Annotated in this window: 120 protein-coding genes (1 of these 120 running past the window's edge); 109 read left to right on the forward strand and 11 right to left on the reverse strand. The window is 34.8% G+C overall.

Annotated features, from left to right (window positions below; genetic code table 11):
• Positions 1-421: 421 nt before the first annotated feature.
• On the forward strand, positions 422-3,349 hold the full coding sequence (locus tag H8718_RS07560) for an insulinase family protein (RefSeq protein ID WP_249332461.1): 2,928 nt from the start codon (positions 422-424) through the stop codon (positions 3,347-3,349).
• A gap of 63 nt (positions 3,350-3,412) precedes the next feature.
• On the forward strand, positions 3,413-3,646 hold the full coding sequence (locus tag H8718_RS07565) for a hypothetical protein (RefSeq protein ID WP_249332462.1): 234 nt from the start codon (positions 3,413-3,415) through the stop codon (positions 3,644-3,646).
• Between the two features lie 65 nt (positions 3,647-3,711).
• On the opposite strand, the gene H8718_RS07570 is transcribed toward H8718_RS07565, so the two are convergent.
• Complete coding sequence (locus H8718_RS07570; RefSeq protein ID WP_249332463.1) at positions 3,712-5,346, reverse strand: Na/Pi cotransporter family protein; 1,635 nt, start codon at positions 5,344-5,346, stop codon at positions 3,712-3,714.
• A gap of 430 nt (positions 5,347-5,776) precedes the next feature.
• On the opposite strand from H8718_RS07570, the gene H8718_RS21055 reads away from it, so the two are divergent.
• A complete protein-coding gene (locus H8718_RS21055; protein ID WP_408646575.1) occupies positions 5,777-5,878 on the forward strand; it encodes a transporter associated domain-containing protein in 102 nt (33 codons plus the stop codon).
• 135 nt (positions 5,879-6,013) lie between these two features.
• Here H8718_RS21055 and H8718_RS07575 read toward each other — a convergent pair whose 3' ends face one another.
• From H8718_RS07575 to H8718_RS07585, 3 genes are read right to left on the reverse strand one after another with little or no spacing between them, the layout of a single operon-like run.
• The gene (locus H8718_RS07575; RefSeq protein WP_249332464.1) at positions 6,014-6,763 is read right to left on the reverse strand and encodes an ABC transporter permease; all 750 of its coding nucleotides are present in this window, start codon (positions 6,761-6,763) and stop codon (positions 6,014-6,016) included.
• The gene (locus H8718_RS07580; RefSeq protein ID WP_249332465.1) at positions 6,760-7,494 is read right to left on the reverse strand and encodes an ABC transporter ATP-binding protein; all 735 of its coding nucleotides are present in this window, start codon (positions 7,492-7,494) and stop codon (positions 6,760-6,762) included. The genes H8718_RS07575 and H8718_RS07580 overlap by 4 nt, the downstream gene beginning before the upstream one ends.
• On the reverse strand, positions 7,487-8,407 hold the full coding sequence (locus H8718_RS07585) for an ABC transporter substrate-binding protein (RefSeq protein ID WP_249332466.1): 921 nt from the start codon (positions 8,405-8,407) through the stop codon (positions 7,487-7,489). The genes H8718_RS07580 and H8718_RS07585 overlap by 8 nt, the downstream gene beginning before the upstream one ends.
• Before the next feature lie 136 nt (positions 8,408-8,543).
• Here H8718_RS07585 and H8718_RS07590 point away from each other — a divergent pair, with 136 nt between their 5' ends.
• The 9 genes from H8718_RS07590 to aspD all read left to right on the forward strand — a co-directional run bounded on the left by H8718_RS07590 (position 8,544) and on the right by aspD (position 19,148).
• On the forward strand, positions 8,544-9,467 hold the full coding sequence (locus H8718_RS07590; RefSeq protein ID WP_249332467.1) for a prenyltransferase: 924 nt from the start codon (positions 8,544-8,546) through the stop codon (positions 9,465-9,467).
• A 106-nt stretch (positions 9,468-9,573) separates the two neighbouring features.
• Positions 9,574-10,494: a radical SAM protein gene (locus tag H8718_RS07595; RefSeq protein ID WP_249332468.1), complete on the forward strand. Its 921-nt coding sequence runs from the start codon at positions 9,574-9,576 to the stop codon at positions 10,492-10,494.
• A 40-nt stretch (positions 10,495-10,534) separates the two neighbouring features.
• The gene (gene ytaF / locus H8718_RS07600; RefSeq protein ID WP_177672234.1) at positions 10,535-11,158 is read left to right on the forward strand and encodes a sporulation membrane protein YtaF; all 624 of its coding nucleotides are present in this window, start codon (positions 10,535-10,537) and stop codon (positions 11,156-11,158) included.
• 138 nt (positions 11,159-11,296) lie between these two features.
• Entirely contained in the window at positions 11,297-14,035 is a 2,739-nt protein-coding gene (locus H8718_RS07605; RefSeq protein ID WP_249332469.1) for a calcium-translocating P-type ATPase, PMCA-type, read from the forward strand.
• A gap of 214 nt (positions 14,036-14,249) precedes the next feature.
• Positions 14,250-15,593 carry a magnesium transporter gene (mgtE, locus tag H8718_RS07610; RefSeq protein WP_249332470.1) on the forward strand — a complete coding sequence of 448 codons (1,344 nt, stop codon included), beginning with the start codon at positions 14,250-14,252 and terminating at the stop codon, positions 15,591-15,593.
• A 27-nt stretch (positions 15,594-15,620) separates the two neighbouring features.
• On the forward strand, positions 15,621-16,076 hold the full coding sequence (rnhA, locus tag H8718_RS07615) for a ribonuclease HI (protein WP_249332471.1): 456 nt from the start codon (positions 15,621-15,623) through the stop codon (positions 16,074-16,076).
• Between the two features lie 20 nt (positions 16,077-16,096).
• Positions 16,097-16,468: a hypothetical protein gene (locus H8718_RS07620; protein WP_249332472.1), complete on the forward strand. Its 372-nt coding sequence runs from the start codon at positions 16,097-16,099 to the stop codon at positions 16,466-16,468.
• A gap of 83 nt (positions 16,469-16,551) precedes the next feature.
• Entirely contained in the window at positions 16,552-17,373 is an 822-nt protein-coding gene (locus H8718_RS07625) for an Mrp/NBP35 family ATP-binding protein (protein WP_249332473.1), read from the forward strand.
• A gap of 164 nt (positions 17,374-17,537) precedes the next feature.
• A complete protein-coding gene (gene aspD / locus H8718_RS07630; protein ID WP_249332474.1) occupies positions 17,538-19,148 on the forward strand; it encodes an aspartate 4-decarboxylase in 1,611 nt (536 codons plus the stop codon).
• A 43-nt stretch (positions 19,149-19,191) separates the two neighbouring features.
• On the opposite strand, the gene splB is transcribed toward aspD, so the two are convergent.
• Entirely contained in the window at positions 19,192-20,211 is a 1,020-nt protein-coding gene (splB, locus tag H8718_RS07635; RefSeq protein ID WP_249332475.1) for a spore photoproduct lyase, read from the reverse strand.
• A 117-nt stretch (positions 20,212-20,328) separates the two neighbouring features.
• Here splB and H8718_RS07640 point away from each other — a divergent pair, with 117 nt between their 5' ends.
• The 4 genes from H8718_RS07640 (at position 20,329) to H8718_RS07655 (ending at position 24,945) form a co-directional block, all read left to right on the forward strand.
• Positions 20,329-21,492, forward strand: coding sequence for an alanyl-tRNA editing protein (locus H8718_RS07640; RefSeq protein WP_249332476.1), 1,164 nt, complete (start codon positions 20,329-20,331; stop codon positions 21,490-21,492).
• 47 nt (positions 21,493-21,539) lie between these two features.
• Complete coding sequence (locus tag H8718_RS07645; RefSeq protein WP_249332477.1) at positions 21,540-22,223, forward strand: TIGR00266 family protein; 684 nt, start codon at positions 21,540-21,542, stop codon at positions 22,221-22,223.
• A 79-nt stretch (positions 22,224-22,302) separates the two neighbouring features.
• Positions 22,303-23,730: a L,D-transpeptidase gene (locus tag H8718_RS07650; protein ID WP_249332478.1), complete on the forward strand. Its 1,428-nt coding sequence runs from the start codon at positions 22,303-22,305 to the stop codon at positions 23,728-23,730.
• Between the two features lie 57 nt (positions 23,731-23,787).
• Complete coding sequence (locus H8718_RS07655) at positions 23,788-24,945, forward strand: MFS transporter (RefSeq protein ID WP_249332479.1); 1,158 nt, start codon at positions 23,788-23,790, stop codon at positions 24,943-24,945.
• A 9-nt stretch (positions 24,946-24,954) separates the two neighbouring features.
• On the opposite strand, the gene H8718_RS07660 is transcribed toward H8718_RS07655, so the two are convergent.
• Entirely contained in the window at positions 24,955-26,712 is a 1,758-nt protein-coding gene (locus tag H8718_RS07660; RefSeq protein WP_249332480.1) for an Rqc2 family fibronectin-binding protein, read from the reverse strand.
• Positions 26,713-26,819: 107 nt separating this feature from the next.
• Here H8718_RS07660 and H8718_RS07665 point away from each other — a divergent pair, with 107 nt between their 5' ends.
• From H8718_RS07665 to H8718_RS21060, 17 genes are all read left to right on the forward strand, one after another.
• Positions 26,820-27,698: a YicC/YloC family endoribonuclease gene (locus H8718_RS07665; protein ID WP_249332481.1), complete on the forward strand. Its 879-nt coding sequence runs from the start codon at positions 26,820-26,822 to the stop codon at positions 27,696-27,698.
• 9 nt (positions 27,699-27,707) lie between these two features.
• The gene (locus tag H8718_RS07670; RefSeq protein WP_249332482.1) at positions 27,708-27,956 is read left to right on the forward strand and encodes a DUF370 domain-containing protein; all 249 of its coding nucleotides are present in this window, start codon (positions 27,708-27,710) and stop codon (positions 27,954-27,956) included.
• Positions 27,957-27,980: 24 nt separating this feature from the next.
• Positions 27,981-28,586 (forward strand): guanylate kinase, encoded by a 606-nt coding sequence (gene gmk, locus H8718_RS07675; protein WP_249332483.1) that lies wholly within the window; start codon positions 27,981-27,983, stop codon positions 28,584-28,586.
• A 13-nt stretch (positions 28,587-28,599) separates the two neighbouring features.
• Positions 28,600-28,902 (forward strand): DNA-directed RNA polymerase subunit omega, encoded by a 303-nt coding sequence (gene rpoZ / locus H8718_RS07680; RefSeq protein ID WP_177672218.1) that lies wholly within the window; start codon positions 28,600-28,602, stop codon positions 28,900-28,902.
• A gap of 48 nt (positions 28,903-28,950) precedes the next feature.
• A complete protein-coding gene (gene priA / locus H8718_RS07685; RefSeq protein ID WP_249332484.1) occupies positions 28,951-31,197 on the forward strand; it encodes a replication restart helicase PriA in 2,247 nt (748 codons plus the stop codon).
• 14 nt (positions 31,198-31,211) lie between these two features.
• Positions 31,212-31,679, forward strand: coding sequence for a peptide deformylase (gene def / locus H8718_RS07690; protein WP_177672216.1), 468 nt, complete (start codon positions 31,212-31,214; stop codon positions 31,677-31,679).
• A gap of 13 nt (positions 31,680-31,692) precedes the next feature.
• Positions 31,693-32,628, forward strand: coding sequence for a methionyl-tRNA formyltransferase (gene fmt, locus H8718_RS07695; protein WP_177672215.1), 936 nt, complete (start codon positions 31,693-31,695; stop codon positions 32,626-32,628).
• A 16-nt stretch (positions 32,629-32,644) separates the two neighbouring features.
• Positions 32,645-33,331 (forward strand): zinc metallopeptidase, encoded by a 687-nt coding sequence (locus H8718_RS07700; protein WP_249332485.1) that lies wholly within the window; start codon positions 32,645-32,647, stop codon positions 33,329-33,331.
• Positions 33,332-33,408: 77 nt separating this feature from the next.
• Complete coding sequence (gene rsmB / locus H8718_RS07705; RefSeq protein WP_249332486.1) at positions 33,409-34,719, forward strand: 16S rRNA (cytosine(967)-C(5))-methyltransferase RsmB; 1,311 nt, start codon at positions 33,409-33,411, stop codon at positions 34,717-34,719.
• A gap of 11 nt (positions 34,720-34,730) precedes the next feature.
• Positions 34,731-35,768, forward strand: coding sequence for a 23S rRNA (adenine(2503)-C(2))-methyltransferase RlmN (gene rlmN, locus H8718_RS07710; protein ID WP_177672213.1), 1,038 nt, complete (start codon positions 34,731-34,733; stop codon positions 35,766-35,768).
• Position 35,769: 1 nt separating this feature from the next.
• On the forward strand, positions 35,770-36,534 hold the full coding sequence (locus H8718_RS07715; protein ID WP_177672212.1) for a Stp1/IreP family PP2C-type Ser/Thr phosphatase: 765 nt from the start codon (positions 35,770-35,772) through the stop codon (positions 36,532-36,534).
• Entirely contained in the window at positions 36,528-38,627 is a 2,100-nt protein-coding gene (pknB, locus tag H8718_RS07720) for a Stk1 family PASTA domain-containing Ser/Thr kinase (RefSeq protein ID WP_249332487.1), read from the forward strand. The genes H8718_RS07715 and pknB overlap by 7 nt, the downstream gene beginning before the upstream one ends.
• 5 nt (positions 38,628-38,632) lie before the next feature.
• A complete protein-coding gene (rsgA, locus tag H8718_RS07725) occupies positions 38,633-39,526 on the forward strand; it encodes a ribosome small subunit-dependent GTPase A (protein WP_249332530.1) in 894 nt (297 codons plus the stop codon).
• Between the two features lies 1 nt (position 39,527).
• A complete protein-coding gene (gene rpe, locus H8718_RS07730) occupies positions 39,528-40,184 on the forward strand; it encodes a ribulose-phosphate 3-epimerase (RefSeq protein ID WP_249332488.1) in 657 nt (218 codons plus the stop codon).
• Positions 40,185-40,196: 12 nt separating this feature from the next.
• Positions 40,197-40,829 (forward strand): thiamine diphosphokinase, encoded by a 633-nt coding sequence (locus H8718_RS07735; RefSeq protein ID WP_249332489.1) that lies wholly within the window; start codon positions 40,197-40,199, stop codon positions 40,827-40,829.
• A gap of 90 nt (positions 40,830-40,919) precedes the next feature.
• On the forward strand, positions 40,920-41,066 hold the full coding sequence (locus tag H8718_RS07740; protein WP_177672208.1) for a hypothetical protein: 147 nt from the start codon (positions 40,920-40,922) through the stop codon (positions 41,064-41,066).
• Positions 41,067-41,077: 11 nt separating this feature from the next.
• Positions 41,078-41,155 carry a stage V sporulation protein M gene (locus H8718_RS21060; protein ID WP_177672309.1) on the forward strand — a complete coding sequence of 26 codons (78 nt, stop codon included), beginning with the start codon at positions 41,078-41,080 and terminating at the stop codon, positions 41,153-41,155.
• 91 nt (positions 41,156-41,246) lie between these two features.
• Here the strand turns inward: H8718_RS21060 and rpmB are convergent, their stop codons facing one another.
• The gene (gene rpmB, locus H8718_RS07745; protein WP_177672207.1) at positions 41,247-41,432 is read right to left on the reverse strand and encodes a 50S ribosomal protein L28; all 186 of its coding nucleotides are present in this window, start codon (positions 41,430-41,432) and stop codon (positions 41,247-41,249) included.
• A 228-nt stretch (positions 41,433-41,660) separates the two neighbouring features.
• Between rpmB and H8718_RS07750 the strand changes: the two genes are divergently transcribed.
• The 6 genes from H8718_RS07750 (at position 41,661) to H8718_RS07775 (ending at position 47,506) form a co-directional block, all read left to right on the forward strand.
• Positions 41,661-42,020, forward strand: a complete 360-nt coding sequence (locus H8718_RS07750; protein ID WP_177672206.1) for an Asp23/Gls24 family envelope stress response protein — start codon at positions 41,661-41,663, stop codon at positions 42,018-42,020.
• A gap of 32 nt (positions 42,021-42,052) precedes the next feature.
• Positions 42,053-43,693 carry a DAK2 domain-containing protein gene (locus tag H8718_RS07755; RefSeq protein ID WP_249332490.1) on the forward strand — a complete coding sequence of 547 codons (1,641 nt, stop codon included), beginning with the start codon at positions 42,053-42,055 and terminating at the stop codon, positions 43,691-43,693.
• 66 nt (positions 43,694-43,759) lie between these two features.
• Positions 43,760-45,820 carry an ATP-dependent DNA helicase RecG gene (gene recG / locus H8718_RS07760; RefSeq protein ID WP_249332491.1) on the forward strand — a complete coding sequence of 687 codons (2,061 nt, stop codon included), beginning with the start codon at positions 43,760-43,762 and terminating at the stop codon, positions 45,818-45,820.
• A 91-nt stretch (positions 45,821-45,911) separates the two neighbouring features.
• Positions 45,912-46,469 (forward strand): 16S rRNA (guanine(966)-N(2))-methyltransferase RsmD, encoded by a 558-nt coding sequence (rsmD, locus tag H8718_RS07765; protein ID WP_249332492.1) that lies wholly within the window; start codon positions 45,912-45,914, stop codon positions 46,467-46,469.
• The gene (coaD, locus tag H8718_RS07770; protein ID WP_177672202.1) at positions 46,466-46,957 is read left to right on the forward strand and encodes a pantetheine-phosphate adenylyltransferase; all 492 of its coding nucleotides are present in this window, start codon (positions 46,466-46,468) and stop codon (positions 46,955-46,957) included. The genes rsmD and coaD overlap by 4 nt, the downstream gene beginning before the upstream one ends.
• Positions 46,958-47,506, forward strand: a complete 549-nt coding sequence (locus tag H8718_RS07775; protein ID WP_177672201.1) for an ATPase — start codon at positions 46,958-46,960, stop codon at positions 47,504-47,506. It begins immediately after the preceding gene.
• A 46-nt stretch (positions 47,507-47,552) separates the two neighbouring features.
• Here H8718_RS07775 and H8718_RS07780 read toward each other — a convergent pair whose 3' ends face one another.
• On the reverse strand, positions 47,553-48,653 hold the full coding sequence (locus H8718_RS07780; RefSeq protein WP_320649855.1) for a nucleoside recognition domain-containing protein: 1,101 nt from the start codon (positions 48,651-48,653) through the stop codon (positions 47,553-47,555).
• Between the two features lie 85 nt (positions 48,654-48,738).
• A complete protein-coding gene (locus H8718_RS07785; protein WP_249332494.1) occupies positions 48,739-49,983 on the reverse strand; it encodes a nucleotidyltransferase in 1,245 nt (414 codons plus the stop codon).
• A gap of 177 nt (positions 49,984-50,160) precedes the next feature.
• Here H8718_RS07785 and pta point away from each other — a divergent pair, with 177 nt between their 5' ends.
• The 44 genes from pta to purB all read left to right on the forward strand — a co-directional run bounded on the left by pta (position 50,161) and on the right by purB (position 92,175).
• On the forward strand, positions 50,161-51,156 hold the full coding sequence (gene pta, locus H8718_RS07790; protein ID WP_249332495.1) for a phosphate acetyltransferase: 996 nt from the start codon (positions 50,161-50,163) through the stop codon (positions 51,154-51,156).
• 31 nt (positions 51,157-51,187) lie between these two features.
• The gene (locus H8718_RS07795; protein ID WP_249332496.1) at positions 51,188-52,384 is read left to right on the forward strand and encodes an acetate kinase; all 1,197 of its coding nucleotides are present in this window, start codon (positions 51,188-51,190) and stop codon (positions 52,382-52,384) included.
• 65 nt (positions 52,385-52,449) lie between these two features.
• The gene (locus tag H8718_RS07800; RefSeq protein ID WP_177672196.1) at positions 52,450-52,959 is read left to right on the forward strand and encodes a YceD family protein; all 510 of its coding nucleotides are present in this window, start codon (positions 52,450-52,452) and stop codon (positions 52,957-52,959) included.
• Positions 52,960-52,978: 19 nt separating this feature from the next.
• Positions 52,979-53,155: a 50S ribosomal protein L32 gene (gene rpmF, locus H8718_RS07805; RefSeq protein ID WP_053983984.1), complete on the forward strand. Its 177-nt coding sequence runs from the start codon at positions 52,979-52,981 to the stop codon at positions 53,153-53,155.
• A gap of 77 nt (positions 53,156-53,232) precedes the next feature.
• Positions 53,233-54,222, forward strand: coding sequence for a phosphate acyltransferase PlsX (plsX, locus tag H8718_RS07810; RefSeq protein ID WP_177672195.1), 990 nt, complete (start codon positions 53,233-53,235; stop codon positions 54,220-54,222).
• 68 nt (positions 54,223-54,290) lie between these two features.
• Complete coding sequence (gene acpP, locus H8718_RS07815; protein ID WP_177672194.1) at positions 54,291-54,527, forward strand: acyl carrier protein; 237 nt, start codon at positions 54,291-54,293, stop codon at positions 54,525-54,527.
• Positions 54,528-54,652: 125 nt separating this feature from the next.
• Positions 54,653-55,372, forward strand: a complete 720-nt coding sequence (gene rnc, locus H8718_RS07820; protein ID WP_177672193.1) for a ribonuclease III — start codon at positions 54,653-54,655, stop codon at positions 55,370-55,372.
• Between the two features lie 11 nt (positions 55,373-55,383).
• On the forward strand, positions 55,384-58,974 hold the full coding sequence (gene smc / locus H8718_RS07825; protein ID WP_249332497.1) for a chromosome segregation protein SMC: 3,591 nt from the start codon (positions 55,384-55,386) through the stop codon (positions 58,972-58,974).
• A gap of 367 nt (positions 58,975-59,341) precedes the next feature.
• On the forward strand, positions 59,342-60,286 hold the full coding sequence (ftsY, locus tag H8718_RS07830; protein WP_334299079.1) for a signal recognition particle-docking protein FtsY: 945 nt from the start codon (positions 59,342-59,344) through the stop codon (positions 60,284-60,286).
• 77 nt (positions 60,287-60,363) lie between these two features.
• A complete protein-coding gene (gene ylxM / locus H8718_RS07835) occupies positions 60,364-60,717 on the forward strand; it encodes a YlxM family DNA-binding protein (RefSeq protein ID WP_177672190.1) in 354 nt (117 codons plus the stop codon).
• A 13-nt stretch (positions 60,718-60,730) separates the two neighbouring features.
• Complete coding sequence (gene ffh / locus H8718_RS07840; protein WP_249332498.1) at positions 60,731-62,065, forward strand: signal recognition particle protein; 1,335 nt, start codon at positions 60,731-60,733, stop codon at positions 62,063-62,065.
• A 33-nt stretch (positions 62,066-62,098) separates the two neighbouring features.
• Entirely contained in the window at positions 62,099-62,344 is a 246-nt protein-coding gene (gene rpsP, locus H8718_RS07845) for a 30S ribosomal protein S16 (protein WP_177672188.1), read from the forward strand.
• A 19-nt stretch (positions 62,345-62,363) separates the two neighbouring features.
• On the forward strand, positions 62,364-62,594 hold the full coding sequence (locus H8718_RS07850) for a KH domain-containing protein (RefSeq protein ID WP_249332499.1): 231 nt from the start codon (positions 62,364-62,366) through the stop codon (positions 62,592-62,594).
• Positions 62,595-62,716: 122 nt separating this feature from the next.
• Positions 62,717-63,220, forward strand: coding sequence for a ribosome maturation factor RimM (gene rimM / locus H8718_RS07855; protein ID WP_177672186.1), 504 nt, complete (start codon positions 62,717-62,719; stop codon positions 63,218-63,220).
• A complete protein-coding gene (trmD, locus tag H8718_RS07860; protein WP_249332500.1) occupies positions 63,220-63,966 on the forward strand; it encodes a tRNA (guanosine(37)-N1)-methyltransferase TrmD in 747 nt (248 codons plus the stop codon). The genes rimM and trmD overlap by 1 nt, the downstream gene beginning before the upstream one ends.
• Positions 63,967-64,055: 89 nt before the next feature.
• Positions 64,056-64,400 carry a 50S ribosomal protein L19 gene (rplS, locus tag H8718_RS07865; RefSeq protein ID WP_177672184.1) on the forward strand — a complete coding sequence of 115 codons (345 nt, stop codon included), beginning with the start codon at positions 64,056-64,058 and terminating at the stop codon, positions 64,398-64,400.
• A 68-nt stretch (positions 64,401-64,468) separates the two neighbouring features.
• Entirely contained in the window at positions 64,469-65,017 is a 549-nt protein-coding gene (gene lepB / locus H8718_RS07870) for a signal peptidase I (protein WP_177672183.1), read from the forward strand.
• Between the two features lie 20 nt (positions 65,018-65,037).
• Positions 65,038-65,916, forward strand: a complete 879-nt coding sequence (ylqF, locus tag H8718_RS07875; RefSeq protein WP_177672182.1) for a ribosome biogenesis GTPase YlqF — start codon at positions 65,038-65,040, stop codon at positions 65,914-65,916.
• Positions 65,910-66,437, forward strand: a complete 528-nt coding sequence (lepB, locus tag H8718_RS07880; protein WP_249332501.1) for a signal peptidase I — start codon at positions 65,910-65,912, stop codon at positions 66,435-66,437. The genes ylqF and lepB (H8718_RS07880) overlap by 7 nt, the downstream gene beginning before the upstream one ends.
• A 28-nt stretch (positions 66,438-66,465) precedes the next feature.
• Positions 66,466-66,993, forward strand: a complete 528-nt coding sequence (lepB, locus tag H8718_RS07885) for a signal peptidase I (protein WP_177672181.1) — start codon at positions 66,466-66,468, stop codon at positions 66,991-66,993.
• On the forward strand, positions 66,993-67,769 hold the full coding sequence (locus H8718_RS07890; protein WP_249332502.1) for a ribonuclease HII: 777 nt from the start codon (positions 66,993-66,995) through the stop codon (positions 67,767-67,769). Before lepB (H8718_RS07885) ends, H8718_RS07890 begins: the two co-directional genes overlap by 1 nt.
• Positions 67,770-67,994: 225 nt before the next feature.
• A complete protein-coding gene (locus H8718_RS07895; RefSeq protein WP_249332503.1) occupies positions 67,995-68,363 on the forward strand; it encodes a YraN family protein in 369 nt (122 codons plus the stop codon).
• A gap of 2 nt (positions 68,364-68,365) precedes the next feature.
• Positions 68,366-69,190 carry a peptidoglycan editing factor PgeF gene (gene pgeF, locus H8718_RS07900; protein WP_249332504.1) on the forward strand — a complete coding sequence of 275 codons (825 nt, stop codon included), beginning with the start codon at positions 68,366-68,368 and terminating at the stop codon, positions 69,188-69,190.
• A 12-nt stretch (positions 69,191-69,202) separates the two neighbouring features.
• A complete protein-coding gene (locus tag H8718_RS07905) occupies positions 69,203-70,549 on the forward strand; it encodes a DUF512 domain-containing protein (protein ID WP_249332505.1) in 1,347 nt (448 codons plus the stop codon).
• On the forward strand, positions 70,546-71,874 hold the full coding sequence (gene der, locus H8718_RS07910; RefSeq protein WP_177672177.1) for a ribosome biogenesis GTPase Der: 1,329 nt from the start codon (positions 70,546-70,548) through the stop codon (positions 71,872-71,874). Before H8718_RS07905 ends, der begins: the two co-directional genes overlap by 4 nt.
• Positions 71,875-71,876: 2 nt before the next feature.
• Positions 71,877-72,482: a glycerol-3-phosphate 1-O-acyltransferase PlsY gene (gene plsY / locus H8718_RS07915; RefSeq protein WP_249332506.1), complete on the forward strand. Its 606-nt coding sequence runs from the start codon at positions 71,877-71,879 to the stop codon at positions 72,480-72,482.
• An 11-nt stretch (positions 72,483-72,493) separates the two neighbouring features.
• The gene (locus H8718_RS07920; protein ID WP_177672175.1) at positions 72,494-73,489 is read left to right on the forward strand and encodes an NAD(P)H-dependent glycerol-3-phosphate dehydrogenase; all 996 of its coding nucleotides are present in this window, start codon (positions 72,494-72,496) and stop codon (positions 73,487-73,489) included.
• Positions 73,490-73,566: 77 nt separating this feature from the next.
• Complete coding sequence (gene spoIVA / locus H8718_RS07925; RefSeq protein ID WP_249332507.1) at positions 73,567-75,045, forward strand: stage IV sporulation protein A; 1,479 nt, start codon at positions 73,567-73,569, stop codon at positions 75,043-75,045.
• Positions 75,046-75,148: 103 nt separating this feature from the next.
• A complete protein-coding gene (locus tag H8718_RS07930) occupies positions 75,149-77,044 on the forward strand; it encodes an HlyD family efflux transporter periplasmic adaptor subunit (protein ID WP_177672173.1) in 1,896 nt (631 codons plus the stop codon).
• A 12-nt stretch (positions 77,045-77,056) separates the two neighbouring features.
• Positions 77,057-77,746, forward strand: coding sequence for a YggS family pyridoxal phosphate-dependent enzyme (locus H8718_RS07935; protein WP_177672172.1), 690 nt, complete (start codon positions 77,057-77,059; stop codon positions 77,744-77,746).
• Between the two features lie 38 nt (positions 77,747-77,784).
• Entirely contained in the window at positions 77,785-78,234 is a 450-nt protein-coding gene (locus H8718_RS07940) for a cell division protein SepF (RefSeq protein ID WP_177672171.1), read from the forward strand.
• Positions 78,235-78,258: 24 nt separating this feature from the next.
• A complete protein-coding gene (locus H8718_RS07945; protein WP_177672170.1) occupies positions 78,259-79,032 on the forward strand; it encodes a YlmH/Sll1252 family protein in 774 nt (257 codons plus the stop codon).
• Positions 79,033-79,045: 13 nt separating this feature from the next.
• Entirely contained in the window at positions 79,046-79,624 is a 579-nt protein-coding gene (locus H8718_RS07950) for a DivIVA domain-containing protein (RefSeq protein ID WP_177672169.1), read from the forward strand.
• A gap of 2 nt (positions 79,625-79,626) precedes the next feature.
• Positions 79,627-80,709: a 3-dehydroquinate synthase gene (gene aroB / locus H8718_RS07955; RefSeq protein WP_249332508.1), complete on the forward strand. Its 1,083-nt coding sequence runs from the start codon at positions 79,627-79,629 to the stop codon at positions 80,707-80,709.
• Between the two features lie 42 nt (positions 80,710-80,751).
• Positions 80,752-81,246 (forward strand): signal peptidase II, encoded by a 495-nt coding sequence (lspA, locus tag H8718_RS07960; RefSeq protein ID WP_177672167.1) that lies wholly within the window; start codon positions 80,752-80,754, stop codon positions 81,244-81,246.
• Between the two features lie 3 nt (positions 81,247-81,249).
• Positions 81,250-82,161 (forward strand): RluA family pseudouridine synthase, encoded by a 912-nt coding sequence (locus H8718_RS07965; protein WP_177672166.1) that lies wholly within the window; start codon positions 81,250-81,252, stop codon positions 82,159-82,161.
• Between the two features lie 185 nt (positions 82,162-82,346).
• Positions 82,347-82,877 (forward strand): bifunctional pyr operon transcriptional regulator/uracil phosphoribosyltransferase PyrR, encoded by a 531-nt coding sequence (gene pyrR / locus H8718_RS07970; RefSeq protein WP_177672165.1) that lies wholly within the window; start codon positions 82,347-82,349, stop codon positions 82,875-82,877.
• 28 nt (positions 82,878-82,905) lie between these two features.
• Positions 82,906-84,222: a uracil-xanthine permease family protein gene (locus H8718_RS07975; RefSeq protein WP_330597606.1), complete on the forward strand. Its 1,317-nt coding sequence runs from the start codon at positions 82,906-82,908 to the stop codon at positions 84,220-84,222.
• 84 nt (positions 84,223-84,306) lie between these two features.
• On the forward strand, positions 84,307-85,536 hold the full coding sequence (locus tag H8718_RS07980; RefSeq protein ID WP_177672163.1) for a competence/damage-inducible protein A: 1,230 nt from the start codon (positions 84,307-84,309) through the stop codon (positions 85,534-85,536).
• Positions 85,537-85,610: 74 nt separating this feature from the next.
• Complete coding sequence (recA, locus tag H8718_RS07985; protein ID WP_177672162.1) at positions 85,611-86,672, forward strand: recombinase RecA; 1,062 nt, start codon at positions 85,611-85,613, stop codon at positions 86,670-86,672.
• 142 nt (positions 86,673-86,814) lie between these two features.
• Entirely contained in the window at positions 86,815-87,444 is a 630-nt protein-coding gene (locus H8718_RS07990; RefSeq protein ID WP_249332509.1) for a regulatory protein RecX, read from the forward strand.
• A gap of 92 nt (positions 87,445-87,536) precedes the next feature.
• Positions 87,537-89,096, forward strand: a complete 1,560-nt coding sequence (rny, locus tag H8718_RS07995) for a ribonuclease Y (RefSeq protein WP_177672160.1) — start codon at positions 87,537-87,539, stop codon at positions 89,094-89,096.
• Between the two features lie 298 nt (positions 89,097-89,394).
• A complete protein-coding gene (locus H8718_RS08000) occupies positions 89,395-90,588 on the forward strand; it encodes a pyridoxal phosphate-dependent aminotransferase (protein ID WP_249332510.1) in 1,194 nt (397 codons plus the stop codon).
• Between the two features lie 156 nt (positions 90,589-90,744).
• Positions 90,745-92,175 (forward strand): adenylosuccinate lyase, encoded by a 1,431-nt coding sequence (gene purB / locus H8718_RS08005; protein ID WP_177672158.1) that lies wholly within the window; start codon positions 90,745-90,747, stop codon positions 92,173-92,175.
• A 143-nt stretch (positions 92,176-92,318) separates the two neighbouring features.
• Here purB and H8718_RS08010 read toward each other — a convergent pair whose 3' ends face one another.
• On the reverse strand, positions 92,319-92,777 hold the full coding sequence (locus tag H8718_RS08010) for an NfeD family protein (protein WP_249332511.1): 459 nt from the start codon (positions 92,775-92,777) through the stop codon (positions 92,319-92,321).
• Positions 92,778-92,907: 130 nt separating this feature from the next.
• On the opposite strand from H8718_RS08010, the gene proC reads away from it, so the two are divergent.
• From proC to H8718_RS08140, 26 genes are all read left to right on the forward strand, one after another.
• Positions 92,908-93,708: a pyrroline-5-carboxylate reductase gene (proC, locus tag H8718_RS08015; protein ID WP_249332512.1), complete on the forward strand. Its 801-nt coding sequence runs from the start codon at positions 92,908-92,910 to the stop codon at positions 93,706-93,708.
• Between the two features lie 15 nt (positions 93,709-93,723).
• The gene (locus H8718_RS08020) at positions 93,724-94,260 is read left to right on the forward strand and encodes an NUDIX hydrolase (RefSeq protein ID WP_177672155.1); all 537 of its coding nucleotides are present in this window, start codon (positions 93,724-93,726) and stop codon (positions 94,258-94,260) included.
• 59 nt (positions 94,261-94,319) lie between these two features.
• Positions 94,320-94,898 (forward strand): stage II sporulation protein M, encoded by a 579-nt coding sequence (locus tag H8718_RS08025; RefSeq protein ID WP_177672154.1) that lies wholly within the window; start codon positions 94,320-94,322, stop codon positions 94,896-94,898.
• Positions 94,899-95,313: 415 nt separating this feature from the next.
• Positions 95,314-96,060: a 30S ribosomal protein S2 gene (gene rpsB, locus H8718_RS08030; RefSeq protein ID WP_249332513.1), complete on the forward strand. Its 747-nt coding sequence runs from the start codon at positions 95,314-95,316 to the stop codon at positions 96,058-96,060.
• Positions 96,061-96,081: 21 nt separating this feature from the next.
• Positions 96,082-96,993 carry a translation elongation factor Ts gene (tsf, locus tag H8718_RS08035; protein ID WP_177672152.1) on the forward strand — a complete coding sequence of 304 codons (912 nt, stop codon included), beginning with the start codon at positions 96,082-96,084 and terminating at the stop codon, positions 96,991-96,993.
• Between the two features lie 138 nt (positions 96,994-97,131).
• A complete protein-coding gene (gene pyrH, locus H8718_RS08040) occupies positions 97,132-97,839 on the forward strand; it encodes a UMP kinase (RefSeq protein ID WP_177672151.1) in 708 nt (235 codons plus the stop codon).
• An 18-nt stretch (positions 97,840-97,857) separates the two neighbouring features.
• The gene (gene frr, locus H8718_RS08045; RefSeq protein WP_177672150.1) at positions 97,858-98,412 is read left to right on the forward strand and encodes a ribosome recycling factor; all 555 of its coding nucleotides are present in this window, start codon (positions 97,858-97,860) and stop codon (positions 98,410-98,412) included.
• A 51-nt stretch (positions 98,413-98,463) separates the two neighbouring features.
• A complete protein-coding gene (locus H8718_RS08050; protein ID WP_177672149.1) occupies positions 98,464-99,165 on the forward strand; it encodes an isoprenyl transferase in 702 nt (233 codons plus the stop codon).
• Between the two features lie 11 nt (positions 99,166-99,176).
• Positions 99,177-99,992 carry a phosphatidate cytidylyltransferase gene (locus H8718_RS08055; RefSeq protein ID WP_249332514.1) on the forward strand — a complete coding sequence of 272 codons (816 nt, stop codon included), beginning with the start codon at positions 99,177-99,179 and terminating at the stop codon, positions 99,990-99,992.
• Between the two features lie 15 nt (positions 99,993-100,007).
• Positions 100,008-101,174: a 1-deoxy-D-xylulose-5-phosphate reductoisomerase gene (locus tag H8718_RS08060; protein WP_177672147.1), complete on the forward strand. Its 1,167-nt coding sequence runs from the start codon at positions 100,008-100,010 to the stop codon at positions 101,172-101,174.
• The gene (locus H8718_RS08065; RefSeq protein ID WP_177672146.1) at positions 101,171-102,199 is read left to right on the forward strand and encodes a M50 family metallopeptidase; all 1,029 of its coding nucleotides are present in this window, start codon (positions 101,171-101,173) and stop codon (positions 102,197-102,199) included. Before H8718_RS08060 ends, H8718_RS08065 begins: the two co-directional genes overlap by 4 nt.
• A complete protein-coding gene (gene ispG / locus H8718_RS08070; RefSeq protein WP_283246180.1) occupies positions 102,196-103,254 on the forward strand; it encodes a flavodoxin-dependent (E)-4-hydroxy-3-methylbut-2-enyl-diphosphate synthase in 1,059 nt (352 codons plus the stop codon). The genes H8718_RS08065 and ispG overlap by 4 nt, the downstream gene beginning before the upstream one ends.
• 177 nt (positions 103,255-103,431) lie before the next feature.
• The gene (locus H8718_RS08075; RefSeq protein ID WP_249332515.1) at positions 103,432-103,896 is read left to right on the forward strand and encodes a ribosome maturation factor RimP; all 465 of its coding nucleotides are present in this window, start codon (positions 103,432-103,434) and stop codon (positions 103,894-103,896) included.
• 28 nt (positions 103,897-103,924) lie between these two features.
• Positions 103,925-105,058, forward strand: a complete 1,134-nt coding sequence (gene nusA, locus H8718_RS08080) for a transcription termination factor NusA (RefSeq protein WP_249332516.1) — start codon at positions 103,925-103,927, stop codon at positions 105,056-105,058.
• A 5-nt stretch (positions 105,059-105,063) separates the two neighbouring features.
• Entirely contained in the window at positions 105,064-105,333 is a 270-nt protein-coding gene (gene rnpM / locus H8718_RS08085) for an RNase P modulator RnpM (protein WP_177672143.1), read from the forward strand.
• Complete coding sequence (locus H8718_RS08090) at positions 105,326-105,637, forward strand: L7Ae/L30e/S12e/Gadd45 family ribosomal protein (protein ID WP_177672142.1); 312 nt, start codon at positions 105,326-105,328, stop codon at positions 105,635-105,637. Before rnpM ends, H8718_RS08090 begins: the two co-directional genes overlap by 8 nt.
• 27 nt (positions 105,638-105,664) lie before the next feature.
• Entirely contained in the window at positions 105,665-107,836 is a 2,172-nt protein-coding gene (gene infB, locus H8718_RS08095) for a translation initiation factor IF-2 (protein ID WP_249332517.1), read from the forward strand.
• An 11-nt stretch (positions 107,837-107,847) separates the two neighbouring features.
• Complete coding sequence (rbfA, locus tag H8718_RS08100) at positions 107,848-108,213, forward strand: 30S ribosome-binding factor RbfA (RefSeq protein ID WP_177672140.1); 366 nt, start codon at positions 107,848-107,850, stop codon at positions 108,211-108,213.
• The gene (locus H8718_RS08105; protein WP_177672139.1) at positions 108,203-109,162 is read left to right on the forward strand and encodes a DHH family phosphoesterase; all 960 of its coding nucleotides are present in this window, start codon (positions 108,203-108,205) and stop codon (positions 109,160-109,162) included. The genes rbfA and H8718_RS08105 overlap by 11 nt, the downstream gene beginning before the upstream one ends.
• 12 nt (positions 109,163-109,174) lie before the next feature.
• A complete protein-coding gene (gene truB / locus H8718_RS08110) occupies positions 109,175-110,065 on the forward strand; it encodes a tRNA pseudouridine(55) synthase TruB (RefSeq protein ID WP_249332518.1) in 891 nt (296 codons plus the stop codon).
• A 21-nt stretch (positions 110,066-110,086) separates the two neighbouring features.
• The gene (locus H8718_RS08115) at positions 110,087-111,016 is read left to right on the forward strand and encodes a bifunctional riboflavin kinase/FAD synthetase (protein WP_249332519.1); all 930 of its coding nucleotides are present in this window, start codon (positions 110,087-110,089) and stop codon (positions 111,014-111,016) included.
• A gap of 118 nt (positions 111,017-111,134) precedes the next feature.
• Complete coding sequence (rpsO, locus tag H8718_RS08120; RefSeq protein ID WP_177672136.1) at positions 111,135-111,398, forward strand: 30S ribosomal protein S15; 264 nt, start codon at positions 111,135-111,137, stop codon at positions 111,396-111,398.
• A 167-nt stretch (positions 111,399-111,565) separates the two neighbouring features.
• The gene (locus H8718_RS08125) at positions 111,566-113,695 is read left to right on the forward strand and encodes a polyribonucleotide nucleotidyltransferase (protein ID WP_249332520.1); all 2,130 of its coding nucleotides are present in this window, start codon (positions 111,566-111,568) and stop codon (positions 113,693-113,695) included.
• A gap of 83 nt (positions 113,696-113,778) precedes the next feature.
• Positions 113,779-113,982, forward strand: a complete 204-nt coding sequence (locus H8718_RS08130) for an AzlC family ABC transporter permease (protein WP_177672134.1) — start codon at positions 113,779-113,781, stop codon at positions 113,980-113,982.
• On the forward strand, positions 113,973-114,269 hold the full coding sequence (locus tag H8718_RS08135; protein WP_249332521.1) for an AzlD domain-containing protein: 297 nt from the start codon (positions 113,973-113,975) through the stop codon (positions 114,267-114,269). Before H8718_RS08130 ends, H8718_RS08135 begins: the two co-directional genes overlap by 10 nt.
• Before the next feature lie 53 nt (positions 114,270-114,322).
• Entirely contained in the window at positions 114,323-114,895 is a 573-nt protein-coding gene (locus tag H8718_RS08140) for a GNAT family N-acetyltransferase (protein WP_177672132.1), read from the forward strand.
• Positions 114,896-114,939: 44 nt separating this feature from the next.
• On the opposite strand, the gene H8718_RS08145 is transcribed toward H8718_RS08140, so the two are convergent.
• Positions 114,940-115,343: the 3' end of a LacI family DNA-binding transcriptional regulator gene (locus H8718_RS08145; protein ID WP_249332522.1), read on the reverse strand. 589 nt of this gene lie beyond the right edge of the window; 404 of the gene's 993 nt are visible here — the last part of the coding sequence; its start codon lies off the right edge, out of view; it ends in the stop codon at positions 114,940-114,942.

Here is a 115,343-nt window from a genome sequence, read left to right on the forward strand (position 1 = left end):
CTTCTCCATTTAGATATGCCTGAACTACTTTTTTCTTAAATTCAAAACTATATTTTGCCATAAAAAGACTGACCCCCATAAGTTAGATTTTTTAGGTCTAACTTATGGGGGTCAGTTCAATAAATAAGGCGTTTTTTATTATGCAAAAATAATAGGTAACTCTTTAATAGAGTCTGTAACAGTCATTTGAGCCATATGAACGTTTTATATACGCATATCTTTTTGCTGCTAGAGAGTTTCTTAGAATGAGCAAAAATTTTTGGATGTTTTCAAGTATCGCCATAGATATATCCCCTTTTATTTCAGTGTGTTGAATATTATAATGATTTCTGATGTTTTTGGTAATAAGACTTACCTTTTAAACTGCTTAGGAGTACGTTATAATAGACAAATAGAGGTATTACCTAGAAAGGATAGAAGAATGAATTTAGAATGTAACCAAATTTATTATGGTTTTAAATTAATAGAAGAAAAGAATATTGAAGAAATAGAAGGTAAAGGGCGTATTTTTGAGCATCTTCAAAGTGGAGCAAGGCTGATTCAACTTGAGACGCCAGATACGAATAAAGTATTTACCATGTCTTTTAAGACTTTATCAAAAGATCATAGCGGGGTTGCGCATATAATTGAGCATGCTGTGTGTTGTGCATCACAAAAATATCCTCTTAAGGATACCTTCATAGAGATGGATAAAGGGTCTTTGAACACCAGTTTAAATGCGTGTACATATAAAGATATGACCATGTATTACTGTGCAAGTCAAAATGAAAAAGACCTACTTAATCTTATGGAAGTTTATATGGATTTAGTTTTCCATCCTTTAATTAAAGAGCGTGAATCTATTTTTAAACAAGAAGGATGGCATTATGTTTTAGAAGATGTATCAGAGGCGATTACCTATAATGGTATTGTCTACAATGAAATGAAGGGGGATTATGCAGAGCCTTCTACAAGACTGGAAGCTGCTATTCATGAAGCACTTTTTCCTGATACATGTTACCGTTATGATTCAGGTGGGAAGCCAGAGGCTATTACGCATTTAACAAGAGAGGCTTTTTTAGCCTTTTATGACCAGCATTATAAGCCGGCTAATTGTACTTTGTTCTTATATGGGGATGGGGATTTAATGAAACAGCTTGCCTTATTAGATGAAAAGTGTTTAAAGGATTTTTCAACTAGCAAGGTTTCTATGTCAATTCCTCTTCAAGAAACGTTCAAAAAGCCTAAGAAGGTAAATACTTATTATCCTATTACAGAAGAAGAGTGTATAGAAGATAAGACCATATGCTGTTTAAGTTTTGTGACAAAAGAGATTGAAGATGTGGAGACACGTATTGCTTTTGAAATACTTGAGCATATGTTACTAAAAAGTTCAGCTTCTCCTTTAACAAAGGAGCTCATCAGTGAGAAAGGCTTAGGGCAAACACTTGAAGAGGCTGGTTATGATACAGGAAAGAGACAACCTACTTTTTCTATTGTATTAAATGGAAGTAAGAGTGAGCATGCAGAGATGTTTAAAAAAACTGTATTTGAGGTGCTGCATAGACTTGTAACAGAAGGCATAGAAAAAGACCTGATAGATGCAGCCCTATCGGTTGTCAGCTTTGGTCTTCAAGAAGGTGACACACCTTGGGAGGCAAAAGGCGTTATTTATAGTGAAGAAGTACAAATGAGTGTGCTGTATGACCAACATCCTTTTAGACATTTAACTTATAAAAAGCATCTCCAGCATATACAAGAGCAAAAAGATAAGGGATATTTTGAAAGCTTAATTAAGCAGTATTTTCTAGATAATCCTCATTATGCTTTTATCATATTAGAGCCAAGTTATACACTTGAGGGAGAGGAAGAAGAAAGGCTTACAAAACAACTTGAAGCTTATAGGGAAACTTTATCAGAAGAAGACCTAGAGGCACTTATTGAAATGAATGCTAAATTAGATGCAGAACAAGATGAGCCGAATACTAAAGAAGCTTTAGCCCTACTCCCTCATTTAAGTGCGAGAGATTTAAAGCGTGAAGTATCTCAAGTAGTGATTAAAGAGGTGCAGTTAGAAGATGCTATACTTTATTTTAATCCAGAATATACAGGGCCTATTAGTTATCTCCATTTTCTTTTCGATACATCTCATGTTAAGCAGGAGCAACTACCCTATTTAGGCTTGCTTGCTAATCTTCTTACTTATGTAAGTACAAAGCATTATACGTATAATACCCTTGAAAATGAAATTAACAAGCAAACAGGTGGTCTGAACTGTTCTGTTAATGCTTATGCGCATTATGAGGACACTTGTTCTTATAAGCCATACTTTAAGATTTCATGCAAAGTTTTAAATGAGAAATTGCCTGTACTTCCTGATCTACTGAAGGAGATTACATTAAATAGTATCTTTAGTGAAAAGGATAAGATCAAAGAAATTATAGGTATGATGAAGTATGAGATTGAAAGAAGCTTTACAAGTTCACCAGAGTATAGAGCGACTAGAAGACTCTATACTTATTTTTCAGATGCAGCACTCTATGAAGATCATGTATCAGGTATGGTATACTATGTATTCCTAAAAGAACAGTATGAAAACTTTGATAGCTGTTGTGAGAAGCTTATGGATACGCTTACACAGCTTTATCATAGCATTATGCAAAGAAAAGCTCTTAAAATCAGTGTAACAGCAGAAGAACATGAGTATGAAATGTTAAAAGGGAAACTTGAAGATTTTGTAAAAGCGCTGCCAAGTATAGAGTCTAAAAAAGCAACTTATACTTTTGAAAGAACCATTCGAAATGAAGCCTATGTAACTTCAAGTAGTGTGCAAGCTATTGTGAGCGGATTTAACTTTAAACAGCTAGAGTACACTTTCCATGGGGCACTTCATATAGCAAGTCATATTTTAGACAGTACGTATCTTTGGGATAAAGTACGTCTTCAAGGAGGTGCTTATGGTGCGAGTATGATGCTTAGCCGAGATGGTAATATGGTACTTTCGTCTTATTGTGATCCAGGACTTGGTGAAACATTAGAAATCTTTAAAGGTATTGGGCATTATCTTGAAACCTTAGTCCTAGAAGAAGATGAACTAGAAAAATATAAGATTGGTACGATAGGTGGGTTAGATATGCCACTTACTATGGAGCAAAAGAGTGAACGAGCACTGATTTATAGCTTGTGCCAAGTCGAGTATGAAAAGTTACAAAGAGAGCGTGATCAAGTACTTGAGGCAACTTTAGAGGATATTCGTGCTCTAGGTAAAATGTTTGAGGCTGTTATGGCAAAGCAGGCTTTATGTGTTATAGGCAATAAAGCCAAAATAATGGAAGAAGCAGGTCTCTTTAAGGAAATTAGGAGTATATAGGCTTTACATTTACTTAAGATATGCTAAAATGAGAAAAGATTAACAGAAGATAGAGGTAAAATCATGACGAATCAAAAAGCACTAGATGTTCTTAAATTATTTTATTTCGGATGTCCAGATATGATGCAACTTGCTAAAAAAGTACGCCTTCCTAGAGAAGAAGTACGTGAAATTCTTAAAAGTGCCAGAAGTTGTGGGCTTATTAACTATAGTACAAATGATTATAATGAAGTTTTTGTAAATGTTAAAAAGCAAAAGTTAGGTGCTTACTTACGTAGTAAAGGTGCGCTAAGATAAACTTAAAAAGCTGATGCATAGCCTTAAAGAAGGAGGTGCATCAGCTTTTCTTTATTTAAGAGCTGTTAGAGAGTATCTGTAAGATAGAGCTCTGCTTGATAGCAGGTCTGGGCAATGTTAAGTAAGTGGTCTGAAATACGTTCAATATCAATAAGCATTTCGCTATAAAGCACACAAGCTTCAGGGGAACAGGAACTTAGATGAAGACGCTCAATTTGATTTTGTCTAAAACTTTGATTCATTTTATCAATGGTCTCTTCGGAGTAGAGTACATAATCTAGAGTTTCGACTCTATGAGTAGGATGGTTAGAGGCAATTTGATGGAAAGTGTCTAGAATGAGGAGACGCATTTGTTGAAGTTCCTTAAGTGTAGGTTCAGATAAGGTAAGGTTTTCATTATGTATACGCTCTTCGTATTGGGCAATATTTAAGGCATGGTCTCCAATACGTTCAATATCTCCTGTAATTTTAAATAAAGCATTTAACATCTTGGCATCTGCAAGAGGCATATCTGTTGCGGAAATTTTGCTGATATAGCGAATGATTTCCATATTTAAATAATCTAGATAGTGTTCATTCTTATAGACTAGATTGAGCTCGTCTATGCTATTTTTAGCTACTGCATCGAAAGCTAAAGTAACATTTTGCGTAGCTAATTTGAACATGCGATGAACTTCTTTGCAAAGCTGAGAAAGAGCAATGGCAGTTGAACCAATTTGATAAGGTTTAACAAATTCAAGCTGCATTTCTGGCTCACTTAAATCTTCTCCAGGAAGAAGTTTCCTTGCAATAGCAGCAAGAAGATTACCAAAAGGTAAAAGGAGTAGGGTTGTTGTAATATTAAAGAGAGTATGGACATTGGCAATTTGTGCAGCAGGTGAATTTGGCGTAAAGTGTGCTACCCAATCTGTAAAAGGTAAAGTTAAAGCAATAGTCACAAAAAGAAGTGTACCAATAATATTAAAGAGCAAATGAATAATAGTAGTACGTTTAGCGTTATGATTGGTGCCGATAGAAGCAATGATAGCCGTAATACATGTACCGATATTTTGCCCAAATAAAATATAAATACTGCTGTTTAGACCAATAAGCCCACTTGAAGCAAGCGTTTGTAAAATACCAATAGAAGCAGAGGAACTTTGAATAAGCGCGGTAAAGAGTGCACCAGCAGCTATACCAAATAGAGGATTTGAGAAGCTGGTCATCATTTTAATAAAGAAGGTAGAGTCACGAAGTGGTACCATGGCATTCCCCATAAAATCCATACCAATAAAGAGAATCCCCAAGCCCGCAATGATTTCACCAATGCATCTGGTACGTTTAGATTTAAAAAATAAGATAATCATAACACCTATAAAGGCAATAAGCGGGGCTAATGCACCAATATCTAGTGCAATAAGTTGCCCTGTAATAGTCGTACCAATATTAGCACCCATAATAACCCATACAGCCTGATTTAAGGTCATGAGTCCAGAGTTAACAAAACCTACAACCATAACAGTAGTTGCAGAAGAACTCTGAATAAGAGCTGTAATAACCATACCTACAAAAACGCCTAGAAACCGATTAGAGGTTAGTTTTTCTAAGATACCTTTTAGTTTATTTCCAGCAGCAGTTTCTAGTCCTTCGCTCATCATTTTCATGCCATAAAGAAAGAGTCCAAGTCCTCCAAGTAGTAACATAAAATCTGTGATTTTCATTAAAAATCCTCCCTATAGATTATAATGATTCCATGTTACCTAGTTTAATAGGAATGAAAATTTAGTACAAATAGCTTTTTAAGTCATTTTAGGCTTGAATAAGCAGTTTTTGTGTAGCTTTTATAAATAAGCTTTAATTTATATTATTTTTCAATAAATATAAAAAATCTATTTATATAAAAAAACAAGCTGAGAAAGGTAGTAAAGAGGCCCAGCTTCTTATTCCTATTATAAGTGCACTGTTAACTTTTTAGCTACCATACAAGTAGGTGTAACTTTATCAGGTCTCCTTACCTCAGCAATAGCAGCAGAAAAATTTGTAGATTTACTTGAAGTGATTGAGGGGAATATCCAGGATAAATAGGACCTAGAGGCTGTTAAAATTGAAAAGCTTGCAGAAGATGTTTAGATTCTCGATGAAAGTGTATCTATTGAAGAGGTTGAGAGGCTATTAGATGTTGATTTGTTTAAGGGAGAAGACTGTGAGACAATAGGGGGTTTTATTATTAAAGAGATTGGTAGGATTTCTTAAAAAGATAGTAGAATTAAACTAGCGCTTAAGGAAGGCTATGAGCTAAGTATTTTAGAAGTAGATAAAAACGTATTAAGAAAGTGACTATTTGCAAGGTCTTAACATAAATAAAGGAGCTTCTTTAAGCAAGCTCCTTTATTGTGTCCATGGACAGCATTTTAATTCTATAAGATCAATGAGTTTAAAGAGGACAAAACCCATAAGACTAAGAGCAATAATACCTGCAAACATTTTAGGGTAGTCTACCATAGACCAGGCATTCATAACGAGGTAACCAATACCATAAGTAGTAGCATAATTTTCAGCAAAAAATAAAGTTGCAATAGCAACACCTAGACTGACTCTTAAAGCTGAAAAAAGTTTAGGGAGAATAGCTGGAAATACAAGGTGTTTAAACTGATCGTAAGGACTAAGCCCTAAACTTTTCATAGACTGAAATAAAGTATAAGGAATTTCTTTTACGCCATCACGGACAGCAAGAAATACTTGAAAAATCATAATAGAGACCATCAGTATAACTTTAGAGGCATCCCCTATACCAAAGAAAATCATAAAAATAGGTAGAAAAGCAACCTTAGGAAGAGGATACAAAATATACGTAATAGGAGAAAGTAACCGGTCTGGTAACGTATAAAGCCCACACAAAATCCCTAAAGGTACTGCAATCATGAGAGAAATCACAAGTGCAAGGAGCATTCGGTATAAACTTGTAATGAGGTGGCGCCACAGTTCAGTTGGAAGGAGTACAAAAAATTTGGTAATGGCTTCAAGCGGTGCAGGTATAACATTAGAGTTTACACATAAACTTAAAACTTGCCATAGAAATAGAATGCTTAAAAGACCATATAAAGTAGGACGAGTAACCAGTTTTTTAAAACGAGTCATGATGAGACCTCCTCTTTAAGGAGCTTGCGAATTTGAAGCACTTGTTCATAAAAAGCAAGCGTTTCTTTAGCTTTTAGATCGCCAAAGAATGGATTCTCTAGAACTGTTTTAATTTGTCCTTTGTCCATAATAACAATTTGTTTACCAAGCAGAACAGCTTCTTCAATATTATGAGTAATGAGTACAAGTGTAGTAGGCTTATGGTGATAAAGTGATAAAATAAGTTCTTGCAGATGTTCTTTATTAAGATCATCTAAAGCTGAAGTTGCTTCATCTAATAAGAGTAAATCAGGTTCACGTACAAGTGTTCGAGCAATACTACAGCGTTGCTTTTGCCCACCACTAAGCTGATGAGGATACTTATTTTGGTACTTTGTAAGTCCTAGTTGATTAAGAACTTCTATTATTTTTTTATGTTTTTGCTCATGAGAAAGTTTAAAGGGAACAAGTGCTAGAGCCACGTTATCATACACTGTTTTCCAAGGTAGAAGACCTAAGTCTTGCAAAATGAGGCCTGTACTTTGGCGAATACCAGCTAATGGTGTTTGATTAATAAGAAGCGATCCTGCTTCGGGTTTATAAAGACCAGCTAAAAGCATAAGGAGCGTTGTTTTACCACATCCAGAAGGACCAATAATAGCACAAGTAGAGTGCTTAGGAATAGTTAAATGAAGGTGATTTAGAACCACCTCCCCTTCATAGGAGAAGGAGAGGTTATAGATATTAATCATTATTTACAAATTTTCCTTCAATAAGGTTACTTGGAACGAGGTTAAGTTCTTGGTTAAGTGTTTCACTAGACCAATCCATTATTTTTTGAATATAAGCTTCTTCTGGTAAGTGTGCTAAGCTATAAGTTGGTAGGATGATATCATCTTGAATAGCTGGATTAAGGTTAAGTTTTTCGATAAGAAGTGTACGTGCTTCATCTGGATTTTCCATAAGGTCCTGAGCAGCTTTATTATAGCCTTCATGGAAACGTGCAATAGCTTCTTCTTTTTCTGTTAAAGCTTTGTCTGTAAAGGCCATAACATTAGGACAAATACCATCTTCAGGTGTATAAATTCTTTTTTCAAGAGCCCCATTTGCTGCGCCGTTAGAAGCCATTGGTTCTGGGAACAGTCCCATATCTACCTGACCAGATTTAATCATTTCAAGACGGGCTGGGATATCATTAATAAATACTTTTTCAATGGTATAGTCATCACCTAACCATTCATCAATAAGGAAGTTAGAAACAGATACTTCCATCATAGCTACTTTAATTTCAGGAGTTTCTTCATAACCTGCTCGAACAAGTACAGGGAATACACCATCTGTAAGTGTTGTAGCTTTAAGGTCGAATCCACCATTTATATTTGTAGCAACTGCAATAAGATCAGTCATAGCGCCATCAATAGCATATGTCTGAAGAGCTGTCTGACGATCACCGGCATTGTTAAAAAGTTCGATAGTAAGATCAAGACCAAGTTCATCAAAGTAGCCTTTTTCTTCTGCAAGGTAAATAGGTGCAGTATCTACTGCAGGCATTACACCAATTTTAAGAGAGAGCGTTTCTTCTGGTGCGTTAGAAGAAGTACTGCATCCAGCGAGTATAAGTGTAGGGATGAGCGTAAGTGTTGCAACAAGTTTCTTGCATTTCATGTTATATCCTCCGATGTTAAAAAAGTGTTAAATAAAAAACAATCTTTATTGTACTATACATAAATAAGGTTGTGCAATGTTTAAATTTATGTCATAATAAGAAAATGACTTTAAAGAAGGACATATAGGTGAGAAGATGAAAAGAGATTTAAATTATTTTAAAGTATTGATAAAGGACGTATGGATTGCGTCAAGACCGCTTTCTTTAACCCTTGCAGTAGCTTCTACAACACTTGGAATTGTTGTAGCCTACAATCAAGGTTATTTATTTAACAGTCAAGTTGCTCTTGATTGGTTTAAAATTATTTTAATTACAGTGGCGGGGATTTTGGCTCAATTAGGTGCGAACTTTATCAATGATTACTTTGAAGGTTCTTTTAGATATCATAGGCCTTCAGGAAGAAAAATTAAGTTTTTAGGTGTAGAACGTACATATTTTGATATACTTGTCTTTATGTGTGGCATGGGCTCTTTTGCAGGTGCTGCAGTAATAGGAATCTTACTCATTCTCCTAACAAATATGCAGATGTTTTGGATTGGGATTATAGGAATTATTGGTTCGTATGCTTATACGGGGGAGCCTTTTGTCTATAAACGTAGAGGATTAGGTGTTCCGCTTTCATTCTTGCTTATGGGACCTTTAATGGTATATGGTGCGTATTTCCCATTTGGTATGGGCTTTTCATGGACACCTGTTTTAATTGCATTGCCACCAAGTTTTTTCATTCCAGCACTTATGATTAGTAATGAAATGCGTGATTTTACACGTGATAAGGGCTTAAGTCTTGGAACACTAAGTGTACGTATTGGGAGTGAGAAGAGTAAAAAACTTTATGCAACACTTGTGTTTGGCGCATATGTTTTAACGGCTATTTATGTTGTATTAGGAATCTGCCCATTGCCTGCTTTATTAGTATTCTTTACTTTACCACTTGCTTTTAAAGCTTATAAATGTGTAGCAAGCTTTAAAGGACTAGGTATTCCTTATACGAACAACTTACATTGGCTATTTAACTTAATCTTTATTGGAAGCTTATTGATACAAGGTTTCCTACGTTAAAAGAGGGCTTAGGCTCTCTTTTTTATGTTTTACTTTATTTTACTCTGAAAGAAAATGTTTATATAATAAGAGAAACGGATGAGATTGAAAAAAGGAGAGCTAAGGGATGGATGAATCATTATTAAAACAATGCACATTATGTCCAAGAGAATGCAGAGTAAATCGTTTAGAAGGACAATTAGGTTTTTGCAGGGCAGATGGACAAGTAGAGATTGCAAGGGCTGCCCTACATCATTGGGAAGAGCCTTGCTTATCAGGAGAGAAAGGCTCAGGAACTATTTTCTTTTCACATTGCACATTAGGGTGTGTATTTTGTCAAAACTATGAGATTAGCACAATGGGAAAAGGCAAAGTTATATCTATAGAGCGACTAGCAGATATTTGCTTGGAGTTGCAGGCGAAGGGGGCACACAATATTAATTTTGTTACACCCACTCACTACAGCATTCAGATTATAGAAGCCATCAAACTTGCTAGGACAAAAGGACTGCATCTGCCTATTGTGTATAACACAAGTGGTTATGAGAAAGTAGAAACACTGAAACGACTTGAAGGGTACGTAGATATTTATTTGCCGGATTTTAAGTATTTTAAATCGAGCTATGGTAAGAAGTATTCAAGAGCTGCCCATTATGGTGATTATGCCAAAGCAGCCATTGGGGAAATGGTAAGACAAGTAGGAACAGCTTGTTTTAATGAGGCAGGGATGATGGTAAAGGGGGTTATTGTAAGGCATCTTATGTTGCCAGGACTACTTTTTGATTCTAAGCATATTGTCGAGTATCTGTATAACACCTATAAGGATCAGGTTTACATTAGCTTAATGAATCAGTATACACCTCTTAAGCATGTAGCTAAGTATCCAGAACTGAATCGTCCTTTAAGTCCTAAGCATTATGATTATATGGTGGAATATGCCTTAGCTATAGGCATTGAAAATGGCTTTATACAGGAAGGAGAGACGAATAAAGAAAGTTTCATTCCACCTTTCAATGAGGAGGGTGTAGAACCTTTTTCTTCCAACTAGCATATAAATAGAGATAGAGAAAAGAAATTAGGTGATCAATATGATAGAAATTTTATTGTTGGTTATAGCTCTATCCATAGATGCTTTTGTGGCAAGTTTGGCCTATGGCGCAGATCGTATTAAAATTCCTGTACGTTCTGCTATGGCTTTAAGCATAGTAAGTGCTTTTATTTTACTTATCTCTATGGCAGGGGGATCACTTATTAGTACACTCTTGCCAGCTTATGCGACCACCGTTTTATGTTTTGGACTTTTATTTTTATTAGGTATTAGTAGATTTTGTGAAGGACTTATTAAAGATTTTCTAAAGAAGCATTCCAACCATGTACAAGGTATTACATTTAAGTTTTGGGATTTTCATTTTATCTTGGATATTTATATGGATAATACAAGGGCTGACCAGGACCATTCTAAAGAACTAAGTATTAAAGAGGCACTTTCTTTAGGTATTGTACTCTCTTTGGATGGTATTGCAGCAGGGTTTGGAAGTGGTCTTGTAGAAGTTCATTATATAGAAACACTTATTTTAGCACTCCTTATAGGGCTGTTTTCTATTTTATTAGGTGCTCGTATAGGGGAACATATTGCCCAAACAACTAAATGGAATATTTCCTGGTTAAGTGGTATTACCTTAATTATTCTAGCTTTTATGAAACTTTTTTAAAGGACTGCTCTTTGCAGTCCTTTTTATAATGCCCCAAATAAGATAAGTATTTTAGATTAAGGTTTAAGTGGAATAATATGGACAAGGCGTACATATAAATAGAGTACAAATTACTTAAGTCAAAGTGAGGAGGATACTATGGAGAATAAGTATTATAGGCAACCAAAGGAAAGTGTACTTAGGTCGCTGAAAGTATCGGAAGAGAAAGGACTTACACACAAAGAAGCAGATAATAGGCTTAGAGAATATGGTAAAAACGAATTTACAAAGCCTAAACAAGCTAGTCTGCTTCAAGAAGTTAAAGAAATACTGGGACAGCAACTTATTATCATATTACTTATTGCAGCGGGTATTAGCCTGCTCATTAAAGAATATCATGATGCCATTGGGATTTGTTTGGCTATTTTAATAGGGAGTGTGATAGGGCTAGTAACTGAAAATAAATCCAAAAAAGCGGCTGAAGCTCTCGCACAAATGACAGAGGATATACGTGTAAAAGTGCTAAGGGATGGAAAAAAAGAGGTCATACATAAAAGTGAAGTTGTAGTAGGAGATATTGTTTTTCTAGAAACAGGAGACATGATTCCTGCAGATGGACGTATTTTAAAAAGTGTCGAGCTTAAAGTACGAGAGGATATGCTAACAGGTGAATCTGATGATGTACGTAAGGAAGAGTGTACGGTGAGTTCAGACCATTTAGCAGAGCAGAAGAATATGCTTTTTGGGGGAACACTTATCGCTCTTGGTACAGCGACTATGGTTGTAACAGCTATAGGAGACCACACTGAGATGGGAAGTATTGCCAAGGAATTAGGAGAGCGTGAGGAAGATACACCACTTCAGATTAAACTTGATAACTTAGGAAAGAAGATTTCTCAAATTTCTACAGCTGTTGCAGGCATGTTATTTGTTTATATGCTTGTACAGATTATACAGGAAGCACCTATTCATATGAGTCTTGCTAATGGACAAGCTTTTAGAAACTCTATGAAAGGTCTGGCTGCATGCTTTCCAGAGATTAAAACAGCCTTTGTTGTATGTGTAGCTTTGATTGTAGCGGCTGTGCCAGAAGGCTTAACCACTATGATTAATATTACACTTGCTATTACTATGAAACAGATGGCTAAAATTAATGCTTTAGTACGTAAAAAAGAAGCGTGTGAAACTATAGGAAGTGTAAGTGTAATCTGTAGCGATAAAACAGGTACATTAACACAGAACCGTATGCAAGTAGCAAAAGTATATCTTGAAGGACATTATGTCGAGCCATCTAAGCTAAGTGAACATAAAGACTTTGTACATAACTGTTTGATTAATAGCACAGCAGATGTAGATTATAGCTCACCAGAACCTAAGTATATAGGAAGTGCTACAGAATGTGCGCTTCTTCGTCTTTGTAAAGACTTTAATTATCAAACAGCAAGAGAGATTAGTGATATTGTAAGACAGGTTCCTTTTAATTCTCAGAATAAATATATGCTCACTATGATTCATACCCCTAACCATTATATACTTTATTCTAAAGGCGCACCTGAAGTTATACTTGAACAATGCGGTTATGAATTAATAGAGGGGAGTATAAAACCTTTAACAGGGACGCGTAAACAGGAGATTATACGAGAAATGAGTCAGCTTCAAAAAGAAGCTATGCGTGTATTAGCTTTTGGGTATAAAGAAAGTATAGAGCCTAAGGATTATCGAACAAGAGCAGATTGGAAGAGAGAACTTGTATTCCAAGGTTTTGTAGGTATTAATGATCCACTTAGAGAAGGTGTTGTAGATTCCATTGCTATAGCTAGAGAAGGTGGCATTGAAACGAAAATGCTTACAGGAGATAACATTCAGACAGCTATGGCAATTGGTAAGGAACTGGGTATGATTGGTGAAGGATCTAAGATGCGTGCAGTTGAATCTACTTATATTGACCAATTAGATGATAAACAATTAGCAGATGAAATTAAAACCATTGGTATTGTAGCACGTTCTAAGCCAACTACTAAAATGCGTATTGTACAAGCTCTTCAGAAAAATGGAGAGGTTGTAGCCGTAACAGGAGATGGTATTAATGATGCCCCTGCTCTTACTAAAGCAGATGTAGGTGTAGCTATGGGGATTGCAGGGACAGAAGTAAGTAAAAATGCAGCAGATATTATTCTAACAGATGATAGTTTTAGTACGATTGTACAAGCTATTAAATGGGGACGTGGTATTTATAATAACTTCCAACGTTTTATACAGTTTCAGCTTACTGTCAATGTTATAGCCTTTCTTATTGCAGTGCTGAGTCAACTTATGGGTTATGATATGCCATTTACTACGATACATCTCTTATGGATTAACCTGATCATGGATGGGCCTCCTGCTCTTGTATTAGGATTAGAACCTATTCGTGAATCGGTGATGAAGCGTAAACCTACGTCAAGAAATGCAAGTATTATTAATAAATTTATGATTTTAACTATAGGACTTAATAGTCTTTATATTGCTATCGTATTATATTTGCAAATTAAACTAAACTTCTTAGGTGCAAATCTAAATCATGTTATAGGCAATGCCAGTGAAGTGCAAACTGTACTGTTTAGTCTTTTTGCTTTTTCAGTGCTCTTTAATGCCTTTAACTGTAGAGAGTTTGGTATTGCAAGTATATTCCCTAACTTTACAAAGAATAAGATGTTCCTAAGGGTCATTGCTTTAACAGCGTGCCTGCAGATTCTTATTACACAGTTTGTAGGTAAATTCTTTAATGCTGTACCACTAACAGCTAATATGTGGGGCAAAATTATATTAGTAGGTCTTTCTGTTATCGTTGTTAATGAAGTACTTAAATTAGCCTTTAGAATAGCAAGTAAAGTACTTCATCAATCTATTGACAGATAAAAAACCATTAGGTATGATAAAAAGTAAGAAATAGAGAAACTTAAAAGACTTTTTGTGAAATACAAAAAGTCTTTTTTATGGTGTTAAGGAGGTGGTATGAATGGATTCGCATGAGCAGAGGCAAAATAAACAAGAGATGGAAAGTTTACCAGATAGGGAAGAAGCTAGTCATACCCCATTACGAGACTTCCCCATCTAAGAGAGGGGATCCACTATGAAATTGAATATGAATAAAGAAGAGTTTAGAAAATTTCTATTACATGCACCACAGTCAAAGGTGATGCAGTACATAGAAGATGTACATCCAGTAGATATTTTAGATATTCTAAGAGATGATGAAGAAGATGCGCAAGATATACTGGGGCGTCTACCTGAAAATTATATTGCTCAGATTATAGACGAAGCTGAGACAGAAGAAAAGTATCATTTTCTCATGCAGTTTAGTGAGAATAAGCAAAAAAACATTATGGAGGCCATGTCTTCAGATGAACTTACAGACTTATTAGGCATTTTAGATGAGGATCAGGCTAATAAACTCTTAGCTAGAATGACAGAAGAAGATGCGAGGAAAGTAAGGCAACTTTTAAGTTACGAACCAGATACTGCAGCGGGTATTATGGCAACAGAGTTTATCTGTATTAAAGAGTATATGAATGTAGAAGAGACCCTAAGATACCTTCAGGCTAATCAAGAAGAAATGGACAATGCCTATAACCTTTATGTTATTGATAGCTTAGACAGGCTTAAAGGCGTTGTTTCTTTAAAAGATTTAGTAAGTTCTGCTTTTACAACATCTATTAGAGAAATTATACAGACGAATGTAGAAAGCATTCCTTATCATATGGATCAGGAAGAAGTAGGACACTTGTTTGAAAAGTATGGGTATTTAACGATGCCTGTTGTAGATCATATAGGAAGACTTTTAGGAATTGTTACTGTAGATGATGTGATGCAGATTTTGCGTGATGAAAATACAGAAGATATTCACAAGCTAGGTGGTGTAGGTGAAGGTGAAAAACTCAATGGTACTTTAAAAGAATCTGTGCGAAGTAGATTGCCATGGCTTTTAGTTAATTTATTAACGGCTATTTTAGCATCAGCCATTGTAGGTTTATTTGAAGGAACTATTGAAAAGGTTGTTTCGCTAGCTACCTTTATGCCTATTGTAGCAGGTATGGGTGGTAATGCAGGGACACAGACCCTTACTGTTATGGTAAGAGGACTAGCCTTAGGTGAATTAGACTATAAACATATCAAAAAGGTTTTATTTAAAGAAATTGGTATTGGAACCATTACAGGTATATCTATAGGATGTATTATTGCTGTTTTAGGTTATATGTGGGAAGGTAATATAATCTTTGGTCTTGTTATAGGTATTGCTATGGTTCTGAATATGATTGTAGCAACACTTTCTGGATTTACCGTACCTATTGTACTGAAAAAAATTAAAGTAGATCCAGCACTTGCATCTTCAGTATTTGTGACAACTTTTACAGATGTCTTAGGCTTTTTCTTTTTCTTAGGTCTTGCTACACTATTTATACACTATCTCGTTTAGAAGAAAAGGAGCATAAAAGGAGTTTATATGGATAAAATTATTATTTACTGTGATGGCGGTTGTAGAGGAAACGGTAGAGAAGACAATGTAGGTGGATGGGGTGTTTATCTAACTTACAAAGGAAATGAAAAAGAACTTTATGGTGGTACAAAAGGTACAACCAATAATATTATGGAGCTGACTGCTTGCATACAAGCCTTAAGAGCTTTAAAAAGACATGATATTCCAGTAGAAGTAATGGTAGATAGTGCTTATGTATTAAATGGTATTACGAACTGGATTTATAACTGGATGAAAAAAGGATGGGTGACTTCCAAAAAAGAACCAGTGGAAAATAAAGAACTATGGCAGCGACTTTATGAAGAAAAACAGAAATTCACGAATATCACCTTTATTAAAGTAAAAGGGCATTCTGATAATGTAGGGAATAACAGGGCAGATGCTTTAGCTAATAAAGGAATGGATGAAGTAACATTAAGATAGGCTTTAGGAGGAATTAGAAAATGGCTAACATTGGGGTTTTCTTTTGTACAGAAGATGAAATACTTACACACATGTATGAAAGACATGATGGGAAACAACAAGGGGTAATCTTTAATCCCCCAGAAGGACATGATCGTGTATGGAGAAATAAATTTGAGAAAGAGCATAAAGAAAAGTATGATTTTTGGCCCATAGGCAGAGTAAGTTATAACACAAATAGCAGACAGTATATTATTTATCATGATAAATGTTTAGGTAAGGATGTTTTAGAAAAAGTACGAGTATTATTTAATGTACCAGATGAAGTCGTGCGTTATGTTGTGGATGACTATTATAGCTGCCAAGAGTGTCGTAAAAAAATTATAGATGATGATGAAAATTTATACTGGTAGAATTAAAAATGTGCAAAATTTGACATGATCTATAATTAATCATACAATAAATATATAAATGTTATTGTTAGAAAGGGGAAAATATGTCAAATTGTAGTTCTTGTCCATCACATGGTTCATGTTCTAAAAGTGAGTCAAGTTGTGGTGTACAAAATAATCCAAATAATAAAATTAAAAAAATCATTGGTGTTATGAGTGGCAAGGGCGGCGTTGGTAAGTCTACTTTATCTGTTCTTATTGCTAAAGCTTTAAATAAAAAAGGTTTTAAAGTAGGTGTCATGGATGCTGATATTACAGGACCAAGTATACCTAGACTTCTTCATATTAAAGATGAGAAAGCTATGACTACAGGTGAGACCATTCACCCTGTTGCAACACAAGAAGGCATTAAAGTTATGTCTTTAAACTTATTGATTGAAGATGAAAATCAACCTGTAATTTGGAGAGGGCCTGTTATTGCAGGTGCTGTCAAACAATTTTATACAGATGTTTTATGGGGTGAACTTGATTATTTAGTGATTGATATGCCACCAGGAACAGGAGATGTAGCACTTACAGTGATGCAATCTATTCCAATGACAGGCATTGTTATGATTTCAACACCACAAGATATGGTATCTATGATTGTTTCAAAAGCTATCAATATGGCTAGAAAAATTGATATTCCAGTACTTGGTGTTATTGAAAATATGAGTTATGTCTTATGTCCAGACTGTGATAAGAAAATTAGAATCTTTAACAAAGAAGGTATGGATCAGTTCTTAAGTAATATGGATGTAGAACTTCTTGGGGAATTGCCTATGATGACTGAAATCAGTAGCTTATCCGAAAATGTAATGCCTATTACAAATGAAGAAGTTCAAAATGTGTTAGAAAAAACAACTCAAAAGATTATAAATGCCTAATATAAATTTTATATAAAATTTATGAGATAGATATGGCTTTATGAGTCAATATAGAGTATGATAGTTAGGACAATAGGAAAACTATTGTCCTATTTTTATTTTATTGAATCAATACGCATGAATTATAGCGTGGATGCGAGCAAGTTAACTAGGAGGAGAACATCATGACTTGTCTAACTAGACGAGAAGTCGAATCCCTTTATAATAAAATAAGTGGATTTGAATTTAAAGAAATTTTAATCAGTATTGCCAAAAGTAAAAAAGAGAACAGAAAACCTATTTTAGATGCAGGAAGAGGAAATCCTAACTGGACAGCCGCCCTTCCAAGACAAGCCTTTTTTATTTTTGGACAATTTGCTGTTTTAGAAACGCAAAGAACTTGGAAAGAAGAAGATTTAGCAGGTATGCCTAAACGTAAAGGTATTGCACAACGTCTAGACCAGTTTTTAGAAACTTGCCAAGATGAAAAGGTTAGAACTTTTTTAAGTGCGTTTATAGATTATGGAGTGAAAAAATTAAATTTTGATAGGGATTTTTGGGTATATGAACTTGTTAATGGGATTATAGGTGATCATTATCCATTCCCAGATAGAAGTCTTATACATATTGAAAAAGTAGTACGCGATTACCTTTTACAAGAACTGTGCCAAGGGGTAGAGATTGAAGGGCAATTTAACATCTTCAGTGTAGAAGGTGGCGCTGCTGGGATGTGCTACTTATTTGACTCACTTGTACATAATCATCTACTTCATAAAGGTGATAAAATTGCTTTAATGACACCAATTTTTACACCATATCTAGAAATTCCTCACTTGCCAGATTATGCTTTTGAGGTCGTTTATATTAAAGCAACACCATTAGAAGTGAATGGTGTTAAGAGTATGCAATATACAAAAGAAGCATTAGAGGTCTTAAAAGACTCGTCTATTAAAGCAGTCTTTATTGTAAATCCTAATAATCCCCTTTCTATTGCTATGAGTGATGCAAGTAAAGCTGATTTTATTAAGATTGTAAAAGAAGACAGACCCGATTTAATGGTTGTAACAGATGATGTTTATAGTACATTTGTACCAGGATTCCGCTCTCTTATTGCTGATTTACCTTATAATACACTTTGTATTTATTCTTTATCTAAGTACTTTGGTGTAACGGGTTGGAGACTTGGAACAATTATGCTCCATGAAGATAATGTATTTGATGAACTTATTTGCAATCTAAATCAAGAAGACAAGGATGAACTTGAGAAACGTTATACTTCATTAGGGAGACATGCAGAAGATGTAACTTTTATTGACCGTATTGTAGCGGATAGTAGATTAGTAGCACTGAATCATACAGCTGGTCTTTCGACACCACAGCAAGTTCAGATGGCATTCTTCTGTGGATTTGCTCTATTAGATAAAGCGAATCGTTATAAAGAAATGACACGTGAAATTTGTATAAGACGTAAAAATATTCTTTACCAGGGACTTCAGCGTAATCTTGTACAGGATCCACATGATGCTTGCTATTATACAGAAATTGACTTATATGAGTGGGCTAAGGAAGAATGGGGTATGACCTATGCAACGGATATGGATAAGGCTTATAAATGTGTGGACTTCTTATATGAATTAGCACATAGTCATAATGTTATTCTGTTATCGGGAGATGGGTTTGCTTCTTCAAAATGGTCAGTTAGAGTTTCTTTAGCAAATTTAAATGATGAAGATTACTTCATTATTGGAAAAGCTATTCGTAGCATTATGAATCATTGGAAAGAAACACTCAATTAATCAATCAATTAAAAAAGCTACCGTAATTTCTACGGTAGCTTTTTTAAATAATATAAAGAATAGAGGCGTGAGGAAAGAAAGTAGTGATTTTTTCTGTAAAAAAATGTTTTAGGTCAGTTAGCGTTTCTTTTGGATAAATATATTTGCCATAGCCAAATTGTCCATATTTAAATTGTCTTGTTTCATTATCCATAGGGAGAGTGGTTTCAGGAAAAACTTGCAAAATACGATTTTTAGCTTTAGTCGTATAACGATGAGAAATCACTTCAAAGAATAAGGGTTCATTTAAATGAGAAGGCATTTTTTGGCTAAGCGAGGATAAGAGCTGGGTATATTCTTCTTGCCAGTTAGGATAAAGGAAAACAGGCGCAATAATAAACCCTAGGGGGTAGCCAGCCATAGCTAATTTTTGACTTGCTTCAATACGTTTAGCAGCCATTGCTGTACCATGCTCATAGGCATGAATGACTGTATCTGTATTCAGGCTAAAACGAATTTGAGTATGACCTTTATGGTTAAGTGATAGAAGGTGGTCTATATCTGTGTATTTAGTCACAAAGCGAAACCTTGCATGTTCTTCATGTGCAAAAAAAGTAATACAGTCCGCAAGGGCATGGGTATAGGGATCTACTGGTACAGGATCAGAAGTTGCAGCACCTTCAAAGAGTGTTACTTCAGGTAGGCGTTCATAAATATATTTTTTAGCGGCATCGAGTATTTCATCTAAATTAACATGAACTTTAACGAAAGGTTTATCGCCTAATTGGGTATTGAGATAACAGTACTCACATTGTCCCATACAACCACTCACAAGAGGAAGCTGATAGTGAGCTGAAGGTTTACAGCTTTGAAACTTTAAAGATTTTTTGATACCTACTACTAGAGTTTGTTTACCATTTTCATATTGAGAAGGAAGGTCATCTCCAGGGATAGCACTTTTAACACGGTTAGAAGAGAGCATAATAACTTCGTGATGAGCCTTGTTAAACTGCTTATAAAGAGATTGACCAAGGGGGTAATTGAGAGCGCCCTTTTCAAAAATAACTCTTTTAGGTTTAAACATAGTACACTCCTTTGATGCATAAGTTGCCATTAGTATTAACTAAGAGTTGCATTTTTATACGTAGACGTCTTTAAGGCTTTCGTTTAAAATAAGACTCATAATGAGGAGGAGAAGAAAGTGACTAAAAGATTATATTATGAAGATAGTTTTAAAAAGCATTTTACAGCTACCGTTTTAGAGTGTCAAAGAGCTCAAAACTTGTATGCTATAAAATTGGATCAAAGTGCCTTTTTTCCAGGTGGCGGTGGACAACCTGAAGATTATGGTACGATTAATGGACAAGTAGTCTATAAGCTTATTGAAGAAGGTGAAACGCTTTGCCATATGGTGGAGCATCCCTTTGAAATAGGGCAGAAAGTAGAGGGAAAGATTAATTTTAGTAGGCGTTTAGATTTTATGCAACAGCATAGTGGTGAACATATTCTTTCAGGTATTATAGAAAGGTTATATGGTTATTCTAATGTAGGTTTTCATTTAAGTGAAGAAACGGTGACAGCAGATTTTGATGGTATACTGACAGACAACCAAATACGAGAGATTGAAAAATTAGCTAATGAAGCGATTAGAGAAGATCAAGCTGTAGTTTGTAAGGTGTATACAAAGGAGCAGTTAGAGACGAAGGTTTTTCGTTCTAAAAAAGTATTTGAACATGATGTAAGGCTTGTATCTATTGGGGAAAGTGACTGTTGTGCTTGTTGCGGTGTGCATGTTAAGAGGGCAGGTCAGATAGGACTTATTAAAATCTTAAGTGCTCAAAAGCATAGAGGAGGTATGAGGCTCATGCTTAAGTGTGGGTTGCGTGCTTTAGAGGATTACGAGAACAAACTTAATCAAAATAGAGAGATTTCTAGGCTTTTATCTGTACCTATAGAAGAAGTAACAAGCGGTGTTAGAGGTTTATGGGAAGAGAAGCAGGATCTTAAACAAAAACTTTACAGCATAGAAGAAAAGTATTTTAACACTCTGATAGAAACCATATCTTCTCATGGACCTATTTGCAGAGTAGAAGAAGGGTTGACACCAGATGGACTTCGCCGTCTTATGAGCAAGTTATTCTTAAAAACATCATGGCCATGTTTCATTTTAGTACCTGAAGAAGGTGGGTTTAAATATGCATTAGGGCAACGCGATCAGACTCTATTACCTTTATGCAAGGCGCTTAATGAAGCCTTTGAGGGAAGAGGTGGCGGTAAGGACATTTGCCAAGGTAGTTTGAAAGGTGAGCTATCCGATATACAAGAAAGGTTTAAGGAGCTTGTCTTCGCTAGTCAAGGTAAATGAAGTGCGCTATAATGAATATGTATTTTTAGATAAAGGAGAGATTGAATATGGAGTATAAGATTTTTGGCAATGACTTACCAGCAGTATCTGTAAGGCTTAATGCAGGTGAGAGCCTTTATACCCAGTCAGGTGGAATGGCATGGATGGATGAAGGGATTCAGATGAGCACCAATATGAAAGGTGGTCTAATGAAAGGCATTGGACGTATGTTTTCTGGTGAGTCACTTTTTATGGCTACTTATACTTCTTCTAAGCCTAGTGCAGAAATTGTATTTGCATCTACTTTCCCAGGTAAGATTTTAGACCTTGAAGTTGATGCACGCAAAGAGTATATCTGCCAAAAAAGTGCTTTTTTATGCGGCACACAAGGCATATCGCTTGGTGTTGAGTTTACAAAACGATTTTCAGCAGGTGCTTTTGGCGGAGAAGGTTTTATTTTGCAACGTATAAGTGGGCAAGGTATTGCCTTTTTGGAAGCAGCAGGTAGTGTTGTAAGACGAGAACTCATGCCTGGTGAAGTCATTAAGGTAGATACAGGTAATGTAGTGGCTTTCGAAAGTGGCGTTCGCTATGAGGTTGAGATGGTAAAAGGCTTTAAAAATATTTTATTTGGCGGAGAAGGACTATTCCTTACAAGACTTGTAGGACCAGGAACAGTATGGCTTCAAACTATTACTATGCAGAATTTTGCAGGTCGTATCGCACCTTTTATTCCTATGTCTAGCAATTAATAAATAAAAAATAGGTTTATGGACATCCTAATATAGGATGTCTTTTTTATTTAGTTATTCTACAAAATGAGGGAAGAAGATGAAAAAAAAGGTTTCTATAATAATGATTTTTGTAATAAGCTTAAATATGTTTTTAAATCTTATAGCGGCCACTTCATTGCCAGTAGGTTTTGATGAAACTTTATCTGTAGGGCAATTGATTAAAAGTATTGATACAGTATGGTTTGGAACGCAGGCTTATCCTATTTATAAGTTATATGGAGAGCCCTTTATATCATTTGACGACCTTAAAAATATAGGTGCTGTACTTGAGCAAAATGATACAGGAGAGTACTTTATTAGAAGGGCACAATGTGAGGTAGCTGACTATGAAACACGGGATGAAGATTTTGAAGAGACTACCGCATATTTAAGTGAAAAAAAACTTTATATAGGAAATGTAAGATCTTATAGTATTCAAACACCCAAGGGATGGTTTATTCCTTTTAGAGCACTTAAAGCTCTATGGTATATTGAAGAAGATGAGGGTTATTATACGATTCGTCCTAGAACTTATGAGTATGAGCAGTATATTGCAATCGATGAAAGTGGTTTAACTAATCTATCTGACTTTACATTAACGGTAAGTTATACCCAGATATATTGGAAAGAAGATTCTTATATTGAAAAAAACTATAGGGAACAAATGATAGGCCCCCATGAGAGTATACAGGCAGATACTTTAGCAGTAGCGCAGGAAGAGCATATGATTTATCTCACTACATTTATTCAAGAAATATGTGGACTTCCATTACCTTATGCGGAGGAAGATTATGGACAGAAGCCTACTGTAATCTATGAGGCTTATACAAAAGCTAAAAGACTAAGAGTACTGGATAAAGTTTTTCCAAAGTATAAGGTAACCGCTAAGGTAAAATATCCTGCAGCGGGCTTTCAAGAAGGTGAAGAGGTAGAACTATGGCGTAGCGAAAAAGGACAGTATCATGTTCTTAAAAGAGCAGATGGAAAAAAAATAGTTGTACCTTTAGATAGTATTGATATTGTGAGTGATATGGGAAAAGGCTGGAAGCCTGCAACTACAATGGAAATTGAAGACTATGTGAACCTTAAAGATTATGAAAGTGATACTGAGTATTTAATATGGACAGATATTTACAGACAACTCACTTATGTTTTTAAGGGAGAGAAAAATAACTGGGATTTAGTTAAGAGTATGAAATGTTCTACAGGTAAGAATAAAAGTCTTACACCTACAGGAGAGTTTAAAATAGAATATAAAGTACCTTATTTTGGCATGGATAAAGGCTATAGATGTAAAAATGCCTTGGTGGTTTTTAGAGATTATATGTACCACTCTATTCTTTTTGATATAACAGGAAAATACGTCAGGTCTGGTCAATATCAACTAGGAGCTCGTGTTTCTCATGGTTGTATACGTCTATCAGAAGAAGATAGTAAATGGCTTTATACAAATATCCCAGAGTATACTAAAGTTTATATTGAATAAATAAAAATAATTGTTACAATAAAGGAGCTGAGAAATTTTAAAGGAAAGAGATAAAAAATGAATAAGAAACAACTGAATCAATTATTAGTCATTAATTTATTAACGATGACAACTTTTAATATGGCACATCCTGTAACGCCTAAGCTCATTAATGAGTTGCAGTTCCCAAGCTATATGTTTGGTGTGTTCTTTGCATTAATGGCAGTTGCTAATTATGTCATGTCTCCTATATGGGGGTCTTTATCAGATCAAAAAGGTAGAAAACGCTTTTTGATGATAGGGGTAATTGGATATGGTTTAAGCCAAGTAGGATTTGGCCTAAGTACAACTCTTTTCCCTATTTTAATTTTTAGATTATTAGGAGGCACTTTCTCTATTTGTTATATTACAAGTGCCCTTGCCTATTTAACTGATTTAACAGAGCCAAAGGAGCGTATGAAGTACTTATCTTATCATACAGCGACCCTTTCTTTAGGAACTTCTATAGGTGGGCTTTTAGGCGGGTATCTTGGTGAAACGCATTATGAATATACATTTATTGTACAAGGATTATTCTGTTTTGTACTACTAGGTATTTTTGCAATATGTTTGAAAGAGATACAACCTATTATGCATAAAGGAGATAAACTTACTGTTTATTTAGATCACCTTAAGCCTAAAAAAACGATGTTTGACTTGAAATCAAGTATAGGCATTATGATTTTAGTAATGACCTTTATTACCATTACAACAACAGCTTACAATTCAACCATTAACTATTACGTAGAGTCTGTTTTAAATATGCCAAGTACAGTAAATGGCTTAGTTATGGCTATAGGTGGTATGATTGCACTCATTATGAATGTAGGAGTTGGTCCGTATTTAGGTAAAAAATGTGATGAGTATAAAATTATCAAATCGACTACCTTTATAGCAGGTATTTTACTTGTTTTAGCAAGTGTGGTTTCTTCACCAGTACTAAGTCTTGTTTTTATTATAGGATTTATTGCTTCAAGTGCACTTGTCGTGCCTATTCAGCAAAGTATTGTTTCGAAAATCGCAAAAGAAAACTATGGAGAAGTGATGGGTGTACAAGGTTCAGCCAAAGCACTTGGTATGGTTATTGGTTCTCTAGGGTCTGGATTCATCTTTAGTTTAGGAAGCAAACTTCCTTTCTTCTTTGCAGGCTTATTTGCACTTTTAGCTTATCTGATATTAAAAAAGCTCCCAAGATAGGGAGCTTTTTTAATGGTTTTCAAGTCGTTTGACAAGGTTTTCATCTGGTGTTACATAAATGGTTTTAAAGTTTGTATAGATGACCATGCCAGGTTTAGCATTTGGAACTTTTTTAACATTTTTACGGAATGTATAATCAATAGCTACATTACTGGAATGTTTACCTTTACTGTAATAAGCCGCTAACATAGATGCCTCAATTAAGGTCATATCACTTGGATCTTCACCAGGATTTAGCTTGACAATAACGTGAGAGCCAGGTCCATCTTTAATATGCAACCAGAGATCTGTGATTTTGGCAAACTTCATGGTGAGTTCATCATTTTGATAGTTGTTTTTACCGACGTAAATGGTTTGACCATCGCTAGAAGTAAACTGCATATAGGGAATAGCATTTTTTTGTGGCTTACCTTTAGTTTGTTTACGCTTTTTTAGATAACCCATATCGACAAGTTCACGTCTTAAACCATCAATATCTTCTTGTGTCTGAAGAAAGTCTAGGGATATTAAGACGGATTGCAGATAGCTAAGGTCTTCTTCGATAGAAAGGAGCTGTTCATGAGCTGCTGATAAGGTACGTTTTGCTTTATTGTAATGTTTGAAGTACTTTTGAGCATTTTCAATCGCATTACATTTTGGGTCAAGAGGAACAGTGATATCTTCATAGTTTTCACTATAATAGTTTTGAGTTATAAAGCTGTCTGCACCTTCAGGTACTGCAAAAGAGTAAGCTGTTAAAAGTTCACCATAGATTTTATAAATTTCTGCATCTTGGCTTTCTTCAATAGCTTTTTCTTGAATAGCTTTTTTCCTTACACCACGATCAATAAAAGTAAGAATCATCTTTTTAATATCTGCTGTTTTTTGAGAGACTACAGATTTAGAAGATTGCTCATAATAATAGAATTCTAATAACTCAGACAGTGTAGAATAAGTTTTAGCATGGGTATATTCTGTAGATAGAGGAAAACTATAAAATTCTAAAGGATGGTCCTCATGATCCACAAATAAAGTAGGGCTATAAGCCTTAGCATGTACTTTTTCCATTAGATTTGAAAGTGCTGTAAAGAGTCTATGCAGTGCTTTATCATCAAGATTTTCTACAAGGGTAGCACTTTCAATACCAGCTTCATGGCAAAGAGCATGTCCAAGAAGTGGACTTATACCAGCATAAACTGTATAAAGGGCCTTAAAAGTTGGTAGGCTTTGGGCTTTGATATGAGTTATAAAACTATCTAGATGAAGCGCAGAAGGATTAAGTTTTACTTGATTATTAGGGTAGAAGTAAGTGCGTCCAGGTAATACTTCACGCATACTACTTTGTGCACTTGAGATATGTTTGATACTATCAATAATCGTTCCATCTGCTTTAGTTAAAATAATATTGCTGTGACGCCCCATCATTTCAATAATGAGCTTTTTATTTTCACGATCTCCTAGTTCATTAGTTGCTTCAATTTCCATTTCTACAATACGGTCATAATGAGGTTGGGTAATACTCATAATGCGTCCACTAGAAAGGTGTTTGCGTAGTAACATACAGAACATAGGAGGAGTCTGAGAACTGTTTTTTACACGTGTTGTAAAATGAATACGTGGATAGTTACTATTTGCTGTTAAGAAAAGTTTATAAGCATCTTTTTGGTTACGAACAGAAAGGAGTAGTTCATCCTTTTCTGGCTGATATATTTTATCAATACGCCCACCTATGAGCGCATCACTTAATTCTGATACGATATTTGAGATGACAATACCATCTAATGCCATAAGTCGCACCTCCTTTATTTAATACACGGAGTATAGCATAATTTTTTTGAAAATAAAAGTAAGCTGTGCTATAATATAGAACGATTAAAGTGCAAAGGGGTAACCGTATGATAAAAAGTATGACAGGATACGGCAGATATGAGATTGAAGAAAAAGAGCGCAAGGTGAATGTGGAGATAAGCACAGTGAATCATAGATACTGTGATCTTTCTATTCGCATGCCAAAAGCACTGACGCATTTAGAAGATGAGATTCGTAAATGTATTAAACAATTTATTGCACGTGGGAAAGTAGAAGTAAGCATTTATATAACAAGCATGTCAGCAGATGATGTAGAAGTTGTTGTCAATGAGCCAGCCTGCACAGCTTATATAGAAGCTTTAAGAAAGATAGGCGCAAAACTGGGATTAAATGACAATATAGGTATGGCAGAAGTCATGCGCTTAAATGATGTGATTACAATCCAGAAGAAACAGGCAGATTTAGAAGTCATATGGCCTATGATTGATCAGGCACTTAGACAGGCACTTACTCAGCTTGTAGCCATGAGAGAAAAAGAAGGCATGATACTGAAAAAAGACTTACTGGAGAAAGCAGATAACATGCTTCGCCTTGTAGGTGAACTGGAGCATTTAAGTGTAGAAGTTGTCAATACCTATAAACTAAAATTAGAAGAACGTATAAGTAGACTTTTAGAGGAAATTCCAGTCGATGAGACGCGTCTTGCTATGGAGGTAGCCCTTTTTGCAGATAGAGCGGCTATTGATGAAGAGCTTACGAGACTAAAAAGTCATGTAGGACAGTTAAAAATGATTTTAGAAGAAGAGAGTTCTATTGGACGTAAACTAGACTTTTTAATGCAAGAGATGAACCGTGAAGCGAATACTATTGCTTCAAAAGCAGGTGACTATACTATTACTTCTTATGCAGTAGAATTAAAGAGTGAGATAGAGAAAATCCGCGAGCAAATTCAAAATATAGAGTAGGGGATGACAATGAGTAAATTTATAAATATTGGATATGGCAATATTGTAGGCATAGACCGTATTGTGGCCATTGTAGCACCTGAGTCTGCACCTATTAAAAGGCTGATTGCAGATGCTAGGGATACTCAGAAGCTCATTGATGCCACACAGGGAAGGAAAACAAGGGGCGTAATCATTACAGATAGCAACCATATCATTTTATCTGCCCTACAACCTGAGACTATGGCTAGCCGCTCAACTACTTGTCTAAAAGAATAATATTTCTATTTTAAGGAGATAATTATGCAAAGTGAAGGACTTAAACTGATTCTTTCAGGACCATCTGGTTCAGGGAAAGGAACTATTGTAAAAGAGCTGATTAAAGAGGAGAATTTTGTTGTTTCTATTTCAGCGACAACACGTAAACCACGTGTAGGCGAAGAGCATGGCAAACATTATTTCTTTAAAACAACTGAAGAATTTGAAGAGATGATTGCAAAAGAAGAGCTTTTAGAGTATGCTAATTTCTGTAATAATTATTATGGTACACCAAAAGCATTTATTAATGAAACGATTAAAAGTGGAAAAGACATTATTTTAGAAATTGAAGTACAAGGTGCTATGCAGGCTAAAAGTGCTTATCCAGATGCTATACTTATTTTTATCATGCCACCTACATTTGAAGAACTTCAAAGTAGGCTTATTGGACGTGGGACAGAAAGTAATGATGTGATTGAGGCGCGTCTAAATAGAGCAAGAGAAGAATTACTAGCATTTAAAGAATATGACTATATTGTCATTAATGACAACTTAGAAGATGCTGTTACAGATATTAAACAAATTGTACAAGCTGAAAAACTAAGAAGTTATAGATATAAATCTTACATTGAGCAAATGCTCTCAAATTAAAGGAGGAACCACCATGTTACAACCATCTTATACTCAACTTATGGAAAAACTTAATGAGGACGCTTCAGAGAAAGTCGTTACAAGCCGTTACTCTATTATTATTGCAGCAGCAAGACGTGCAAGGCAAATCATTGATATTGTAAATGAAGAAGCAAATAGCAAAAATGCAGACAAAGATACACCAATTGATCCAATTCGTATCAAAGAAGCAGCAGAGCTTAATGAAAAATTAAAATACAAAAAATCAACTTCAATTGCTGTAGATGAACTTTACGCTGGTAAGATCAAAATCAAAGAACAAGCTGTGACAGAATAAACAAGTGCTCGCACTTGTTTATTCTTTATGTAGAAGAAGGAGCGTCATATGTATGCTCAGGTGATTATTAATTTCGCTAAGACACAAGAAATAGATCGCTTATTTACCTATAGTGTACCTTACACGCTACTTCCTAAGGTTCAAATAGGAAGCCGTGTGAAGGTACCTTTTGGTCAGGGGAATCATACACAGATAGGCTATGTTATCCATCTTTCAAGTAACCCACCTGAAGAGCATTATAGAATTAAACCTATTGTTAGTCTATTTGATGAAATACCGGTTTTTAATGAGGAGCAGATTGAAATAGCTAAGTTTCTCGTGAACTATTATGGATGCAGCTTTGCTATGGCTTTAGAAGTTATGCTTCCACCAGGTATGAGTAAGAAACCTTATAGTTCTTTTGAAGAAGCTGAAACTTATATCACACTAAATATAAAACCTGAAGTTTTAAAAAGTTATATAGCAAGTAAGGCACATATGAAAAGCTTTAATAAGCAGAGAGCTATTCTTATGTTGTTCTTAATACAGGCTTCTATTTCTTTAGAAGACCTGAAAAAAAGTAATGAAGTCAGCCCTTCTAGTTTAAGTACACTCATTAAAAATGGTATCTTAAGAAAAGAAGAAAAGTTCATAGGCTTTAGAAAAGATCCTATTCACTATGACTACTTTAAAAAACTTAACTTAGAACAGACTTATGCTAAAGACCAGCTTTTAGCTGCTATAGGTGCCAACAGATATGAAGGTGTCCTTTTACAAGGTATTACAGGTAGCGGAAAAACAGAGGTCTTTCTTTATGCTATTTGTAAAGTGCTTGAAGAAGGTGGTAGTGCTATTGTACTTGTGCCAGAGATTGCCCTTACAAGGCAGACTTTAATGCGTTTTAAAGAACGTTTTGGTAACGTAGTAGCTCTTACACATAGTCGTATGAATCAGACTGAAAGGTTAAGGCTTTATGAACAGGTGCGTAAAGGGCAGATAAAAGTAGTCATTGGCCCGCGAAGTGCAGTTTTTATGCCTATGCAAAACTTAAAGCTTATTGTAGTAGATGAAGAACATGAAACAACTTATAAGTCTGAGACTACTCCTAAATACCATGCTATAGATGTAGCACGTATGCGTATGATAAGGAATAGTGGTGTGCTTATTTTAGCTTCTGCTACACCAAGTCTTGAAAGTTATTATGAAATGAAGCGAGATAGACTTAAACTTATCGAACTGACGCAGCGTGTAGGTAATGCTACTTTACCAGAGATAGAAATTGTAGATATGCGTAAAGAACTCAAAAATGGGAATATGCAGATTATGAGTCATACGCTCCATGAAGCTATAGAACGTACAGTGAGAGCTGGCAATCAGGTTATGTTACTTCTAAATCGTAGAGGACATTCTACTTTTGTTAATTGTAGAAGCTGTGGTTTTGTGGTGAAATGTAAGCATTGTGATATTGCTATGACTTATCATAGACAATCTAGTAGTTTAGAATGTCATTACTGTGGACTAAAGGAGCCTATTCCATCTATGTGTCCTGCTTGTGGAAGTAAACACATTCGTTTTTTTGGAAGTGGGACAGAAAAGGTTGAAGAATACCTTAATAAACACTTTAAGCCGTATGGTATTGGACGAATGGACTTTGATACCACTACAGGTAAAGAAGGGCATAATAAAGTTCTAGAAGCGTTCCAAAACCATGAGTTTAATATTCTGGTAGGGACACAGATGATTGCAAAAGGACATGATTTTAAAGATGTAACCCTTGTGGGTATTATTGCAGCAGATCAAGCTCTTTATATACAGGATTTTAGAAGTGAAGAGCGTACTTATCAGCTTATTACTCAGGCATTAGGTAGGGCAGGAAGAGGCGATAAAAAAGGTGAGGTAGTTATTCAAACTTATAATCCAGAGCATTTTGTGTTAGAAAAGATTAAGTTTAGACAGCAGCAAGCTTTTTATGAAGAAGAGCTTAAAATTAGAAAAATGCTGGGTTACCCGCCGTATACACATCTTTTTTCACTTACTGTATTAGGTAGAAATGAAAAAGAAGTCATCCAAATGGTGCATACGTTAAAGTATTATTATGAATACTACAATAAAAAAGGACTTTTTCGTATTGTAGGTCCATCTGCAGCAGCTATTAGCAGAATTGCAGATGAATATAGATGGCAACTTATTTTAGTAGGTGAAGATAGAGAAAAACTTTTACTGTATGGTAAATATTGTTTAAATAAGTTTATTAATCGAGAAAATACTGGTACAATAAAAATAAATTGGGATATAGACCCTATCAGTATGTTTTAAATAAGGAGGCTATTATGGCAACACGTACAATACGTATAGAGAGTGATCCGATTCTTAGAAAAGTTTCTAAAGAAGTTACAAAATTTGATGAAAGTTTATGGGCCTTACTTGAAGATATGGCGCAGACTATGTATGAGGCTGATGGCGTAGGTCTTGCAGCACCACAAATTGGCCTGTTAAAACGTATCTTCGTTATTGATATTGGTGAAGGACTTGTTGAGTTTATTAATCCACAAGTTGTTTTAGAAGATGGTGAACAATTTGGTGAAGAAGGGTGCTTAAGTGTACCTAAGAAATATGGTCCAGTAAGACGCCCTAATCGTGTAAGAATGCGTGCTCAAAACAGAATGGGTGAATGGTTCGAAATAGAGGGTGAAGAACTTATGGCACGTGCTATGCTTCATGAAAATGATCATCTAGATGGAAAGCTTTTTGTAGACTTTGTAGAAGGCGAACTCGTTCAACTATCAGATGAGGAATAATGAGGAGGCACATATGAATGTTATATTTATGGGAACACCAGATTTTGCAGTTCCTACATTACAGATGTTAATAGACGAAGGTCATACCATTAGTGCAGTCGTTACACAACCAGATAGACCAAAGGGAAGAGGCAATAAAGTACTTATGCCACCAGTTAAAGAGCTTGCTCTTAAGCATGGGATAGAAGTTCTTCAACCTGAACGTGTAAAAGGTAATGAAGAATTTTTAATGCACATAAAAGCTTTAAATCCAGATGTTATGGTTGTAGTAGCATATGGAAAGATTTTACCTGAAAGTGTACTTGAAGTACCAAAACTCGGATGTATTAATATTCATGGTTCACTTTTACCAAAATACAGAGGTGCAGCACCTATTCAGTGGAGTGTATTAAATGGTGAAGCTGTAACAGGTGTTACCATCATGTATATGGATAAAGGTATGGATACAGGTGATATGCTCTATAAAAAAGAAATGGTACTTGCTGAAGATGAAACCTATGCATCTCTTCATGATAAGATGAAAGATGTAGGGGCAGCTGCTTTAAAAGAAGCTTGGCCTCTTATTGTAAGTGGTGGTAAGGAGCGTATCAAACAAAATGAAGAAGAAGCAACTTATGCACCACCTATTCAAAAGGCCTTAGGTGAAATTCAGTGGGAAAAGTCAAACCATGAAATTGATGCTTTAGTTAGGGGGCTTAATCCGTGGCCAGCTGCTTATACTTACTATGATGGACAAATGATGAAAGTTTGGAACGTATCAACTGGCGTAGGACAAACAGAATATGAACCAGGTACAATTATAGAAGTTGATAAAGCGGGTATTCATGTACAAACAGGAAATGGGATCTTAATTATTAAGGAGATACAAGCACCTAATAAAAAGCGTATGCCTGTATCAGAATATATTAAAGGAAACACCATTGAACCAGGCAAATTATTAGGTGACTAAGACAGGAGCTGATAAAATGATGATTGATTCTTCCTATTGGATCTTATTCATTGTTGTTTCCATTTTACCTATTTGGGCAAGTTTGAAACTACAAAATACGTTTAATAAGTATTCTCGTGTAAGAAGTTTATCAGGTTATACAGGAGAGGAAGCGGCAAGACGTATTTTAATGATTAACCACTTAGGGCATATAGGTATTAAGCCTGTAAGGGGCTCTATGACAGATCATTATAATCCTATACAAAAAGAAATAGGTCTATCTCAAACTGTATACAGTTTAAACTCTATTGCAGCAGTCAGTGTAGCAGCGCATGAGGTGGGTCATGTGCTTCAAGAAGCAGATCATTATAATGCGCTTACATTAAGGCATAAACTTTTGCCTGTTACAAGATTTGCAGATAGTGCAGCCATTCCAATGGTATTTTTAGGAGCGATTACTTCTTTCCAAGGATTAGCGTGGATTGGTATTATCTTATTTAGTTTTACAACACTATTTAGTCTTGTCACATTACCAGTAGAATTTAATGCCTCAAAACGTGCTATAGTAGCACTTTCTCAAAGTGGTATTTTATCAGATGAAGAGCTAGATGGAGCAAAAGAGGTTCTTAATGCAGCAGCCTTAACTTATGTAGCAGGTGCAGCTGTATCTATGATGATGCTTTTAAGACTTATTCTAATCTATGGTGGACAAAATAGAGATTAAGACAAACATACTAAAAGACGCTTTTAAAGCGTCTTTTATACTATAAAATAAAGAGTAATACAAGCGAGGAATATAAAATGGAGCAAAAAACAGTACGTGAGAAAGTTGCACAGATTTTAACAGACATTGAAAAAGATGATACTTATTTACAACTTGCACTAAAAAAAGAACTCGATACATTAGAGGTTAAAGATAAAGGCTTTGCTAATGAGCTCATTTACGGTACTATAAAATGGCGTTTAAGATTGGATTATGTATTAGACCAATTTTCTAAAACGCCTGTAAAAAAGATGAAACCTTTTATACGACAACTCATGCGTATGAGTGTTTATCAAATTTTGTTTTTAGACAAAGTACCAGCATCGGCAGCTATTAATGAAGCTGTTAAAATTATGCATAAGCGTAAGATGAGTAATTTATCAGGATTTGTAAATGGTGTTCTTAGAAATATAGATAGAAATAAATCAGAGATTACTTATCCTAATTTAAGTGTTTATTATTCTATTCCTGAATGGATAATAACAAGATGGATGAAGTATTATGGAGAAATGGAGACAAAAGCTATTTGTGAAAGTCTTTCACAGCGTGCACGTGTATGTATTAGAATTAATAACCTTAAAACAACAAAAGATAAAGTTAAAGCTTTGTTATCGGAAGAAGGGATTACAGTATTAGAGGAGGGATTCCTCCCAGAAAGTCTCTATATTCATGCTCCTAATGGTATTCACCATAGTCCATCTTTTAAAGCAGGGCTATGGACAGTTCAAGATGAAAGTGCTATGTTAGTAGGGCATGTATTAGGACCTGAAAAAGGTGATGAAATTTTAGATGTATGTAGTGCCCCAGGAGGTAAGACAGTCCATCTAGCAGAGCTTATGCAAAATGAAGGACATATTATAGGTGCAGATGTTCATGAGCATAAAATAGAATTAATTGAGAAAAATGCTAAAAGGTTAGGCGCATCTATTGTAGAAGGCAAACTTCAAGATGGTATGTTAATCAATGAAGATTGGAAAGAAAAATTTGATAAAATTTTACTAGATGCACCATGTTCAGGACTTGGTATTATAAAAAGAAAACCAGATATTCGTTATGCTAAAGATGAGACGGCGATTCGTGATATTAACAACATTCAGCGTAAGCTTTTAAAAAATGCTATAAATTATCTAAAAAAGGATGGTATTTTGGTTTATAGTACATGTACATTGACACAAGAAGAAAATCAAAATATGGTAGAGTATGCATTGTCTTTAGGACTTCAATTAGATGCCATTCCTTATGATATGCCAGCATGTTTAAAACCTTATATAAAAGACAATGCTTATATTGAAATCTTACCACACGTGACCGATACAGATGGATTCTTTATGGCGCGATTTAGAAAATAAGGAGTAACACAATGAACGATATTATTAGTATGAATTTAATAGAGCTTGAACAGATCGTAATGGATCTTGGGCAAAGTAAATTTAGAGCCAAGCAGCTTTTTGATTGGCTTCATAAAAAGTTAGTATGGAATTATGACGAAATGACAAATCTTCCTATCTCCTTTAGAGAACAACTTAAAGAACTTTATCCCCTTACAGAAATGCGTATTATAGAAAAATATACTTCTCAAATAGATGGGACAATAAAGTACTTGTTTGAATTGTCTGATTCCCATATAATAGAAAGTGTTTTAATGCGTTACAAGCATGGAAATTCTATTTGTATTTCTTCACAAGTAGGGTGTCGTATGGGATGTAAGTTCTGTGCTTCAACACTCGAAGGTCTTATAAGAAGCCTCAAAGTATCAGAAATGCTAGGACAGATTTATAAAGTACAACAAGATACGGGAGAACGGATTTCTAATATTGTTATTATGGGAAGTGGAGAGCCACTCGAATATTTAAATATTACAACGAAATTTGTGGAACTTATTAACCATGAATTAGGTCAAAATATAGGACAACGTCATATTACTGTATCTACTTGTGGACTTGTGCCAAGTATTTATGAACTTGCAGATAAGGGATTCCAAATTACCCTTGCTATCTCACTTCATGCGACGACAGACGAAAAAAGGAGAGAAGTTATGCCTATCGCACGTCGTTACAGCATTGAAGAAATATTAAAAGCTTGTCAGCACTATATTAATAAGACTGGAAGACGTATTACATTTGAATATTCGCTTATTGCTGATAAAAATGATACAATAGAGGATGCAACAAGACTCGCTAAACTATTAAAAGGGATGCTTGCGCATGTTAATCTGATACCTGTTAATCCAATTGAAGAGCGTGATTATGAGGCGGCAACACATAATAGAGTAGAAGATTTTGCTAAAGTATTAAAATCTTATAATATAGAGACCACTGTGCGCCGTACACTAGGAGCAGATATAGATGCTGCTTGTGGTCAGTTAAGGCGTAGGTATCTCGAAAAAAGAGGTGAATAGCATGATTGCTGTTGGGAAAGTAAACATCGGTAAAAGACGTACTAGAAATGAGGATAGTGTCCTGGTTTCTAATGAGCCAATAGGTGTATTACCTAATTTGTATATTGTTGCCGATGGAATGGGGGGACATAAGGCAGGTGCTGTTGCAAGTAAACTTGCCATTGATGCTTTTTGTAACTATATAGAAGAGCATGAAAATGCCCAAATCAAAACAGAAGAGGAATTGCTTATTTTATTAAAAAGAGGTATTTCACACGCAAATTATGTCATTTATAAAAAAGGACTGGAAAATCCAGACTTTACAGGAATGGGAACGACCATTACCTTATGCACAGTAATGAATGGAACTGCTTATATTGCCCATGTAGGAGATACAAGATTATATTGTATGAATGCTAATCAAATGAGACAAGTAACTGTAGATCACTCCTTAGTACAAGAAATGCTTGAGCAGGGATATATTACAGAAACAGATATGCAGGAACACCCACAAAGACATGTTATTACACGTGCAGTGGGTACATATGAACAAGTAAAGGTAGACACTATGAAACAATGCTTAAATGGTGTAGAGTATATTTTATTATGTTCAGACGGATTGACAGCGATGTTAAGTGAAGAAAAAATGCATGAACTGGTTTATAAGCATCATACAAACCTTGAAACAATTATTGATGAATTAATCTTGCAGGCAAATGAAGCAGGTGGGGCAGATAATATTGCTGTTATTATTGGAAAAAAAGATGAGGTGAGCAAAACATGTTAGAACCTGGGAAAATACTAGGGGATCGCTATGAGATTATACAAAAGATCGGTGCAGGCGGCATGTCCATTGTCTATAAAGCTAAGTGTAATAAGCTTCAGAGATTTGTTGCCATTAAAGTATTAAGAGAAGAATTTGTGAAAGATGAAGCTTTTGTACAAAAATTTAAGTCTGAGGCTTTTTCAGCAGGGGGCCTATCCCATCCTAATATTGTTAGTATTTATGATGTAGGACAAGAGGATGATCTGCACTATATCGTAATGGAATTTGTAGAAGGGCAAACACTTAAAGAATATATTGAACAAAATGGACCATTATCATCAACTCAAACTTTAGAGTATGGTATGCAAATTGTATCTGCACTTAGGCATGCGCATAACAAACAAGTTATTCATAGAGATATTAAGCCACAAAATATTTTAATTACCCATGATCAAATGTTAAAAGTAGCTGACTTTGGTATAGCTAAAGCTGTAGATTCTTCTACTATTGTTGCAGCAGGGAATGCTATTGGCTCTGTTCATTACTTCTCGCCAGAACAGGCTAAAGGAAAATATGTTAATGAAACAAGCGATCTTTACTCATGTGGTATTGTACTTTTTGAGATGGCAACTAACCGTTTACCATTTCAAGCAGATACACATGTTTCTATTGCGCTTAAACATATTAATGAAGAAGTGCCAAAGCCAAGTTTATTCAATGAACAGATTTGGACAGGACTAGAATCTATTATTTTAAAAGCAACCAATAAAAAGCAAGAATTACGTTATCAAAATGCAGACAGTATGTTGGAAGATATGAAAACTGTTCTTGCTAATCCAACAGTTGATTTAAGTAGTAAAGAAGTAACAGAAACAGATGTAGATCAAACCATCTTATTAACAGATATTCAGACAAGTTTTATTAGGCAAAATGAAAAGACTACAAGTCGTTTAGAATCTAATCAAACACCTGGTGTGAAAATGAGTACACCTCAAGATTATTATGAAGAATATGGGGGAGAGGATGAAGAAGAAGTTTCTACTGGTTATAAAATTTTAGCTGGTTTAGGTGGCGTACTTGCTACACTTCTTATAGTAGGTATTATGGCAGCAGTTACCTTCTTTGTACTTCCTTCTTTTACTAAACCTCAACGTGTAGTGGTACCTTCTGTATTAGGGCAGACAGTAGATAAGGCCACTGCTATTTTGGAGGATAAAAATTTAGCTATTCTATTAGCTGGTGAAGAAGTAAGTGATACTTATACACCTGGAACTATTATGAGACAAACACCTAATGGTGAGAAAGTGGTAGAGCCAGGTACGGTCATTAATGTTGTGGTAGCTAAACAAAAAGAAGTAATAGAAGAAGTTGTAGTGCCAAATTTAAAAGGTGAGGAGTCTGCTAATGCGCAGAGCATACTCTCTGAGATGGATCTTGATGTAGCCTTAGAGTGGGAGTATAGTGATGAACTTGATAGAAGTAAGGTTATTTCACATACGCCAGAGGCAGGCGTACGTGTTAAAAAAGGTGATACAGTTACCCTTGTTTTAAGTAAAGGAAAAGAAGTAGTACTTGTTAAAGTACCGAACCTTTATAATTTGACTTTAGATGAGGCAAAAGCTAAATTAAATGAAGTAGGGCTTAGATTTGGGCAAACTGTGGAGGAACATAGTGATACTGTGGAACAAGGTAAGGTTATGAAGCAAAGTATTGCAGAAAATCAAGAAATTGAGCAAGGTGAGATTGTTGATATTGTCATCAGTAAAGGACCTAAAGTAGAAGAAGTGATACCTCCTGAAGAGGATCCAAATAATCCTACTACACCAGATACAGACATACCATCTGAAGAAAATACGCCAGAAGAAGAACCACTTGCTACAATAACACGTGTTATTAATGCACCAACAGATAAATTACAAGATGAATATCATGTACTAGTTCTAATCGAAGATGATTTAGGTGCAAGAACTGCTTTTGATGGCATTGTAAAGAAAGAACAGTTCCCTCTTCCAATACAAGTATCAGGCAAAGGAAAAGGTGTACTTACAACCTTTTTTGATGGACAAGAAGAGTATAGAGACAACAACATTAATTTTGATGAGGTGACACAATAAGTATGATGCAAGGAACAATCATTAAAGGTATTGCAGGTTTTTACTACGTGAGAGTAGAAGATGAGGTATATGAATGTAAAGCACGTGGCAAGTTTAGAAATGAAGGGGTTACGCCTCTTATAGGAGATGCTGTGTCTATTGAAGTAGACTATGATAATCAAGATACGAATTATGCCTATAAACAAGGACATATTGTAGAGATTTTTGAGCGCAAGAATAAACTAGTAAGACCACCTGTAGCTAATGTGGATCAGGGGATTGTTGTATTTGCGGTAACTTATCCGCAAATACACTTAGATCTTTTAGATCGTTTTCTCATTATGATGGAAATAGAGGGTATTAAACCTTATATTGCACTTAATAAAATAGATGGTGCACCAAGGGAAACTTATGAGTATATTGTAAAAGGGTATGAGCAAAGCGGGTATAAAGTCCTACTTGTTTCCGCAAAGAAGCAGATTGGTTTAGATGATTTAAGGGCAGTATTAAAAGATAAAATATCTTTCTTTGCGGGCCCATCTGGTGTAGGAAAGTCTACACTGCTTAATAGCATAGAACCTCATTTGAAATTACAGACAGGCGATGTGAGTGAAAAGATAAAACGTGGTAAACATACGACAAGACATGTAGAGCTTCTTCCATTTAGTGAGGGAGGTTACGTCCTTGATACACCTGGCTTTACTTCCTTGCAATTTGAAACGATTGATCAAGATGAGCTTAAATATTATTTCCCAGAGTTTAAGCCTTTTGAAGGAAAATGTAAGTTCAATGGATGTAGTCATATCCATGAACCCAAATGTGCAGTAAAAGAGGCGTTAGAGAGAGGGGAACTCTTTAAACTTCGCTACGACAACTATGTCACATATTATAATCAACTAAAAGAAACGAGGAAATGGTAAGATGAATTATTTAGCGCCGTCAATATTATCAGCAGATTTTGCAGCTTTAGGAGAAGCTGTTACACTTGTGGAGGCAGCAGGCGCTCCTTTTATTCATGTAGATGTAATGGATGGGCATTTTGTTCCCAATATTACAATAGGAGCACCTGTAGCAAAGTCTTTAAGAAAGCACATTAAAGGTGTAATGGATGTTCATCTTATGATTGAAAATCCAGATCAATATTTACAAGATTTTAAAGATGCAGGAGCAGATATTGTAACTGTACACTATGAAGCATCAAGACATATACATCGTACACTCCAAACGATTAGAAGCTTAGGAATGAAAAGTGGTCTATCACTTAACCCAGGGACCCCTGTAGAGGTGATAGAATGTCTTCTAGATGAAATTGATATGGTACTTATCATGTCTGTTAACCCGGGATTTGGAGGACAAAGTTTTATCCCTTATGCCCTAGAGAAAGTCAAAACAGTTAAAGAGCTTGCTAAAAAACATAATAAAGAATTACTTATTCAAGTAGATGGTGGAGTAGGTCTTCATAATGTTAAAGAGGTTGTAGAAGCTGGGGCCAATGTAGTTGTAGCAGGCTCAGCTGTGTTTGGTGCCGAAGATGTGACAAAAGCAGTTCAAGAATTTATAGCACTTATGAATGAGTAAATAGGGGGAACCATGAAGGTTTTAATTTTTACGAATGGAGACTATGGTGACTATAGCTTTTGCAAGCAGTTACCTAGTTATGATTATGTTTTATGTGCTGATAATGGTATGAAGCATGCGAAAGTGCTCGGGATTAAACCTAATGAAATATTAGGTGACTTTGATAGTTGTAATCCAGATGAACTAGAATTTTATAAACAGCAAGGTATTGTTGTTGTAACATCTCCATGTGAAAAAGATGAAACAGATACAGAGCTTGCCTTAGACCGTGCTATAGAATTGGGGGCCCAGACTATTTATATATTAGGAGGGTTAGGTACGCGTATTGACCATACATTAGCTAATATTCATTTACTTCATAAGGCTTTAGGAAAAGGTGTACGCGCTGTTTTATGTAATGCTTATAACCAGGTTGAGCTTATTGAAAATCATATAAGACTAGAAGGAGATAAGGGAGACCTAGTAAGTCTCATTCCTTTTACACCTTCTGTAAAAGGGGTGTCAACGACTCATTTAGCATATAGCTTAGAGAATGGTGAGTTTCATTTTGGTAAACCTTATGGTGTAAGTAACTATATGACAGATACATGGGCTGAGGTGAATATAAAAGAAGGTTTACTACTTGTTATGAAAATAAAAGATTAAAAATAAAGTGTGCGTAAATTACGCACACTTTATTTGCTTTGGAATAATATGGTTATATAGCGAAGATTCACAAGGAGGCAGGTCCATGCAATGAAAAAGAGAGTACTAGGACTCATCTGCTTTTGTGTAGGATGTGGTATGCTCATGGTCATCATCATACCTGCACTTGGGTGGATCCTAACATCTGCAGCTGTATTCATATTAGTTGGTTGGTTGTTAGTATGTGGTGATGATTAGGAGGGTGATTTATGAGAATATATGTGATAAAACTCCCTAAATGGTTAGGTAAGATTGTGGGGAAAGTTTATAAAGGCTCTAATCAATAAAAAAGAGTGTATCTCTTGAGAGATACACTCTTTTTAAGTGAAAAAATTCCATAATTCATAAATGAACTATGGAATTTACTCTGCTTTTAAATTAAGCACGAGAAACTAAGTTTGAACGTAAGCAACGTGTACATACGTTAGCAGTTCTAACTACACCGTTTTGTGCAATTCTAACTTTTTTTACGTTTGCCTTCCACATTTTATTTGATCTTCTATGAGAGTGGCTAACTTTGATACCAAAGTGTACATCTTTTGAGCAAATTTCACATTTTGCCACTGTAAACACCTCCTTAAAATAATATCCGTGACATAACAAATGCTATTCTAACAGATAATAAGATATATTTCAAGAGTGTAAAGCATATTTATTTGACAAAATCATAAAATACTTGGAAAAGCTATCCTGTAAGACTTTATTTATACTATAAATAATGCTATAATAGGAAACAAATGCATTGCAATCTTAAAAATAAAGATAGAATTATAAATATTAAGGAGGTATATTATGGGCGGTAAATTTTCTAATAAATATGGTACCATTACAATCAGTGAAGAGGTTATAGCACAAATTAGTGGTATAACAGCAACAGAGTGTTACGGTATAGTAGGCATGGCAGCAAGAAATGTGAAAGATGGCATTGTGCAACTCTTAAAGGGTGAAAGCCTTACAAAAGGAATTGCTGTACAAGTCTATGAAGATGATGGCATAAGCATAGAATTTCATATTATAGTAGAATATGGTACAAAAATTTCTGCTGTTACAGAGAACCTCATGAGCACCGTTAAATATAAAGTGAAAGACATTTTAGGTTTAGACGTAAAACAAATTAAAGTTTATGTTGAAGGTGTACGCGTAGATAACTAAATTTAGAAGTTCGTTTGAGGAGGCACATTAAAGTGAAATTAGAAGTAATAGATGCTAAGCTTTTACAGAACATGTTTGTGGCTGGAGCTAAGCTATTAGATGAAAAGAAACAAATGGTTAATGAGATGAATGTTTTCCCTGTTCCAGATGGAGATACAGGAACAAATATGTCCTTAACTATGTTAGCTGCGGCTAAAGAAGTAGAAAAAATTGACCCGACAAGTATTGTGGCAGTAGGTAATGCTGCAGCGTCTGGCTCTTTACGTGGAGCAAGAGGTAACTCTGGTGTTATTTTATCACAGCTTATTCGTGGTTTTGCAAAAGGGCTTACAGAAACGCCAATTGATACCTTAACGCTTGCAAATGCTTTCCAATCAGGTGTAGATACAGCTTATAAAGCGGTTATGAAGCCTAAAGAGGGAACTATTTTAACTGTTGCAAGAGAAATTGCTACAAAAGCTATGCAACTTAGTATGGAAATTACAGATATTGAAGAGTTTGCAAAGAAAGTTTTAGAACATGGTTATGAAGTACTTCATCAGACACCAGAGATGCTTCCAGTATTAAAAGAAGCAGGTGTAGTAGATGCAGGTGGGCAAGGGCTCCTATGTATTTTAGAAGGTGCAGCTATGGTTATTACAGGTGATATTAAAATCAATATTAAAAAGCCTGTATCTAAACCAAATGAAGCAGCATTTAGTGCGCTTAAAAACTTTAATACAGAAGATATTACTTTTGGATACTGTACAGAATTTATTGTTGACCGTAAAAAAGATGCAAATTATGACGAAATGGCTATGCGTGAGTATCTTGAAACAATCGGGGATAGTATTGTAGCTGTATCTGATGAAACATTTATTAAAATTCATGTGCATACAGATAACCCAGGACTTGCACTTCAAAAAGGGCTAGAATTTGGTGCACTTACAAGTATTAAAATTGAGAACATGCGTGAACAGCATTCTTCTATTTTTGATGAAAGTACGCAGCAAACAGAAGAGCCAGTAGGCCCACGTAAATCTATTGCATTTGTATCTATTGCAGCAGGTAGTGGTATTGCAGAAATTATGAGAAGTCTAGGTGTAGAGGAAGTTATTGAAGGTGGCCAAACTATGAACCCAAGTACAGAGGATATTAGTGAAGCTATTAAACGTGCTCATGCAGAACATGTTATTGTACTTCCAAACAATAAAAACATCATTTTAGCTGCAGAGCAAGCTGCACAAATTGAGTCAGAATGTAAAGTGCATGTTGTACCATCTAAAACAATGCCACAAGGTATCACAGCTATGGTAAGCTATGATGCAAGTGAAGATGCTGAATCTATTGTAGAAACAATGAAGGAATCTATTGGTATGGTAGAGACAGCGCAAATTACAATTGCTGTACGTGATACAACAATTGATGGCCAAGCTATTAAAGAAGGTGAATATTTAGGTATCTTAGAAAATGATATTGTAGAACACAATGAAGATCTTAAAGAAACCTTTAAAAATTTACTTGGTAAGATGAATGAAGATGCTGAAATTATCACTATTTATTATGGTGAAGAGATTACAGAAGAAATAGCTGCGCAGTATGTAGCCATTGCGGAAGAAGTATTCCCTGATGCAGATGTAGAAGTACACTCAGGTGGTCAACCTGTTTATTACTTTATGATTTCAGCTGAATAATATAAAGGTCTAAGGCTAAAGATAAACTTTAGCCTTTTTTAATAACTTTAATAAAGGAGTGAAGCCATGTTCCTTGAACAATCTATTATGGATTTAAAAGGTGTTGGTGAACAAACCATAAAAAAATTTAATAAATTAGGTCTTTTTACAATACAGGATTTAATAGAGCATTATCCGAAAGAATATGAAGATAGGCGGAAGATTACAAAGATTCAAGAGACCGTTATGGATGAGGAAAATAATATTATAGCTACTGTTGCATCTAGGCCAGAAGTGATGAAAAAGGGCTATAAAGTTATTGTAAAGTTTAGAATTAAGGATGATACAGGCAGTATTTATGTGGTGTTTTATGGGCAGCCTTATATGAAAAATAACTTTATAGTAGGAGAAACTTATAATTTCTATGGTAAAATTAGAAGACAATATGGCTGTATTGAAATGGAAAGTCCAGAGTATGAAAAAGTAGACAATGGGATTACACAAAAAGCAAATAAGATTATTCCTATTTACCCAGCTACGCAAAAGCTTTCACAAAAGGTTATTAGACAACTCATTGAGCAGGCGTTAAGTTTAGCGTTACCTGAAGTGGAAGATGTATTGCCTGCTTATATTAAAGAACTTTATAAACTTAAAAGTAAAAGCTTTGCCTTAACACATATTCATTTTCCGAAAGATGATGAAGCTTTCTTTGAAGCACGTAAAAGGCTGGTTTTTGAAGAACTTTTCTTGCTGCAGCTTAGCTTATTTGTGCTTAAATCTGAATTTTTATCAAGAAGTAAAGGGATTAGTAAAAAAGTACCTGAAAGCTTTAAGGCATTTGTTGAGTATCTTCCTTTTGAATTTACAGGTGCGCAAAAAAGGGTTATGAAAGAGATTGTAAAAGACCTTAAAAGTGACTATGCAGGCAATCGCTTAGTACAAGGGGATGTAGGTTCTGGGAAGACAGTTATAGCAGCAGCTAGTTTATTTATTGTGATTAAGAATAATCAGCAAGGTGCACTTATGGCACCTACTGAAGTGCTTGCTAAGCAACACTATGAATTTTTACAGCAAGTTTTTGAACCTTTTAATATAAAAATGGCATTACTAACAGGGTCTACAACAGCAAAAGAAAAAAGAGAGATTTTAGCAAAGCTTAAATCACAAGAACTCGACCTTGTAGTAGGAACTCATGCTCTTATAGAGGATAATGTGGAAATGCCTGCTTTAGGTCTTGTCATTACAGATGAACAACATCGTTTTGGTGTAAGACAACGCCTCAAGCTATCTGAAAAAGGTCAAACGCCAGATGTTATTGTTATGACGGCGACACCTATCCCAAGAACACTAGCACTTATCCTCTATGGAGATATGGATATTTCCATTATTGATGAATTACCTCCAGGAAGACAGCCTATTAAGACAAATGCTGTAGATTCTTCTTATCATGCGAGGATTTATCAGTTTATGGACAAACATATTAGAGAAGGAAGACAGTGTTATGTTATTTGTCCTATGGTAGAAGAAAATGAAAAGCAGGCTGATTTGAAAAGCGTAACAGAGTATACAGCTTATTTAAAAGAACAAGTCTTCCCACATTTTAACATAGGACTATTACATGGTAAGATGAAACCAAAAGAAAAAAATGCGGTAATGGAGGCTTTTGCGAGTGGTCAGGTGCATATTTTAGTATCTACAACAGTAGTAGAGGTTGGTGTTAATGTGCCCAATGCTACTGTGATGGTTATTGAAAATGCAGAACGTTTTGGACTTGCTCAGCTTCATCAGCTTAGAGGACGTGTAGGAAGAGGAAAACATCAGTCCTACTGTGTACTTGTGAGCGACTCTAAAAATAAAGTAACAAAGAAGCGTCTCAAAATCATGGAGGAGAGTACAGATGGCTTTGTTATTGCAGATACAGATCTAAAGTTAAGAGGGCCTGGAGATTTCTTCGGCACCAAACAACATGGTTTACCTGAAATGAAGATAGCCAATCTCTATACAGATGCAAAAGTTCTTAAAGAAGTTCAAAAAGCTGCCAAATCTTTATTAGAGCAAGATAAAGACTTAAGTTTGCCAGAGCATCAAGGATTAAAAGTAAAACTCCTGCAAACAATAGAAGGAGAACAGATGCATACAGCTTTATAAAGTGGCAGAAGATGACAATTTATTTAATATAGGGTATAATATCTATGGATAAAAATAAATGGATTAAAGTGATAATCGAAGGAGGTAAGTTTTGCGCGTAATAAGTGGAAAATGCCGAGGAACAAAACTTATAGCACCCGAAGGTTCTAATACAAGACCTACTATTGATCGTATTAAAGAAACACTTTTTAATATGATCAGTTTTGATATACCCGGATGTTTATTTTTAGATTTATTTAGCGGAAGTGGTGGTATTGGTATTGAAGCCTTGAGCCGTGGAGCAAAAAAGGCTGTTATGGTCGAGCATCACCAAGAAGCACTTGCATGTATTCATAAAAATTTAGAAAAAACAAGATTGCAAGATGATGCAAGAGTGTATAATATAGATATATATACAGCATTACAAAAATTAAAACAAAATAATGAAAAATTTGATATTATTTTTATGGACCCTCCTTATCAAATGGAAGGTATTTGGAAAATTTTTGAGTGCATTAAACAATATGAATTATTAAGTGAAACAGGCTACGTTATACTAGAAAGAGCGACTACAAACAAGTCTTTAAATTTTGAAGGTTATGTCCTTATTAAAGAAAAGACTTATAAGACTACGACGTTAAGCTTTTTTGAAAGGATACAAGAAAAGTGAAGATAGGTATATATCCAGGGAGTTTTGACCCTATAACAAAAGGACATATGGATATTATAGAAAGAGCTGCAAAACTTGTAGATGTTTTATATGTTTCGGTTCTAACTAATCCGCATAAGTCAGGTGGAATGTTTACAAATGAAGAACGTATGGATATGATTGAAAATAGTATAAGTCATTTACCTAATGTTAGAATTGAAACTTTTTCAGGACTTTTAGTAGATTATGCAAAAGCAAAGAATGCAACAGTTATTGTGAGAGGGTTAAGAGCTGTAACAGATTTTGAATATGAGATGCAGATGGCACAAATTAATAAAAGTTTATTGCCTAATGTAGAAACTATATTTTTAGTAACCAATGCACAGTATTCTTTTTTAAGTTCAAGTTCAGTAAGAGAACTTGCTTTATTCCAAGGTAGATTTCATGACCTTGTACCAGAGTATGTAGTAAGTGTACTGGAGAGAAAATTCCAAAGGGAGGGAAAGTAAGTGGAATACACAAAAGAAACAGAAATTATGTCTTTATTAGATCAAATGGAGGAATTGCTTGAAGAGGGGAAAACAAGTTTTATTACAAGTAAAGTCTCCATCGATCGTGATGAATTTTTTGAATATATCAAAGATATTCGCATGAAGCTACCTACAGAGCTTCAACAATCTGTATGGATTGTCGAAGAACGTAATAAAATTTTAGCAGAAGCACAAGGTGAGGCTAAACTTATTATCCAAGAAGCACAAGAAACGCTTCAGAAAATGATTGAGCAACATGAAATTACTAAATATGCAGAAGATCGTGCACAGATGATTTTAGAAAATGCGCGTAAAGATTCTAGAGAGATTCGTATTGGCGCTATTGAATATGCCAATGAAACAGTTAAAGTTGTAGAACAACAGCTTAAACTTACTTTAGAATCTATACATAAAGAAGCACAGAACTTCGAAAATTATATTACAAACGAACTACGTATTTTATACGATCATAGACAAGAACTTAAAGAAATGATTCATCCACAACCTGTTATGGAAGAGCGTGAGTAGAAAAGAGCTACAAGGCTGAAAATAGCCCTTGTAGCTCTTTTTTATTTTAGGAGAGTATAGAAGCAGGTTTTAAAGGTACTTTGTGAGAAGAAAGCATTTTAAATAAAAAGGCTGTAAATACAAGAACCATGACTAAGAGGATGTACCATTTTAATGTAAACCCTAAAGCAAGAGAGGGATTCCAAAGTGGATAGAGAATAAAGGTTAAAATATAAGCAAGCAAAGATTGAAGAAGTTTTGAGTACATATAGGGCTTTAGAGAAAGGTTGCTACCTTGCAATACATGTTGACTTTGAAAACATACACAGAAACCTCCAAAGGCAATAACGGCAGATAAAAGTGCAAGAAGTGTAGTATTAACAGGTAGTAAACTTGTAAGACGTGCACTTCCGGAGGAAAATTCTAAGCTGCTTAAAAGAAAGCTATGTATAAGAGTAGGGTTTACCCCAAAGAAGTTACCTATAAACTGTGTAAGAGAAGTATAAAGTTCAGAATGTGCAAGGAGATTGCTAATAACAGAGAAAAAGATAATATAGCCACCTACATAGACGATGGTGTCCATACCGTTTTGTACAGCAGAGGTAAAGGCCGTGGAGAATGACAGGGAAGATGTTCGTGTTGTATGAAGAAGCGGAGTTGGGCTTTGGGGAAGTGTATAAAAACGGCTTAAAAGAAGCATGATAAAAGCTGAGGAAATATGTACAAGTAAAAGAAAATAACCGATGTTTGTATCTTGTAACATGAGCGTTCCTACAGTACCTATAATAAAAAGTGGTCCGCAATTACAGCTATAACAAAGGCTTTTTTGAGCTTCATCATAAGTCATTTCACCTTCCTCAAGGAGGTTTTTAGCCAGTTTAGCGCCCATAGGATAGCCACTAATAAGTCCTAGTAGAAAGATTATAAGGCCATTACCTGATAGATGGAAAAGTCTTTGGGTAATGGGATCAAGAAACCGACTACATCTAAAGATTATACCTAAAGAACAAAGAAGGTTAATTAAGATAATAAAAGGAAGTAGGGAAGGGAGAACTTTTTGAAACCATAGTAGGAGTCCAGAGGATGCGCCTTCAATACAAACTTTAGGACATATAAGCATTAGGAGCATCATGATAAAAACCATACTGGTCATGAATATTTTTCGCATAATAATAACACCTCTTCTTTATAAGATTTGTCTACTGTTACAGTGTATGACAAGCCTAAAAAAAAAATAACAACCTAAAAGGCTGTTATTTTCTAAAGGGTTGATAGGTGAAATCTTTAAAAACTAAACCCGGATCATGGGCTAAAAGGGCATAAAGCTTACTTGCTTTAAGCTCATAGTTTAATAAAGATTGACTAGTAGTATCTAAAATAGACTGTGCTTTAGCAGGATTAATAATAATAGGTACTTGACTGAGCTTAGTAAGTTTAGAAAGTACATCCCTAGCAGATTGCTTACAGGCAAGAAGACGAATATAAGGAATATAATCTAACTGTTTATAGGCAAGTATATCCTTTTCTTTAATATCTAATAGAAGATGGATAATGGCACGCTGAACAGTGGCCCTGGTATAAGTTTTTGAAGTCGCACGATCGATGATATCAGAAAGGTCCTTAAAAGTTACAGCGTTGTGATAAAGGGAATGACATAAATTTTTTGGGACATCCCATATCGCATATAAATCTTCAAGTTCGGACATAATCATTTTATAGTGAAAAAGGGAGGAGGCCATATCTAACGTAATAGGCTTTCCTATAACAGGCTTAAGTAGCTCGAAAGCTGAAGAGGGCATAGCCTTTTCAATTTTGTGTGGACTTTGTGAAGTTATATGATGGCGGATAGCTGTAGCAGAGGCAATAGGACCTTCTACATCTATAGTATGATAGTGAGCTGTTTTGCGCTGAAGTGCAAAGGGTTTAATAGAGGAATGATAATACTTAAGTGCCTTTAAGTACTCAAGACCTAATATATTATTAGGTTGGCTTAATAAATCAATCAATACCTCGCTGTAGACTGGAATTGTTTTTTGTGTATCCCGAACATACTTAATCAGTGCTTCCATGCGTGCCTGAGGATAGCTTATACCGTCACTAAGTAAGTGTTTTATATGACTGGATACACTTTCAGGTTCGTGAAGTAAAAGATCAGCAAGTAGTTGCATGGTTTCTATATGAGGTGTTTCACTACCAAAACAAAGTTCATCTACAATACCTGATTTATGAAGAATACCCACGGCGGCCATAGCAAAATGTTCGGCACTGGAAGTAGCATAAACAACAGGAAGTTCAAGAACTAGGTCCACACCACTCATTAGCGCCATTTCTGAACGGGTATACTTATCTGTAATACAAGGTATACCACGCTGTGCAAAGTTGCCACTCATGACAATAATGATTTTTCCTTCGGGATGACGTTTCTTAATTTGTTCTATTTGATACAGATGCCCGTTGTGAAAGGGATTATACTCTGTAATAATTGCAGTAATATGCATAATAACCTCCAAATAATAGGGTGAATTGGTTTCATTTTATCTTAAAGTGTGTACAGTGGAAAGTAATTTATTACAAGAAACTAGAAATTTTTCAAATTGATACTTGTATACACGAAGTACATTTTATATAATATGAAAAGAGGAATTGATAAAAGGAAAATTGAAAGGGGTTTTATTATGTCTTTTTTAGATTCAATTAAAACACGCGCAAAAAGTGACAAGAAAACGATCGTATTACCTGAAACAGGAGATATGCGTACACTTAATGCTGCACATACTATTTTAAAAGAAGAACTTGCAAACCTTATTCTTATTGGTAACAAAGAAGAGATTTTAAATAAAGCTAATGGTTTAGATTTAAGTAAAGCTCAAATTGTAGATCCTCAAACATTTGAAGAAATGAATACATACATCAAAGAACTTGTTGTGCTTAGAGGTGCAAAAGGGATGACAGATGAAAAAGCAAGTGAGCTTCTTCATAATGATTCACTTTTCCTTGGTGTAATGATGGTTAAATTAGGAATGGCTGACGGTATGGTTGCAGGTGCTGTAAACTCAACAGCAAATGTACTTAGACCTTCACTTCAAATCCTAAAAACAGCTAAAAATACAAAATTAGTTTCTTCATTCTTCCTTATGTCTGTGCCTGATTGCGATTTAGGTTCAAACGGCACATTTGTATTCTCAGATTGTGGTCTTAACCAAAATCCAAATTCAGAAGAACTTGCAGCTATTGCAAAAAGCTCAGCAGATAGTTTTAAACAACTTGTTGGAGAAGAAGCAATCGTTGCAATGCTTTCACATTCTACATATGGCAGCGCAAAACATGCAGATGTTGATAAAGTTGTAGAAGCAACTCGTATTGCCAAAGCAGAGTATCCAGAACTTATTGTGGATGGAGAACTTCAACTTGATGCTGCCATTGTACCAGAAGTAGGACAAAGTAAAGCACCAGAAAGCAAAGTAGCAGGCAAAGCAAATGTTCTTGTATTCCCTGACTTAGATGCAGGTAATATTGGATACAAACTTGTACAACGCCTTGCAAAAGCAGAGGCTTATGGTCCTGTAACTCAAGGTATTGCAAAACCAGTTAACGATTTATCAAGAGGTTGTAGCGCAGACGATATCGTAGGCGTAGTAGCTATTACAGCTGTACAAGCTCAAGCAAACTAATTTAATAATTTATTTTTAAGGAGAGAGTTCAATGAACGTTTTAGTAGTAAACTGTGGTAGTTCATCACTTAAATATCAAGTATTAAACATGGAAAATGAAAGCGTACTCGCTATCGGTATCTGTGAAAGAATCGGTATTGATGGTTCATTCATCAAACACACAACAGAAGGTCAAGAAACTGTTAAAATTCCATGTGAATTCCATACTCACAAAGAAGCTTTAGAAAAAATGATCGAAATGATCACAACAGGCGAAACTGCATGTGTATCTTCAATTGATGAAATTGATGCAGTAGGTCACCGTATTGTACATGGTGGAGAAAAATTCACAGATTCTGTAGTAATCACAGATGAAGTTATTAAAGCTATTGAAGAGTGCTGTGATCTTGCACCACTTCACAATCCAGCAAACTTAACAGGTATTCGTGCATGTCAAGAACTTATGCCAAACGTACCAATGGTAGCAGTATTTGATACAGCTTTCCACCAAACAATGCCAAAAGAAGCTTTCATGTACGCTATTCCACAAGAATACTACAGAAAACATGGCGTTCGTAAATATGGTTTCCATGGTACATCACACAAATATGTATCACAAAGAGCTGCTGAAATGATCGGCAAACCAGTTGAAGAAGCAAAAATTATCGTTTGTCACTTAGGAAATGGTGCAAGTGTATGTGCTGTTAAAAATGGTAAATCAGTAGAAACATCAATGGGCTTCACACCACTTGCAGGTCTTGTAATGGGTACACGTTCAGGTGATATCGATCCAGCAATCATTCCATTCTTAATGGAAAAAGAAGGCATGAGTGCAAAAGAAATCGATACAATGCTTAACAAAAAATCAGGTGTTCTTGCATTATCAGAAATGGGTAGCGACTTTAGAGAAATCGAAGATGGTGTTGTAGCTGGTGATGAAGCTTCTCGTTTCACTATGGATGCATTCCAACATCGTTTAATATCATACATTGGTGCATACGCTGCAATCATGAACGGTGTAGATGCTATTGCATTTGCAGGTGGTCTTGGTGAAAACAACGCAATTATGAGAGAAGAAGTTGCAAACATGCTTACATGGTTAGGTGTTGAAATCGATGTTGAGAAAAACAAATGCCGTGGTGTAGAAAGAGATTTATCTACAGAAAACGCAAAAGTTCGTATGTTATTAGTACCAACAAACGAAGAACTTGTTATCGCTAGAGATGCTAAAAGATTACTTCATAAATAATTGATTGACAAAATATCTTAAGATATGTATAATTACAGAAGTGTTACCTAGTGGAGTGAAAACGAATGATAATAAATATCCAGACACTTACAAAACAAGACACACTAGACTTTGACCAAGAGGTTGATCTTTCTCTTGAAAGTCTACGTTTGTTAAGTAATGTAACGGACTACAAAGCTAGAGTTTATGGTACAGTTCATAAAGATGGTGAGCTCTTCACTGTCGAAGGATTTGTAGATGTAACACTCGAACTGATTTGTGACCGTTGCATGAATACGTTTCAATATCCCCTTCATGCGACGCTTGATGACCAATTTTCTAATGATGAGGCTCATTACTTAGAAGATGAGGATATTAAACGTGTGACTAAGTCAAGTATTGATTTATCAGACTCTATTTTAGAGAGTATCGCCATGGCTATGCCAATGAAAGCTTTATGTGATGTTGACTGCAAGGGCATCTGCGTGAAGTGCGGTACGAACCTAAATAAAGGCACATGTGAATGTGAAAAAGCTGACATCGATCCGAGACTAGAGGCGCTAAAAGATATTTTTTGTCTTAATAGCAAAAAATAGCAACTGAGGAGGTGTTAACATGGCAGTACCAAAAAGAAAGACGTCTAAAGCAAGAAGAAACCAACGTAAAGCAAATTGGAAACTTTCTCCACTTAATTTAGTAAAATGCTCTAAATGTGGTGAGCTTATGATGCCACACCGCGTTTGTAAAGCTTGTGGTTCTTACGCTAACCGCGTTGTAGTTAAAGTAGATTAATTCCATGCAAGAGGCAGCTATATGCTGTCTTTTTGCATATTTAGTTTAATTGTAGAGAAAGATAAAGGGTGATGAAAATGCCAAAGATAGCAATTGATGTCATGGGTGGCGATTATGCACCAGATGAGATTATTAAAGGATGCATACGCGCTTCAAAAGAAACCAAATGTGTACTTGTCCTTGTAGGAAAAGAATCTGTCATTAAAGAGAAATTAAAGGATTATACATATGATCCAGATAAGATTGAAATCGTTAATGCAGAAGATGTGATTACAATGGAAGACTCACCAGTAACTGCAATTAGAACCAAAAAAGATTCTTCTATGGTGGTAGGCCTTAAACTTGTCAAAGATAAAGCAGTTGAGGGCTTTGTTTCAGCTGGAAATTCAGGTGCCCTTTTAGCGGGAGGAACTTTAGTTGTTGGCCGTATAAAAGGTGTAGAAAGACCTGCTTTAGCACCACTTATTCCAACAAAAAAAGGGAATACCCTTCTTATTGATTGTGGCGCTAATATGGATGCTAAGCCAGCCTATTTAGATCAATTTGCACGTATGGGTACTGTCTATATGGAAGAATGTATGGGTGTGAAAGCGCCAAAAGTAGGACTCATCAACATTGGTGCAGAAGAAGAAAAAGGTAATGCTCTTACAAAAGAGGCATTTAAACTTCTAAAAGAAGATGAAAAAATCAACTTTATCGGTAATATAGAGGCAAGGGAAATTCCATCAGGGGAAGCAGATATTTTAGTTTGTGATGCCTTTGTTGGAAATGTTATTCTGAAGTTTATGGAAGGCTTTGGTATGTGGGTGTTTTCAATGGTTAAAGCTGAGTTTATGAGAAGTTTAAAGACAAAAATTGCGGCTTTACTTATGAAAAAAGGCGTTATGTCTATTAAAGAAAAATTTGATTATGCAAGCAAAGGTGGTGCACCACTTTTAGGTGTGAATGGACTTGTTGTGAAGACACATGGTAATTCAAAAGAGAAACAAATTTATTGCACAATCATGCAAACTGAGCAGTTTATTGAAAATAAACTCATTGAAAAGATTGCTTCTAAATTTAATTAAAAATAATATTGACTAGAAAACATGTATATAATATTATCAAAGTATAAATTTTCATAAGAGGTGTTAGTATGGTATTTGAGAAAGTCAGAGAAATTATTAGTGAACAGCTTAATATTTCAGAAGGGGATGTAACATTAGAAACATCTTTTACGGATGACCTCAATGCAGATTCTCTGGATATTTTTCAAATTATAATGGCTTTAGAAGAAGAATTTGATATGGAAATCTCCAATGAAGATGCTGAAGGCATTTCAACAGTAGGAGATGTTGTAGAATTCATCAAACAAGCAAATGGATTAGATTAATTTAGAGCCTCGCTTTGCGGGGCTTTTCGCATATATTAAGTAGGGTGTTTAATAGCTAAAAATTTTAATTATTAAACAGTCTATTTAAGAATGTGTTGAGTGAACTGAACTAAGGAGCGATTAGAATGCACAAAAAAATAGAAAGTTTTATAAGTCCTAAAAAGCTTATGGAGCTTGAAAAAATTATAGGTTATCAATTTAATAATACGAACAACTTAAAAGAGGCGATTACACATCGTTCATTTGCAAATGAACATCGCAATCATCAGATGAAAGATAATGAACGTCTTGAATTTTTAGGAGATGCTATTTTAGACCTTATTATTAGTAAATATTTATTTGATAAATATCCTGTTATGCCAGAAGGTGATTTATCAAAGGTAAGAGCCAGTATTGTATGTGAGGGTTCTCTTGCTAAAACAGCAAGAAATATAGATTTAGGCGCTTTTATCCTATTAGGTAAAGGTGAGGAGATGACAGGTGGGCGTACACGTAACTCAATTTTAGCTGATGCGTTTGAAGCTGTTACAGGTGCTATTTTTGTAGATGGTGCCTTTGAAGATGTAGTAAAGTTTTTGCAGACAACACTTATTGAGAATGTGGACAGCCTTTCGGTAGAGGATCTTTACACAGATTATAAAACAATCTTACAGGAAAATATCCAGAAAGAAAGTATGCAGCCTCTGCATTATGAAGTAGTAGATGAAAAAGGCCCCGATCATGATAAAGATTTCTATGTAGCTGTTTATCATGGTGAATTATGCCTTGGTAAAGGTATCGGTAAAAGTAAAAAAGAAGCTGAACAACAAGCAGCTAAAACTGCGCTTAAAGCGCTGGAGAAATAGAGAGGTGACAAATGTATCTAGATAAGATTGAGATACATGGATTTAAATCTTTCGGGGATGCAGTTAAACTTAACATACCGCGTGGCATTACAGCTGTTATTGGTCCTAACGGAAGTGGGAAAAGTAATGTTGCAGATGCCATTCGCTGGGTACTGGGTGAACAAAGTGCCAAAACACTACGCGGAACCAAAATGGAAGATATTATATTTGCTGGGACAGAGAAACGTAAATCTCTAGGTTATGCAGAAGTATCCATGCATATTAAAAATGATGATCATGTACTACCTATTGAATATATGGAAGTCGTGATTAAACGTCGTGTTTATAGATCGGGTGAAAGTGAGTATTTTATTAATGGTTCGCCTTGTAGGCTCAAAGATATTCAAGAGCTTTTTATGGATACTGGGATAGGCAAAGAAGGTTATTCTATTATCGGACAGGGGCAGATTGATAAAATTTTAAGTTCAAAACCAGAGGATCGTAGAAGCTTGTTTGAAGAAGCAGCAGGAATTTATAAATATAAAGTACGTAGGCAAGAAGCAGAGCGTAAGCTAGAGAAGGAACGTGATAATTTACTACGTATTCATGATATTATGTCTGAGATTGAAGCCAGACTAGAACCTTTAGAAATTGAAGCAGGTAAGACAAAGGAATATTTAAACTTAAAAGATACGTTAAAAGATATTGAGATTAACCTTTATATAGAAGAAGTCCATCGCATTAAACGTGATACAGATAAACTAAATGCAGATATTGAAAGTGTTATAGCACAGATTTCTGATGCTCAAATGAATAAAGAAAGATTAGTAAAAGTTCAAGAAGAGAATAAACAAAAAAGAGAAGCCTTCTTTTTAGCAACACAAAATCTCCTGCAACGCATTAGTGATTTAGAAAAAAGCCAGCAGCAAAAGCATGCCGCTATTCAACTTAATGAAGAGCGTATCAGTAGTATTCACCAGCTTCTTGACCAAATCGATAAAGATACAAAAAAGCAGCAAGATTATAAAGAGGCTATGCAAAATGAATACCAAGTTTTAAAAGCAAAACATACAGCTTTAGAACTTGAAGAAGCTATGAAGGAAGAACGCCTTAATAAAAAAGAAAAGGAATTTGATGTTAAACAACAAGATTTAGAAAGTAAGGAAAAAAGCTTAGAGGCTTCAAAATCTGAGATTTTTGATAAAGTTCACCAAATAGATCTTCTTAAGAGCGAAATTGATAAACAGACTTCTGTAGAAGAACAACGCGATTATCGTTATAGTCAGCTAACTGAAAGCATTCAAACTTTCAATAGTGAAATCACCCATCAGGAAGTCCATTTACAAGTTCAGAAGAAAAGAGAACAAGAAGTTCAAGAGACTTTAAGGACACAAGAGGTAAACTTTGAGAAGTTAGAATCCCGAAAAGTGCAGTTCGAACAGGAGTGTTCAAATCTTGAACATGCTTATAAAACAAATCAGCAAAATAAAGAACAAACTAAGCGTCACATTGCATGGTTAGAGCAGGTAAAAAATGACTTTGAGGGGTATTATCATAGTGTTAAGCAAGTTTTAACCCTTAAGAAAGAAAATGCAGCAATGTGGCAAGGTATTTTAGGGATTACAGCAGATATTGTAGAAGTACCTAAAGAGTATGAAGTAGCTATTGTAACAGCTTTAGGTGGCGCTATGCAAAATATTGTAACGCGTTCTGAAAAGGATGCTAAAGCTATGATTCAAGTAATGAAGCAAAGGAATATTTCCAAAGTAACTTTCCTTCCACTTGATACAATTCAGCCTTATGCAAAGCCAGCAGATTTAGAAGCCCTTCGTAAAGAGAAAGGGTTTTTAGGTCTTGGAAGTGACGTAGTAGTTTATGAAGAGATTTATGCACCAATTGTTTCGAATTTACTAGATCGTATCCTTATCGTAGATCAGATTGAAAATGCTTCTGTTATTGCACGTAAATATAAGTATCGTTATAAGATTGTAACACTAGATGGAGAGGTATTTCATGCAGGGGGATCTTTAAGTGGTGGTGCAAGTAAAAATAATAAAAATAATATTTTTGCAAGGACACGTGAGCTTAAAGAGTTAAAAGAATGTTATGAAACTTATAAAATACAGACAGTCGAGTTTGAAAAGCGTATACAGACTATTAAACAATCTATGAAGGATTTACTTGTAGAATGGGATAAGGCAAGTGATACGCTTATGAAGTTACATGATGAAGAAAAAGTCCTTATTCTAGAAATTAATAAATGTGAAAATAGCTTAAAACTTACAAAACAATCTCAACTTCAACTTGTAGAAGAAAAACTTGCTATAGAAGATGCAAAGACATTGGCAGAGCAAGGAAAAGAAGAAGTCTATGAACAAATTAAAGCCTTACAAGAAACAATAGAACTTGATAAAGAAAGCTTAAAAGACCTTGAGGTCGAACTAGAAAGTTTAAAAACAGCTAGGGAAGCTCTTAGAAATGAATTAACAGAAGAAAAAATTGCTTTATCTACAACTAGTCAGAATAAAGTCCATGTAGAAGAGCAAATCAAAACATTAGAAGTGAATATTAGCAATACTAAAGAACAACATATGAGTATTCTTGAACGTAAAGAATCTCTCTATGAAGATGAAAAGAAATTACAGCAAACTATTGTGCAGACAAAAGAAGAAATAGAGAAGTTAGAACAAGAAATTATCAATGCAGCGACAGAAAAAGCTCAAGTGGAAACAGATCGTGCGTTATTAGAAGAGAAAGCAAAAGAAGTCGATGAGAATGTTATAAAAATAGATGAAGTTCTAGCAAATCTTAAAGAAGAAAGCTATAGGTTGCATAATAAAAAAGAATTACTAGAGATGGAAGAGCATAAGCAAACTGATAATATGTGGGAACAATACGAAATGACTTATTCGGCGTGTCTAGCCTTTAAGAAGGACCTTGGTAGTATTGTAGATATGAAGAAACAAGCTGATCAGCTACGTGCTAAAATTAAGGTAATAGGACATGTTAATGTGAATGCAGTTAGCGAGTTTGAAGAGACAAAGTCACGTTTTGAATTTTTATCTGCTCAAAGACAAGATATAGAAAAGGCAGAGGAAGCACTTGTCGAACTTATTAATCAGTTAACCATGCAGATGCATGAAATCTTTAGGGAGCAATTCAAGAATATAGCAGAGAACTTTAGTGTGGTCTTTCAGGAACTTTTTGGAGGAGGTATGGCCTTCTTACAACTTGTAGATGAAGACAATATATTAGAGTCTGGAATAGAGATTATTGCTAAACCGCCAGGTAAGAAGTTACAGAATATGACTCTTTTATCAGGGGGAGAGCGTACGCTTACAGCCATTGCCCTTCTCTTTGGTATTCTTAAATTAAAACCGTCACCATTCTGTGTACTAGATGAAATAGAGGCTGCTTTAGATGATGCCAATGTACTGCGTTTTGCACAGTATCTAGGAAGTTTTTCAAAAGATACCCAATTTATTGTGATTACACATAGAAAAGGTACAATGGAACGTGCAGATACTTTATATGGTGTGACCATGCAAGAAAGAGGCGTTTCTACAGTGCTTTCTATAAAATTAGAAGAAGCAACAAAATATTTAGATAAGAAGACGAGCTAAGGAGGAGCCTATGGCATTCTTTAAGAAATTTTTTAAGAAAAAAGAAGAGGTTCATAAGACTAAGGAACATGACACAAAACAAGTAGAAGCTAAAGAGGAGTCTTTACAAGAGGAAACTTCTATAGCAGAGGAAGAAAAACAGAATATTATCCTATCAGAGCCTATTATGGAATTACAAGAAGCAGAACAAGAAAAGGAATATCAAGTAGAGCATCAAGAAGTAGAGCATGTAGAAGAAAGTGCAGAGTTCAATGATTTAGTTGAAGAAACTGCACATGAGTTAGAGGAACAATCCGAAACAGTTACAGAGTTACAGCCAGCAGTAGAAGAGACTGCAATAAATGAAGAGACTCAAGCAGAAGAGGTAATGAAAGAAGAACCTAAGAAGAAAGGTTTATTCTCTAAACTTTTTAGTGGGCTTACTAAAACACGTGATAATTTCTTAGGAGCAGTAGATGACGTACTACGAGGTTTTAAGAAAATTGACGAAGAGCTTTATGAAGAGCTTGAAGAGGCTCTTATTATGGCTGACTTTGGTGTCGATACAACACTCAATATGATGGAAAGATTACGTGCTTTAGTTAAAGAACGTAAAATTACAGAACCAAGTGAGCTCAAAAATACACTTCAAGAAATCATTACAGATATTTTAACAGCACAAGAAAATACACCACTTATTGTAGAAGGAAAGCCTAATGTTATTTTAGTGATTGGTGTAAATGGTGTAGGTAAGACGACAACTATTGGAAAGCTTGCACATCAATTTAAAGAACAAAATAAAAATGTAGTCCTTGCAGCAGCAGATACTTTTAGAGCGGCAGCTATAGAACAGCTTCAAATTTGGGCAGATCGCTCACAAACACCACTTATTAAACATGAAGAAGGATCAGATCCTGCAGCCGTTGTTTTTGATGGTATTAAAGCGGCTAAAGCAAGAAAAAGTGATGTTCTTATTTGTGATACAGCAGGGCGCCTTCAAAATAAAACAAATCTCATGAAAGAATTAGAGAAAATGGGCCGTATTATAGAAAGAGAATACCCAGAAGCTCATAAAGAAGTCCTTATTGTATTAGATGCAACAACAGGCCAAAATGCTCTTTCACAGGTTAAAGTTTTTAAAGAAGTTGCCAAAGTAGATGGAATCGTTCTTACTAAGTTGGATGGAACAGCTAAAGGTGGAGCTGTAGTAGGAATCTGCGAAAGTTTAAAGGTTCCAGTTAAATATATTGGTGTAGGTGAGAAGATAGATGATCTTCAACCATTTGATCCAGAAGCATTTGCTGCAGCACTTTTTAATACAGAGAAAAAATAAACGTTGACAAATGATGAGATTTTCTTTATAATTCATCTGTAAAGCAAAAAGGGCTGACAGTGGCCGGGGGGTGTTGTATGGAAAAGTTTGTTGAAATTACGTACTTATATGATTTTTATGAGTCCTTATTAACAGACAAGCAAAGAGAATTATTAATGCGTTATTATTTTGATGACTATTCATTAGGAGAACTCGCAAGCACATATAACATTAGCCGTCAAAGTGTTTTTGATACCATAAAGAAAGCTGAGCAGAAAATGCTTGATTATGAAGCAAAACTCGGCTTATGGAGCAAATACGTTAAACAAGAAAAGATTCTTACAGAAGCAAAAGCAAAACTTAATGCATTTTGTAAAGAATGCACAAATAAAAATAATAGACAGCTTGAGGAAGTTTTAGCACTTATTGAAAAGCTGTCAAGTGAAATGTAGGAGGACTTTTAGGATGCCCTTTGATCAATTATCTACTAAACTACAGGAAGTTTTCAAACAGCTTAAAAGTAAAGGTAAACTAACTGAGAAAGATGTTAAAGTTGCCTTAAGAGAAGTTAAGCTTGCTCTTTTAGAGGCAGATGTTAACTTTAAAGTAGTTAAACAATTTATTAAAACAATAGAAGAACGTGCAGTAGGTACTGATGTTCTAGAAAGCTTAACACCAGGTCAGCAAGTTATTAAAATCGTAAATGACGAGTTAGTAAGCCTGATGGGCGGTGCACAAAGTAAAATTACTTTTGCATCTAAGGGGATTACACCTATTATGATGGTAGGTCTTCAAGGAGCTGGTAAGACAACAACAAGTGGTAAGCTTGCAGCACTTATCAAATCTCAAGGGAAAAGACCATTACTTGTAGGATGTGACGTTTATAGACCAGCAGCTATTGAACAGCTAACAAAGGTCGGTAAACAAGTTAATGTTCCAGTATTCTCATTAGGAACAGATCATAACCCAGTAGATATTGCAAAAGCAGGGATGGAATATGCTAGGGAAAACAACTATGATGTTGTTTTAATCGATACGGCAGGGCGACTTCATATTGATGAAGTACTTATGGATGAGCTTAAATTTATTAAGTCTGATGTAAAGCCTAGAGAGATTTTACTTGTTGTAGATGCTATGACAGGACAAGATGCTGTCAATGTGGCAGAAGCCTTTAATGAAGCATTAGGCATTGATGGGATTATTATGACTAAACTCGATAGTGATAACAGAGGTGGTGCAGCCTTATCTGTTAAAGCAGTTACGAATAAGCCAATCAAGTATGCTGGTATGGGTGAGAAATTAAGTGACCTTGAGCCGTTTCATCCAGAACGTATGGCTTCTCGTATTTTAGGAATGGGAGATGTCCTTACACTTATTGAAAAAGCTCAACAAAACTATGATGAAGAAAAAGCTAAGGAATTAGAAGCTAAATTTAGAAAAGCTGAATTTAACTTTGATGATTTCTTAGATCAAATGAGACAGCTAAAAAAAATGGGACCTCTTAATCAAATTATGGGGATGCTCCCAGGTATGAATACCGCAAAACTAGGCGATATTAATGTTGATGAAAAACAGCTTGCCTATATTGAAGCCATTATTTTGTCTATGACTAAAGAGGAAAGACAAAACCCAAGCATTTTAAATATGTCTCGTAAGAAACGTATTGCAAAAGGTAGTGGGCGCGATATTCAAGAAGTTAATCGTCTGATTAAACAGTTTGAGCAGATGCAGACGATGATGAAGCAGTTCTCTGGTATGATGAAAGGCAAAAAAGGTAAATTTAAATTACCTTTTATGTAAATAAATAATAATTTTATAATGAGGTGGAATACAATGGCAGTAAAAATCCGTTTAAAAAGATTAGGTGCTAAAAAAGCTCCTTTCTACAGAATCGTAGTAGCAGACTCTCGTTCTCCAAGAGATGGACGTTTCATTGAAGAAGTAGGTTTCTTCAACCCATGTCAAGAACCAAACGAATTAAGCGTAAATAAAGAAGCAGTAGAAAAATGGTTATCAAATGGTGCTCAACCAACTGATACAGTAAAAACTTTACTTAAAAAATCTGGTATTGAAATGTAATACCTAATGGAGGTATCCGATGAAAAATTTAGTTGAAGTGATCGCCAAGCAATTGGTTGACTTTCCAGAAGAAGTTTCTGTGTCACAACGCGAAGATGAGCATGCAGTAATTCTAGAACTAAAAGTAGCCCCAAGTGATATGGGTAAAATCATCGGAAAGCAAGGTAAGATTGCAAAAGCAATACGTACCATTGTAAAGTCTTCGGCAGCTTCTTTAAGTAAGAAAGTTGTTGTGGAGATTAATGAGTAGGTTAGGGTATACCCTAGCCTACTTTGTTATATTAACCATTAGATAGAAGATCTTCTTTCCTATAAAAGAGGGCTTTGTATCTAGTTGTTAAAATGATTTAACATAGAAAGGATGCTTATAAGATGGAACAAATGTTTACAATAGGTAAAATCGTTAATACACATGGTGTTAAAGGAGAAGTACGAGTTCTCCCATCTACAGATGATGTTAAGCGTTTTGGTAAGCTTAAGGAAGTGAAAGTTGAAAACCGAACAATGACAACTTATGAAATTGAAACAGTACGTTATCATAAGAATTTTGTACTTTTAAAATTCAAGGGCATAGATACTATGAATGAAGCAGAACTTCTTAAAAATAGTCTCTTAAAGATTGATCGTAAAGATGCACTTCCACTTAAAAAGGATGAGTATTATCAATGTGACCTTTATGGGCTTAGAGTGGTGACAGATACAGGGAGAGATTTAGGTAAGTTAACAGATATTCTTATGACAGGTAGCAATGATGTGTATGTTGTGCGTAATGAGGAAAAAGAAATTCTTATTCCTGCTATTAAACAGTGTATTTTAAAGGTAGATTTAGAAGCTGGGGAAATGCTTGTACATTTATTAGAAGGGTTAGAGGACTAATGAAAATTACAGTAATGACCTTATTCCCTGAAATGATAGATGCAGTTATTAATTGTAGTATTTTAGGGCGTGCTAGACAAAAAGGACTTATTGAAATAGAAGCGGTTAATATTCGTGATTTTGCAAATAATAAACATCTTCAGGTTGATGATTATCCTTATGGCGGTGGAGCAGGTATGCTAATGATGGCTGATCCTGTATGTAGATGTTATGACCATATTAAGGAGCATGCTAAAGCTGAGCCTTCACGTGTTATTTATATGACACCTCAAGGGAAGCCTTGGAAACAATCTATGGCCGAAAGCTTTGCACAAGAAGAACATGTTGTCCTACTGTGTGGGCATTATGAGGGGATTGATCAGCGTGCTATAGATGCTATTGTAACAGATGAAGTTTCTATAGGTGATTATGTACTTACAGGTGGTGAACTTGCGGCGCTTGTTGTAGCAGATAGTATCAGTAGACTTGTACCTGGTGTATTAGGAAAAGAAGAATCTTTTCAAGATGAGAGCTTTTCAGAGGGACTTTTAGAGTATCCACAGTATACAAGACCTGCTGTTTACAATGGACAGGCTGTACCTGATGTACTACTTTCTGGTAATCATCAGAAGATTGCTGCCTATAGGAGAGAGCAGTCTATTATAAATACTTTTAATAAAAGGCCTGATCTTCTCAAACAAGCTCCATTAACGGATAAAGAGAAACAGTTTATCCACGATTATGCAAAAAATCGTTGCAAATCTTAAAAAGACATGCTATAATTTGTGAGAGTTATTACGGATGGTCCGCTGACACATATGTGCTTAAGAACATCTTAGATTAAAGGAGAAAAATAATGAACGAAATTATCAGAGCAATTGAAAATGAACAAATTAGAGAAGTAACACCTTTCAATGTAGGGGATACAGTACGTGTTTATGCTCGTATCAAAGAAGGACAAAGAGAACGTGTACAAATGTTCGAAGGAATCGTTCTTAAAAGACAAAATGGTGGAGCTCGTGAAACATTCACAGTAAGAAGAATTTCTTACGGTGTTGGTGTTGAAAAAACATGGCCAGTTCACTCACCACTTCTTGAAAAAATCGAAGTTATCCGTCGTGGTAAAGTAAGACGTGCTAAACTTAACTACTTACGTGACCGTGTAGGTAAAAACGCTAAAGTTAAAGAATTAATCAAGTAATAAGAATTAATAAAATAAAAAGGGACTTTTAAAGTCCCTTTTTGTGTATAGAAATGAGAGTATGGCTGATGAAATACATAAAAAATAAATGTGCTAAAGTAGCTTGGGGCTGGGGGAAAGATTTAGCTATAGCGCTAATTGTAGTAACGATTGTAACTACTTTTTTTATGCAAAATCTACGCGTTCAAGGTACATCAATGGCGCCCTTACTAGATAATAGCCATATGGTGATTATAAATAAATTTGTGTACACATTTAAGTCACCACAAAGAGGGGAAATTGTAGGGTTTCATTCAGATAACGTTTCCAATCCCGTCGTGAAGCGTATTATAGGTATGCCTGGGGATCTTATAGACTATAGAAATGAAAAGCTTTATGTCAATGGCACCCCTATTAATAATGAAGATAAAAATGTTATGATGCATGGAGGAGATATTAAGTATCCTTTTACAGTACCACAAGATACTTATTTTGTCCTAGGTGATAATTATAATAATAGTATAGATAGCCGATTTAACTATATAGGCTGTGTACCTAGAAATAAAATTATTGGCCGCATTGATATGCGTATATGGCCTTTTTGGACGAATCCATTTTTAAAAGAAGAAATTTATTAGAAAAGTAAAGGTGAAGAATAATGCAAATACAATGGTATCCAGGACATATGACGAAGACGAGACGTTTAATAGAAGAAAATATTAAACTTGTTGATATTGTTATTGAGTTATTAGATGCAAGAGCGCCTTATAGTACTAAAAATCCTGATATAGATAAACTTGCAAAAGGAAAAATGCGCTTAATCGTTCTTAATAAGAGTGATTTAGCAGATCCAAAACTGCTTAAAGCATGGACTGACTGGTATAGCAGTAGTAATGTTAAGGTTATTGAAATTATCGCTACATCAGGAAAAGGTATGAAAGAGGTTACAGCTGCAGCTGAAGAAATGCTTAGAGAAAAAATTGAGAGGGATAAAGCAAGAGGACGTATTTATAGACCTATTCGTGCTATGATTGTAGGTATTCCAAACGTAGGAAAGTCTACTTTTATTAACACTTTAGTAGGAAAAGGTTCTACTAAGACTGGAGATAAACCAGGTGTAACACGTGGTAAACAATGGGTTAAGATTAAAAAGGGCTTTGAACTTTTAGATATGCCAGGTATCTTATGGCCTAAATTTGAAGATCAAGAAGTTGCTAAAAAACTTGCTTATTTAGGCTCTATTAAAGATGAAATCTTAGATACACGTGAACTTGCTATGGGCTTTTTAGAGTTAGGAGCAAAACGTTTTAGAGGCAAATTAGAAGAACGTTATAAACTAGAAATTACAGATGAAATGACACCATATGATATGCTACTTGCAATTGGTAATAAACGAGGCTTCATTACACCAGGTGGTGGGGTAGATGAAAACAGAACAGCTCTTGTTATTTTAGATGAATATCGCAGTGGCAAGATCGGTAAGATTACAGTGGAATCCCCTACAGACCTTGTAGGAGAGGAAGGATCAGATTGTTAAAAGTTAAAAATTTTTTAGAGTTTATAAAGGAGCCATTACTTGCTGTATTGGCTGCTTTACTCATTTCGCAGTTTTTAATGATGCACACACGTATTCCCAGTGGTTCAATGATTCCTACAATCAATAAGGGTGATCATCTTATTGTTAATTTGATTCCAAGCTATTATAGAGTGCCAGATAGAGGTGAAGTAGTAGTTTTTGAATATAATGGTGAGAATTTAATTAAACGTGTTATTGGGCTTCCTGGAGATATTATAGATTTACGAGATGGGAAAGTGTATATTAACGGAGAGGAACTAGATGAAATAGCTTATATTCGTACCTTTAATAGCACAAGAGAATATGTAGGAAGTAGCATAGAGTTTCCGTATACAGTACCGGAAGGTCGTTATTTTATGATGGGAGATAATAGGGAAGGAAGTGCCGATAGTCGTATTTTTGGTGCTATTCCAAAGGAAAAGATTATTGCTATCGGTGCATTTAAAATTTATCCTTTAGATCAGATAGGTGTATTAAGGTAATAAATACTTAAGGAAAGAGGCGTAAATCATGGAAAAGTTAAGAAACGTATTAGATTTTAGTAAGGATTTACTAGTTGCCCTTTTAGCAGCACTTCTAGTTATTCAATTTGTAGCTATGCATACAGAAGTACCAAGTGGTTCAATGATTCCTACCATTAATGAAAAAGATCATCTTCTCATTAGTCAATTTACAGCTTATCATAAACTTCCTGAAATAGGGGATATTGTTATTTTTAGGGAAGGGCCAGATAGACTTGTAAAACGTGTCGTGGCCCAAGGTGGAGATATAGTGGATCTTCAAGATGGGGATGTTTATGTTAATGGAGAGATTTTAGACGAATCAAGTTATGTAAGAAAAGAACATGTTACATATCCATTTTCTTGGAGTGATATAGAATTTCCTTATGAGGTACCAGAAGGAAGCTTTTGGATGATGGGAGATAACCGTGAGGAGAGTGCCGATAGTCGTGTATTTGGTGCTATAAAAGAAGAAGCTATTATTGCTATTGGAGCTTTTAGAATTTATCCTTTTGATCAAATAGGAGTATTAGAATAATGGATTTACAGACACTCAAAATGAAAGACATTGAAATACTCTATAAAAATACTTCTATAGAAGCATTGCCAGCATTATTAGAGTTTTTTAAAAGAGATACAAGAGCTGGAGTACAAAAGCTTTATCAAAAGGGATTAAAAGAGCTTCAAGCACTAGAAAATCTGAAAATAGAATGGCAACAAAAACAGGACTTTGATGAATGCTTTAGAGAATCAGGTCAGGTTTTAGTAGGTGTAGATGAAGTAGGAAGGGGACCATTAGCAGGTCCAGTTGTGGCATGTGCTGTTGTTTTACCGACGAATTGTGAACTATTAGGTGTTAAGGATTCTAAAAAGTTGACAGAAGAAAAAAGAGAACTACTTTATGATGAGATTATGAAAAAAGCATTGTATGTAGGAATCGGTATTATAGAAGCAACTGAAATAGATGAGATTAATATTTTACAAGCTACCTTTAAAGCTATGAGAGTTGCTTTAGAAAAGATGAATGTGATCTATCAAACGGTTTTAGTAGATGGTGATAAAACCATTCCACAGCTTGATTGTATACAACATGCGATTGTCAAAGGAGATAATAAGAGTGCTTCTATAGCAGCAGCAAGTATTGTAGCTAAAGTGACAAGAGACCGAATGATGAAAGAGTATGCCCTTACTTATCCAATGTATGATTGGGAAAGCAATAAAGGTTATGGAAGTACAAAACATTATGAGGGTATTAGACACTATGGCATTACATCACTTCATAGAAAAACCTTTTTAAAAAAAGAAGGATTTTAAATTCTAATAATAGGATAAATAATGCTGCCTTAATTGTTATAGATAAGGCAGCATTATTTATAGGGAGAAAAATTTTTCTTATTAAACTTATTTACTTATTACAGGATAAAGGGTATCATCTTTCTAGATGTTCTAGTGTTTATAAAGATTTTAAACTGGCTACACTTCTAATAGAGTAAAAACGAGAAGGCAAATTAAACATTTGTAAATGATAGGAATGAAGATATGCCAAAAAGTAGAAACAATTTTAATAATAGACAAATAGGTACTTATTATGAAATACGAGCTAGAGAATATCTAGTAGATAAAGGATATCAAATTTTAACTATGAATTTTAGATGTCGAACAGGTGAGATTGATATGATCGCAAAAGATGGGGCATATACTGTATTTGTAGAAATTAAATATAGAAGCAATAATAAATGTGGATTGCCTCGTGAGAGTATAACCTATTACAAAAAGCAAAAGATTGTAAAGGTAGCTCAATATTATTTGGTGTATCATCATTTAGGAGATATTCCGTGTAGATTTGATGTTATTGAGATTTATAAAGAGCAGATTAATCATATTATAAATGCGTTTATGGAGGGATAATTATGCAAAATCACACAGACTGTATATTGGATCTTGAAAGTCAAGTGCCTCATGTAAAATTTAAAAAATGGCAAGATGATCCTCATATGAAGCATTGTTTTACAACTAAATTAGGTGGTGTTAGTGAAGGAGAATGGGCAAGCTTAAATTTAGGCTTCAATAGAGGAGATGGGGAAGGTAATGTCCTTGAAAATTATAAAAGGGTTTGTCACATGTTAGAAGTACCTTTTGAAAGTCTTATCTTATCTAGACAAATTCATGAAACACATATAGAAGAAGTGACATTAAAGGATGTAGGAAATGGTATTCATTCTCCTAATAAATGGGAGAGTGTAGATGGTATTTATACAGGGGAAAGGGGATTAACACTTGTAACACATTATGCAGATTGTGTTCCTCTGTTTTTTTATGCATCAAAATATGGTATGATTGGAATGGCCCATGCAGGCTGGAGAGGTACTGTAGGGGGTATTGGTAAAAAAATGATTGAAATATGGCATAATAAGCATCATATTCCACTTGAAGAGATACAAGTCGGGATAGGTCCTTCTATAGGACCTTGCTGTTTTGAAGTAGGGGAAGAAGTGGCTAGGGTCTTTATAGAGAAGTTTGGGCATGTAAACTTTATTACAAAAAATATACGCAATGAAAAATATTATATTGATTTATGGGCATGCAATGAAAAGATTCTAGTGGATGCAGGCATAAAACAGGAGCAGATTGCAAAAGCTGAGATGTGTACCTGTTGCCAAAGTGATATTTTTTATTCACATCGAAAAACACAAGGAAAAAGAGGAACATTAGGTGCTTTTATGTACTTGAAATAGGAGTTGACAACAGTGAAAAACAGAACAGAATATAAAGCACATCTTATTACAGATGTACTACCCGGTAGTATTGCAGAGGAATTAGAAATAGAAAAAGGCGATAAGCTTTTAGCCATTAATGATGAATATATACAAGATGTATTTGATTATCGATTCTTATTAGCAGATGAAGAAATTGATCTTTATATTGAGAAAGCAAATGGTGAACTTTGGAATTTAGAAATTGAGAAGGACTACAGTGAAGATTTAGGACTTGTCTTTGAGACAGAACTGATGGATGAACTTATTAGATGTCGTAACAAGTGTCAGTTCTGCTTCATTGACCAGTTGCCACCTAATATGCGTAAGACAGTCTATTTTAAAGATGATGACTGGCGCATGTCATTTTTAAATGGTAACTATATTACTTTAACCAATATTTCAGAGCGTGACTTAAGTCGTATGATTAAATACCGTTTATCACCTCTTAATATCTCTATTCATGCGACAGATCCTGAAGTAAGAATTAATATGTTACACAATCGTTTTGCAGGTGCTATTAAAGAACAGATTAGACATTTAATAGACAATGGTATACAGGTTAATGGACAGATTGTATTATGTAAAGGCTTAAATGATGGTGCAGTCCTTGATCAAACGATCCAAGACTTAAGTGAATTTATTCCGGATATCTTATCGCTTACTATTGTACCTGTTGGTTTATCTAAATTTAGAGAAAGTCTTACTACATTAACTTCTTTTGACGGACCATCTTCTAGAGAGGTTATTAGAGTTGTTGAAAAATGGCAAAAATATTATTTAGAGAAAATGGGTACACGTTTTGTCTATGCCGCAGATGAATTTTTCGTAACAGGTGGAGTAGAGCTGCCAAGTTATGAAAGTTATGAAGGATTCCCAGTTTTAGATAATGGTGTAGGGATGTTAACTAAATTTAAATATGAATTAGAAAAGGCACTTGCAATGCATCAAATAGATGAATCTATAGATTTTGAATGCTGTCTTGTAACAGGTTGTATTACAGGTGAATTTATGAAAATGTGTGCAACTAAAGTAAAAGAAAAATTTCCTAATGTAACGATACATGTCTATCCGGTTGTGAATCATTTCTTTGGAGAAGAAGTCACTGTAACCGGTCTTTTGACAGGACAAGACATTGTAAGTACCTTAAAACAACAAAAGAAGCTAGGGAAAATTTTGCTAATTGCTGAGAATATGTTAAAATGTGGTGAAGAAGTCTTTTTAGATGATTACACATTAGACCAATTAAAGAACGAACTAGATATGCCTGTCCTTGTTATGCCTAATGAAGGACAAGAGTGGCTAGAGAAGATTTTACATGCAAAAGGAGAAACAAAATGAGTAAACCAATTGTAGCAATTATAGGAAGACCAAATGTAGGTAAATCTACATTATTTAATAGACTAGCAAAAGCTAGAATTTCTATTGTAGATGATACACCAGGTGTTACACGTGACCGTATTTATGCTGACGTAGAATGGCTTAATCACAAATTTACCATGATCGATACGGGTGGTATTGAACCAGAAAGTAACGATATTATTTTATCTCAAATGCGTAGACAAGCTGAAGCAGCTATTGCATCTGCAGATGTGATTGTATTCTTAGTTGACGTTAAAACAGGTCTTACAGATTCAGATATGCACGTTGCTAATATGTTAAGAAAAGCACATAAACCAGTTGTACTTGTTGTAAACAAAGTAGATGATATGCAAACACAAACTATGGGTGTATATGAGTTCTATAATTTAGGTCTTGGTGATCCAATTCCAATTTCAGCTGGACAACCTCTTAACCTTGGAGATATGTTAGATGCTATTGTTGAGCACTTCCCAGGTGACACGCAGGAAGAGGAAGAAGATGAAGCGATTAAAGTTGCTATCATTGGTAAACCAAACGTAGGTAAATCTTCACTTGTTAATAAAATTGTAGGTGAAGAGCGTGTTATCGTAAGTGATATTGCTGGTACAACAAGAGATTCTGTTGATACAGAAGTAACAATTGATGGACAAAAATATGTACTTATTGATACAGCAGGTCTTCGTAAGAAAAAGAAAGTTACAGAAAGCATTGAGAAATATAGTATTATCCGTACAGTAGCAGCTGTAGAGCGTGCAGATATTGTACTTATTATGATTGATGCGAATGAGGGGATTACAGAGCAAGATACAAAAATTGCAGGGATTGCTCATGAGGCAGGCAAAGGCTGTATTATCGTTGTGAACAAATGGGATTCTATTGAGAAAAACGATAAAACAATGAATGTATACCTTAAAGATATTACAAATACACTTGCATATATGCAGTATGCACCATGCATGTTTATTTCTGCTGCAACAGGACAACGTGTAGGTAAGCTGTTTGACATGATTCATACCATTGCACAAAATCAAACACTTCGTATTAGTACAGGTCTATTAAATGATGTACTTTATGAAGCAACAGCTATGAATCAACCACCATCAGATAAAGGTAAAGCACTTAAAATCTTTTATATGACACAAGTAAGCGTTAAACCACCAACATTTGTTCTATTTGTAAATGATAAAGAACTTATGCATTTCTCTTATTTAAGGTATATTGAAAACCAAATGCGTGAAGCTTTTGGCTTTAAGGGAACACCAGTTCATTTCATCGTAAGAGAAAAAGGCAGAAAGGATGAATAAAAATGTACAGACTTGTCGCACTTGGTCTGGGCTATTTGCTTGGGGGGATTCAAAGTGCCATTTTATATGGACGTTTTAAAGGGATTGAGATAAGAAATCATGGGAGTGGCAATGCAGGGGCTACAAATACCCTACGTGTACTAGGTAAAAAAGCAGCCCTTATTGTTTTCTTGTGTGATGTATTAAAGGCTGTATTAGCAGTTATCCTAGCAAAATTACTATTTCCAGAAATGGTACTTTTAGCTGGGCTTTATGCAGGTATTGGTGCTATTCTGGGTCATAGCTATCCTTTATTCTTTAAATTTAAAGGAGGTAAAGGAATTGCTGTAACAGTTGGTGCAATTTATATGATTGATCTACCTACTGCTCTTATTGTCAGTCTTATTTTTATTATAAGTGCATGGATTACACGTATTGTTTCTATAAGTTCTTTACTTTTAACAAGTTTTATTCCTATTCTCTTATTTGTATTTTATAAAGGAAATGAGCATATTGTGGAGATTGTTACATTAGGAGTAGTCATTGCAGGCATAACGGCTTATAGACATAAAGCAAATATTAAGCGATTAATGGAAGGAACAGAATCAAAGCTTGGAAGTAAAAGATAAGGAGGGATTCTATGCAAAAGATAGCAGTTTTAGGTGCAGGAAGCTGGGGGTTAGCACTAGCACTTTTACTCAATGAAAAAGGAAATGCAATCACCATATGGTGCTATGATTCAAAAGAAAAAGAAGATATTTTAACTTTTAGAGAAAATAAAAGATGTCTACCAGGTATTAAAATTCCTTTAGAAATTCAGTTTACAACTTCTGTGGAAGAAGCAGTAAAAGAAAAAGATGTAGTCATTATGGCTGTACCATCTAAAGCTATTAGAAAGACTACAGAAAGTATGAAAGCATTTGTGGCTGAAGAGGCTCTTATTGTTAATGTATCAAAAGGAATCGAGTTTGAGACACTTTATACCCTTTCACAAGTGATACAATCTGTTGTGTCAAACCCAGTTGTTGTTTTATCAGGACCAAGTCATGCAGAAGAAGTAGCAAGGCATATGCCAACAACAGTGGTAGCAAGTAGCAACTGTATGGCAAGTGCCGAAAAAATTCAAGACCTCTTTATGACAGAGTACTTTAGAGTCTATACTAATCCGGATATTATAGGTGTTGAATTAGGTGGAGCGCTTAAAAATGTTATTGCATTAGCAGCAGGTGTCGTAGATGGCTTAGGTTATGGTGACAACTCAAAAGCGGCACTTATGACAAGAGGGATTGCAGAAATTTCAAGATTAGGTGTAGCTATGGGGGGGATGCCTGCTACATTTGGTGGGCTTACCGGTATTGGTGACCTTATGGTAACATGTATGAGTGGACATAGCCGTAACCGTAGATGTGGAGAACTCATTGGACAAGGTTATTCTTTAGAAGAAGCAACTCAAAAAATTAACATGGTTGTAGAAGGAGTTCCAACAGCTAAAGGGGCTTATGCCTTAATGAAAGCCTATGAAATAGAGATGCCTATTATAGAGGGTATTTATGAAGTACTTTTTGAAAATTATTCTGTACAAGAATGTGTGCAAAAGCTTATGAATCGTGATAAAAAAATGGAGAGTTTTGATTAAAGTTAGGCATATATCATCCCTTTAGACATATATTTAAAATGTACCCATACATTTTAAATATAGAAGGAGGGACCTAAATGGAATATTGTGACATCTATAGAGATATTTCAGAAAGGACAAACGGTGATATATACTTAGGAATTGTAGGCCCTGTACGTACAGGTAAATCTACTTTTATTAAACGTTTTATGGAAGCACTTGTTATTCCTAATATTGCGAATGAGTATAGTAAAGGACGTGCTCAAGATGAACTACCTCAAAGTGGAGATGGTAAAGTTATTACGACAACAGAGCCTAAATTTATTCCAAATGAAGCAGTAGATATTACCATTGGTGGAGACTTTGATGTAAGTGTGCGACTTATTGATTGTGTTGGTTACATGATTCCTGAAGCAGAAGGTCATATGTACAACAATGTACCACGTATGGTTAAGACACCTTGGTTTGAAGAGGAGATTCCTTTTGCTCAAGCAGCAGAGATTGGGACTAAGAAAGTTATTAACAATCACTCTACTATAGGCGTTGTTGTAACAACAGATGGTAGCTTTACCAATATTGCACGCAATAATTACATAGAGGCAGAGGAACGTGCCATTAATGAACTTAAAAAAATAGGGAAACCTTTTATTGTAGTCTACAATACAAAGAGACCTTATGATCCTGAAGTCCTTGAGGAAACATCAACACTTTCAAGAGAGTATGATGTACCTGTTGTGCCATTAGATGTAGCACAGATGAAAGTAGAAGATATTAATAATTTACTTGAAAAAGTACTTTATGAATTTCCACTTAATGAAATTCAATTTATGCTTCCTAAATGGGTGGAAACACTTGAAAGCGAGCACTGGCTCAAAAAACAATGGATAGATTATATTAAAGAGGTTATCTATCCATTAGAAAATATCCGCCAGATTAAACAAAGTCTAGAACGTTTTAAAGACTTAGAGTTTATTAAAAATGTTTATTTAGAAAAAATTCGCTTAGGCGAAGGTGTTGTTAAAATTGATATTAACACAACAGATGACTTATTCTATCGTGTTCTTTCTGAAACAACAGGGATGGAAATCAATGGTGATCATGAGTTAATGACACTCATTAAAGATTTAGCAGCTACTAAACGTGAGTATGATAAAGTTGCTTATGCACTTAATGAGGTGAAACAAAAAGGTTATGGTGTTGTTGCACCAATTTTTGATGAATTAACTTTGGAAGCGCCAGAAATTGTAAAACAGGGTAATAGCTTTGGGGTTAAGCTTAAGGCAAGTGCACCAAGTTATCATATTATTAGAGCAAATATCCAGACAGAAGTATCTCCGACTGTTGGAACAGAAAAACAAAGTGAAGATCTCATTAATTATATGATGAGTGAATTTGAGACAGACCCAGCTAAAATTTGGGATTCTAATATTTTTGGCAAAACACTTCATGAACTTGTTAATGAAGGTTTACAGAATAAACTGTATCGTATGCCTGAAGATGCCCAAATCAAATTACAAGAAACACTTCAAAAAATTATCAATGAAGGTAACGGCGGATTAATTTGCATTCTTTTATAAAGGCACATTGTGCCTTTATTTTTTTACTTATATGTAAGCTATTGCAAGATTAATCAATCCATTATATGATGGTACTATTAAAGAAAATGTTGGAAGTGAGCAAATGAAGAAGAATAAAACAAGTCAATCAAATAAAAATACAAAAAAACATTCGCCCAATCTAAATTCCAATAATCCTTCTAGAGGGACCTATAATTTAGACGAGTATCGTAATAAAAAGAGAAATTATTATAACCCTTATGCAGATATGGGCACTGGCAATGTAGATAGGAGTAGGGAAAAAACGAATAGCAATCCCTATCGCAACCAATATAACAAATCTAATACACCTCGTTATGGTTCTCCTTATGAGGATAACTATACACGAAGTTCTTATATAAGTCAGAGTTCTTATACACCACCACCTCCAATATATGATCAGCAAGAGGTTCATCCTACACCAGAGCAAAGAAAAGCAGAAATACGCAGTAAGAATAAGATGACACGTAAGCAGCTTCAGGCACAAGCTAAACGTAGAAAAAGACGGATGATGCAAAAGATGACAGTTGGTGTCATTATTACTATGTTTATTACTTATGCAGGGCTTAAAGTTATTGATTTATTTAGATATCCTTCTATCTCTTATCAGACTGTTCAGATGGGTGTTATGGATAATTCAAATCAATTAAAAGGAATTATTTTTAGAGATGAGCAAGTATTTAATAGCACACGGTCTGGAGATATTCATTATATTTTAAGTGAAGGAGAGAAAGTTTCTAAACAAGGGAGTGTATGCCTTGTAGCGCAAAGTACAGAAATTCAGTCACTTAAAGATCAGCTTTATACATTAGATGATAGTTTATATAATAAACAAGAAAAGCGTAGTGACTTATCTTATTATCAAGCAGACCTTTATCAAATTAATGAAGTACTGAAAAAAGAGATGGATAACTTTATAGACAGTAAGTATTGGGAAAATCCTAAAAGTGTCTATGAACTACGCCAATCTCTTGATAAGACTATAGAAGATCGTACAAGCCTTTATATACAAGATGAATCTAAAACAACAGAAGGTTTTCAATCTAATCGTGAAGCTATTATCAATAGCTTAAAAAACAATCAGTCTTCACAAAAAGCAGCTACATCAGGTATTGTTTCCTATGCATTAGATGGCTATGAAACTAAATTAAACGATGAAACAATGAAAACACTTCAATATGATCAATATAAAGAATTGCTTGCAGAAACTAAAAAGTCAGAGATGAGACTACCTTCGGTTGTGGCAGAGGCCAATGAACCACTGTATAAGATTATTACTAGTGATAGATGGGAAATCGTAACTTATATAGAAACTGAACAAGCAAATACATATGATGTAGGTACGTATTATAATCTTTATTTTGAAGACACTAAACAAGATAAAATACGTTTTAAATTAGAAAGTAAGCAGGAAGAAGTAGAAACAGGTTTAACAAAACTCGTCTTTAGTTCAAGTGATTATTTGTCAGATTTCTTAGCTTATAGACTCGTCGAATTTAGTATTGGGCAGAATAAAGCAGAAGGACTTAAGATTCCACTTAAAGCTATTGTTGAGAAAAACATGCTAGGTATACCAAATGAATATATTGTAGAGCAGGGTAGAGAAAAAGGTGTGTTTAAAAAGCAAAACCAGATGAATGTATTTATGCCTCTTAATATTCAGTATTCAGATGATGACTTTTCTTATATTATGCAGCAGATAGATCAATTAGATGGTATAGGTCTTAATAGCGTTATTGAGCATCCTACAGAGGAAAAGCCGTATACCATTTCGGATATGCAGACTGTTCAAGGCGTGTATGTAGTGAACGGTCAGTTTGCACAGTTTAAACGTATTGAAGTAGCAATGACTAATAAAGAATATGCTATTTTAACACAAGATAGGGGAACAAAGCTTAAAGAGTTTGATCAGATTATTTCTAATCCTAAAAACATTAAAGAGGATCAACTTCTCAAGTATATGAATGTTCAAAATGAATAGATAGGTGATAAAATGAAAGAAGCATTAGAGCAAATTAAAGAAGATATTATAAAACATGCTAAGATAAGTGGTAGAAAAAGTGAGGATATTACACTTATTGCGGTTTCAAAAACTTATCCAGCAGAGGCTATTGAAGAGGCTATATCATTAGGGTGTGAGCATTTTGGGGAGAATAAGGTTCAAGAGCTGATGAATAAAGTAGATGTAGTAAAAGGAAATCCAAAGTGGCATTTAATAGGACATCTGCAAACGAATAAAGTAAAATATGTTATAGGTCATGTAGAACTTATTCACTCCGTAGATAGTTTAAAACTTGCTCAGGAAATCGAAAAACAGTCTGCTAAAAAAGGCGTTGTAACTTCTATTTTAATAGAGGTTAATGTGGCAAAGGAAGATTCTAAACATGGCATCTATGTGGAGGATGTTTTAGAGCTTGTAAAGGCAATTGCACAGTTGCCACATGTAAAAATAGAAGGTTTTATGACAGTGGCACCTTTTACAGAAGACCCTGAAGAAAATAGGCCAATCTTTAAAGCCCTTTATGACTTATCAGTTGACATTCAAAAACAAAACATTGATAATATAAGTACAAGTATATTATCTATGGGGATGAGTAATGATTATAAAATCGCAATCGAAGAGGGGGCAACACTCATTCGTATTGGGACAGCACTCTTTGGTGCGCGCGATTACAATAGATAAGAGACAAAGAAATCATCAATTTTGAGGAGGCGTATATAATGAAAGGAATAATGACTAGAATGAAGGACATGATTATGTCTAATGTAGATTTTGAAGATGAAGATGAAGAGTTTGAAGAGGTAGAGCATAAAGTAGAGAGTATACCAAGACCAAGACAACCACTCCCTATGCCACAAGCTCAGCCAAAATTAACACCAATTACTAATGCGGTGCAAGATAAAATGGAAATTCTAAATTTCACAATGTCAAATTATGAGATGACAGGGGAAGTAGCAGCCTATATTAAAAATAAGAAACCTATTATTGTAAATATGAAAAATCTGACACCAGGTGAAGTACAACGTGCTGTAGATTATTTAACAGGTGCATGCTATGCCCTTAATGGATCAGTTGAATGTATTACAGATCAAATTTACATATTTGCACCAGAAAGTGTCAATATTACACCAGAGGTTATTAAACAAAAAAATATTTGGCCAACAGTCTAGAATAAATACGAGGTAGTATATGACATGATAAAATGGACAAGCATAACCAATGAAGAAGAAAAACAATTTTTGAAAACTATAATAGCTTATAATGAAAAATCAGAAAAACAATACCGCATGTTATCCACTTTTTTTTATAATAAAGAATGGATGGACGAGGTACTACATAAATACAATATGCAAAGTGCTTTCAATCAGTATTGTTTCATGGGGGGCTATGAGTATGCCGAAAGGCAAGTGCTTGTCTTTGGTTATGATCAGTCTTATATGGAGATGCCCATTTGTGCACTTAAAGTAACTGTTAAGACAGGAATAGGTAAAACACTTACACACAGGGATTTTTTAGGTGCCTTACTTGGCTTAGGTCTTAAGCGCGAGACTATAGGGGATATTTTACTCAAACCTTTTGGAGCTTATGTCATTGTTATGAAGGAGATGGCGGAGTTTATTTGTTGTCATTTAACTGGAATAGGACGTTATCAAAAGATTACGGTTGAGGAAATTTCATTTTTAGATATGGAAGTAGATCCACCGAGATTTAAAGAATGTCTGACAACAGTTCCATCTTTACGTGTAGACGCTATTTTTGCAGCTGCTTTTGGTTTGAGCAGATCAGAAGTAGTAAGATACTTACAAGGTGATAAAGGTAAAGTGAATGGTATGTTTGTAACAGCTAGTCATCCTATGAAAGTCGGGGATGTAGGGACACTAAGAGGATATGGTAAAATGCGCCTAGGGGCAGTAAATGGTACAACCAAAAAAGATAGACTGCATATTACAATAGAAAAATATATATAGGGGGTTACTCAGAATGTTATCACCAGTAGATATACAAAATAAGGAGTTTAGAAAAGCCAAAGTAGGCGGTTACCATGTAGCAGAAGTTAATGAGTTTCTAGATGAGGTACTTGAAGCTTATCAGCATATTACAAAAGAAAACTATGAACTTAAAGATAAAATTAACATGCTTAATGATAATATTCAATATTATCGTACAATGGAAGCAACTATACAAAATGCGCTCGTATTGGCTGAGAAAACAGCTCAAGATACAAAAACTTTAGCTTATGAAAAGGCAGATCAAATTAAAAAAGATGCTGAGCAAAAAGCAGAGGGTATATTGGATCAGGCGAAAAAAGATATCTATACTTTAAGCAATAAAATCGAAGAGCTCAAAAAGCAATACCTTGCTATGAAAGTTCAAATTAAACAAATGTTACAAGCGCAACTTGAAATTCTAGAACAGCAAAATATTACAGTGTTAACAGATGAAATTAGTGCACCTATTAAATTTGAAGAAGTTAAAGCAGAAGAAGAGGTAGCAATTACAGAAGAAGATGATGAATTTTTCACAAAGGAATTCACTTTTCTTCATGGTGAAGAGGCATAGAGATGAGAAGATTAGAAGCGATGGAGGCTAGACCTTATCCTATTATTTTAACCAGTGATTTTAGCCGCTTAAAAGCAGCTATTAATGAAGTAGCCTGTCCAAGTGCTATCATGATTATTACAGATACCCATGTAGGCCATCTTTATTTAGCAACTGTTAAGGAAGAATTAGGTGAAGGCATTCCAGTATATGATTATGCCTTTAAGGCAGGTGAAACTTCTAAACATTTAGGTACTATCACTGAAATTTATAATGCTCTTTTAGCGGTTCATATGGACCGAAGTGGCCTTATTATTGCATTAGGGGGCGGTGTTGTAGGTGATATAGCAGGTTTTGTAGCCTCAAGCTACATGAGAGGTATTCCTTTTATTCAGATTCCAACAACTATTGTAGCTCAAAATGATAGTAGTATGGGAGGTAAGGTAGGCGTAGATTATTTAGATCATAAAAATATGGTTGGGGCTTTTTATAATCCTAAGCTTGTTTATACCAATATTAGAACATTAGGAACTTTGCCTGAAAGAGAATTTATTTCGGGACTTGCAGAGGTTTTAAAGCATGCACTTATTAAAAATAAAGCTTTTTATGATTATCTTTTAAAAGAAAAGGATAAAATATTACAACAAGACGATAGAAGTCTTATCGAAATGACATATACCTCTTGTAAGGCAAAGTGTGAAGTTGTAGAGGAAGATGCTAAAGAGTTAGGACTACGAAAAATTTTAAATTTTGGACATACTATTGGTCATGCTTTAGAGACAGAATCTCATTTTAATTTATTACATGGCGAATGTGTAGCATATGGTATGGTTATGTCAGCTTATATAAGTTATGGAAGAGGCTATATAGAAGCATCACATTTAAAAGATGTGGAGTCACTTTGTAGGGCTTATAAATTGCTAGCGCCTTTTGGTGAGTATGATATTCATTCACTTTTACAGCATATTTTATATGATAAGAAGAAAGCTTATGGCAAGGTTTCTTTCATCTTGCTTCAAGCAATTGGGCAGGCATGTATTAAGAATGATGTAACACAAGAAGAAATTGAAGAAGCTATACTCTATGTAAGAAAAACGTGCCAGTAAGCACGTTTTTCTTATGAGTAAGGCTTGAAAGGAGAAAAAGAGATGCGTTTTTTAGCACCTATTAGTGTAGCACTTTTGGTGATTTTGGATCAGCTTACTAAAATAGGTATTGTAGAATATTTTTCTGATCCTAGCAAAGAGAATATTATTTTATGGCCAGGTGTTTTAGAGTTGACTTATGTAGAAAATAGAGGAGCAGCTTTTGGGATGATGCAAGGTAAGGTATGGCTTTTTGTTATCATTACAGCAGCGGTTCTTGTTATGATTGTATGGTACTGGAGACATATTCCACAAGGTAGGACAGGTCATTGGATGAAAGTTGCACTTGTGCTAGTTATGAGTGGTGCTATAGGAAATTTCATTGACAGAGTTTGTTTAAATTATGTACGTGATATGATTTATTTTTCTCTTATTGATTTCCCAGTATTTAATGTGGCAGACATGTGTGTAGTAGTAGGAGTGGTTCTACTCTTCCCTATTTTATTGTTTGGTAATATTGAACAAGAGGAACAAGAATTAATTGACAACGAGGAATAGACAATGAATGAAACATTAGAATTATATGTTAAAGAGAGTGGACAAAGGCTAGATAAATATTTAGGCCAAGTTTTAACGGACTATACACGTTCTTTTTTGCAAAAACAAATAGAAGAAGGTAATATTTTAATTAATGGTATAGTACAGCCAGCACGTTACAAAGTAAAACAAGGTGATTCTATTACAGTAAATATTCCAGAGCCTAAAGAGGTAGATATTATTGCTGAAAATATTCCAATAGAAATTCTTTATGAAGATGATGATCTTATTATTGTCAATAAGACGCAGGATATGGTGGTGCATCCTGCACCGGGTAATTATACAGGGACATTAGTCAATGCACTTCTTTATCATTGTAAAGATGGACTTTCTGGTATTAATGGAGAAGTACGCCCTGGTATTGTACATCGTATTGACAAGGATACATCAGGTATTTTAATGATTGCTAAAAATGATAAAGCCCATTTAGCTTTATCGTCACTTTTAAAAGATCATCATATTACACGTAAATATCATGCTATTGTATATGGAACTTTTAAAGAAAAAGAAGGTATTGTTGAAAAGCCTATTGGCAGATCACCAAAGGACCGTAAGAAAATGGCTATTGTAAGTGATGGACGCTATGCGAAAACACACTATAGAGTTTTAGAGGAATTTGACAAGTTTTCTTACGTAGAACTTACACTGTTTACAGGAAGAACACATCAAATTAGAGTACATTTAGCAAGTATAGGACATCCTATTTTAGGAGATCCTATTTATGGACCTCAAAAATCTATGTGGGGACTTACAAAACAGACTTTACATGCTAAAGTATTAGGATTTGAACACCCAACCACCTCACAATATGTAGAATTTAATAGTGATTTACCAGGCTATTTTCAGACAATACTTGACAGATTAAGAAAGATGTGATAAGGTCAAACTGATAAAATCCTTTAAAGTAGTCCGCGAGGCTAATAAGGATGTACAGATCGGTTAATAGGCCAATTCATATTGCTTAAAAGCAGTATTGAAATATGTATATCTAAAAAGCTTCTTACAGGTGTAGGAAGCTTTTTTATTTTGAGGATTATGGACAAGAGAAGGAGGAAATTTTCATGGCATTTAAAGTATTATTAGATGAACTTGCTATGAATCGTGCACTTACACGTATAGCACATGAAATTCTTGAAGCAAACAAAGGGGCTAAAAATATTATACTTGTGGGAATTGAGACAAGGGGAGTACCTCTTGCGCAAATACTCGCAGACAAAATTAAAATGATTGAAAATGTAGAAGTACCCGTTGAGAAAATTAATATTGCTTTTTACCGTGATGATTTAGAGAAAAAGTATACACAACCTTTAGCTGGGGAAAGCAGTATTCATGATATTAATGACAAAACAGTTATTTTAGTAGATGATGTTATTTATACAGGTCGTACAGTGCGTGCTGCAATGGATGCACTGATGGATTTGGGCAGACCAAGTTATATTAAATTAGCAACGCTTATTGATAGAGGACATAGAGAGCTTCCTATTCGTGCAGATTTTATAGGAAAAAATATTCCTACTTCTAAGAAGGAAATTGTACATGTTAAAATCCAATCAATAGATGGAGAAAGCTGTGTTTTACTAGAAACTAAATAAGAAAATTTAATAAGAGAGAGGGATTGAAGTGGAACAAATTTCAACAGGTAAAAAAGTTATTTTAGGCATGCAGCATGTGCTTGCAATGTTTGGAGCAACAGTACTTGTACCTATGCTGACAGGACTTAATCCAGGTATTGCTATTTTAGCAGCAGGTATAGGTACACTTGTATTTCATTCTGTTACAAAAGGAATTGTACCAGTATTTTTAGGTTCAAGCTTTGCGTTTATTAGTGCTATTAGCCTTGTTTTATCACAATATGGTATTGGTGTTGTGAAAACAGGTATTATTGCAACAGGATTTGTCTATATAATGATGGCAGGTATTATTAAACTTGTAGGGGTAGAAAAGGTTAAATCATTCTTCCCACCGATTGTAGTAGGACCTATGATTATGGTTATTGGCCTTAGATTAAGTCCAACAGCTATTAATATGCTGCGTATTGATAGTACACCAGAGAATCTACTTGCAAATCTTCCAGCTGGTATTCCAGAAGATTTACCAATTGAAGTTATTCAAAATATGGGTATTGTATTACCTTTAGATATGCAAAAAGTATTTGTTGCTCTATTAGTTGTATGTATTGTTATTGCCATCTCTATTTGGGCAAAAGGTTTCTTCAAAATGATTCCTATTTTAATTGCGGTTGTAATGGGATATGTAGTTTGTTTAGTAATGGGAATGATTGATGTAACACCTATTATGGAGGCAAGCTGGATAGGTTTCTCGGAAGAAGCTTTTAGCCAAATAATGACATTGCCAGCCTTTAATCAAGATGCATTAGTAGGAATATTAGCAATAGCACCTATTGCACTCGTTGTATTTATTGAGCATATTGGAGACATTACAACAAATGGTGCGGTTGTAGGAAAAGATTTCTTTAAAAATCCAGGAATTCATAGAACACTTCTAGGTGATGGTTTAGCTACTGTAGCAGCAGGTCTTTTAGGTGGCCCAGCTAATACAACTTATGGTGAAAATACAGGTGTACTTGCTGTTACAAAAGTATATGATCCAAAAATTATTCGTATTGCAGCGCTTTTTGCTGTTGGTTTAAGTTTATGTGGTAAGTTTACAGCACTTGTTAATACCATTCCAGGTGCTGTTATGGGTGGTATTAGTATTGTACTCTTTGGAATGATTGCAGCAGTAGGTGTACGTACACTAGTTGAAGAACAACTTGATTTTAAACATAGCCGTAACTTACTTATTGCAGCTGTTATTTTTGTAGTAGGTATTGGTGTATCTGATGTGCCTATGTGGGGAAATATTACCATTTCAGGACTTGCCATCGCAGCTTTATTTGGTGTAATTCTTAACAAGTTCTTACCACAAGATCTATAATAATTGCTATACTTAAGTAAAAATAGTGTTATACTAATAGGGAGATAAATATCTCCCTATTATTTTTTTGAGAGGGATGAGAAAGTGAAAGCTGAAATACTTGCTGTAGGTAATGAGGTCATTATGGGACATACAGTTAATACAAATGCAAGTTATATTGCAAAACGTCTTAAAGAATACGGCATAGGGGTTAAATACCATATTGCAGTAGGGGATTGTAAAGAGGATATTGAAGAAGCTTTAGCCCATGCATTAAGTCATGCAGAGTATATTTTTATAATAGGTGGACTAGGTCCAACTCAAGATGATCTAACTAAAGAAACAGTATGTCAGTATCTTAAGAAGCCTCTTGTGTTTTATCCTTCTATTTATGAAGGAATTGTAGCCTATTTTGCAAAAACAAATCGTATAACACCAGAAAATAATCGTAAGCAGGCATATTTTCCAGAGGATGCATCTATTTTAGACAATCATAATGGAACAGCTCCAGGATGTATGATTCCAGTAGAAAACAAAAAAATTTTCTTATTACCAGGACCTCCGAATGAACTTATTCCCATATTTAACAATGAAGTCTGTCCCTATTTAGAGAAGGATCTAAAAGAGGTTTATTATACTTTAGATATAAAATGTTTTGGTATAGGAGAAAGTCATCTTGCACAATTAGCAGGAGACCTATTGGGTGAATTTGAAGATACACTAATAGCACCTTATGTAAGTAATTTAGAAGTTATCATTCGTATTTGTACTTGGAAAACAAGTATAGAAGCCGCTAGGCAAGAGGCTGAGCGTTATAAAAATAAGATAGAAGAGCGATTAAGACCTTATATAATTGGTTATAATGAAGAAACGATAGAAGAGAATATTTTGAAACTTCTACAAACTAAGCAATATAGTGTAACAACGGCTGAATCTTGTACAGGAGGATTATTGGCTGGAACATTAGTTAATTGTGGTGGCATTTCGAATTATTTTAAGGAAGGTATAGTTACTTATAGTAATGAAGCCAAGATGAAGTATCTTCATGTTAAGGAAGAGACTTTAAATCAATTTGGCGCAGTAAGTTATGAAATAGCTAAAGAAATGGCAGAGGGTGTAAGACAAACTGCAGGGGCTCATATTGGGCTTGCTACAACAGGCATTGCAGGCCCTGATGGCGGCACAGAGGAAAAACCTGTAGGGCTTGTCTATATAGGTATAGCATTGCCAGGTGAGACTTTTGTTTATGAATTACATTTACAGGGTGATAGGCAATCTATACGGTTGCAGGCAGTCAAACATACACTTTATCAGCTCTATAAAAAACTTAAATAATTAGGACTTGCTATTAGGAAAAAAATTAGTTATAATAAACACAGAACAAATGTTCGATTAGATGAAGAGGTGAGATGATGAATAACGAATCAAAAAAAGCTTTAGATGCAGCTATAGCTCAAATTCAAAAACAATTTGGTAAAGGCTCTATTATGAAGCTAGGAGAAGCAACAGAAACAAGTGTATCTACTTTTCCAACAGGTTCATTAAGTTTAGATATAGCCCTTGGGGTTGGGGGAATGCCACGTGGAAGAATTATTGAGGTATATGGACCTGAGTCTTCCGGTAAAACAACCGTTACACTTCATATGATTGCAGAAGTTCAAAAAATGGGAGGCATTGCAGCCTTTATTGATGCTGAGCATGCATTAGACCCAGCTTATGCTAAAAAATTAGGTGTAAATATTGATGAACTTTATATTTCACAACCAGATAATGGAGAACAAGCTCTTGAAATTGCAGAAACAATGGTACGTTCAGGTGCAATTGATCTTGTTATTGTAGACTCTGTTGCAGCCCTTGTACCACGCGCAGAGATTGAGGGAGATATGGGTGATTCTCATATGGGTCTTCAAGCAAGACTTATGTCACAAGCCCTTAGAAAGCTTACAGGTGTAGTGAATAAATCAAAATGTACAGTAGTCTTTATTAACCAATTACGTGAAAAAGTAGGAATTACTTTCGGAAGTAATGAAACAACTACAGGTGGTCGTGCTCTTAAATTCTATGCATCTGTGCGTTTAGATGTACGTAAAATTGAAACACTTAAACAAAGCAATGAATTTATTGGTAGCCGTACACGTGTAAAAGTTGTTAAAAATAAAGTAGCTCCACCTTTCCAACAAGCAGAATTTGATATTATGTATGGTGAAGGTATTTCTAAAGAAGGTGATGTACTTGACTTAGCAAGTAATATTGATATTGTTAATAAAAGTGGTGCATGGTATTCTTATGGAGATATAAGACTTGGGCAAGGTAGAGAAAATGCTAAAGTATTCCTTAAAGAAAATGAGGATCTTCTTAGAGAGATTGAAATGGCTGTACGTGAACATTATGGTATCAACAAACTGCAAGAAGGAAACTATGATGAGCAAGATGTAGATGCTGAAGAAATGATGTTAGATTTAGAAGATTAATAGTAAAGGATATAACAAGTCGTTTTCATGTTATATCCTTTTTTTATTATATAAAAACTAAATAATGCTACCATAAATACCTAAGCAGCTAAGGAGAAAAACGTTTAGAAATTGAAAAAATTGGGAAGGATTTAAGGGAACTATGAATTATGAAATTACAGCAATTGAAGAACAGAAAAAAGATCCTAACAGATGTTCAGTATTCATTAATGGAGCATTTGGATTTGGACTTTCTAAAAAGGCTGTAGAGCGTTATCAGCTCTGTGTAGGCATGGTATTAGACCAGCCAGCCTATGAGAAGCTTATGGCAGCGCTCCAGTTAGATAAGGCTAAATTTAAGGCATTAGATATGATTAGCAGAGGAAGCAAGAGTGAGAAACAAATGCGTGAAAAACTTATTCAGGCAGAGTATAGTGAATATATTGTAGAGGAAGTTATGCAGTTCTTAAAGAAATATCAGTATATTGACGATGATGCACTTGCTAAAAGATATATAGAATCTAGAAGTCAATATAGCCATAAAAGTTTAAGACAAATTAAAGCAGAACTCTATAGAAAAGGTATTGTAGTGGATCAAGTAAAAGACTACTGTGAAGATACTGAAGAACGAGAAGAAGCTAATATAGAGTATTTTTTAGATAAATTTAGATATGACCCTACATGGGATATTAAACAAAAGCAAAAGATCATTAATCGTCTTTTAACAAGAGGCTTTCAATATAGTCAAGTGGAAAAATGCCTAAGAAAGAGAAATGAAGGCTTTGACGCCTAAGGCGTATGCTTGACAGTGTTTTTAAAAAGTTATACAATTATGTTGTTATTTGCACGTTTTTAGCACAAAAATAGGGAGGTGGTAATATCAGCATGAGTAGTAGTGCCATAATTGGTATAGTTGTGGCAGTAGTAATAATAATTGTAGTTGGAATATTATGCTTTGCAGCAGGCATTCTTTATAGAAAGCGTATAGCAGAGGCTCAAATTGGTTCAGCAGAAGAAAAAGCGCGAAAAGTAATAGATGATGCTATAAAGACTGGGGAAGCTAAAAAGAGAGAAATGCTTTTAGAAGCAAAAGAAGAAAATATTAAAGTTAAAAACGAATTAGACAAAGAAGTTAAAGAACGTAGAGGTGAACTTCATCAGCTTGAAAGACGCTTACTACAAAAAGAAGAGGTACTTGATAAGAAATCTAATCAATTCGAGCAAAAAGAAGAGCAACTTCAGATAAGACTTGATAAAATTGAAAAAACAAAATTCCAAATTGAAGAGGTAGAGAGAAAACAACTCGAAGAATTAGAACGCATTTCAGGTTTAACTTCAGAAGCTGCTAAACAATATCTATTAAAGACTATTGAAGATGAAGTTAAACATGAATCAGCGCTACTTATTAAAGAAATTGAAGCCAAAGCTAAACTTGAAGCAGATAAAAAAGCAAAAGAAGTACTTACAAATGCTATTCAAAAATGTGCCGCAGACCATGTAGTAGATACAACAGTATCTGTTGTACCATTACCAAACGATGAGATGAAAGGGCGCATTATCGGGCGTGAAGGACGCAATATCCGTACTCTTGAAACACTTACTGGTATTGACTTAATTATTGATGATACACCAGAAGCTGTTATCTTATCAGGATTTGATCCTATCCGTCGTGAAATTGCAAGAATTGCACTTGAGAAACTAATCGTAGATGGCCGTATACACCCTGCACGTATTGAGGAAATGGTTGAAAAAGCACGTAAGGAAGTTGAAGTTCTTATTCGTGAAGAAGGAGAGGCTGCAACTTTTGAAACAGGTGTACATGGTATTCATCCAGAACTTATTAGACTTCTTGGTAAGATGAAATTTAGAACAAGCTATGGTCAAAATGTATTAAGACATTCTATTGAGGTTTCAAACTTAGCAGGTCTTATTGCAGGTGAGCTTGGGCTTGATATTCGCCTTGCAAAACGTGCCGGATTATTACATGATATCGGCAAATCTGTAGATTATGAAGTGGAAGGTTCCCACGTAAGCATTGGTGCAAATCTTTGCCGTAAATATGGTGAAAATGCAGTTGTAGTAAATGCAGTAGAATCTCATCATGGTGATGTAGATCAAGAAACAGCTATTGCTGTTATTGTTCAAGCTGCAGATACCATTTCAGCAGCTCGCCCAGGTGCAAGACGTGAAACACTTGAAACTTATATTAAACGTTTACAAAAATTAGAAGAGATTGCCACATCTTTCAAAGGTGTAGAAAAATCTTTTGCAATCCAAGCTGGACGTGAAGTACGTATTATGGTTGTACCAGAGGAAGTAGATGATGAAGGACTTATTTTATTAGCGCGTGAAGTGACTAAACAAATTGAGAAGGATTTAGAATATCCTGGTCAGATTAAAGTAAGTATTATCAGAGAAACTAGAGCAACTGAATATGCTAAATAGATTAAAGAAGTAGTATAATTTTTATACTACTTCTTTTTTGTGCAAATTTGAGAGTTTTATTAAATGAAAATTCATAAATTAAATCTAATACAATTTAAGAAATGAAGTAAAATAGAGAAATATAAATAAAATTAAGCAGAAAAAAGTATTAAACTTGTAAAATAGAACAAAAATAAAGAGAACTGCATAAAATAATATTAAAAAACATTATGAATTTTAAGATTATATTTCTTGCAAAAGTCTGATAAATAAATTATAATAATCATAAAAATTCAAAATAAACTTAGGTGGTGAAGATATGATATCTAGATTAGCAAGTAGTATAGCACCGTCTTCGACTTTAGCTATTACAGCTAAAGCAAATGCTATGAAAGCAGAAGGTATAGATGTTGTAGGATTTGGGGCGGGAGAGCCAGATTTTGATACCCCCGATTATATTAAACAGGCAGCTATTAAAGCTATAGAGGGAGGCTTTACAAAGTATACTGCTGCATCGGGTATTTTAAGTTTAAGAAAGGCTATTGCAAACAAGCTGCAAAAAGAGAATAATGTCGTTTATACACCTGAACAAATTGTAGTGAATAATGGTGCTAAGCACTCTTTAGTAAATACCTTTATGGCTTTGTTAAATCCAGGAGATGAGGTTATTGTACCTGCACCTTTTTGGTTAAGCTATCCTGAAATGATTAAAATGGCTTATGGTATTCCTAAAATTCTTTATACATCTAAGGAGAATGCATATAAATTACAACCTTCAGATCTAGAGGAAGCTATTAGCACTTATACAAAAGCTATTGTAATCAATTCGCCTTCTAATCCTACAGGCGTTGTCTATACACGAGAAGAGCTTAAGGCTTTAGCTGAAGTAGCTGTTAAATATGATTTATGGATTGTATCTGATGAGATTTATGAATACCTTGTATATGAGGAGGCTGAACATACATGTATTGCTTCTTTGTCTGAAGAGATTTATAATCATACAATTACTATTAATGGACTTTCTAAAAGTCATGCTATGACAGGATGGCGCATAGGCTATATTGCTGCTCCTTTAGAAGTTGCAAAAGCAGCTGGGAATATTCAGTCTCATGCTACTTCTAATCCAAACTCTATTGCTCAAAAAGCTGCAGAGGCTGCTCTAGATCTTAGTAAAACTTTTGCTAAAGATATGGTGGAAGTATTCAGAGAGAGAAGAGAAGTTATGTATAAGGGGTTATGTGAGATTGAAGGATTTGATGTGATTAAACCACAAGGTGCTTTCTATTGTTTTATTAATGTCTCTGCTTTATATGGTATGAAGTATGATGATCAAACCATTACGAATGCTGCAGATTTTGCAAAATATCTTTTAGAAAAAGAAAAAGTAGCCATTATACCTTGTCAGGATTTTGGAGCACCTGATTGTATAAGACTTTCCTATGCAATGAGTGAAGAACTTATTCAGAAAGGGCTTTTAAGAATAAAAGATTTCGTAAGTAAATTACAGGCATAGAGTTTTCTCTCTATGTCTTTATTTTTTTAGATAAGATTATGAACAAAATAATAAAAAATTATAAAAATGTTCGATTATGGTTGAGTTTAATAAAAAAATTTCTTATAATAAAAGAGAACTATAAATTGACGGGTAGCAGAAGAAAGGAAGAAGTGCATGAAAGATACTTACTCAAGTCCATTAGCAGGCAGATACGCAAGTCGTGAGATGCTTTATTTATTTTCAGATGATAAAAAGTTTAGAACATGGCGTAAGCTATGGATTACATTAGCAGAAACAGAACAAGAATTAGGTCTTGCTATTACAGATGAACAAATAGAAGAAATGAAAAAATATGAACAAGACATTAATTATGATGTAGCAGATGCATGGGAGAAAAAAGTAAGACATGATGTTATGGCACATGTACATGCGTATGGTGAACAAGCAGAAAAAGCTATGCCAATTATTCATTTAGGGGCTACAAGTTGCTATGTAGGAGACAATACAGATCTTATTATTATGTACGAAGCATTAGAAGTTATTCGTGTTAAAGTGCTTAATGTTATGCAAAAGCTTACTGAATTTGCATTAAAATATAAAGGAATGCCAACACTTGGTTTTACACATTTCCAAGCAGCTCAGCTTACAACAGTAGGAAAAAGAGCAACACTATGGCTACAAGAGTTGTGGCTTGATTTACAAGAAATTGATCATTTACTTGCACACAAGAGATTAAGAGGGGCAAAAGGTACAACAGGTACACAAGCAACTTTCTTAACTTTATTTGATGGAGACTTTGAAAAAGTTAAAGCTTTAGATAAACGTATTGCTGAAAAATTAGGTTATGAAGATGTATTCCCTGTAACAGGACAAACTTATTCAAGAAAAGTAGATGCTCAAATTTTAAACGCTTTAAGTCAAGTGGCACAATCTGCTTATAAATTTAGTAATGATATTCGTTTATTACAACACTTAAAAGAAATTGAAGAACCATTTGAAAAAAATCAAATTGGATCATCTGCTATGGCCTATAAACGTAACCCAATGCGTAGTGAGCGTATAAGTGCTTTATCACGTTTTGTAATTTGTGATGCACTTAATCCAGCTATGACTTCCTCAACACAATGGTTTGAAAGAACACTTGATGATAGTGCCAATAAACGTTTATCTGTTTCAGAAGCATTTTTAGCAACAGATGCTATCCTTGAAACTTATTTAAATATTACAGATGGGCTTGTTGTTTATCCGAAAGTTATTGCTACGCATATTCAAAATGAACTACCATTCATGGCTACAGAAGTCATTTTAATGGAAGGTGTTAAACGCGGTGGTGATAGACAAGAACTTCATGAGAAAATCCGCGTGCTTTCTATGGAAGCAGCTTATGAAGTGAAACAAAATGGTAAACCAAATGACCTTATTGAACGTATTCTTGCAGATGGTACATTTAAAATGACAGAAGAAGAATTACGTAGTATTCTAAAACCAGAACTCTTTATTGGATGTGCAAGTATGCAGGTAGATGACTTTATCGGTGAAGTGATTCAACCTATTTTAGATGCCAATGCTGAAGTGTTAGGTAGAGCTGGTGAAGTAAGGGTATAAGTTTTATCAAATAAAATCTATTTAAAAAGGTGTAGAAGCTCTTTGAGCTCTACACCTTTTATGTTTAATAATCTTAATAGAACTTAAGGCGATTAATAGAATGAAAATGATTAAAAGAATCATACCAATAATAAGCAACATGATTAGGACTCCTTAGATAGATAAGCTTCATCTTTTTTGGGGGTAACAACAAGTCTCACGCCTCTAATTTCTTCAATAATAACAGTAGCACCTTTTTCAATAGAAGTGTTATCTAAGGTAATAGCACTCCAAATTTCACCATCTAGTTTTACTTGGCCTACTCCACATGTAGAAGAGGTGATAGCTTCTAGAACAATTCCTTTTTTACCTATGAGTGCATCAATATTGGTGGGAATAGAATTTTTATGTGAAAATTGGGTCGTAAAACGCTTGGTTAAAGTAATAAGTAGAATAAAGGACACAATAAGGAAGACGCCTAATTGAATAGGAATACTAGAAGTAAATAAAGAAGTAATAAGACTTGCAAAAGCACCTACGCAGAACCACATAAGAAAGAATCCACTGTAGGCTATTTCAGCAATAGCAAAAGCAATGCCTATAACTAACCATAGCAACCACATAAAATCACTCCTTTCTTTTAAGCCATACAATGTTATAATAAAGAGAGTATGAGCTTACAAAATATTACATTATGATTATATCATAGTAATTTGAATATTTTAAATAAAACTTGAGAAATGAGGAATAAAGATGAACAATTTTGGATTTATTGGCGCAGGCAATATGGGGAGTGCAATGATTAATGCTATTGCTAGAAAATTTGAAGAGGCTATCTGTGTTTATGATGTAGATAGTAGACAATATGAAAAGTTTACAGAAAATAATATTTGCAAGTGTGAAGATATTGAAACTTTAGTAGAAAAGTCTACATATATTGTTTTAACGATTAAGCCTCAATACTATAAAGGTGTATGTGAGCAAATTAAAGATTTATTAACACCAGAGCATGTTATTATTACCGTGGCACCAGGATTTAGTATTGAAGAAGTGAAAAATCTTTTAAATGGACATAAGAAAGTTGTACGTACTATGCCAAATACACCAGCTTTAGTAGGAGAAGGTGTTACAGCTTTATGCTATGATGGACAAATGATAGAAGGAAATGAAGCAAAAGTTATTGAGGAGCGATTTGGAGCTTTTGGTAAATCTTTTAAGGTAGAAGAACATCAGATGAATGCTATCGTAGCCTTATCAGGCTCATCTCCAGCCTACGGTTATCTTTTTATTGAAGCGATGGCAGATGCAGCAGTTAAATTTGGCATTCCAAGACCAATGGCATATGAAATGGCGGCACGTTCTATTAAAGGGGCTTGTGAAATGGTTATAGAAACTAAAGAGCATCCAGGTACACTAAAAGATGCTGTTACTTCTCCAGGAGGAACTACTATAGAAGCTGTAGCTAAATTAGAGGAGACAGGTTTTAGACACAGTGTCATTAGTAGTATGACTGCATGTTATGAAAAAGCAGAAAAGATGAGTCAGAAAAAATAAAGAGGAGAGGATTAGATGAGCGCAAAGCGTATAGGGAGAGAAGAAATTTATAAAGGTAAAATATTTACAGTAGTACAAGATGAAATTGAATTTGAAGATGGAAATAGGGCAAAATGGGATTTGGTCATGCATAATGGGGCTTGTGCTATTGTACCACTTACAAAAGACTTAGAAGTCATTTTAGTTAAGCAATATAGAAATGCAGAAAATGGAGATGTCTTAGAAATACCAGCAGGTAAGCTTGAAAAGGGAGAAGAACCTTTAACATGTGCGAAAAGAGAACTAGAGGAAGAAATTGGATATAGAGCAGGAGCTATCGAAAAAATATGTGCTATGTATACAGCAGTAGGATTTAGTAATGAAAAGCTCCATCTTTATATAGCAACCGAGCTTGTGAAAAGCAAACAAAGCTTAGATGAAGATGAATATATTGAACTTGTAACCTATCCGCTTGAAGAAGCGATTAAGATGATTTTTACAGGAGAAATTAAAGATAGTAAAACCATAGTAGGATTATTGGCTGTTAAAGAATTTTTAAGAAAGACGTTCTAATCTATTTGAATACTTCATACCTTAATAATAGGACAAACCTATAGAAAGAGGGGGAGTGTTTGAAAAAGTATTATCATCTATTTTTACGAGGTGTTATAGGGGAAACCCTTTTCTGGCTTGTACTGTTTTTAATTGGCCTTGTAGCGGGAAGTTTATATAGCATTTCATTAAAGAATCAGACAGAACTGTTTTTTGTACTAAATCAAATAACTATGACGCCTTTATCTCATAAAGGAAATGAGTGGGCTCTATTAAAGGAATCAATAGGGATACATCTTATACAGCTCATAGGTATGTGGCTAGGGGGATTATCAAAGCTTACGTTTATCATTAGCCTGTTGATATTCCTGGGCATTTCATTTAGTTATGGTTTTTCTGTAACAAGTTTCTTTTTGTTATATGGAATGAAGGGGATTTGGGTGAACTTACTTCTTTTCGGGCTCCAGGGACTTATTATTGTTTTTATGGGAATGTATATTGGAGAGCATAGTTTAAGGTATCAGCAAAAGGGAAAAGAGCATTATTTAAAACCCTATTTAAATGTACTAGGTTTTGCCTGTATCAGTATAGGGATAGTGAGTTTGGTAGATACTTATATTCAGCCTATGCTACAAACACTTATTTATAGAATTTTATAAGAGATAAAATTTAAATAGCTTATAGCGTTATGCTTTAAATGTATTTTGACATAATGCTATAAGCTATTTTTAAATAATATAATATTATTCTTGTTGATAGTTATAGTTTATAGGGTAAATCCTATAAAAGATAGATAAGCTTAGTATACAATGAATACATTCAAATGAAAGATTCTATAATGGAATTAGAAAGATTTCACAGCTTTCTGAATTACACTTGTCGTAAACTTATATGACATTATTCTAGCTATTTTAACAGGAAAATCATAAAATCTAATTTAATGTATTGTCTTACAACATAGAGTATGGTATAATTCAATGCGAAAATAAAACACACACATAGTATGGTGCAAAAAGGTGCTGAATAAGTCTTTTGCATAAAGACTATGTGGAGGTATAACCAGGAGGAAATAACATGAGCGTAATTTCAATGAAACAACTTTTAGAAGCAGGTGTTCATTTCGGACATCAAACAAGAAGATGGAACCCAAAAATGAAAGAATACATCTTCACAGAAAGAAATGGCATCTACATCATCGACCTTCAAAAAACAGCTAAAAAAATCGATGAAGCTTATGCTGCAATTCGTCAAGTAGCTGAAGAAGGCGGAAAAGTATTATTCGTAGGTACTAAAAAACAAGCTCAAGAATCAATCAAATCAGAAGCAGAACGCAGTGGTATGTACTATGTTAACCAAAGATGGTTAGGTGGTATGCTTACAAACTTCTCAACAATTAAAAGCCGTGTTGCTAGACTTAAACAATTAGAAGAAATGGAACAAGACGGTACATTCGAAGTACTTCCTAAAAAAGAAGTAATTGAACTTCGTAAAGAAATGGACAAACTTGAAAAGAACTTAGGTGGTATCAAAGAAATGAAACAATTACCAGACCTTATGTTCGTAGTTGATCCAAGAAAAGAAAAAATCGCTATTCAAGAAGCTCACATCTTAGGAATTCCAGTAGTAGCTATCGTTGATACTAACTGTGATCCAGAAGAAGTTGATTATGTAATCCCAGGTAACGATGATGCTATTCGTGCGGTTAAATTAATCGTAGCTAAAATGGCTGATGCAATTATAGAGACAAATCAAGGTGAAATCTTTGAAGCAAACGCAGAAGAAGAAACAGAAGCAAACAGCGAAGAAGTTATCGCTGAATAATTAATCTGGAGGTAATGTACAATGGCTATTACAGCTGCTATGGTAAAAGAGTTACGTGAAAGAACTGGCGCAGGTATGATGGACTGCAAAAACGTATTAAATGAAGTTGATGGCGATATGGAAAGAGCTATCGAAGTATTACGCGAAAAAGGTTTAGCAAAAGCTGCTAAAAAAGCTGGTCGCGTTGCTGCTGAAGGTCTTGTTAAAGAAATGATTTCTGCTGATCATAAAACAGCTGCTTTAGTTGAAATCAACTCAGAAACAGACTTCGTTGCTAAAAACGAACAATTCGTTACTTTCGTAAATCAAGTAGCAGAAATGGTACTTAACAACGAAGTAAATGATGTAGAAGCATTAAAGGCTCTTCCATGGTGTGAAGATGCATCTAAAACAGTTGGTGATGTTTTAACAGAAAAAATCGCTACAATTGGTGAAAACTTAACACTTCGTCGTATTGCTCGTATGACAACAGATGGTGTATTTGCTGCTTATACACATGGTGGTGGTAAAATTATCGCTGTAGTTGAAATGGGCGCTGAAGGCGAAAAAGCTCTTGAAGTAGGACGTAACGTTGCAATGCAAATTGCAGCTGTTAACCCAGAATACATCAGAACAGAAGATGTGTCTGCTGAAAAACAAGAAAAAGAAAAAGAAATCTTAATGCACCAAGCACTTAATGAAAACCCAGGTAAACCTGAAAACATCATTGAGAAAATGGTAATTGGTAGATTAAATAAACAACTTAAAGAAATCTGCTTACTTGAACAAGAATATGTTAAAGATCCAGATTTCACAGTTGGTAAATATGTTGCAGCTGAACTTGGCAATGCTGATGTAGTTAAAGCTTTCGTACGTTTCGAAACTGGCGAAGGTATCGAAAAAGTAGAAGAAAACTTTGCTGAAGAAGTTGCTAAACAAATGGCTGGAAACTAATAAGAGTAACATATAGGGGGCACATGGTGTCCCCTTTTTTACAGCGTAGACGCCATGAAAATACTTAATTATTTTTATTTACGTCTAGAAATAAGAAGAATTTTGTGGTAGAGTATTCATAGCAGGAAGGTGAATGTAATGCAAAAATATAACCGTGTACTTGTTAAGTTAAGTGGTGAAGCGTTAGCAGGAGACAAGCAAAGAGGTTTTGATCATGAGGTTATTACACGTGTAGTTGGCGAACTTAAACAACTTGTTCAAAATGGAATAGAAGTATGTGTTGTAATTGGTGGCGGAAACTTCTGGAGAGGCCGTACAAGTGGAGATATGGATCGTACAAAAGCTGACCAAATTGGGATGTTGGCAACAATTATGAATGCCATTTATGTTGCAGATGTATGTCGTAGTGAAGGTATTGAATCCGTAGTTCAAACACCATTTGCAGTAGGAAACATGACTGAACTTTTCTCAAAAGATAGCGCTCTTCTACATATGAAACAAGGAAGAATCGTTTTCTTTGCAGGCGGAACAGGACATCCTTATTTCTCTACAGATACAGGTGCAGCACTTAAAGGCTGTGAAGTAGAAGTAGGAGCACTTCTTTTTGCTAAAAATATTGACGGTGTATATGATAGCGATCCAAAGCTTAATCCAGAAGCTAAAAAATATGAGCGTCTTTCATGTCAAGAAATGTTAGCTAAAAACTTAAAAGCAATTGACGCTGCCGCGGCAACTTTATGTATTGATCAAAAGCTTCCAGTTATCGTATTTGATTTAGATACACCAGGGGGTATTTTAAAAGCTGCAGCAGGTGAACCAATAGGCACCACCATTTATGTGGAATAACTTATAGGAGGATATTTTATGAATCAACAATTAAACAAATATCAAGACAAAATGCAAAAAACTATCAATAGCCTTTTAGATGAGTTTAACACAATTAGAGCAGGGAGAGCGAATCCACACGTTTTAGATCGTATCTCTGTAGATTACTATGGCGCACCAACACCAGTTGTGCAAGTAGGTAACGTAAGTGTTCCAGAACCACGTATCCTTATGATTCAACCATGGGATGCTACATTACTTAAAGCAATTGAAAAAGCAATTAATGAATCTGACTTAGGTATTAACCCATCTAATGATGGTAAAGTTATTCGTCTTGTATTCCCTGAGCTTACAGAGGAACGCAGAAAAGAACTTACTAAAGAAACTAAGAAAAAAGGCGAAAATGCTAAAGTTGCTATTCGTAATATTCGTCGTGAAGCGTTAGATGCATTCAAAAAAATGCAAAAAGCTAATGAAATGACAGAAGATGAATATAATACAATAGAAAATGGCGTGCAAAAATTAACGGATAAATTTGTTGAAGAAATTGATCGTCATATTGAGAATAAAAATAAAGAAATTTTATCTGTTTAATCATTTAAAACTCCTCAATATGAGGGGTTTTATTGTTTTTTAGGAGGCATTATGATAGAGAAAAACAAATTACCTAGACATGTTGCAATTATTATGGATGGAAATGGGAGATGGGCTAAAGAACGTGGATTCTCCCGTAATGAAGGTCATAAAAAAGGAAGTGAAGTTGTAAAAAAGATTACGAACTATGCTGAAAAATTAGGTATAGAATATTTAACAGTATATGCCTTTTCAACTGAAAATTGGAAGAGACCACAAGATGAAGTAGATGGCTTAATGAATCTCTTACGCCGATATTTAAAAAATCATATAAAAGATACCAAAAAGAATAATGCCAAGTTTAGAGTAATTGGAGATCGTATAGGGTTACCGCAAGATATTCAAAACCAGATTGAAGAGCTGGAGGGGCTAACAAAAGATAAATCAGGTATTTGTATTAATATTGCCATTAATTATGGGGGAAGAGATGAAATCATTAGAGCATGTAGACACATGATAGAAGCTCGTGTAGAACCAAATGCTTTAAATGAGGAATTATTTGAAAGTTTTCTAGATACGAAAGGGATACCAGATCCAGATTTAATGATTCGAACAAGTGGAGAAATGAGAACAAGTAATTATTTACCATGGCAGCTTGCTTATAGTGAATTTTACTTTACACCTTGTTTATGGCCAGATTTTACAACCAAAGAATTTGATAAAGCATTAGAAGAATACAGTAACCGAAAAAGACGCTTTGGTAAAAGTGAATAGGAGGAACTCACGTGCTTAAAAGAGTTTTAACAGGTGTTATAGGTATACCACTTGTTATTTTAATAATGATTCTAGGAAATCCACTTTTACAAATTATGGGGTGTATCGTAGCACTGATTGGTGTCTATGAGTTTTATGATGTGATAAAAAAACAGTATCATCCTATTGATTGGATAGGATATGGTGTAACTATAATCTTTTTCTTAAATCATAGGGGGATTATGGAGCATTTCGCTCTATTTATAAGTTTAGTCATTATGGGATTACTGATTTTTATGGTATATACTTATCCTAAATATAATATTGTGGATTTAGCACTTACCCTCTTTGCGCCTTTATATGTAGGACTTTTAATAAGTTTTGTAATCCTCTTACGCGAAGCGGAGTATGGACAATTTTTCGTGTGGCTTATTTTTATTAGTGCATGGGGAAGCGACACGTGTGCTTACTTTACAGGTAGCCTAATTGGAAAGCATAAATTAGCGCCTGTATTGAGTCCTAAGAAAACAGTTGAAGGTGCTATTGGTGGGGCAGTAGGAGCAGGACTTTTAGCAGTAGTTTATACCTATATTTATACATTGTTTGCAATTCCATATATGCGTGAAAATATGTTGCTCATAGTAGGAATAGTGGTAGTAAGTGCTATACTTTCTCAATTTGGTGACTTAGCAGCTTCAGCTATAAAGCGTACATTAGGCGTTAAAGATTTTGGATATATTTTTCCAGGTCATGGTGGTGTATTAGATCGTTTTGATAGTATTTTATTTGTAGCACCTTTTATTGTGATTGCATTGCAATTTATTTCAGAATTTAAGATGATTGCATAGATAGGAGTTTAAATCGTGAGAACAAGAAAAATTGCCTTATTAGGCTCAACAGGTTCTATAGGAACACAGACACTCGATGTAGTCAGTCATGATGAACACATAGAAGTAGTGGGGCTGAGTGCACATCGTAATATAGATTTGTTAGAAGAACAAATTAAAAAATATCATCCTAAAGTAGTTTGTGTAATGGATGAAACAAAAGCACAAGAATTAAGTAGAAGAATGGCTAGTCAAAATCTTGCTGTTGAAGTAACCTGCGGCATGGAGGGGCTTATTGCAGTAGCAACTTTAGAGGAAGCAGAAGTTGTTGTAACTGCTGTAGTAGGCATGATTGGTCTGCTCCCTACACTGGAAGCTATTAAAAAAGGTAAAATTATTGCTCTTGCTAACAAAGAAACTTTAGTAACAGCAGGGGACCTTGTAATGGAGACAGCTAAAGCTTATAATGTACCCATTTTACCTGTGGATAGTGAGCATAGTGCCATTTTTCAATGTTTAAGAGGTAATAGTCATCAGACCGTTTCACGTCTTATTCTAACAGCTTCGGGTGGGCCTTTTAGAGATTATACAAAAGACATGCTTCAAAATGTAACGGTTGAAGCAGCTTTAAAACATCCTAACTGGAGTATGGGAAGTAAAATTACTATTGATTCAGCTAGTTTAATGAATAAAGGACTTGAAGTTATTGAAGCTAAACATTTATTTGATGTTTCTTTAAGTCAGATTGATGTCGTTGTACACAAGGAAAGTATTATTCATTCCATGGTAGAGTACATAGATGGCTCAACAATCGCTCAGCTTGGTATGCCAGATATGAGACATCCTATTGCCTATGCCCTATATTATCCAGAACGTACTATGACATCTTATATACCTAAATTAGATTTTACTAAAATGAGTAATCTTTCTTTTGAAGCACCTAAAAAAGACTTATTCCCTTGCTTGCAGCTTGCTTATGATGCTTTAGAGATAGGTGGCACTATGCCAGCTGTTTTAAATGCAGCTAATGAAGTTGCTGTAGAGGCATTTCTTCAGAGAGAAATAAGCTTCTTGCAAATTCCTGAAATGATTCATGAAGTTATGAATCGCCACATATGTATAAGTAAGCCAAGCCTTGAAGAAATTCTAGAGATAGATAAATGGGCAAGGGTATACAGTAGACAGGAGGTTGCAAAACTGTGAGTAAAATCATAATGATTGTATTAATGTTTGCACTTATTATTTTGATTCATGAACTTGGACATTTTTTAGCAGCACGCTTTTTTAAAGTACGAGTTAATGAATTTGCTATAGGAATGGGGCCTAAGCTCTTTAGCAAGCAAAAGGGTGAAACTTTATATTCTATACGTGCACTCCCTTTAGGTGGATTTTGTAGTATAGAAGGAGAGTCCGGAGACTCTTATGAAGAAAATTCTATGATGACTAAACAACCATGGCAAAAATTCATTATTTTCATAGCTGGAGCAGTAATGAACTTTTTACTTGCATGGCTGATTTTTACTGTTATTATTGGCTATTTAGGGTATAGTACCAATGAAATTAGAGTTGTTCAAGAAGGTTTGCCGGCTTATGAAGCAGGTTTAGAAGCAGGAGACCGTATTATTGCTGTAGATGGGAATAAGACAGAGGATTTAGAGGATATACTAAATCAAGTAAGTGATCCACATAAAAGCTATGCCTTTACTATTGAGAAAAGTAATGGTGCGAAGCAGGATATCAATCTGACGCCTCAAATTATGGAAGATAATACAGCTAAATTTGGATTTTCAACTACCAGTGCACATACAAACATAGGACGTATGATTGTAGATGGATTTAAGACTAACTTTGTGATGGTGAAACAAGTTTTCCAAAGTTTTATTGATCTTATTACAGGAAAGCTAGGCGCAGACCAGCTAGCAGGGATTGTAGGTGTTGTACAGATTACTTCTGACGTATGGAATGAAGGAATGAAAGAAAGTTTTACAGCGGCATTTATGAATTTGTTATATGTAGCCGGTATACTTTCAGCAAACTTATGTGTCTTTAATTTACTACCTCTTCCAGCCTTAGATGGTGGACGTATCGTCTTTACTTTAATTGAAATGATTAGACGTAAACCAGTTGACCCAGAAAAAGAGGGGATGGTACACTTTATTGGATTCGTTCTTTTAATGGGGCTTATGGTATTTGTACTTTATAATGATATAATGAGGATTTTTGGATGATGTATACAAGAAATGAAACAAAAATAATTAATATTGGTGGTGTTCAAATAGGAGGAGGCAATCCTATAGCTATCCAATCTATGACGAATACCAAAACACATGACGTAGAAGCAACAGTTAATCAAATCCTTAAACTTGAGGAAGCAGGATGTGAAATTGTTAGAGTAGCAGTGCCAGATGAGCAGGCTGCTCGAGCTATTTCAGATATTACAAAACGCATTCATATTCCACTTGTTGCGGATATACATTTTGATTATAGACTAGCTTTGATGGCTATTGAAAATGGTGTACAAAAGCTTAGAATTAATCCAGGTAACATTGGAAATAGTGAGCGTGTACAAAAGGTTGTAGAAAAGGCTAAGGCGTATCATATTCCAATACGTATTGGTGTGAATTCAGGCTCTGTAGAAAAAGTATTACTTGAGCAATATGGTGGGGTCTGTGCAGCTGCTATGGTAGAGAGTGCTAAGAAACATATTGATTTATTAGAGGGTATGGATTTTACCGATATTGTAGTATCTCTTAAAGCTTCGACGATTCCTCTTGCAATAGAAGCTTATACATTATTTGCTAAGAAATATGCTTATCCTTTACATGTAGGGATTACGGAAGCTGGGACACTTTATAGAGGGACAGTGAAATCATCAGCTGGACTTGGTGCTATTTTATCAAGAGATATCGGTGATACGATACGTGTTTCACTCTCAGATGATCCAGTTCAAGAAATTGAATGTGCAAGGGCAGTATTACAATCTTTGGAACTTAGACAATTTGGTGTAGAGATTATCTCTTGTCCAACTTGTGGTAGAACAAATGTCGATTTAATTGGACTTGCTAAACAAGTAGAAGAACGTACTAAACATATTACAAAGCCTCTTAAGATTGCAGTAATGGGTTGTGCAGTAAATGGGCCAGGAGAAGCTAAGGAAGCAGATATTGGTGTTGCGGGAGGAAGAGGCGAAGGACTTATCTTTAAAAAAGGTGAGATTGTACGTAAAGTGAAAGAAAATGAACTACTAGAAGTGTTTATGCAGGAACTTAATCAGATTCTTTGAATAGAGTCTTGATTTTTAGTATAAAACGTATTATACTTTTTGTAGTATATATTGATGCGACTAGAAAGAGTGGGTAATTTGCCCACTCTTTCTATATGCATGGATGAATTGTTTATAACTTAAATGAATAGTTCATCTAGAATAAGCAAAACTATTTGTATGAGAGGATGAGCGCAAATGAACAAAAAACAAATAGTCGATGAAGTAACTAATTACCTTGAACCTATTCTTGCAAAGTTCAACTTTGAATTAGTTGATGTAGAGTTTGTAAAAGAAGGTCCTTCTTATTTTTTAAGAATCTATATTGATAAAGAGGGCGGCGTTACTATTGAAGACTGCCGTATAACAAGTCGTGCCATTGAAGAAGTATTAGATGAAAAAGATATTATTGAGCCAGCTTATATGTTAGAGGTAAGTTCACCAGGTCTTGATCGTGTACTAAAAAAAGATAAAGATTTTGAACGCTTTAATGGTCATGTTGTAGATGTAAAACTTTACACACCAATTAATAAACAAAAAATGATTCAAGGAGAGCTTGTTTCAAAAACAGAAGAAACTCTTACACTTTGTGATGAGGATGGAGAAACAATCGAAATCCCAATGAAAAATGTTGTAGTCGTAAGACTTGCTATACTATTTTAAATGTAAAATGCACTAGAGGAGGATTATAATGAATCAGGAATTTATTATGGCAATTGATCAAATTGCGAAATCTAAAGGAATTAATAGAGATAAGCTATTTGATGCCATTCGACAATCTATAGAGGCAGCTTGTAAAAAACACTTTGGAAGTGTAGGGGTAGTTAAACCAATTATTCGTGTAGACATCAATGAAGAAACTGGTGATGTAAAAGTCTATGCAGTGAAAAAAGTTGTTGAAGATGACGAAGTAGATGTAGATATTGCTGAAATTGGTGTATCAGAAGCTAAAAAAATCAATCCAGTTATTGATGTTGAAGACGTTATTGATGTTGAAATTACACCTAGAAACTTTGGACGTATTGCAGCTCAAAATGCTAAGCAAGTTGTTATTCAAAAAATTAAAGAAGCAGAACGTGAAATGGTTTATGATGAATACAGTGTTAAGCTTAATGATATCATTAAAGGAACTGTAATGAGAAAAGAAAAAAATGGTTTTATTGTTCAACTTGACCATACAGAAGCTTCTCTTCCTCTTACAGAAGCTATCCCAGGTGAAACTTTTGAGACTGAAATGGGTGGTGAAGATCATACGACACAAAGAGCTTTCTACTTATTAAATGTAAAAGACTTTAACAAAAATGAGCAAAAAATGGATGGTAAATCAAAGGGTGGCGCACAAGTTATTGTTTCTCGTACACATCCAGATTTAGTAAAACGTCTCTTTGAACAAGAAGTTGTTGAAATTAAAGAAGGCGTTGTCGTTATTAAGAGTATTGCAAGAGAAGCAGGTTCTCGTACAAAGATTGCTGTTCACTCAAATGATCCTGTAGTTGATCCAGTAGGGGCTTGTGTAGGTGAAAAAGGTAAACGTATCAGTCTTGTAGTAGATGAACTTAATGGTGAAAAGATTGACGTTGTACGTTGGAGTGAAGATCCAAAAGAATTTATTGAAGCGGCGCTTAGTCCAGCTAAAGTTCTTGAAGTATCACTTGAAGAAGTAGAAACTGAAAGAGGTATTGAAAGAAGTGCAAAGGTTATCGTACCAGAAAACATCTTAACTTTAGCAATTGGTAAAGGTGGTCAAAATGTACGCTTAGCAGCAAAACTTACTGGATGGAAAATTGACATTAAAAGTACACCTGTAGAAAATACAGAGGAGTAATGCCAATGAAAACAAGAAAGATTCCTTTACGTAAATGCACAGGTTGTGGTGAAATGAAAGATAAACGCGAGATGGTTCGTATTGTAAGAGATAGTGAGGGGAACTATTCATTAGATTTTACAGGGAAAAAACCAGGTAGAGGTGCATATATCTGTAAGCAAATAGAATGCCTAAATCAAGCAGAGAAAAATAAAGGACTAGAACGTTCATTTAAGACAAACGTAGGCAAAGAAATCTATAATGATTTAAGAAATGAGTTTAAAGCAAATGAATGATCAAAGAGTTTATCAATTAATCGGATTATGCCAAAAGGCACGTAAATTAATATCAGGTGAATTTGCAGTTAAGCAGGCTGTATTAAGTGAAACTGTTAAGCTTGTTATTGTAACAGAAGATGCTTCTGCGAATACAACAAAACTCTTTAATGATAAATGTAATTATAGAAATATTCCTTGCATTAAGTGGGGAGATCGTTTCGAGCTGGGCAAAATGCTTGGAAAAGAAACTCGCGTTGTAATAGGAATAGTAGATGATAAACTAGCGGAGAAGATAGCAACTATGATAAAAAGTGATGGATAAAAAGTAAAGTAATACGGAGGTGGATTCATGTCAAAAGTTAGAGTTTATGAAATAGCAAAGAAGCTTAATATTAGTACAAAAGAAATCCTTGATCAATTAAAGGAATATGGTTTTGACGTACATAGCCATATGAGTTCCTTACAAGATGAAGAAGTGAAACTCATTATTGACTACTATAATCAAGATAAACCTAAAAATCAAATAATCCATGAGGTTAATACTACCGAAAAAACTGAGCCACCAACTGAACTGATTATACAACAAAAAGAGGCTAACTTTTCAAAAGCTCCTGAAGTAGAGCGACGTATGCCAGATTTAACACATCATAAGAAATCAACAAAAAGTAAAAATAAAAAGAAAAATAAAAAAGCGGAAAAAGCAGAAAAGGCAGGAAATATGGGACAACAAACTAACTTAGGGAATGATACGATGATTACAGAAGACGATATTAAAGTAATTGAAATACCAGCATCTATTAGCGTAAGAGATTTAGCTGATAAAATGGGTATTGCTGCAATTGAAATTATTAAATGTTTAATGAAAAAAGGCAAGATGGCTACAATTAATCAAGAAATTGATTTTGAACTTGCAAGTCAGGTAGCAGAAGAATTCGAAGTAATTGTAGAACTTGAAGAAGAGAAAGATTTACTTGAAGAAATCTTTAAAGAAGTAGAAGATAAAGAGGAAGATTTAGAAGCAAGACCACCAGTTGTAGTTGTAATGGGTCACGTTGACCATGGTAAAACATCTTTATTAGATGCAATTCGTTCAACACATGTTACATCAAGAGAAGCAGGTGGTATTACACAACATATCGGTGCTTCAACAGTAACTTTAAATGGTAAGAAAATTACTTTCCTTGATACACCTGGGCATGAGGCATTCACAGCAATGCGTATGAGAGGTGCTCAGGTAACAGATATTGCTATCTTAGTAGTAGCAGCAGATGATGGGGTAATGCCTCAAACAATCGAAGCGATTAACCATGCTCGAGCAGCAGGTGTTGAAATTATCGTTGCAGTCAATAAAATGGATAAACCAGGTGCAAACCCTGATCGTGTTAAACAAGAATTAGCAGATCAAGGCTTACTTGTTGAAGACTGGGGCGGTGATACAATCTGTGTACCAGTATCAGCACTTAAAGGGGAAGGTCTTGATACCCTTCTTGAAATGATTTTATTAGTAGCTGAAATGAATGATTACAAATCAAATCCAAACTGTAAAGCACGTGGTACTATTGTAGAAGCACAACTTGATAAAGGACGTGGTCCAGTAGCAACTGTACTTGTTCAACGTGGTACTTTAAAAGTAGGTGACCCAGTTGTTGCAGGTACAGCATATGGTAGAATCCGTGCTATGGTAGATGACAAAGGTCGCCAAGTGAAGAAAGCTGGTCCATCTACACCAGTTGAAATTTTAGGTTTATCAGAAGTTCCAGTAGCAGGCGATATGTTCTATGTTGCAAATAGCGATAAACAAGCACGTCAAGCTGCTGAGAAAGTAAAAGCACAAGGACGTTTACAAATTCTTGGACAATCTCAACAAAAAGTATCTTTAGATGATTTATTCAATCAAATTCAAGAAGGGCAAGTAAAAGATCTTAATATTATTGTTAAAGCGGACGTTCAAGGTTCAGTTGAAGCTGTTAAACAAAGTTTAGAACGTCTTTCAAATGAAGAAGTACGTATCCGCATTATTCATGGTGCAGTAGGTGCTATTACAGAGTCTGACCTTATGCTTGCATCTGCATCAGGAGCAATCATCATTGGTTTCAATGTTAGACCAGATGCTGCAACAAAGGCTATTGCAGATAGAGAAGAAATCGATATTAGACTTTACCGTGTTATCTACAATGCAATTGAGGATATTAAAGCAGCTATGAAAGGTATGCTTGATCCAGAATTCGTTGAAAAAGTAACAGGACATATTGAAATCCGTCAAACATTCAAAGTATCTGGTGTAGGAACAGTTGGTGGTGGATATGTATTAGATGGTAAAGTTGCTCGTCATAGTGGTATCCGTATTGTACGTGATGGTATTGTTGTTTACGAAGGTAAACTTGCATCTCTTAAACGTTTCAAAGATGACGTTAAAGAAGTTAACACAGGCTATGAATGTGGTGTTATGTTTGAACGCTTCAATGATATTAAAGAAGGCGATATAGCAGAAGCCTTTATTATGGAAGAAGTTCCAAGATAGGAGGTGACATAATGGCCAGTCAACGTATTATTAAAATTAACGAAGCAATTCGCAAAGAATTATCAGAACTTGTACGCTCAGAAATCAAAGATCCTCGTGTATCTGGTGCTATGATTTCTGTTGTTGATGTGGATACAACAAATGATTTAAAGTTTGCTAAAGTATTTATTAGCGTACTAGAAGAAAGCAAAAAAGAAGATGTCCTTGTAGGACTTAATGCGGCAGGAGGTTTTTTACGTAAAGAGATTGCAAGACGCATTAACTTACGTAATACCCCACAGCTGATCTTTAAATTAGATGAAACTATTGCTTATGGTATGAAAATGTCTAAGATGATTGATGATGTCTTAAAGGATAGTGAGAGTAATGAACTTTAAAGCTATTCTTGAAGTGATAAAAAATGCTAACTCTATAGTAATAAGTGCACACACTAACCCCGATGGCGATGCTATCGGGGCTATGGTGGCTATGGGCCATCTTTGTGCTTACTATAAAAAAAGTTATACCGTTTTATTAGAGCAATCTTCCAAGGCTTTTAGTTATCTTTTAAAAGGGTGTCATTATGCATTTGATTTAAAAGACACGGTAGATACTTTTATTGCTTTAGATTGTGGAAATTTAGAACGCTTAGTAGGTTATGATGCTTATTTTGATAAGGCTCAACATACTATTAATATTGATCATCATATAAGTAATACAAAGTTTGCTCAGTATAATTATGTAGATGCAGAAGCTTCTTCTACAAGTGAACTCATCTATAGGCTTATTAAAGAGGGAAATATACCTGTAAATGTAGAAATAGCTAAGGCGCTTTATACAGGTCTTTTAACAGACACAGGTGGCTTTAGGCATTCTTGTACGTGTCCCAGCACACTTTTAGCAGTAGCAGAGCTTATTCAATTCCCTTTTAATTTTAGTGAACTTTACGAAAAGATTTTATGTGAAAAATCTTTAGCAACAGCTAAACTGCAAGCTAAAGCTGTAGAACATATGAAGCAAATGAATAAACCAGGTATGTATTTAAGTTATATTACTTCTGAAGATATTGCACGAAGTGAGGCTTCTAAAGAAGATATAGACGGCGTAGTAAGTTATTTAAAGACAATCAAAGGAACAGAGCTTATTGCTTTTATTTATCCAAAAGGAACAGATTCACAGACTTATAAATTAAGTATGAGAAGTAATCCACCTTTCAATGTAGCTGCCTTTTGTGAGCAATTTAATGGTGGTGGACATGAAAGAGCTGCTGGTGCAACTTTAGAGGGTACACTTGAAGAAGTACTTAAACATGTTCAAGATGCCACTTGTGCCTTTATGGAAAGTTAGAAAGAGGTTATTATGTTAAACGGTATATTAAACATCTATAAAGAAAAAGGTTTTACTTCCCATGATGTGGTAGCCAAAGCTAGAGGTATTTTGCGTGAAAGAAAAATTGGTCATACTGGAACGCTTGATCCTGATGCAGAAGGGGTGTTACCTTTATGTATAGGCAAAGCAACTAAGGTAGTTCCTTATTTAACAGATGCGGATAAATGCTATGAAGCGACTGTTAAATTAGGCGCATATACTACAACAGAAGATGCATCTGGTGAAATCCTTGAAACTTTTGATGTAAATGTTACAAGGAGTCAGGTAGAGGAAGTTGTTAAAAGCTTTGAAGGTCCCTATACACAAACACCTCCTATGTATTCAGCTATTAAGGTGAATGGTGTAAGACTCTATGAATTAGCTAGAAAAGGTATTGTAGTCGATAGACCAAGTCGAGATGTTTACCTTACAAGTTGTAATTTAATAGAGTGGATTGATGATACAACCTTTAAAATCCGTGTAGACTGTACAAAGGGTACTTATATTCGTACACTTTGTACAGATATAGGTAGAGCTTTAGGTTGTGGAGCTTACATGGAATATCTTTTAAGAGTACGAGTAGGCCATTATTGCCTAGAGGATAGTCTGACATTAGGAGCATTAGAAAGTCATAAGCATGAGATAGATAAGTATATTGAGCCGGTAGAAGAAATGTTTGGGAATTATCCTAAGATTACTATTTTACACACTTATAATAAATATCTTTATAATGGCAATGCACTTCCTTTTAAGTCAGCTCAGCTATTACCAGAACAATTAGGTCAATTCGTACGTATCTATGATGAAGAAGGTACTTTTAGGGGTATTTATAAAGTTAATAATAAGTTACAGCAATTTATAGTAGAGAAATTATTTATTTGATTTTTAGAAGGAGGTGGGGTAGTGCAATATATTTGTGGGTCAACAGACATACAAATAACAGGAGAAAGTGTAGTTGTATTAGGGAATTTTGATGGTGTACATAAAGGCCATCAAATGCTTTTACATGAGGCAAAAGCAAATGCAAAAGAAAATAACCTAATGGCTATTGCACTATCTTTTTATCCTCACCCTACGTGGGTGCTAGGCAATAATCCTAAGCCTCTTGTTATGTCTAGGCAAGACCGTAAGCATCAAATTAAAGCAGAAGGCATGGATCTTTTTATTGAATATCCTTTTACCGTAGATTTTGCACATATTAGTCCTGATATATTCTTTAAAGATGTTCTTGTAGATAAACTTCATGCAAGAGTAGTCGTTGTTGGTAGCAACTATTTCTTTGGCAAAAATAAAGTAGGGAATGTAGATTATATGAAAGTACTTGGAGAAAAGTATGATGTAGAAATTCTAGTAGTAGATACGGTTAAAAAAGATGGACAGGTTATATCAAGTACACATATTCGTCAATTGATTAGCGAAGGTAAGATGGAAGAAGCCGAAAGCTTTCTTGGTCATCCTTATACAGTTATTGGAACAGTTGTACATGGTAAAAAATTAGGGAGAACCATTGGCTTTCCAACAATTAATATGATTGCAGATCCAGCTCGTATCCATCCACCTAACGGTGTCTATGCTACAACAGTAAAGGTATATAATCATGAATATATGGGTATAACTAATGTAGGCTATAATCCAACGGTTGGCAGTAGCTACAAAATGATAGAAACACATATTATTGATTTTACAGGTGAAATTTATGGTGAAGAAGTAGAAGTAGCTTTCCATAAGTTTATTAGACCTGAACAGAAATTCGATAATGTAGAAGAACTTTCTAAACAAATTGCAAGAGATACACAGACAGGCAAAAAATTTTTAAGCACACATATGAAATAGTTTACAAGCTTAAAGGCGTGTGCTATACTAATTAAGTATTTAAGCCGTTACTCAGATAGTGGACACTCCGACCTTATCTTAGTTATCGGATAGATTGAAATTATAGGAGGAAATAACAATGACTAAAGAATTCAAACAAGAAATTATGCAAAAATACGCAAGAACTGCTAATGATACTGGTTCTCCAGAAGTACAAATCGCACTTCTTACAGAAAGAATCAACCACTTAACAGAGCACTTACGTACACACAAAAAAGACCACCACTCACGTCGTGGATTATTTCTTATGATCGGTAAAAGAAGAGGTCTTTTAGACTACTTAATCAAAACAGATATCGAAAGATACCGTGCTATCATTAAAGATTTAGGTATCAGAAAATAATAATTTTAAACAGGACAGGGTGGAGGCATTCCACCCTTTTTTGTAATATTATAGAGGAATGAGCATACTTATTGTGCAATGTTAAAAGGATTTAATATCTAAATCTTTCTAAGATTGCGCAAGTTATGTCTCTCTTCCTCAAATAAAATCGAAAGGGGAAATTGATTATGATAAAAAATTATTCAACTACTTTAGCCGGTAGACCACTTAAAGTTGAAATTGGTAAAATGGCAGGGCTTGCAAATGGTAGTGCACTTGTAAGTTATGGTGAAACAGTTATTTTAGCAACAGTTGTTGCAAGTGAGGAACCAAAAGAAGGGATTGACTTCTTCCCTCTTAGTGTAAATTATGAAGAAAAATTCTATGCAGTAGGTAGAATTCCTGGTGGTTATATTAAACGTGAAGGGCGTCCTTCAGAAAGAGCAATTTTAACATCACGTGTTATTGACCGTCCAATGCGTCCTCTTTTCCCAAAAGATTACCGTAATGATGTCGTGATTACAACAACAGTTATGGCAGTAGATCAAGACTGTAGCTCAGAAGTAACAGCTATGATTGCAGCTTCACTTGTTGTAGATATTTCGGATATTCCTTTTGCAGGTCCAGTTGGTTCCGTACAAGTAGGTTATGTAGATGGTGAGCTTATCATCAATCCGACTTCAGCACAAAGAGAAGTAAGTGAACTTGCTTTAACAGTATCTTCAAGTAGCTCTAAAGTTATGATGATTGAAGCTGGTGCTAATGAAATTGATGATGATCTTATGTTTGAAGCAATTATGAAAGCACATGCAGTAAACCAAGAAATTGTTAACTTTATTAATGAAATCAAAGCAGACTGTGGTAAAGCTAAGAAAGAAGATTATGTAAGATTTACAGTTCCAGAAGAAATTGTAGCAGAAATTACAGCTATCATTGGCGATGAACGTATGGAACAAGCTGTATTTACAGATGATAAACAAGTGCGTGAACAACAACTTAAAACATTAAAAGAAGAAGTAACTCAAAAACTTACTGAAGAAGGTAAAGAAGAACACTTAGCTTATTTAGGCGAAGCTTTCTATAACTTCGAAAAGAAAACAGTAAGACGTATGATTTTAAGACAACATAAACGTCCAGATGGTCGTGCATTGGATGAAATTCGTCCACTTTCAGCAGAAGTTGACTTATTGCCTCGCGTACATGGCTCAGGTATGTTTACACGTGGTCAAACACAAGTACTTACTGTAACAACTCTTGGACCTTTAGCAGATACACAAACTTTAGATGGTTTAGATGAATTAGAAGTATCTAAACGTTATATGCATCACTATAACTTCCCTCCTTATTCAGTAGGTGAAGCACGTGCACCACGTGCACCAGGACGTCGTGAAATTGGACATGGTGCTTTAGCAGAACGTGCACTTATTCCAGTATTACCATCAGAAAATGAATTCCCATATGCTATTCGTACAGTATCTGAAGTATTAAGCTCTAATGGTTCAACTTCACAAGCAAGTATCTGTGGTTCTTCACTTTCATTAATGGCAGCAGGTGTACCCATTAAGTCCGCTGTTGCAGGTATTTCTGTTGGTCTTGTAACAGGAGAAACAGATGATGATTTTGTTATGCTTACAGATATTCAAGGGCTAGAAGACTTCTTTGGAGATATGGACTTTAAAGTAGGTGGTACACATAAAGGAATTACAGCAATCCAAATGGATATGAAAATTCAAGGTTTAACACCGGAAATTATTAAACAAGCTTTTGAACAAACAAGAAAAGCACGTACCTATATCTTAGATGATATTATGGCTAAAGCAATTGATATGCCAAGAGAAGAACTTTCTCCATATGCACCACGTATTACTCAAATTACAATCAATCCTGAAAAAATTAGTGAAGTTATTGGACCAAAAGGTAAAACAATTAATAAGATTATTGATGAAACAGGCGTTAAAATTGATATTGAAGATGATGGACGCGTATTCATTTGCGGTATTGATGCTGAAAAAACAAAACGTGCCATCGAAATTATCGAAGGTATTGCCAAAGATATTGAAGCAGGTCAAGTTTATACAGGTAAAGTTGTAAGACTTATGAACTTTGGAGCATTTGTTGAGCTTTTACCAGGTAAAGAAGGTCTTGTGCACATTTCTCAACTTGCACATGAACGTGTAGAAAAAGTAGAAGATGTAGTGAATGTAGGGGATACTATCGAGGTTAAAGTTATTGAAATAGATAAACAAGGACGTGTTAACCTATCAAGAAAAGTACTCCTTGAAAAGCCTAAAAAAGAAGAAGCAAAAACTGAACAATAATTAGAAGGGTATCTACTTTGGTAGATACCCTTCTACATGCATATTGCTATTTGTAATGATTGTTATTAGGGAAGTAGAAGAGCATGAATCAACATAATCGTTTTAAAGCAGGGCTAAAGAAAGCAATGCCTATTGCATTAGGCTATTTTCCGGTATCATTTACTTTTGGTATTATGGCTTCTGGTGGAGGCATAGATCCTATAACGGCAACTATCATTTCACTTACCAATTTTACCTCTGCAGGGCTATTTCCTATTAAAGAGGAGGATTATACAAGATGTACATAGTTTTAGCAATTTTAGTGATTGCCCTTGTAACTTATTTACCAAGGGTTGGCCCCTTAATTCTTATGAAAAAGAAAATAGAGTCTAAATTTCTACAGTCTTTTTTATATTATGTGCCCTATACAGTATTGGCTTCCATCACCTTTCCAGCTATTTTTCATTCGACAGGAAGGTTATTAAGTGGTATAGTAGGTGCAGGGATAAGCATAGTACTTGCTTACTTAGGTGGAAGTTTGCTTCAAGTATCGCTTGTTGCAGTCATTAGCATTTATATTATGAATCTATTTTAGAGGGTGAAATTATTTTAATCAGGATTAAACAGAACGACTTTACAAAAAAACGTATGGCACATTTATTTGCAGAAGCATTTTATGATGATCCACTTTATCTGTATATGTTTCCAGATAATACAACTAGAATAGAAGTATTGGAGCTTTTCTTTAGAACTTATTTAGATATATATGGAAAATACGGTGACATTGTTACAACTTCTGAAGATTTAACTGCAATAGCCTACATTTATTATGAAGAGCGATTTGAGAATAAATTACTTTATTATAAAGATTTATTTTTTGCGACCTTTAGGCTGATTGATTTCTTAAGGTTTATAAGTTTGAAGGATATTAGACGTATGATTAAAACAGTCAAAAAGATGTCTTCAAATTGGATTGATGAGGTGGTACAAGGTAATTATATACACCTTGATTTATTAGCAGTTCAAAGAGACTATAGAGGGTTAGGCAAAGCTAAACAGCTTATTGAATATGTAATTAATGAAGCAAAAGTTAAAAATTTACCACTTACACTTGAAACACAGAATTTAGATAATACTGAGATTTATAAACACTTTAATTTCGAAACAGTAGAAGAGATTTCTTATGAACATATGGTGCAATATTGTATGTTGCATAAGTAAAAAAGTACCCTTAATAAAGGGTACTTTTTTTATGTATATTGAAGCTATTTAACACTTTCTCGGACAATAAGAGTAGGTTTATAAAGATGATAAGAAGGTGTATCCATGCCCTGAAGGCATTTAATAAGCATTTCAGCTGCATATTGGCCAAGCTCGTAAGCAGGCTGACTAACTGTTGTAAGAGGTGGATCAATAATTTGAGAAAAGGATAGATTGTCAAAACCTATGACAGAAAGATCTTCAGGAATACGAATACCTTGAGTACGTGCATATTTATAAACGCCATAGGCCATTAAATCATTAGAAGCAATTAAACCTGTATAGGACTGTAGGTGGAGAAGTTCCATTGCTCTAAAACCACCTTCAACAGTATAATCTCCTTCTGTGATAAGTTGCTCCTGTATAGGTAAACCAGCTTCTTCTAAGGCCATTTTATAGCCTCTAAGAC

Source organism: Zhenhengia yiwuensis (assembly GCF_014384995.1).
Taxonomy (GTDB): domain Bacteria; phylum Bacillota; class Clostridia; order Lachnospirales; family Cellulosilyticaceae; genus Zhenhengia; species Zhenhengia yiwuensis.

Coding starts and splice junctions, on each gene's coding strand:
- H8718_RS08020 (WP_177672155.1), top strand. CDS start 93,724: ATGAGCGCAAAGCGTATAGGGAGAGAAGAAATTTATAAAGGTAAAATA.
- H8718_RS07930 (WP_177672173.1), top strand. CDS start 75,149: ATGAAGAAGAATAAAACAAGTCAATCAAATAAAAATACAAAAAAACAT.
- H8718_RS07945 (WP_177672170.1), top strand. CDS start 78,259: ATGATAAAATGGACAAGCATAACCAATGAAGAAGAAAAACAATTTTTG.
- trmD (WP_249332500.1), top strand. CDS start 63,220: ATGAAAATTACAGTAATGACCTTATTCCCTGAAATGATAGATGCAGTT.
- purB (WP_177672158.1), top strand. CDS start 90,745: ATGAAAGATACTTACTCAAGTCCATTAGCAGGCAGATACGCAAGTCGT.
- splB (WP_249332475.1), bottom strand. CDS start 20,211: ATGTTTAAACCTAAAAGAGTTATTTTTGAAAAGGGCGCTCTCAATTAC.
- H8718_RS07700 (WP_249332485.1), top strand. CDS start 32,645: ATGATGATTGATTCTTCCTATTGGATCTTATTCATTGTTGTTTCCATT.
- H8718_RS07715 (WP_177672212.1), top strand. CDS start 35,770: ATGATTGCTGTTGGGAAAGTAAACATCGGTAAAAGACGTACTAGAAAT.
- ylqF (WP_177672182.1), top strand. CDS start 65,038: ATGCAAATACAATGGTATCCAGGACATATGACGAAGACGAGACGTTTA.
- lspA (WP_177672167.1), top strand. CDS start 80,752: ATGCGTTTTTTAGCACCTATTAGTGTAGCACTTTTGGTGATTTTGGAT.
- H8718_RS07990 (WP_249332509.1), top strand. CDS start 86,815: ATGAATTATGAAATTACAGCAATTGAAGAACAGAAAAAAGATCCTAAC.
- H8718_RS07660 (WP_249332480.1), bottom strand. CDS start 26,712: ATGGCATTAGATGGTATTGTCATCTCAAATATCGTATCAGAATTAAGT.
- H8718_RS07935 (WP_177672172.1), top strand. CDS start 77,057: ATGAAAGAAGCATTAGAGCAAATTAAAGAAGATATTATAAAACATGCT.
- recA (WP_177672162.1), top strand. CDS start 85,611: ATGATGAATAACGAATCAAAAAAAGCTTTAGATGCAGCTATAGCTCAA.
- H8718_RS07800 (WP_177672196.1), top strand. CDS start 52,450: ATGATAATAAATATCCAGACACTTACAAAACAAGACACACTAGACTTT.
- rsmB (WP_249332486.1), top strand. CDS start 33,409: ATGGAGCAAAAAACAGTACGTGAGAAAGTTGCACAGATTTTAACAGAC.
- H8718_RS07580 (WP_249332465.1), bottom strand. CDS start 7,494: ATGATTAATATCTATAACCTCTCCTTCTCCTATGAAGGGGAGGTGGTT.
- H8718_RS07895 (WP_249332503.1), top strand. CDS start 67,995: ATGCCAAAAAGTAGAAACAATTTTAATAATAGACAAATAGGTACTTAT.
- rpoZ (WP_177672218.1), top strand. CDS start 28,600: ATGTTACAACCATCTTATACTCAACTTATGGAAAAACTTAATGAGGAC.
- rny (WP_177672160.1), top strand. CDS start 87,537: ATGAGTAGTAGTGCCATAATTGGTATAGTTGTGGCAGTAGTAATAATA.
- H8718_RS07665 (WP_249332481.1), top strand. CDS start 26,820: ATGATAAAAAGTATGACAGGATACGGCAGATATGAGATTGAAGAAAAA.
- aroB (WP_249332508.1), top strand. CDS start 79,627: ATGAGAAGATTAGAAGCGATGGAGGCTAGACCTTATCCTATTATTTTA.
- proC (WP_249332512.1), top strand. CDS start 92,908: ATGAACAATTTTGGATTTATTGGCGCAGGCAATATGGGGAGTGCAATG.
- rpsP (WP_177672188.1), top strand. CDS start 62,099: ATGGCAGTAAAAATCCGTTTAAAAAGATTAGGTGCTAAAAAAGCTCCT.
- der (WP_177672177.1), top strand. CDS start 70,546: ATGAGTAAACCAATTGTAGCAATTATAGGAAGACCAAATGTAGGTAAA.
- rnhA (WP_249332471.1), top strand. CDS start 15,621: ATGGATAAAATTATTATTTACTGTGATGGCGGTTGTAGAGGAAACGGT.
- H8718_RS07740 (WP_177672208.1), top strand. CDS start 40,920: ATGAAAAAGAGAGTACTAGGACTCATCTGCTTTTGTGTAGGATGTGGT.
- H8718_RS07575 (WP_249332464.1), bottom strand. CDS start 6,763: ATGACTCGTTTTAAAAAACTGGTTACTCGTCCTACTTTATATGGTCTT.
- H8718_RS07965 (WP_177672166.1), top strand. CDS start 81,250: ATGAATGAAACATTAGAATTATATGTTAAAGAGAGTGGACAAAGGCTA.
- plsY (WP_249332506.1), top strand. CDS start 71,877: ATGTACAGACTTGTCGCACTTGGTCTGGGCTATTTGCTTGGGGGGATT.
- pyrR (WP_177672165.1), top strand. CDS start 82,347: ATGGCATTTAAAGTATTATTAGATGAACTTGCTATGAATCGTGCACTT.
- acpP (WP_177672194.1), top strand. CDS start 54,291: ATGGTATTTGAGAAAGTCAGAGAAATTATTAGTGAACAGCTTAATATT.
- pta (WP_249332495.1), top strand. CDS start 50,161: ATGTCTTTTTTAGATTCAATTAAAACACGCGCAAAAAGTGACAAGAAA.
- mgtE (WP_249332470.1), top strand. CDS start 14,250: ATGAAATTGAATATGAATAAAGAAGAGTTTAGAAAATTTCTATTACAT.
- H8718_RS07585 (WP_249332466.1), bottom strand. CDS start 8,407: ATGAAATGCAAGAAACTTGTTGCAACACTTACGCTCATCCCTACACTT.
- H8718_RS07620 (WP_249332472.1), top strand. CDS start 16,097: ATGGCTAACATTGGGGTTTTCTTTTGTACAGAAGATGAAATACTTACA.
- spoIVA (WP_249332507.1), top strand. CDS start 73,567: ATGGAATATTGTGACATCTATAGAGATATTTCAGAAAGGACAAACGGT.
- ftsY (WP_334299079.1), top strand. CDS start 59,342: ATGAAAGAAGAACCTAAGAAGAAAGGTTTATTCTCTAAACTTTTTAGT.
- H8718_RS08105 (WP_177672139.1), top strand. CDS start 108,203: ATGAACTTTAAAGCTATTCTTGAAGTGATAAAAAATGCTAACTCTATA.
- rnc (WP_177672193.1), top strand. CDS start 54,653: ATGCACAAAAAAATAGAAAGTTTTATAAGTCCTAAAAAGCTTATGGAG.
- H8718_RS07570 (WP_249332463.1), bottom strand. CDS start 5,346: ATGAAAATCACAGATTTTATGTTACTACTTGGAGGACTTGGACTCTTT.
- ylxM (WP_177672190.1), top strand. CDS start 60,364: ATGGAAAAGTTTGTTGAAATTACGTACTTATATGATTTTTATGAGTCC.
- pyrH (WP_177672151.1), top strand. CDS start 97,132: ATGCAAAAATATAACCGTGTACTTGTTAAGTTAAGTGGTGAAGCGTTA.
- rpsO (WP_177672136.1), top strand. CDS start 111,135: ATGACTAAAGAATTCAAACAAGAAATTATGCAAAAATACGCAAGAACT.
- plsX (WP_177672195.1), top strand. CDS start 53,233: ATGCCAAAGATAGCAATTGATGTCATGGGTGGCGATTATGCACCAGAT.
- H8718_RS07605 (WP_249332469.1), top strand. CDS start 11,297: ATGGAGAATAAGTATTATAGGCAACCAAAGGAAAGTGTACTTAGGTCG.
- H8718_RS08075 (WP_249332515.1), top strand. CDS start 103,432: ATGAACAAAAAACAAATAGTCGATGAAGTAACTAATTACCTTGAACCT.
- H8718_RS08010 (WP_249332511.1), bottom strand. CDS start 92,777: ATGTGGTTGCTATGGTTAGTTATAGGCATTGCTTTTGCTATTGCTGAA.
- rbfA (WP_177672140.1), top strand. CDS start 107,848: ATGGCCAGTCAACGTATTATTAAAATTAACGAAGCAATTCGCAAAGAA.
- H8718_RS07645 (WP_249332477.1), top strand. CDS start 21,540: ATGGAGTATAAGATTTTTGGCAATGACTTACCAGCAGTATCTGTAAGG.
- H8718_RS08000 (WP_249332510.1), top strand. CDS start 89,395: ATGATATCTAGATTAGCAAGTAGTATAGCACCGTCTTCGACTTTAGCT.
- H8718_RS07595 (WP_249332468.1), top strand. CDS start 9,574: ATGGATGAATCATTATTAAAACAATGCACATTATGTCCAAGAGAATGC.
- smc (WP_249332497.1), top strand. CDS start 55,384: ATGTATCTAGATAAGATTGAGATACATGGATTTAAATCTTTCGGGGAT.
- H8718_RS07795 (WP_249332496.1), top strand. CDS start 51,188: ATGAACGTTTTAGTAGTAAACTGTGGTAGTTCATCACTTAAATATCAA.
- H8718_RS07590 (WP_249332467.1), top strand. CDS start 8,544: ATGAAAAGAGATTTAAATTATTTTAAAGTATTGATAAAGGACGTATGG.
- H8718_RS07655 (WP_249332479.1), top strand. CDS start 23,788: ATGAATAAGAAACAACTGAATCAATTATTAGTCATTAATTTATTAACG.
- rpe (WP_249332488.1), top strand. CDS start 39,528: ATGAATTATTTAGCGCCGTCAATATTATCAGCAGATTTTGCAGCTTTA.
- H8718_RS08050 (WP_177672149.1), top strand. CDS start 98,464: ATGATAGAGAAAAACAAATTACCTAGACATGTTGCAATTATTATGGAT.
- nusA (WP_249332516.1), top strand. CDS start 103,925: ATGAATCAGGAATTTATTATGGCAATTGATCAAATTGCGAAATCTAAA.
- lepB (WP_177672181.1), top strand. CDS start 66,466: ATGGAAAAGTTAAGAAACGTATTAGATTTTAGTAAGGATTTACTAGTT.
- rimM (WP_177672186.1), top strand. CDS start 62,717: ATGGAACAAATGTTTACAATAGGTAAAATCGTTAATACACATGGTGTT.
- H8718_RS08130 (WP_177672134.1), top strand. CDS start 113,779: ATGAATCAACATAATCGTTTTAAAGCAGGGCTAAAGAAAGCAATGCCT.
- rlmN (WP_177672213.1), top strand. CDS start 34,731: ATGAACGATATTATTAGTATGAATTTAATAGAGCTTGAACAGATCGTA.
- H8718_RS07785 (WP_249332494.1), bottom strand. CDS start 49,983: ATGCATATTACTGCAATTATTACAGAGTATAATCCCTTTCACAACGGG.
- H8718_RS07940 (WP_177672171.1), top strand. CDS start 77,785: ATGAAAGGAATAATGACTAGAATGAAGGACATGATTATGTCTAATGTA.
- H8718_RS07560 (WP_249332461.1), top strand. CDS start 422: ATGAATTTAGAATGTAACCAAATTTATTATGGTTTTAAATTAATAGAA.
- def (WP_177672216.1), top strand. CDS start 31,212: ATGGCAACACGTACAATACGTATAGAGAGTGATCCGATTCTTAGAAAA.
- ispG (WP_283246180.1), top strand. CDS start 102,196: ATGATGTATACAAGAAATGAAACAAAAATAATTAATATTGGTGGTGTT.
- pknB (WP_249332487.1), top strand. CDS start 36,528: ATGTTAGAACCTGGGAAAATACTAGGGGATCGCTATGAGATTATACAA.
- truB (WP_249332518.1), top strand. CDS start 109,175: ATGTTAAACGGTATATTAAACATCTATAAAGAAAAAGGTTTTACTTCC.
- rnpM (WP_177672143.1), top strand. CDS start 105,064: ATGAAAACAAGAAAGATTCCTTTACGTAAATGCACAGGTTGTGGTGAA.
- H8718_RS21060 (WP_177672309.1), top strand. CDS start 41,078: ATGAGAATATATGTGATAAAACTCCCTAAATGGTTAGGTAAGATTGTG.
- H8718_RS08135 (WP_249332521.1), top strand. CDS start 113,973: ATGTACATAGTTTTAGCAATTTTAGTGATTGCCCTTGTAACTTATTTA.
- H8718_RS08090 (WP_177672142.1), top strand. CDS start 105,326: ATGAATGATCAAAGAGTTTATCAATTAATCGGATTATGCCAAAAGGCA.
- H8718_RS07890 (WP_249332502.1), top strand. CDS start 66,993: ATGGATTTACAGACACTCAAAATGAAAGACATTGAAATACTCTATAAA.
- lepB (WP_177672183.1), top strand. CDS start 64,469: ATGAAATACATAAAAAATAAATGTGCTAAAGTAGCTTGGGGCTGGGGG.
- ytaF (WP_177672234.1), top strand. CDS start 10,535: ATGATAGAAATTTTATTGTTGGTTATAGCTCTATCCATAGATGCTTTT.
- H8718_RS07920 (WP_177672175.1), top strand. CDS start 72,494: ATGCAAAAGATAGCAGTTTTAGGTGCAGGAAGCTGGGGGTTAGCACTA.
- rpsB (WP_249332513.1), top strand. CDS start 95,314: ATGAGCGTAATTTCAATGAAACAACTTTTAGAAGCAGGTGTTCATTTC.
- H8718_RS07625 (WP_249332473.1), top strand. CDS start 16,552: ATGTCAAATTGTAGTTCTTGTCCATCACATGGTTCATGTTCTAAAAGT.
- infB (WP_249332517.1), top strand. CDS start 105,665: ATGTCAAAAGTTAGAGTTTATGAAATAGCAAAGAAGCTTAATATTAGT.
- H8718_RS07565 (WP_249332462.1), top strand. CDS start 3,413: ATGACGAATCAAAAAGCACTAGATGTTCTTAAATTATTTTATTTCGGA.
- priA (WP_249332484.1), top strand. CDS start 28,951: ATGTATGCTCAGGTGATTATTAATTTCGCTAAGACACAAGAAATAGAT.
- H8718_RS07650 (WP_249332478.1), top strand. CDS start 22,303: ATGAAAAAAAAGGTTTCTATAATAATGATTTTTGTAATAAGCTTAAAT.
- H8718_RS07850 (WP_249332499.1), top strand. CDS start 62,364: ATGAAAAATTTAGTTGAAGTGATCGCCAAGCAATTGGTTGACTTTCCA.
- H8718_RS07780 (WP_320649855.1), bottom strand. CDS start 48,653: ATGCGAAAAATATTCATGACCAGTATGGTTTTTATCATGATGCTCCTA.
- H8718_RS07750 (WP_177672206.1), top strand. CDS start 41,661: ATGGGCGGTAAATTTTCTAATAAATATGGTACCATTACAATCAGTGAA.
- recG (WP_249332491.1), top strand. CDS start 43,760: ATGTTCCTTGAACAATCTATTATGGATTTAAAAGGTGTTGGTGAACAA.
- tsf (WP_177672152.1), top strand. CDS start 96,082: ATGGCTATTACAGCTGCTATGGTAAAAGAGTTACGTGAAAGAACTGGC.
- rpmF (WP_053983984.1), top strand. CDS start 52,979: ATGGCAGTACCAAAAAGAAAGACGTCTAAAGCAAGAAGAAACCAACGT.
- gmk (WP_249332483.1), top strand. CDS start 27,981: ATGCAAAGTGAAGGACTTAAACTGATTCTTTCAGGACCATCTGGTTCA.
- pgeF (WP_249332504.1), top strand. CDS start 68,366: ATGCAAAATCACACAGACTGTATATTGGATCTTGAAAGTCAAGTGCCT.
- H8718_RS07670 (WP_249332482.1), top strand. CDS start 27,708: ATGAGTAAATTTATAAATATTGGATATGGCAATATTGTAGGCATAGAC.
- fmt (WP_177672215.1), top strand. CDS start 31,693: ATGAATGTTATATTTATGGGAACACCAGATTTTGCAGTTCCTACATTA.
- rsgA (WP_249332530.1), top strand. CDS start 38,633: ATGCAAGGAACAATCATTAAAGGTATTGCAGGTTTTTACTACGTGAGA.
- aspD (WP_249332474.1), top strand. CDS start 17,538: ATGACTTGTCTAACTAGACGAGAAGTCGAATCCCTTTATAATAAAATA.
- H8718_RS07735 (WP_249332489.1), top strand. CDS start 40,197: ATGAAGGTTTTAATTTTTACGAATGGAGACTATGGTGACTATAGCTTT.
- H8718_RS07950 (WP_177672169.1), top strand. CDS start 79,046: ATGTTATCACCAGTAGATATACAAAATAAGGAGTTTAGAAAAGCCAAA.
- frr (WP_177672150.1), top strand. CDS start 97,858: ATGAATCAACAATTAAACAAATATCAAGACAAAATGCAAAAAACTATC.
- H8718_RS08125 (WP_249332520.1), top strand. CDS start 111,566: ATGATAAAAAATTATTCAACTACTTTAGCCGGTAGACCACTTAAAGTT.
- H8718_RS08140 (WP_177672132.1), top strand. CDS start 114,323: ATGGCACATTTATTTGCAGAAGCATTTTATGATGATCCACTTTATCTG.
- ffh (WP_249332498.1), top strand. CDS start 60,731: ATGCCCTTTGATCAATTATCTACTAAACTACAGGAAGTTTTCAAACAG.
- rplS (WP_177672184.1), top strand. CDS start 64,056: ATGAACGAAATTATCAGAGCAATTGAAAATGAACAAATTAGAGAAGTA.